The sequence below is a fragment of the Streptomyces sp. NPDC001292 genome, assembly GCF_042896465.1.
Taxonomy (GTDB): Bacteria; Actinomycetota; Actinomycetes; order Streptomycetales; family Streptomycetaceae; genus Streptomyces.
Window position 1 is genome coordinate 228923 of the sequence record NZ_JBIAXG010000002.1, and the last position, 110755, is coordinate 339677.

The 110755-nt window shown below is 69.3% G+C and carries 112 protein-coding genes and 12 pseudogenes (2 of these 124 cut by a window edge); 58 read left to right on the top strand and 66 right to left on the bottom strand.

The annotated features are described in order from the left end of the window. The 3 genes and pseudogenes from ACFY4A_RS03770 to ACFY4A_RS03780 form a co-directional block, all read left to right on the top strand. On the top strand, positions 1–944 hold the 3' portion of the coding sequence (locus tag ACFY4A_RS03770; RefSeq protein WP_384439453.1) for a recombinase family protein. It extends 577 nt beyond the left edge of the window; the window shows 944 of its 1521 coding nt (coding positions 578–1521); its start codon lies beyond the left edge, outside the window; its stop codon occupies positions 942–944. A gap of 1193 nt (positions 945–2137) precedes the next feature. Continuing rightward, positions 2138–2773, top strand: a pseudogene (locus ACFY4A_RS03775) (IS701 family transposase); the annotation flags it as partial. A gap of 58 nt (positions 2774–2831) precedes the next feature. After that, positions 2832–3308 carry a hypothetical protein gene (locus ACFY4A_RS03780; protein WP_365424833.1) on the top strand — a complete coding sequence of 159 codons (477 nt, stop codon included), beginning with the start codon at positions 2832–2834 and terminating at the stop codon, positions 3306–3308. 475 nt (positions 3309–3783) lie between these two features. On the opposite strand, the gene ACFY4A_RS03785 is transcribed toward ACFY4A_RS03780, so the two are convergent. The 4 genes from ACFY4A_RS03785 to ACFY4A_RS03800 form a co-directional block, all read right to left on the bottom strand. Continuing rightward, the gene (locus tag ACFY4A_RS03785; protein WP_390730029.1) at positions 3784–4830 is read right to left on the bottom strand and encodes a hypothetical protein; all 1047 of its coding nucleotides are present in this window, start codon (positions 4828–4830) and stop codon (positions 3784–3786) included. 11 nt (positions 4831–4841) lie between these two features. Next, entirely contained in the window at positions 4842–5717 is an 876-nt protein-coding gene (locus ACFY4A_RS03790) for a patatin-like phospholipase family protein (protein ID WP_383059970.1), read from the bottom strand. Positions 5718–6042: 325 nt separating this feature from the next. After that, positions 6043–6525: an ATP-binding protein gene (locus ACFY4A_RS03795; RefSeq protein WP_390730028.1), complete on the bottom strand. Its 483-nt coding sequence runs from the start codon at positions 6523–6525 to the stop codon at positions 6043–6045. Between the two features lie 252 nt (positions 6526–6777). After that, positions 6778–6909 carry a hypothetical protein gene (locus ACFY4A_RS03800; protein WP_365775692.1) on the bottom strand — a complete coding sequence of 44 codons (132 nt, stop codon included), beginning with the start codon at positions 6907–6909 and terminating at the stop codon, positions 6778–6780. Between the two features lie 376 nt (positions 6910–7285). Between ACFY4A_RS03800 and ACFY4A_RS03805 the strand changes: the two genes are divergently transcribed. Together ACFY4A_RS03805 and ACFY4A_RS03810 are read left to right on the top strand one after the other, a co-directional pair. Further along, positions 7286–8404 (top strand): ferredoxin reductase, encoded by a 1119-nt coding sequence (locus ACFY4A_RS03805; RefSeq protein ID WP_384440495.1) that lies wholly within the window; start codon positions 7286–7288, stop codon positions 8402–8404. Between the two features lie 70 nt (positions 8405–8474). Beyond that, positions 8475–9542 (top strand): fatty acid desaturase family protein, encoded by a 1068-nt coding sequence (locus tag ACFY4A_RS03810; RefSeq protein ID WP_376608838.1) that lies wholly within the window; start codon positions 8475–8477, stop codon positions 9540–9542. On the opposite strand, the gene ACFY4A_RS03815 is transcribed toward ACFY4A_RS03810, so the two are convergent. Continuing rightward, positions 9464–10000: a hypothetical protein gene (locus tag ACFY4A_RS03815; protein ID WP_382621628.1), complete on the bottom strand. Its 537-nt coding sequence runs from the start codon at positions 9998–10000 to the stop codon at positions 9464–9466. The two genes, ACFY4A_RS03810 and ACFY4A_RS03815, sit on opposite strands and share 79 nt — an antisense overlap. Then, on the bottom strand, positions 9957–10391 hold the full coding sequence (locus ACFY4A_RS03820; protein WP_384440492.1) for a Ku protein: 435 nt from the start codon (positions 10389–10391) through the stop codon (positions 9957–9959). Before ACFY4A_RS03820 ends, ACFY4A_RS03815 begins: the two co-directional genes overlap by 44 nt. Before the next feature lie 61 nt (positions 10392–10452). Here ACFY4A_RS03820 and ACFY4A_RS03825 point away from each other — a divergent pair. Next, a pseudogene (locus ACFY4A_RS03825) lies at positions 10453–10602 on the top strand (IS5/IS1182 family transposase); the annotation flags it as partial. A gap of 408 nt (positions 10603–11010) precedes the next feature. Here the strand turns inward: ACFY4A_RS03825 and ACFY4A_RS03830 are convergent. The 6 genes from ACFY4A_RS03830 to ACFY4A_RS03855 all read right to left on the bottom strand — a co-directional run bounded on the left by ACFY4A_RS03830 (position 11011) and on the right by ACFY4A_RS03855 (position 13788). Continuing rightward, positions 11011–11166, bottom strand: a complete 156-nt coding sequence (locus ACFY4A_RS03830; protein WP_365429353.1) for a DUF6131 family protein — start codon at positions 11164–11166, stop codon at positions 11011–11013. Between the two features lie 87 nt (positions 11167–11253). Continuing rightward, positions 11254–11862 (bottom strand): alkaline shock response membrane anchor protein AmaP, encoded by a 609-nt coding sequence (locus ACFY4A_RS03835; protein ID WP_390827810.1) that lies wholly within the window; start codon positions 11860–11862, stop codon positions 11254–11256. A 28-nt stretch (positions 11863–11890) separates the two neighbouring features. Continuing rightward, positions 11891–12532 carry a DUF6286 domain-containing protein gene (locus ACFY4A_RS03840; protein ID WP_390827811.1) on the bottom strand — a complete coding sequence of 214 codons (642 nt, stop codon included), beginning with the start codon at positions 12530–12532 and terminating at the stop codon, positions 11891–11893. Positions 12533–12650: 118 nt separating this feature from the next. After that, entirely contained in the window at positions 12651–13064 is a 414-nt protein-coding gene (locus tag ACFY4A_RS03845; RefSeq protein ID WP_384440484.1) for an Asp23/Gls24 family envelope stress response protein, read from the bottom strand. Then, positions 13061–13228, bottom strand: a complete 168-nt coding sequence (locus ACFY4A_RS03850) for a hypothetical protein (RefSeq protein ID WP_199836531.1) — start codon at positions 13226–13228, stop codon at positions 13061–13063. The genes ACFY4A_RS03845 and ACFY4A_RS03850 overlap by 4 nt, the downstream gene beginning before the upstream one ends. A 77-nt stretch (positions 13229–13305) precedes the next feature. Next, positions 13306–13788, bottom strand: a complete 483-nt coding sequence (locus tag ACFY4A_RS03855) for an Asp23/Gls24 family envelope stress response protein (protein WP_376549552.1) — start codon at positions 13786–13788, stop codon at positions 13306–13308. 155 nt (positions 13789–13943) lie between these two features. Between ACFY4A_RS03855 and ACFY4A_RS03860 the strand changes: the two genes are divergently transcribed. The 4 genes and pseudogenes from ACFY4A_RS03860 to ACFY4A_RS03875 all read left to right on the top strand — a co-directional run. Then, complete coding sequence (locus tag ACFY4A_RS03860; RefSeq protein WP_384440481.1) at positions 13944–14519, top strand: RNA polymerase sigma factor; 576 nt, start codon at positions 13944–13946, stop codon at positions 14517–14519. 171 nt (positions 14520–14690) lie between these two features. After that, complete coding sequence (locus tag ACFY4A_RS03865) at positions 14691–15185, top strand: hypothetical protein (protein ID WP_390827812.1); 495 nt, start codon at positions 14691–14693, stop codon at positions 15183–15185. Continuing rightward, positions 15185–15565: a hypothetical protein gene (locus tag ACFY4A_RS03870; RefSeq protein WP_376408449.1), complete on the top strand. Its 381-nt coding sequence runs from the start codon at positions 15185–15187 to the stop codon at positions 15563–15565. Before ACFY4A_RS03865 ends, ACFY4A_RS03870 begins: the two co-directional genes overlap by 1 nt. A gap of 389 nt (positions 15566–15954) precedes the next feature. Continuing rightward, positions 15955–16095, top strand: a pseudogene (locus tag ACFY4A_RS03875) (IS1380 family transposase); the annotation flags it as partial. Between the two features lie 303 nt (positions 16096–16398). On the opposite strand, the gene ACFY4A_RS03880 reads toward ACFY4A_RS03875, so the two are convergent. Next, positions 16399–17268, bottom strand: coding sequence for a UbiA family prenyltransferase (locus tag ACFY4A_RS03880; protein ID WP_376408446.1), 870 nt, complete (start codon positions 17266–17268; stop codon positions 16399–16401). A 149-nt stretch (positions 17269–17417) separates the two neighbouring features. Between ACFY4A_RS03880 and ACFY4A_RS03885 the strand changes: the two genes are divergently transcribed. From ACFY4A_RS03885 to ACFY4A_RS03905, 5 genes are all read left to right on the top strand, one after another. Beyond that, positions 17418–18476 (top strand): type III polyketide synthase, encoded by a 1059-nt coding sequence (locus ACFY4A_RS03885; protein ID WP_384440473.1) that lies wholly within the window; start codon positions 17418–17420, stop codon positions 18474–18476. Between the two features lie 34 nt (positions 18477–18510). After that, a complete protein-coding gene (locus ACFY4A_RS03890) occupies positions 18511–19041 on the top strand; it encodes an isoprenylcysteine carboxyl methyltransferase family protein (protein WP_376505978.1) in 531 nt (176 codons plus the stop codon). After that, positions 19038–20051: an NAD(P)/FAD-dependent oxidoreductase gene (locus ACFY4A_RS03895; RefSeq protein WP_141363630.1), complete on the top strand. Its 1014-nt coding sequence runs from the start codon at positions 19038–19040 to the stop codon at positions 20049–20051. The genes ACFY4A_RS03890 and ACFY4A_RS03895 overlap by 4 nt, the downstream gene beginning before the upstream one ends. An 83-nt stretch (positions 20052–20134) precedes the next feature. Then, positions 20135–20293: a hypothetical protein gene (locus ACFY4A_RS03900; protein ID WP_172633073.1), complete on the top strand. Its 159-nt coding sequence runs from the start codon at positions 20135–20137 to the stop codon at positions 20291–20293. Between the two features lie 283 nt (positions 20294–20576). Continuing rightward, the gene (locus ACFY4A_RS03905; protein ID WP_376408435.1) at positions 20577–22163 is read left to right on the top strand and encodes a Na+/H+ antiporter; all 1587 of its coding nucleotides are present in this window, start codon (positions 20577–20579) and stop codon (positions 22161–22163) included. Positions 22164–22456: 293 nt separating this feature from the next. On the opposite strand, the gene gvpJ is transcribed toward ACFY4A_RS03905, so the two are convergent. The 8 genes and pseudogenes from gvpJ to ACFY4A_RS03945 form a co-directional block, all read right to left on the bottom strand. After that, positions 22457–22843: a gas vesicle protein GvpJ gene (gvpJ, locus tag ACFY4A_RS03910; protein ID WP_376549539.1), complete on the bottom strand. Its 387-nt coding sequence runs from the start codon at positions 22841–22843 to the stop codon at positions 22457–22459. Then, the gene (locus ACFY4A_RS03915; RefSeq protein ID WP_390728937.1) at positions 22840–23997 is read right to left on the bottom strand and encodes an SRPBCC family protein; all 1158 of its coding nucleotides are present in this window, start codon (positions 23995–23997) and stop codon (positions 22840–22842) included. Before ACFY4A_RS03915 ends, gvpJ begins: the two co-directional genes overlap by 4 nt. Next, complete coding sequence (locus ACFY4A_RS03920) at positions 23994–24698, bottom strand: hypothetical protein (protein WP_390728938.1); 705 nt, start codon at positions 24696–24698, stop codon at positions 23994–23996. Before ACFY4A_RS03920 ends, ACFY4A_RS03915 begins: the two co-directional genes overlap by 4 nt. Beyond that, positions 24695–24958 carry a gas vesicle protein GvpG gene (locus tag ACFY4A_RS03925; RefSeq protein ID WP_141363639.1) on the bottom strand — a complete coding sequence of 88 codons (264 nt, stop codon included), beginning with the start codon at positions 24956–24958 and terminating at the stop codon, positions 24695–24697. The genes ACFY4A_RS03920 and ACFY4A_RS03925 overlap by 4 nt, the downstream gene beginning before the upstream one ends. A 4-nt stretch (positions 24959–24962) precedes the next feature. Continuing rightward, positions 24963–25733 carry a GvpL/GvpF family gas vesicle protein gene (locus ACFY4A_RS03930; protein ID WP_384440464.1) on the bottom strand — a complete coding sequence of 257 codons (771 nt, stop codon included), beginning with the start codon at positions 25731–25733 and terminating at the stop codon, positions 24963–24965. Further along, positions 25730–26155 carry a gas vesicle structural protein GvpA gene (locus ACFY4A_RS03935; RefSeq protein WP_141363643.1) on the bottom strand — a complete coding sequence of 142 codons (426 nt, stop codon included), beginning with the start codon at positions 26153–26155 and terminating at the stop codon, positions 25730–25732. Before ACFY4A_RS03935 ends, ACFY4A_RS03930 begins: the two co-directional genes overlap by 4 nt. A gap of 52 nt (positions 26156–26207) precedes the next feature. Continuing rightward, positions 26208–26578: pseudogene (locus ACFY4A_RS03940) on the bottom strand (gas vesicle protein). A gap of 36 nt (positions 26579–26614) precedes the next feature. Next, a pseudogene (locus tag ACFY4A_RS03945) lies at positions 26615–26812 on the bottom strand (ATP-dependent DNA ligase); the annotation flags it as partial. On the opposite strand from ACFY4A_RS03945, the gene ACFY4A_RS03950 reads away from it, so the two are divergent. Together ACFY4A_RS03950 and ACFY4A_RS03955 are read left to right on the top strand one after the other, a co-directional pair. Beyond that, on the top strand, positions 26799–26969 hold the full coding sequence (locus ACFY4A_RS03950) for a hypothetical protein (protein WP_172633074.1): 171 nt from the start codon (positions 26799–26801) through the stop codon (positions 26967–26969). The pseudogene ACFY4A_RS03945 and the gene ACFY4A_RS03950 sit on opposite strands and share 14 nt — an antisense overlap. 344 nt (positions 26970–27313) lie before the next feature. Then, on the top strand, positions 27314–29224 hold the full coding sequence (locus ACFY4A_RS03955; protein WP_390728939.1) for a TerD family protein: 1911 nt from the start codon (positions 27314–27316) through the stop codon (positions 29222–29224). Positions 29225–29421: 197 nt separating this feature from the next. Here the strand turns inward: ACFY4A_RS03955 and ACFY4A_RS03960 are convergent, their stop codons facing one another. Next, the gene (locus ACFY4A_RS03960) at positions 29422–29559 is read right to left on the bottom strand and encodes a hypothetical protein (protein WP_384436148.1); all 138 of its coding nucleotides are present in this window, start codon (positions 29557–29559) and stop codon (positions 29422–29424) included. 208 nt (positions 29560–29767) lie between these two features. On the opposite strand from ACFY4A_RS03960, the gene ACFY4A_RS03965 reads away from it, so the two are divergent. The 3 genes from ACFY4A_RS03965 to ACFY4A_RS03975 all read left to right on the top strand — a co-directional run bounded on the left by ACFY4A_RS03965 (position 29768) and on the right by ACFY4A_RS03975 (position 34202). Continuing rightward, positions 29768–31558: a hypothetical protein gene (locus ACFY4A_RS03965; RefSeq protein WP_390827813.1), complete on the top strand. Its 1791-nt coding sequence runs from the start codon at positions 29768–29770 to the stop codon at positions 31556–31558. A gap of 59 nt (positions 31559–31617) precedes the next feature. After that, complete coding sequence (locus ACFY4A_RS03970) at positions 31618–31941, top strand: hypothetical protein (RefSeq protein WP_384436153.1); 324 nt, start codon at positions 31618–31620, stop codon at positions 31939–31941. Between the two features lie 881 nt (positions 31942–32822). Then, positions 32823–34202 (top strand): ISL3 family transposase, encoded by a 1380-nt coding sequence (locus ACFY4A_RS03975; protein WP_384436237.1) that lies wholly within the window; start codon positions 32823–32825, stop codon positions 34200–34202. A gap of 29 nt (positions 34203–34231) precedes the next feature. Here the strand turns inward: ACFY4A_RS03975 and ACFY4A_RS03980 are convergent, their stop codons facing one another. The 9 genes from ACFY4A_RS03980 to ACFY4A_RS04020 all read right to left on the bottom strand — a co-directional run bounded on the left by ACFY4A_RS03980 (position 34232) and on the right by ACFY4A_RS04020 (position 41859). Continuing rightward, the gene (locus tag ACFY4A_RS03980; protein WP_384436156.1) at positions 34232–34735 is read right to left on the bottom strand and encodes a hypothetical protein; all 504 of its coding nucleotides are present in this window, start codon (positions 34733–34735) and stop codon (positions 34232–34234) included. Between the two features lie 113 nt (positions 34736–34848). Continuing rightward, a complete protein-coding gene (locus ACFY4A_RS03985) occupies positions 34849–34971 on the bottom strand; it encodes a hypothetical protein (RefSeq protein ID WP_390728942.1) in 123 nt (40 codons plus the stop codon). A gap of 563 nt (positions 34972–35534) precedes the next feature. Then, positions 35535–36599 carry a serine hydrolase domain-containing protein gene (locus ACFY4A_RS03990; protein WP_384436162.1) on the bottom strand — a complete coding sequence of 355 codons (1065 nt, stop codon included), beginning with the start codon at positions 36597–36599 and terminating at the stop codon, positions 35535–35537. A 92-nt stretch (positions 36600–36691) separates the two neighbouring features. Beyond that, a complete protein-coding gene (locus tag ACFY4A_RS03995; protein WP_390728943.1) occupies positions 36692–37807 on the bottom strand; it encodes a glycosyltransferase family 4 protein in 1116 nt (371 codons plus the stop codon). Next, on the bottom strand, positions 37804–38340 hold the full coding sequence (locus ACFY4A_RS04000) for a deoxycytidine triphosphate deaminase (protein WP_384436168.1): 537 nt from the start codon (positions 38338–38340) through the stop codon (positions 37804–37806). The genes ACFY4A_RS03995 and ACFY4A_RS04000 overlap by 4 nt, the downstream gene beginning before the upstream one ends. Beyond that, on the bottom strand, positions 38337–38876 hold the full coding sequence (gene dcd / locus ACFY4A_RS04005; protein ID WP_141363658.1) for a dCTP deaminase: 540 nt from the start codon (positions 38874–38876) through the stop codon (positions 38337–38339). Before dcd ends, ACFY4A_RS04000 begins: the two co-directional genes overlap by 4 nt. Then, positions 38873–40108, bottom strand: coding sequence for a metallophosphoesterase (locus tag ACFY4A_RS04010; protein WP_390728944.1), 1236 nt, complete (start codon positions 40106–40108; stop codon positions 38873–38875). Before ACFY4A_RS04010 ends, dcd begins: the two co-directional genes overlap by 4 nt. Then, positions 40105–41424: a UDP-N-acetylglucosamine 1-carboxyvinyltransferase gene (locus ACFY4A_RS04015; protein ID WP_141363662.1), complete on the bottom strand. Its 1320-nt coding sequence runs from the start codon at positions 41422–41424 to the stop codon at positions 40105–40107. Before ACFY4A_RS04015 ends, ACFY4A_RS04010 begins: the two co-directional genes overlap by 4 nt. A 3-nt stretch (positions 41425–41427) precedes the next feature. Further along, entirely contained in the window at positions 41428–41859 is a 432-nt protein-coding gene (locus ACFY4A_RS04020; RefSeq protein ID WP_141363664.1) for an ATP-binding protein, read from the bottom strand. Between the two features lie 176 nt (positions 41860–42035). On the opposite strand from ACFY4A_RS04020, the gene ACFY4A_RS04025 reads away from it, so the two are divergent. Next, a complete protein-coding gene (locus tag ACFY4A_RS04025) occupies positions 42036–43307 on the top strand; it encodes a helix-turn-helix domain-containing protein (protein WP_141366879.1) in 1272 nt (423 codons plus the stop codon). Beyond that, a complete protein-coding gene (locus tag ACFY4A_RS04030; protein WP_141363666.1) occupies positions 43304–43861 on the top strand; it encodes a flavoprotein in 558 nt (185 codons plus the stop codon). The genes ACFY4A_RS04025 and ACFY4A_RS04030 overlap by 4 nt, the downstream gene beginning before the upstream one ends. Here the strand turns inward: ACFY4A_RS04030 and ACFY4A_RS04035 are convergent. Beyond that, a pseudogene (locus ACFY4A_RS04035) lies at positions 43862–44134 on the bottom strand (mobilization protein); the annotation flags it as partial. Between the two features lie 3 nt (positions 44135–44137). On the opposite strand from ACFY4A_RS04035, the pseudogene ACFY4A_RS04040 reads away from it, so the two are divergent. Further along, positions 44138–44362 (top strand): annotated as a pseudogene (locus ACFY4A_RS04040) (IS256 family transposase); the annotation flags it as partial. A 25-nt stretch (positions 44363–44387) separates the two neighbouring features. Here the strand turns inward: ACFY4A_RS04040 and ACFY4A_RS04045 are convergent. Further along, positions 44388–44843 (bottom strand): DUF6058 family natural product biosynthesis protein, encoded by a 456-nt coding sequence (locus tag ACFY4A_RS04045; RefSeq protein WP_384436176.1) that lies wholly within the window; start codon positions 44841–44843, stop codon positions 44388–44390. Between the two features lie 242 nt (positions 44844–45085). Between ACFY4A_RS04045 and ACFY4A_RS04050 the strand changes: the two genes are divergently transcribed. After that, positions 45086–46120 (top strand): IS110 family transposase, encoded by a 1035-nt coding sequence (locus ACFY4A_RS04050; protein WP_141363668.1) that lies wholly within the window; start codon positions 45086–45088, stop codon positions 46118–46120. A gap of 811 nt (positions 46121–46931) precedes the next feature. Here ACFY4A_RS04050 and ACFY4A_RS04055 read toward each other — a convergent pair. The 3 genes and pseudogenes from ACFY4A_RS04055 to ACFY4A_RS04065 form a co-directional block, all read right to left on the bottom strand. Then, a complete protein-coding gene (locus ACFY4A_RS04055; protein ID WP_141363670.1) occupies positions 46932–47783 on the bottom strand; it encodes an aldo/keto reductase in 852 nt (283 codons plus the stop codon). A 38-nt stretch (positions 47784–47821) separates the two neighbouring features. Next, positions 47822–48740, bottom strand: a pseudogene (locus ACFY4A_RS04060) (zinc-binding dehydrogenase). 50 nt (positions 48741–48790) lie between these two features. Continuing rightward, positions 48791–49767: pseudogene (locus ACFY4A_RS04065) on the bottom strand (aldo/keto reductase). A 201-nt stretch (positions 49768–49968) separates the two neighbouring features. Between ACFY4A_RS04065 and ACFY4A_RS04070 the strand changes: the two are divergent. After that, a complete protein-coding gene (locus tag ACFY4A_RS04070) occupies positions 49969–50877 on the top strand; it encodes a helix-turn-helix transcriptional regulator (RefSeq protein ID WP_390728945.1) in 909 nt (302 codons plus the stop codon). A gap of 101 nt (positions 50878–50978) precedes the next feature. Continuing rightward, on the top strand, positions 50979–51461 hold the full coding sequence (locus ACFY4A_RS04075) for a DUF5994 family protein (RefSeq protein ID WP_376545977.1): 483 nt from the start codon (positions 50979–50981) through the stop codon (positions 51459–51461). 2 nt (positions 51462–51463) lie between these two features. On the opposite strand, the gene ACFY4A_RS04080 is transcribed toward ACFY4A_RS04075, so the two are convergent. From ACFY4A_RS04080 to ACFY4A_RS04100, 5 genes and pseudogenes are all read right to left on the bottom strand, one after another. Then, positions 51464–52657 (bottom strand): PP2C family protein-serine/threonine phosphatase, encoded by a 1194-nt coding sequence (locus ACFY4A_RS04080; RefSeq protein ID WP_390827948.1) that lies wholly within the window; start codon positions 52655–52657, stop codon positions 51464–51466. 138 nt (positions 52658–52795) lie between these two features. Then, the gene (locus ACFY4A_RS04085; RefSeq protein ID WP_390827814.1) at positions 52796–53308 is read right to left on the bottom strand and encodes a DUF5994 family protein; all 513 of its coding nucleotides are present in this window, start codon (positions 53306–53308) and stop codon (positions 52796–52798) included. A gap of 199 nt (positions 53309–53507) precedes the next feature. Then, positions 53508–54482: an STAS domain-containing protein gene (locus ACFY4A_RS04090; RefSeq protein ID WP_390729984.1), complete on the bottom strand. Its 975-nt coding sequence runs from the start codon at positions 54480–54482 to the stop codon at positions 53508–53510. Between the two features lie 260 nt (positions 54483–54742). Then, positions 54743–54900: pseudogene (locus ACFY4A_RS04095) on the bottom strand (UDP-N-acetylglucosamine 1-carboxyvinyltransferase); the annotation flags it as partial. Between the two features lie 342 nt (positions 54901–55242). Continuing rightward, positions 55243–55506 (bottom strand): annotated as a pseudogene (locus ACFY4A_RS04100) (GlcNAc-PI de-N-acetylase); the annotation flags it as partial. 311 nt (positions 55507–55817) lie between these two features. Here ACFY4A_RS04100 and ACFY4A_RS04105 point away from each other — a divergent pair. Then, positions 55818–57338 (top strand): MDR family MFS transporter, encoded by a 1521-nt coding sequence (locus ACFY4A_RS04105; RefSeq protein WP_390729983.1) that lies wholly within the window; start codon positions 55818–55820, stop codon positions 57336–57338. A gap of 698 nt (positions 57339–58036) precedes the next feature. After that, the gene (locus ACFY4A_RS04110) at positions 58037–59272 is read left to right on the top strand and encodes an IS701 family transposase (RefSeq protein WP_390729985.1); all 1236 of its coding nucleotides are present in this window, start codon (positions 58037–58039) and stop codon (positions 59270–59272) included. A gap of 24 nt (positions 59273–59296) precedes the next feature. Here the strand turns inward: ACFY4A_RS04110 and ACFY4A_RS04115 are convergent, their stop codons facing one another. The 3 genes from ACFY4A_RS04115 to ACFY4A_RS04125 are packed head-to-tail and all read right to left on the bottom strand — an operon-like array spanning position 59297 to position 64633. Then, complete coding sequence (locus tag ACFY4A_RS04115) at positions 59297–63307, bottom strand: NACHT domain-containing protein (RefSeq protein ID WP_390827815.1); 4011 nt, start codon at positions 63305–63307, stop codon at positions 59297–59299. A 7-nt stretch (positions 63308–63314) separates the two neighbouring features. After that, entirely contained in the window at positions 63315–63728 is a 414-nt protein-coding gene (locus ACFY4A_RS04120) for a DUF6375 family protein (RefSeq protein ID WP_390727920.1), read from the bottom strand. After that, positions 63725–64633 carry a radical SAM protein gene (locus tag ACFY4A_RS04125; RefSeq protein WP_390727919.1) on the bottom strand — a complete coding sequence of 303 codons (909 nt, stop codon included), beginning with the start codon at positions 64631–64633 and terminating at the stop codon, positions 63725–63727. Before ACFY4A_RS04125 ends, ACFY4A_RS04120 begins: the two co-directional genes overlap by 4 nt. Before the next feature lie 188 nt (positions 64634–64821). Here ACFY4A_RS04125 and cutA point away from each other — a divergent pair, with 188 nt between their 5' ends. Beyond that, on the top strand, positions 64822–65148 hold the full coding sequence (gene cutA / locus ACFY4A_RS04130) for a divalent-cation tolerance protein CutA (RefSeq protein ID WP_390727918.1): 327 nt from the start codon (positions 64822–64824) through the stop codon (positions 65146–65148). 50 nt (positions 65149–65198) lie between these two features. On the opposite strand, the gene ACFY4A_RS04135 is transcribed toward cutA, so the two are convergent. Next, the gene (locus ACFY4A_RS04135; protein WP_390727917.1) at positions 65199–66446 is read right to left on the bottom strand and encodes a helix-turn-helix domain-containing protein; all 1248 of its coding nucleotides are present in this window, start codon (positions 66444–66446) and stop codon (positions 65199–65201) included. A 248-nt stretch (positions 66447–66694) separates the two neighbouring features. Here ACFY4A_RS04135 and ACFY4A_RS04140 point away from each other — a divergent pair, with 248 nt between their 5' ends. From ACFY4A_RS04140 to ACFY4A_RS04220, 17 genes are all read left to right on the top strand, one after another. After that, positions 66695–67096 carry an ATP-binding protein gene (locus ACFY4A_RS04140; protein WP_390827949.1) on the top strand — a complete coding sequence of 134 codons (402 nt, stop codon included), beginning with the start codon at positions 66695–66697 and terminating at the stop codon, positions 67094–67096. Then, positions 67054–67677 (top strand): hypothetical protein, encoded by a 624-nt coding sequence (locus tag ACFY4A_RS04145; RefSeq protein ID WP_390827816.1) that lies wholly within the window; start codon positions 67054–67056, stop codon positions 67675–67677. The genes ACFY4A_RS04140 and ACFY4A_RS04145 overlap by 43 nt, the downstream gene beginning before the upstream one ends. A gap of 503 nt (positions 67678–68180) precedes the next feature. Continuing rightward, positions 68181–68663 carry a DUF6082 family protein gene (locus ACFY4A_RS04150; RefSeq protein WP_390727914.1) on the top strand — a complete coding sequence of 161 codons (483 nt, stop codon included), beginning with the start codon at positions 68181–68183 and terminating at the stop codon, positions 68661–68663. Between the two features lie 34 nt (positions 68664–68697). Beyond that, positions 68698–69393 (top strand): HAD family hydrolase, encoded by a 696-nt coding sequence (locus ACFY4A_RS04155; RefSeq protein WP_390727913.1) that lies wholly within the window; start codon positions 68698–68700, stop codon positions 69391–69393. Next, positions 69390–71237 carry a hypothetical protein gene (locus ACFY4A_RS04160; protein ID WP_390827817.1) on the top strand — a complete coding sequence of 616 codons (1848 nt, stop codon included), beginning with the start codon at positions 69390–69392 and terminating at the stop codon, positions 71235–71237. The genes ACFY4A_RS04155 and ACFY4A_RS04160 overlap by 4 nt, the downstream gene beginning before the upstream one ends. After that, positions 71234–72184 (top strand): thymidylate synthase, encoded by a 951-nt coding sequence (locus tag ACFY4A_RS04165; protein ID WP_390827818.1) that lies wholly within the window; start codon positions 71234–71236, stop codon positions 72182–72184. Before ACFY4A_RS04160 ends, ACFY4A_RS04165 begins: the two co-directional genes overlap by 4 nt. Before the next feature lie 8 nt (positions 72185–72192). Next, on the top strand, positions 72193–73911 hold the full coding sequence (locus ACFY4A_RS04170; RefSeq protein ID WP_390827819.1) for a carbamoyltransferase: 1719 nt from the start codon (positions 72193–72195) through the stop codon (positions 73909–73911). Further along, positions 73908–74960: a hypothetical protein gene (locus ACFY4A_RS04175; RefSeq protein WP_390827820.1), complete on the top strand. Its 1053-nt coding sequence runs from the start codon at positions 73908–73910 to the stop codon at positions 74958–74960. Before ACFY4A_RS04170 ends, ACFY4A_RS04175 begins: the two co-directional genes overlap by 4 nt. Positions 74961–75056: 96 nt before the next feature. Beyond that, complete coding sequence (locus tag ACFY4A_RS04180) at positions 75057–75566, top strand: topology modulation protein (RefSeq protein WP_390827821.1); 510 nt, start codon at positions 75057–75059, stop codon at positions 75564–75566. 31 nt (positions 75567–75597) lie between these two features. Further along, the gene (locus tag ACFY4A_RS04185; protein WP_390827822.1) at positions 75598–76446 is read left to right on the top strand and encodes a class I SAM-dependent methyltransferase; all 849 of its coding nucleotides are present in this window, start codon (positions 75598–75600) and stop codon (positions 76444–76446) included. Beyond that, positions 76443–77204, top strand: coding sequence for a phosphotransferase (locus tag ACFY4A_RS04190; protein WP_390827823.1), 762 nt, complete (start codon positions 76443–76445; stop codon positions 77202–77204). The genes ACFY4A_RS04185 and ACFY4A_RS04190 overlap by 4 nt, the downstream gene beginning before the upstream one ends. Further along, on the top strand, positions 77201–77857 hold the full coding sequence (locus tag ACFY4A_RS04195) for a histidine phosphatase family protein (RefSeq protein ID WP_390827824.1): 657 nt from the start codon (positions 77201–77203) through the stop codon (positions 77855–77857). Before ACFY4A_RS04190 ends, ACFY4A_RS04195 begins: the two co-directional genes overlap by 4 nt. Next, positions 77854–78690 (top strand): aminoglycoside phosphotransferase, encoded by an 837-nt coding sequence (locus ACFY4A_RS04200; protein ID WP_390827825.1) that lies wholly within the window; start codon positions 77854–77856, stop codon positions 78688–78690. Before ACFY4A_RS04195 ends, ACFY4A_RS04200 begins: the two co-directional genes overlap by 4 nt. A 35-nt stretch (positions 78691–78725) precedes the next feature. After that, the gene (locus tag ACFY4A_RS04205; protein ID WP_390827826.1) at positions 78726–79724 is read left to right on the top strand and encodes an NAD-dependent epimerase/dehydratase family protein; all 999 of its coding nucleotides are present in this window, start codon (positions 78726–78728) and stop codon (positions 79722–79724) included. 31 nt (positions 79725–79755) lie between these two features. Beyond that, positions 79756–80877, top strand: coding sequence for an adenosylhomocysteinase (locus ACFY4A_RS04210; RefSeq protein ID WP_390827827.1), 1122 nt, complete (start codon positions 79756–79758; stop codon positions 80875–80877). Positions 80878–80882: 5 nt separating this feature from the next. After that, positions 80883–81434, top strand: coding sequence for an NUDIX hydrolase (locus ACFY4A_RS04215; RefSeq protein ID WP_390827828.1), 552 nt, complete (start codon positions 80883–80885; stop codon positions 81432–81434). A 34-nt stretch (positions 81435–81468) separates the two neighbouring features. After that, positions 81469–82278 (top strand): 3-deoxy-manno-octulosonate cytidylyltransferase, encoded by an 810-nt coding sequence (locus ACFY4A_RS04220; protein WP_390827829.1) that lies wholly within the window; start codon positions 81469–81471, stop codon positions 82276–82278. A 303-nt stretch (positions 82279–82581) separates the two neighbouring features. Here the strand turns inward: ACFY4A_RS04220 and ACFY4A_RS04225 are convergent, their stop codons facing one another. From ACFY4A_RS04225 to ACFY4A_RS04240, 4 genes are all read right to left on the bottom strand, one after another. After that, entirely contained in the window at positions 82582–83199 is a 618-nt protein-coding gene (locus tag ACFY4A_RS04225; RefSeq protein WP_390827830.1) for a hypothetical protein, read from the bottom strand. Beyond that, positions 83196–84377, bottom strand: a complete 1182-nt coding sequence (locus ACFY4A_RS04230; RefSeq protein ID WP_390827831.1) for an MAB_1171c family putative transporter — start codon at positions 84375–84377, stop codon at positions 83196–83198. Before ACFY4A_RS04230 ends, ACFY4A_RS04225 begins: the two co-directional genes overlap by 4 nt. Positions 84378–84390: 13 nt before the next feature. Further along, positions 84391–84900: a hypothetical protein gene (locus ACFY4A_RS04235; protein WP_390827832.1), complete on the bottom strand. Its 510-nt coding sequence runs from the start codon at positions 84898–84900 to the stop codon at positions 84391–84393. 163 nt (positions 84901–85063) lie between these two features. After that, positions 85064–85564: an XRE family transcriptional regulator gene (locus ACFY4A_RS04240; protein ID WP_390827833.1), complete on the bottom strand. Its 501-nt coding sequence runs from the start codon at positions 85562–85564 to the stop codon at positions 85064–85066. A 372-nt stretch (positions 85565–85936) separates the two neighbouring features. On the opposite strand from ACFY4A_RS04240, the gene ACFY4A_RS04245 reads away from it, so the two are divergent. From ACFY4A_RS04245 to ACFY4A_RS04280, 8 genes are all read left to right on the top strand, one after another. Next, positions 85937–86938, top strand: coding sequence for a hypothetical protein (locus ACFY4A_RS04245; protein WP_390827834.1), 1002 nt, complete (start codon positions 85937–85939; stop codon positions 86936–86938). Beyond that, on the top strand, positions 86938–87633 hold the full coding sequence (locus ACFY4A_RS04250; RefSeq protein WP_390827835.1) for an ATP-binding protein: 696 nt from the start codon (positions 86938–86940) through the stop codon (positions 87631–87633). Before ACFY4A_RS04245 ends, ACFY4A_RS04250 begins: the two co-directional genes overlap by 1 nt. Positions 87634–87751: 118 nt before the next feature. Continuing rightward, positions 87752–88318: a WhiB family transcriptional regulator gene (locus ACFY4A_RS04255; protein ID WP_390827836.1), complete on the top strand. Its 567-nt coding sequence runs from the start codon at positions 87752–87754 to the stop codon at positions 88316–88318. After that, a complete protein-coding gene (locus ACFY4A_RS04260; RefSeq protein ID WP_390827837.1) occupies positions 88315–89391 on the top strand; it encodes a DUF2637 domain-containing protein in 1077 nt (358 codons plus the stop codon). The genes ACFY4A_RS04255 and ACFY4A_RS04260 overlap by 4 nt, the downstream gene beginning before the upstream one ends. A 100-nt stretch (positions 89392–89491) precedes the next feature. After that, positions 89492–89716: a hypothetical protein gene (locus ACFY4A_RS04265; RefSeq protein WP_390827838.1), complete on the top strand. Its 225-nt coding sequence runs from the start codon at positions 89492–89494 to the stop codon at positions 89714–89716. Beyond that, positions 89713–90378, top strand: a complete 666-nt coding sequence (locus tag ACFY4A_RS04270) for a plasmid mobilization protein (protein WP_390827839.1) — start codon at positions 89713–89715, stop codon at positions 90376–90378. Before ACFY4A_RS04265 ends, ACFY4A_RS04270 begins: the two co-directional genes overlap by 4 nt. After that, complete coding sequence (locus ACFY4A_RS04275; RefSeq protein WP_390827840.1) at positions 90378–92153, top strand: relaxase/mobilization nuclease domain-containing protein; 1776 nt, start codon at positions 90378–90380, stop codon at positions 92151–92153. Before ACFY4A_RS04270 ends, ACFY4A_RS04275 begins: the two co-directional genes overlap by 1 nt. A gap of 106 nt (positions 92154–92259) precedes the next feature. Then, positions 92260–92664, top strand: coding sequence for a hypothetical protein (locus ACFY4A_RS04280; protein WP_390827841.1), 405 nt, complete (start codon positions 92260–92262; stop codon positions 92662–92664). A gap of 130 nt (positions 92665–92794) precedes the next feature. Here ACFY4A_RS04280 and ACFY4A_RS04285 read toward each other — a convergent pair whose 3' ends face one another. Further along, complete coding sequence (locus tag ACFY4A_RS04285) at positions 92795–94000, bottom strand: Shedu anti-phage system protein SduA domain-containing protein (RefSeq protein ID WP_390827842.1); 1206 nt, start codon at positions 93998–94000, stop codon at positions 92795–92797. A 688-nt stretch (positions 94001–94688) separates the two neighbouring features. Between ACFY4A_RS04285 and ACFY4A_RS04290 the strand changes: the two genes are divergently transcribed. Next, positions 94689–94871, top strand: a complete 183-nt coding sequence (locus ACFY4A_RS04290) for a Dickkopf N-terminal cysteine-rich domain-containing protein (RefSeq protein WP_390827843.1) — start codon at positions 94689–94691, stop codon at positions 94869–94871. Further along, a complete protein-coding gene (locus ACFY4A_RS04295; RefSeq protein WP_390827844.1) occupies positions 94847–96193 on the top strand; it encodes a hypothetical protein in 1347 nt (448 codons plus the stop codon). The genes ACFY4A_RS04290 and ACFY4A_RS04295 overlap by 25 nt, the downstream gene beginning before the upstream one ends. Before the next feature lie 370 nt (positions 96194–96563). Here ACFY4A_RS04295 and ACFY4A_RS04300 read toward each other — a convergent pair whose 3' ends face one another. Then, the gene (locus tag ACFY4A_RS04300) at positions 96564–99248 is read right to left on the bottom strand and encodes a tetratricopeptide repeat protein (RefSeq protein ID WP_390827845.1); all 2685 of its coding nucleotides are present in this window, start codon (positions 99246–99248) and stop codon (positions 96564–96566) included. Beyond that, positions 99245–99613: a hypothetical protein gene (locus ACFY4A_RS04305; RefSeq protein ID WP_390827846.1), complete on the bottom strand. Its 369-nt coding sequence runs from the start codon at positions 99611–99613 to the stop codon at positions 99245–99247. Before ACFY4A_RS04305 ends, ACFY4A_RS04300 begins: the two co-directional genes overlap by 4 nt. Positions 99614–100064: 451 nt before the next feature. On the opposite strand from ACFY4A_RS04305, the gene ACFY4A_RS04310 reads away from it, so the two are divergent. Continuing rightward, positions 100065–100325 (top strand): hypothetical protein, encoded by a 261-nt coding sequence (locus tag ACFY4A_RS04310; protein ID WP_390827847.1) that lies wholly within the window; start codon positions 100065–100067, stop codon positions 100323–100325. A 687-nt stretch (positions 100326–101012) separates the two neighbouring features. Here the strand turns inward: ACFY4A_RS04310 and ACFY4A_RS04315 are convergent. The 3 genes from ACFY4A_RS04315 to ACFY4A_RS04325 all read right to left on the bottom strand — a co-directional run bounded on the left by ACFY4A_RS04315 (position 101013) and on the right by ACFY4A_RS04325 (position 102094). Beyond that, the gene (locus ACFY4A_RS04315; protein ID WP_390827848.1) at positions 101013–101342 is read right to left on the bottom strand and encodes an esterase; all 330 of its coding nucleotides are present in this window, start codon (positions 101340–101342) and stop codon (positions 101013–101015) included. Positions 101343–101431: 89 nt separating this feature from the next. Continuing rightward, entirely contained in the window at positions 101432–101644 is a 213-nt protein-coding gene (locus ACFY4A_RS04320) for a hypothetical protein (RefSeq protein WP_390827849.1), read from the bottom strand. A gap of 102 nt (positions 101645–101746) precedes the next feature. After that, the gene (locus tag ACFY4A_RS04325; protein ID WP_390827850.1) at positions 101747–102094 is read right to left on the bottom strand and encodes a DUF317 domain-containing protein; all 348 of its coding nucleotides are present in this window, start codon (positions 102092–102094) and stop codon (positions 101747–101749) included. 218 nt (positions 102095–102312) lie between these two features. On the opposite strand from ACFY4A_RS04325, the gene ACFY4A_RS04330 reads away from it, so the two are divergent. After that, on the top strand, positions 102313–102576 hold the full coding sequence (locus ACFY4A_RS04330; protein ID WP_390827950.1) for a hypothetical protein: 264 nt from the start codon (positions 102313–102315) through the stop codon (positions 102574–102576). Between the two features lie 4 nt (positions 102577–102580). On the opposite strand, the gene ACFY4A_RS04335 is transcribed toward ACFY4A_RS04330, so the two are convergent. From ACFY4A_RS04335 to ACFY4A_RS04385, 11 genes and pseudogenes are all read right to left on the bottom strand, one after another. Continuing rightward, complete coding sequence (locus ACFY4A_RS04335) at positions 102581–103069, bottom strand: hypothetical protein (protein WP_390827851.1); 489 nt, start codon at positions 103067–103069, stop codon at positions 102581–102583. Positions 103070–103140: 71 nt separating this feature from the next. Further along, positions 103141–104661: a winged helix-turn-helix transcriptional regulator gene (locus tag ACFY4A_RS04340; protein WP_390827852.1), complete on the bottom strand. Its 1521-nt coding sequence runs from the start codon at positions 104659–104661 to the stop codon at positions 103141–103143. Continuing rightward, complete coding sequence (locus ACFY4A_RS04345) at positions 104658–105323, bottom strand: hypothetical protein (protein ID WP_390827853.1); 666 nt, start codon at positions 105321–105323, stop codon at positions 104658–104660. The genes ACFY4A_RS04340 and ACFY4A_RS04345 overlap by 4 nt, the downstream gene beginning before the upstream one ends. Continuing rightward, positions 105320–105790, bottom strand: a complete 471-nt coding sequence (locus ACFY4A_RS04350) for a hypothetical protein (RefSeq protein ID WP_390827854.1) — start codon at positions 105788–105790, stop codon at positions 105320–105322. The genes ACFY4A_RS04345 and ACFY4A_RS04350 overlap by 4 nt, the downstream gene beginning before the upstream one ends. Next, positions 105787–106566: a glycosyl hydrolase gene (locus tag ACFY4A_RS04355; RefSeq protein WP_390827855.1), complete on the bottom strand. Its 780-nt coding sequence runs from the start codon at positions 106564–106566 to the stop codon at positions 105787–105789. Before ACFY4A_RS04355 ends, ACFY4A_RS04350 begins: the two co-directional genes overlap by 4 nt. Next, positions 106563–107168, bottom strand: coding sequence for a DUF4913 domain-containing protein (locus tag ACFY4A_RS04360; protein WP_390827856.1), 606 nt, complete (start codon positions 107166–107168; stop codon positions 106563–106565). Before ACFY4A_RS04360 ends, ACFY4A_RS04355 begins: the two co-directional genes overlap by 4 nt. Positions 107169–107688: 520 nt before the next feature. After that, entirely contained in the window at positions 107689–108159 is a 471-nt protein-coding gene (locus ACFY4A_RS04365) for a DNA cytosine methyltransferase (protein WP_390827951.1), read from the bottom strand. Next, positions 108065–108391 carry a DNA cytosine methyltransferase gene (locus ACFY4A_RS04370; protein WP_390827952.1) on the bottom strand — a complete coding sequence of 109 codons (327 nt, stop codon included), beginning with the start codon at positions 108389–108391 and terminating at the stop codon, positions 108065–108067. The genes ACFY4A_RS04365 and ACFY4A_RS04370 overlap by 95 nt, the downstream gene beginning before the upstream one ends. Before the next feature lie 172 nt (positions 108392–108563). Then, positions 108564–109736: a DnaB-like helicase N-terminal domain-containing protein gene (locus ACFY4A_RS04375; protein ID WP_390827857.1), complete on the bottom strand. Its 1173-nt coding sequence runs from the start codon at positions 109734–109736 to the stop codon at positions 108564–108566. Further along, positions 109733–109963 (bottom strand): hypothetical protein, encoded by a 231-nt coding sequence (locus ACFY4A_RS04380; RefSeq protein WP_390827858.1) that lies wholly within the window; start codon positions 109961–109963, stop codon positions 109733–109735. The genes ACFY4A_RS04375 and ACFY4A_RS04380 overlap by 4 nt, the downstream gene beginning before the upstream one ends. Beyond that, positions 109960–110755: pseudogene (locus ACFY4A_RS04385) on the bottom strand (type IV secretory system conjugative DNA transfer family protein) (it continues 993 nt past the right edge of the window). The gene ACFY4A_RS04380 and the pseudogene ACFY4A_RS04385 overlap by 4 nt, the downstream one beginning before the upstream one ends.

A 110755-nucleotide genomic window follows, 5' to 3' on the forward strand; every position in this document is an offset into this window, starting at 1 on the left:
TGATACGCGAGGTAGCGCGTCGCATTGTGGCCGATCCCGACAATGTCACCACCAGTAGTGAGGCTGCCCGCCTCAACCGTGCTGGGGAACTGTCGCCCGCAGATCATTTGGCCGTGATGTACGGCAAGTTGGCCGGGGGTCGGCCATGGTCCCCGCAGAGCCTGAAGAACATCCTCCTGTCGGAGGCCACGCTCGGCTACCTGATGCACCGGAACAAGCCGGTGCTTGGGAGGGACGGCAACCCCGTAAAGCTCTGCGAAGGACTGTGGGACCGGGCGACGCATGAGGCGCTCAAGAAAGCTGTACTCGACCGGAAGGTTCCTTGGACGCGTCACTCGAACCGTGACTACCTGCTGACGTACGTCGCCCTGTGCGGACAGTGCCACACGCGCTTGTACACCCAGACGTCGCAGGATGCACCTCCGCGCTATACCTGTACAGCCCGGAACAAGGGTTGGCGGCACGCCCAGCACTGTCGTCCTGCACCGCTCATCAACGCTCACCTCCTCGACTCGTACGTTGAGGAATGGTTTCTCCGCGAGCTGGGAGACGGCCTGATCTACGAGACGGTGTACGACCCGGGAAACGGCATCCCCGAGCGGATAGCGGAGACACGAGCCAGCCGCGAACGACTTCGAGCCGACCGTGAGGCCGGGCTCTACGACTCGCCGGACGACGCCGCTTGGTTCCGGGATCGGTACGCTGCGTTGGGTCGTGAGTTGGCTGCGCTCGAGGCTGAGCCCCAGCGGGCACCCGGCATGGTCCGGCGGCCGACGGGTGAGACCGTCGCCGACCGCTGGTTCGGTGCTCCTGACGTGCAGGCCCGCAAGGAGATTCTGATCGACTTCGGCGTCCGGGTAACACTCTTCCCGGCCATCGCACCGGTTCGCTGGGTGCCCGGCTTCCTGCATGGCCCCGAGCAGAGTTCGACGGACACGCTGTAGGGGAAGACTCACGTGGGTGATGCGCCGACGGGCGGATCACCCACGTAAGCCCACTACCGCGCAACTCCGGCCTATGCAAGCCGAGTATCGCTGCCAGGCTTTCAACACGGCGGAAAAGCGGCAAGGCGAGTGAGGCGGCTGGATGGACGAGGCGAAACTGCGTGAGAGTGCAGTGGCAGAGTTGCGAGTTGATCACACGGCTTCCGATGGGGTGTGGACGATCACGTCGCGAGACCGGTTGGTCGACCAGGCGATCGCCGAAGCCCTCCCGACGGAGCGGTCTGACGGGTCTCCAGAATCCTGTGGGCTCGTACGGACTGTCCTGGCGGATGAGGTTGCGATACGAATAAAAGACACTGGCTCCGTGCTTGGCGGCCGGGAGCTCTTGGACGGGGCGGGTGAGCAATGTTCCTGTCATGAGGGCGGAGGGGTGATGCGAAATGAAAGGTACGGGTGCCTCTGTGGCTGCCACTTCGGAATGATCTGCCGCGAGTCAATCGTCCGCAAGCGTCATAGGGAAGCTCCTCAAGCGGCGTTCCTGTTCACCCTCCGATCTGCACCCGCCGTTGGCCCTATCTACATGGAGTTGACTTCATGGGGTTTGTGCCTTTGGCTCCGCAAGATCACACGGGATGGCGGATGGGTAGACGGACCCCTGGACGTCAGGCTCCGGCTGCAACGGAACTTCACACGGACCCGATCAGGGATTGAGGTGGCTCTCTCTCAACCGACGGTCCAGCTTCTGCGATCCGGGGCCTCGGCTGCGTCCTACCAGTTGGCTGTTTAGAGAGTTGGCGCATTCTATCGAAACGTCCGGGCGGAGAGGAGGATGTAATGCTTCCCCTGCTCGAGGTGTGACAATCAATTTCTGGTGTGTTCGGCGCTGGAGGAAGCCGCGGCAACGTCTCGTACAGCGGGGTCCACCTGGCGGTGGTCGCAAGCTGCCGCTCGGCTGCGGCATTGGCCTTGAGCTCCTCCGAAAGTCCTTCATCGCCAGCGGTGGTGTTCTCGCTTTCTCCGCATCAAGCCGAACTACGAATCTTGTGAGAGAGTGCTCGGCGGAGCATGTGTGTTGCACCGCCCCTTGTACTACAGCCGGAGATCTTGTGACGGGTTCTGTGGCGCGTCGTTGACCGGGCATGATGCTGGGTGTGACGGCTGAGCAGATAGCCGAGTGGCATGCCGAACTGTCCGTGTTGACCGGGTCGTTGGGGTATTTGTTCAACCGTCCGGAGCCGCGGGTGGTGTTCGCGCAGTTCATCGAGGGACTGCTGGCGGAGCTGCCGAAGAAGAACGGCTGGACGCTGTCGGAGCGGGCGGGGCATGTCACCGCGGACCGGATGCAGTGGCTGCTCAACGGCTCGGTGTGGGAGGCGGACCGGCTGCGCGACGCGGTGCGTGACTACGTGCCTTCGCACCTGGGCGATGCGGACGCCTCGCTGGTCATCGACGACACCCAGGCCCAGAAGAAGGGCACGAAATCGGTCGGGGTGGCCTTCCAGCACTGCGGACTGACCGGCGATGTCCGCAACTGCCAGACCATGGTGATGCTCACCTACGCCACCGCCGCCGGACACGCCTTTATCGACCGCCGCCTGTATCTGCCCGAAGAGTGGACCGCCGACCGGGAGCGGTGCCGCCAGGCGGGCGTCCCCGACGAGGTCGCCTTCGCGACCTAGCCCGAGCTGGCCATCGCCATGCTCGAACAGGCCCGGGCGGCCCGCGTTCCGTTCGCCTGGGTGCTGGCCGACGCCGGCTACGGCCGCGACCCGCAGCTGCGGGCCTGGTGTCACCAACGAGTGGTGCCCTATGTACTCGGCGTCCCGGTAAACCTGCCCCTCGACGGCCCGCCCGGCAAACCCCGCCACCCAGCCGTGAAGCGCGCCGATGACCTGCTCCACTGCGGCGACGGAGCCAAGGGCAACCCGCCTCTACGACTGGACGGCCTTCGCCGTGACCGTGAAGGACGAGGACCCGGCCGACACCTTCACACACTGGCTGGTGCTGCGACGGTCCCTTCACCCCAACCGGCGCGGCAAGGACGGCCAACTCCACCGCGAGATCGCCTACTTCCTCGTCCACGCCCCCGCCGACACTGCCATCTCGGAGATCATCGCCCGGGCCGGCGGCCGCTGGCAGATCGAGGAGGACAACGAGATCAACAAGCAGCTCGTCGGCCTGGCCCAGTACCAGGTCCGCAAGTGGACCCCCTGGCACCGCCACGTCACCGCCTGCATGCTGGCCACCGCGTTCCTTGCCGTCCAACGCGCCGCCTTCCCCGAACCCGACCAGGACCCCGAGCTGGAACAAGCTCCTGACCTGGGAAAAGACCAGAGCACCGGCGAGAGCGGGGCCACCGGCTGATCCCCGGCCCGCTCCTGCGGCCCTCCGTCCACGCCATCCGGCACTGCCTGGCCGCCACCCACCTCAACCCCCGCCACCCCGTCGAGACTGTCCTGACCTGCGAGTTATGGCGCCGCCTGCACCAGAGCCGTGCCATGGTCAGCCACTACCGACGCCGCGGCGACCCGCTACCGCCCCGCCTGCGGCCCTGGGAGCGCCACCGGCCTATCCCGCCGATCACCGACCCTCAAGATCTCCGGCTGTAGTACCGGCGGGATATCGAAGCCGCGCACAATGGCGCTCACGGCCTCGATTTGATGGTCGCTGATGGGCGTCATCTGTTTTCACTGCTGCGGGGCGGGTTGTGGTGGGTGGTTGGTGTTGATGGTGTCGTCTGGTTGGTGAAGATTGTTGTCGTTTCACCGGGTGGGGTGGATGACGCCTGCGTGGGCGGGAGTTGGTGGATTCCGGGGCTGGGGGAGTGCGGGTCTGGACCTCACGCGTGCGTCGCGTCCGGGGTGGCGTGATCGGCGATCCAGTGGTCGACGCGGGCCCACTGGGCGAGCAGCCACTCGCTGCGGGCATCGTCGCCCGGCGGGACGCGGCTTGGGGGTATGCGCCACCAGTACACTCGCACGCTGTCGCGTAGCGGCAGCCGGCTCCAAGCGGTGCGCGCCGAGTGGACGACGTCGAGGCCGGTGTGGGCGACGAAGACCACGTCGGCCGTGGGCGCGGCGGCGATCGCGGCGAGGGCACCGGCGTCCTGCGGCGGCAGGACATGGTGCATTTGTTCCGCGCGGGACGCCCGGCGCGGCAACCCCCGGCGCCGCAGCGAGGCGATCGCGCGTCGGCGGCGGCGCGGCGTGAAGTTGCCGCCCTCCGGAAAAATCACGAGGGCGTCACCCGGGCCCAGCCCGGCCGCCAGGCCCCTGATCGCGTCCTCGGCCTGGCCGCCGAAGGGTGGAAGGAAGCAGTGGGGGACCCGCCCGATGAGGACGTCGAGAGCGGGATCGGTGCGTAGTGTCCGCTTTAGGACCGTGTGGGGGCGCAGTCCGACCTGGCTGAGCAATGTCTGAAGCAGCAGGAAGGAGTCGCCGACCCCGGCGTGCCGTGCGAAGATCAGGACCGGCGCCGCCGCCTTTCCGGTCCCGCTTGGCGGCGGGGGCGTCACCTCCACCCGGAGCCGGAAGACCCGCTCGCCCGCATGTCGTAGCAGCCGCAGCAGCCTCTCCAGCACGGCGAATGCATCGGCGGCGCGCCGCTCCTGGCGGTCCCGCCTGTCGGGCAGTCGCCGCGCCCACAGGCCGGTGGCGGCCACCAGCCCGGCCAAATCCACCAGGAGGTACACCAGGGCGAAGCCGGTGATCCGAACCGGCCTCCAGGGGCCGCGCGTGGCGAGCGAGACCGGCGCGCAGAGCACGCCCGAGGCGACGAGGAGCGCGGCCACCATGGGGATGAGGACGACCAGCAGCGCGGTGGTGGTCGTGCGGCGCAGCCCGGTGACCACCGCACCGGTCAGCCGCGCCGGGCGTATTCGGGGCACACCCGCATCGGTCACGGCGCGCCGTCGGGTGCGCTGAGAGCGGTCTCGAGGTACCGGGAGGTGGCCGCGTAGGCGCGCTCGATGCGCTCGGCAGTCCGGCCGAAGCTGCGGTACCGCAGCTGCCGCAGAGTGGCTGTTCCCTCCTCGGGGCCCGAGCCCGAAGGCAGCACGCGGACCGTAACGCCGGGCGGCAGGTCCGCCATGTCGCGGGCGAACCGGTGTCTGCGAGCGATCTCGAACGCCACCAGCGCCACCTGCCAGGGAGCCCGCGGCGGGGAAAGGGCTCGCTCGACACGGCCGACCTGCAGGACGTAGACCTCGGTCGCGCCCAGGGCCACTGCGCGGCCGACGGGGATGCTGTTGACCAAGCCGCCGTCGACGAAGTGCTCGCCGTCGAGCCGGACGGGCGGCAGCAGCCCGGGCACTGCGCACGAGGCGAGTACCGCGTCCACCAGCGGCCCGGCGGCGAACCAGTGCTCGGCGGCCCGTTCGATGTTCGCCGCGACGCACTGGAACGGCAGGGCCAAACCCTCGATATCAGTCACCGGAAGGTGGGAGGAGAGCAATTCTCGCAGCGGCGTGGGGTGGTACAGGTGAGTGCCACTGCGCACGGCGGTGCTCAGCCGCCCGAGCAGCGACCCGGAGAATACGCCGGCACGCCCAAGGCCGGTCCACAGGTCAGCGAGCTGGGTTACCGACGCCCGCGACGGGTCGGCCGCGACGGCGGCGCCGTTGATCGCGCCAACCGAGGTGCCGACGACGAGGTCCGGGTGCACGGCGGCGGCGAAGAGCGCCTTGAGCATGCCAACCTCGTAGGCGCCGAGTGCACCGCCGCCGCCCAGCACGAAGGCACGGGTCGGCGGGCGGGTGGGCCGGCTGTCCTCCATGGCCGAAGGGTGCCCCGACACGGCGCCGCCAACCAGCAAGGGACCCGTCACCGACCACGGCCTGCTGGTCCTGCGCGCCGACTCCGCGTTCTACGCGAGCGCCGATGGCTACCGGGCCGCGGCGGTCCCACAAGTCGGGACCCACCGCCGCGGCCCGCTCCTCCTGAGCAGCTCGCCCGATTGCGGGCGGAGCGAGGGCGGGACGGTTCCTGCAGCCCGCCCGATCGCCCAGCCCCTCCCGATTACGTGGACCACCGGACTGTGCGGCTTTCAGGCAAGGTCCGGCAGCGGGACACAGGCGGAAATGGGGAGCCGCAGGTCAAGATCACAGCTGGAGCGATGCATTGTGGGAGGCAAGGGCTTCGGGGCACCGGAAGTGGACGAAGATGATCTTGCCTCCGTGTTGAACCGGAGCAACGGTCACTCCGCCTCCGTACAGCTTGGCGAGGTCGACAACCGTGCGTAGCCCCTCGCCCTCGTCCGCGCGCGTTGTGGGTGGAATGTGTGGGTCACGGTCCGCGACACCCACCACCAGGTAATCGGCACCCACCGTAATGACGACTTGTGCGCTGGGAGAGCGATCACCTGTGTGCCTCACCACGTTCGTGACCAACTCGCTGACGACCAGCAGCACCGCGTCGACCAGAGCGGAACCTGGCGCCACTTCCCACTCCGCGAGCGCCGCCTGCGTGCAGACGCGTGCCTGATGAACCGATGCCGGCTCCGTCGGCACGCTGAAGGCGCGGCGGCACGGGCCCAGAGGTAGCACCTGCGGCTCGGCCGTCGTCGCTCGGCTGGACCACCTCATGACGCCTCCCACGACCGGCGTGCCTGTCGGACCGCCTGAACCGCGTAAAGAGACCCGGCGGCCAGGGGGATTCAGGTCAATGCCTCCCATTCACGGTGGCCTACCCGCGGCCATGACTATAAAAGCGGGCATTATTCGCATACCCGCTATACGTGCGGCCGTACTCGGGTTGGGCGCCTAACGACAGTGGCGAGTGCACGGGCCCGCCCGCCTTGTCGCTACACCTCGATGTAGGCGACCACGGCGACGGTCCTACAGGGCGGTGACGCAGTTGCCGCCGGGCTGCTCCTTGAGCGCCCCAGCGATGTCGTCGCCGCTGATGGGGCGACTGGTGTGCCACTTCCCGGCCGCAGCCCGGGCGCTGGCGACCTGTCGGGCAGGCAAGGACATTGCCGAACGGCTCAACGACCAGCAGACCGCCGAGCTGCCCGGACCCGGTCCAGCCTCCCGGCGAGCGGCTCCAGCGGCAATACTCGACACCGGCGACCTCCTGGCCCGTTGTGCGACTCCCACGCCGGTGCACCGCCTCGAGCGACAACTCCGGCAGCGACACCACCGGGCCGCCCGCGCACAGCACCGCGTCTGTTAGGCCCATCGGGTGATCCTGCCAACGCGCCCGCCCGGTTCGCGGAGTGCGTACGACTGGCGCACGATTGATCCCGGACGGGACAGCAACGCCTCACTGTGGTGTCCGAATCTCACCGGGCTGGACCGCCGACGATCGAACCCCGCGACCGGGGCGAACGAAGGAATCCAGAGCATGGCGTTGCCCGTTCTCTCCACCTTGCGCGATCAAGCGGGGCGGCTCGCGCACCAGGCCGCGGGCCGGCTGACCACTCCACTCCTGCCCGATGACTATCTGGCGCTGCTCGACCCCCTCCTGTCGGCCAGGTGGCCGGCCGGGCGGGTGCAGGCCATGCTGCAGGAGACCCCGGAGGCCACGACCCTGGTGATCCGGCCGGGGCGCGGCTGGTCCGGACACCGGCCGGGGCAGTACGTGCCGGTCGGGGCCGAGATCGACGGGGTGCTCACCTGGCGTACGTACACGATCTCCTCTGCCCCCGGGCGGCGGCCCGGAGAGCCGTTCGCCATCACCGTGAAGGCGCTTCCGGGCGGCCGGGTCTCGACGCACCTGGCACGCCGCGTGCGCCCTGGCACCGTGCTGCGGCTCGGCCCGGTCCAAGGGGAGTTCGTCCTGCCGGCCGGGGCGCTGCCCGGGAAGGTGCTGATGCTTACCGCCGGCATCGGCGTCACGCCGGTGATGAGCATGCTGCGCGCCCTCGCCCGGTCCGGGGGTCACGACACGGCGGACGTGGACGTGGTGATGGTGCACAGTGCGCCGGACGCCGAACGCACCGTCTTCGGGGCGGAGCTGCGCGCACTGCACGCCGGGCTCCCGTGGTTCCGGTTGTACGAGCACCGCACCCGCCCTGCCGGGCACCTCACGGTGGGCCGACTGTCCGCACTGTGCCCCGACTGGCGCGAGCGGGACACCTGGATGTGCGGCCCCGATGCGATGCTCGAGTCCTTCCAGCAGCACTGGCAGCGCGAAGGCAGCGGGCACCGGCTGCGCCTCGAACGCTTCCGCCCTTTGGCGCTGCTTCCCCCGGCCCGCACGGGGGCGCCCGGCCGGGTGCGCTTCCTCCGCAGCGACGTCGAGACGGACGCGGGTCCGAACACGCCGCTGCTCGACATCGGCGAGGCCGCCGGAGTCCTCATGCCGAGCGGCTGCCGTATGGGCATCTGCTTCAGCTGCGTGAGCCCCCTCGTGGCGGGGCGGGTCCGTGACCTGCGTACCGGCGAGGTCTCCGGCGAGCCCGGCGAACTCGTCCAGACCTGCGTGTCGGCCGCCGCGGGCGCCGTTGCCCTCGACCTGTGAGACCCGCGAGATCTGCGCGGCCCGTTCACACAGCCACCGTACCGAGAGAGTGAGAGGCGATCCCATGCCCCTGTACGCCGTCCGATCCAGCGCCCCCGAGGCCCTCGTCGACGTGGAATCCTTCGGCCGCGAGCTGGACGCCCTCCGCCGCGAGGTCCTCGCCGAACGCGGGGCCGAGGACGTCCGCTACATCCGCACCCTCATCGCCGTGCAGCGCGGCCTGGAGGCGGGCGGGCGTGCCGCGCTCGCGGTCTCCCTGCTGCCGCCGGCCTGGCTGGCCGGCACGGCGATGCTGACCGTCGCCAAGGTGCTGGAGAACATGGAGCTGGGCCACAACATCCTGCACGGCCAGTGGGACTGGATGCGCGACCCGGCCATCCACTCCACCACCTGGGAATGGGACTTTCCCACCCCGTCCGCGGCGTGGAAGCACACCCACAACGACCTCCATCACACCTGGACCAACGTCGTCGGCCGCGACCGCGACCTCGGCTACACCATCCTCCGAATGAGCGCGGACCAGCCCTGGCACCCCGCCCACCTGGCCCAGCCCCTCTACGCTGCCGCGATCGCCCCGGTCTTCGAGTGGACCATCGCGCTGTACGACCTGGAGCACGACGCCGTCCTCGACGGCCGCAAACCGCTGCGCGTCTTCCTCGGCGACCTGACGGACATGCTCCGCAAGGCCGCCCGGCAGGCCGGCAAGGACTACCTGCTGTTCCCGCTGCTGGCCGGCCCCTCAGCACTGCCCTGTCTGCTCGGCAACCTCACGGCCAACACGGCCCGCAGCATCTGGGCGCACACCGTCATCCTCTGCGGCCACTTCCCCGACGGCGCGGAGTCCTTCACCGCGGACGAGATCGAGGGCGAGACCCGCGGCGAGTGGTACCTGCGCCAGGCCCTCGGCTCCGCCAACATCGAGGGCAGCCCGGTCTTTCACATCCTCACCGGCAACCTCAGCCACCAGATCGAGCACCACCTCTTCCCCGACCTGCCCAGCAACCGCTACGCCAGGATCGCCCCACGGGTGCGCGCACTGTGCGAGAAGCACGGCGTCCCCTACACGACGGGGCGGCTGGTACGGCAGTACGCCTCCGTCTGGGCGCGCATCTGGCGCATGGCACTGCCGGGCTCATAGATCACGACACCAGGGCAGCCGGTCACCTGGGCAGGGGTTGTCGGCGGGCTGGAGACGTCCGCGCTGTTGTGGCCGCGTGCGGTCCGGGCCTTGTCGACGGATTGCTGCAGCGCGGCCATGAGGTCGACCAGCTGGCCCGGCTGGGCTGCCGGATGCGGAGCCTGTGGCAGCCGGCGGTGTTCCTGCTTGGCTTCGACGACCTCGCGCAGGGCCTGGGTGTAGTGGTCGGTGAACTCCGGGCCGTCGACATTGTCGCGGGACATGACCTCAACCAGGGTCATGGCCTCGTCGATCTCGCCCGGTTCCAGATGAACGGGGCCGGGGGTTACCTGGGCAGGGTCACGGATCTCGTCTGGCCACAGCAGCGTGTGCAGCGCGATCACGTCCCCGCGGACCCGTAGCAGGCCGAGTCGTTCACGGCCGTGCCACGCGTACCGCGACCTTGCTGCTGCGCTCAAGTGCCCGGCGCAGCAGCACGTACGGCTTCGCGGCGATGCTGCCCTTTGGCTGGAGGTAGTAGCCGGGGCCGATCCGAAGGGGGTCGATGTCGGCGGTCGGGAGGAAGCCGACCAGCTCGATCGCGCGTGCCGTGGGCAGCGGCAGCTGCCGCAGTTCTTCGTCGGTGAGCGGGATGATGCGGCCGCCGGCCATCTCGTAGCCCTGGCCGATCTCCCCGTACGAGACTTCACGGTCCTCGATCTCGCACCAGTAGCGGTTGCGCACCAGGCCGTTGTCGACGGTGTGGATCCGGCGGAAGCGAACGCTGTGATCCTCGGTTGCGCCCAGGACGGCGATCGGGACGCTGACCAGCCCGACCGAGATGGCACCATTCCACACGCTCGCGGGCATGACACACCTCCAGCCCCCGAGCAGTATCAGCCTAGGACGCCGCCCGGCCCGGCACGAGGAAGGCCGGCCGCGGGGCGGGCAGACCAGCAAGGTCCACCTGGCCGCCGACCGGAAGTGCCGCCCGCTGGCGTTCGTGTTGACCGCGGGACAGGCCGCGGACAGCCCGCAGTTCGTCCCCGTGCTGGGGCGGATATCCGCGCGGCCACCCGCCGTGAGTGGGCTGGCTCTGTGGCCCGTCCGAATCGGAACCGCTCGTGGCCGGAGACCGGATCCTGGCTCCTCTGCACGCCTTGCCCCGGGTCCTGGTCCGTCAGAACACACGCTGCGCAGTCTGGGGGCGCCTTGCACAACGCCGGAGTTGAGACCCTGCTTTGGTGTCGTGATGGCGGCGTCGATGCTGTGGTCGGGACGCTCGATGAGCCCGCCGGTATAGAGCAGCAGGGGCGAGCGGAGGGGCTTTCGAGCCGGTGCTCGGTGCGGTGGAACGTCAGAAGCCTTGGTGCTGGAGGACGTCGCGTTCCGTGAGGGGTGGCGCGCGCGTCGGAGGTGCGGGGGAGTAGTGGTGGGTGTCCGGCGTTGGACCAGGACAGGGTCCAGCCCGGACCGCCGTGGACGGGGTTCACCAGTAGTGGCGTCGTCCTGCGACGGCGTGCCCCATCGCGCCGAGGACCCACAGGATGGCTCCGACGACCGCCAGGATGATCCCGATGGTCCACAGGATGGCTATCCCGGTGACGAAGCCGACGACGAGCAGAATGATGCCCAGGATGATCATGATTTCTTCCTTGGGGGGCAGTGCCGCTTCCGCTGTGAACTGCGAAAGACCGCAAGGGCGTGGACACGGGAATGGTCCGTCTCCTCCTTACTCTGCGCGGTGTGGTTTGTGGCGGGCGACCTGTAGGCGGACCTCCGTGGGTATGTCAGGGATGCCAGTGGACCGGTGGGCGGTTCGGAGCGGGCCTTCGCAGAGGGCATCGAGGGCGGCGCCGGGTGCCCTCTGAGGGGTGAGGGTGAGCCTGACGCGGGTGCGCGGATCGGCAGGCCGGCCAGTGATGCGTACGGCCGCATGCTCAACCCCCGGCAGGGCACCGGCTTCGGCGGCGATCGCGTCGCTGAGCGCTCGGTCGCGCAGTTCGACGCCTTCCTGCGGGGGTGTGCCGCCGACGGACAGCGCTCCGGGGTGGCGTCGGCGCAGTTCGGCGAGCAGCCACCCCAGGGCGAGCAGGGCGACGAGGGCGAGGGCGGCGATGACGGCGGGCCACCACCACCAGCCCTGGCTGCTCCAGCGAGCCCGGTCGGCGGAGCCGAGCAGGACGTCGTCCGGGGTGGTCAGGGGCCAGCCGACGGGCGGGACCAGATCGTGTCGCCGGTAGACGCCGAACCCGGCGAAGAGGATCAGCAGGCCGCCGCCGAGCAGGACCAGTCCGGCAAGGGCCAGCAGACTGCGGTTGAGTACGGGTCGCGGCGTCATGGTGTGGCTCCGGGTCTGGGTTCTCCGGTCAGTTGGTGCGTTGCCGCACCCGTACGACGATGCGGGGAGGGCGGGCGAGGGCGAGCCGGTCGCGCTCCTCGTCGAGGACCGCGGTGAGGTCGTCCTTCACCTGTTGAGGGTCGCGGAAGCGGACGTCGGCGCGGGCTTTGACGCGGTGGCGGCGCACCCGGATGCGGGCCTTGCTGACCCCGGGTACTCGCATGGCAGCGTCGCGCAGCAGAGCGGCGGTGCCATCGCGGTCCAGGGAGGCGCGCAGCCCGGGCGCGGGGGAGCGCAGGGGCAGCCAGTGGCGTAGGCCAGGGGTGAGGGCCAGGACGATCAGCCAGATGCCGACGGCGGCGGCCACGGCGGCTCCCGTGAGCATCCACACATCGTCCACGGGGCGGGTGGCCAGTGCGTCGGTCAGGTGCCGTCGCCAGGCTGCCGCGGGGCGTCCCGCCCGTACGGCGACGACGTCGACCAGCGCTCCGACCGCCGCCACGAGGGTCACCGAGGCGACCAGCGCGGCCGGAATGCGGCGCGCCGACCACGGACGGTGGGTCCGGTGCCCTCTGTCGCGCTCGCCGGCAGTCAGGTTCGGCGAAGGCGTGTGGTGTTCGGGCGGACCGGGCTCTGTGGGCTCCCTCGGCTCCTGGGGCTCTTTCGTCATCGGGACCGCTGCACGGCGCGGGGATGGCGCGGAGTCGCGGGCGGGAGGGTCCGGATCGGGTGTCATTCCGGTCCTCCTTCCTGCGTGGTGGGCCCGGTGGTGCGGGCCGGGTGGCTGGTCACAGGACCCGCCCCCGGTTCGCGCCGGAGGTGGCCACCAGCCGTCGGACGGTGAGGGTGACCTCTCCCACCCGCAAGCCGGTCAGCTGAACCACCCGTTCGGCGACGTCCTGCTGGATCCGCTCGCAGACATGGGGGATGTCGGTGGGATAGGGCAGCTCCATGGTCAGGTGCAGGCGCACCGATCCGCTCCGGACTGCGGCGGAGGCGCTGGGTGCCGCCGGTCCGCTCGGGCCGGGCGGGAGGGCGGCGCGACGGGACTGGGCCGTGCGTGCGGCTTGGGTGGCGATACGGGCGACCACCCTGTCCGGGATGACGGTGGCGCCCCGCTCGGCCGGAGGCGGCAGGCCGGCGGCCCGCGCCGATGGGCCGGATCCTTCGCCGGGAGGTGGGGCGCCGGGCCGGGTCCTCACCGCCGCCTCCGTGCACGGAGGTCGAGGTCGCCCTGGGCGACGAGTCCGACGATCAGCCCCGCCGCCCCCAGGACCAGAACCAGCAGAAATGCCCAGAAGCCGCCGAAGTAACCGGCGAAGCCCAGGGCCATCCCCGCCGCGAGGCCCGTGGTCGCTGTGTTCATGATGCACTCACCCGTCTCGCGAGCGTCATCCGCGTGATCAGCCGCTTACGCCGGGACGCGGCGGTGGTCACGGCGGATCACCTCACGCGGCCCTCGTCCGTTTCGGACTCTTCCTCCTCGTCGGGAAGGTGGACGTCGTCGACGACGATGTTCACCTCGACGACCTCCAGTCCCGTCATCCGCTCCACAGCGCTGATCACGTTGGTGCGCACGTCGCCGGCGACGTCGACGATGGAGACGCCGTACTCGACGACGACGTCCAGGTCCACGGCGGCCTGCCGCTCGCCGACCTCGACCTTCACCCCTTGTGTGACGCTGCCGCCTCCGCCGGGGACGCGTTCCCGCATGGCGCCGAAGGCGCGGGCCATGCCCGCCCCGAGGTTGTGGATGCCCGGTACCTCGCGGGCGGCCATGCCCGCGATCTTGGCCACTACGCCGTCCGCGATGGTGGTCTTCCCCCGGGTCTCGGCCGGAGCTCCGGCTCCGGTACGGCCCTTCAGCGCGCTCACGCCCGCATCGGGTCGGCGGTCCGCCCCGACGCTGGTGATGTTGTCCGTCATGGCGGTCGCCTCGATCGGTCGGTCGGACACCGGCGTGGTGCCCGTCGAAAGGTTGGACATGCGGGGCGGCAGACTTCTCACGAGCGTTCGATGTGATGTGCATCACATGTAAGGGGGTGGGTATGCGATTGTCCTGAACCATGAGCAGGAGCGGCATGATCGAACGGACCGGTTCTTCACCTCTGGGAGGCGACCTGCCGGATCGACTGCTGGCTGTGTGGGCTGCCGAGGGGGACGAGGACGCCTTCGCTGTTCTCGTCCGGCGGCACAGCCGGCCTCTGCTCGGTCTGGCCTGCTGCATGCTCGGTAACGCCCAGGACGCCGAGGAGGCCGTTCAGGACGCCTTCGTCAGCGCCTGGCGGCGGCTGCCGGAATACCGTCACGATGCGGAGTTCTCCACCTGGATGTACCGCATCACCGTCAACCGTTGCCTGAACTCGCGACGCCGCCGACCGCTACCCCTTCCATTGGACGCCGTCGCCGAGCCCGCGACGGGCGGCGAGTGGAGTTCGCCCGCCCGAGCCGCAGAGGAGGACGCAGAAACGGCCGCTTTGACGTGCGCGCTCGGCGAGCTGGACGCCGGACAGCGTGTCTGCTGGATCCTGCGGGAGCTGCAGGGTCTGCCCTACAAGGAGATCGCCGTCGTGACACAGACCAGTGAGCAGACGGTGCGCGGCAGACTGTTCAGGGCACGCCGGTCCCTGAAGGAGGCGATGGCCCCATGGCGCTAGACGACCCGCACGCGCGGCCTTCCGAACCGCCCGGAGACGACGGGCCTCCCGATCACCCGGCCATCGATGACGCGGCTCCGCTCGCCGGTGACGAGGTACTGACCTGCGGCCGCCTGCTCAGCCAGGTCTGGGAACAGGCGCAGGACGACGCCGACTGCGGATCCGCACACCATGTCATGTCCCCAGTGCCGCGAGGCCGTCGAGGGGCTGGCCAGGCTGAACGCGGCCACGCGGGCGCTGCGTGCCAAGGGCCCTCCCGGCCTGCAGGCGCTGACCGACCGCGTCATGAGCATCGTCAGGGCCGAGGTCCGGCTGGGGCGGCTGCTGCCACTGGCCGACACGATGCTGGATCTGCTGATCGCCGAGAGCGCCGCGGCGAAAGTGCTGCGGCATGCCGCGGACACGGTCCCCGGGGCGAGGGCCGTGTCCTGCCGGCTCGCGCCCGCAGGCGCCACCGGCGTGCAGGTGACCATGACCCTGGCCGCCGTCCTCGACCGCCCGCTGCCCGACAGGGTCGATCAAGTACGCGAGGCGATCGTCGATGCCGCCGGACACGCCCTGGGGATGGACGTGACGGCCGTCGACATCATCGTGGTCGACGTACTGGAGCCGCCCTTGCCCCTCGGTCCTGCGGGCTCCGGTCAGACCGCAGGCGGTGGTGCCTGATGGCTGCCACCGGAACGCCGCCTCCCCTCAGCGTCGCGGCCGCAGCGGCCCTCGCGGTTCCCGGCGTGGCCGGCCTGCAACCCCGCCTCGCCCACCGCCTCGCGGCAGCGGCCTCGCCCACATGGCCGGAGACAACAGCTCAACATGCCCCCGAGGCAGGTGTCCGCATCGACCGGATGCCCGACGGCTCGGGATGGCACATCGAGGTGCGCTGCGTCCTGACTGAAGGCCACAGAGTGGTGGACACCGCCCGAGATGTCCACGACCAGGTACGGGCCGCTGTCCTCTCCTACCTCGCCGCACACGACGCCCCGGTAGCGGTCACCGTGACGGTCACAGTCACGGTCACCCGCATCGCCGCCCGGGACCACACGGTCTGAGCGCCGCACGCGACGGCCGGCGACGAGGCCAGACTGCTGCGTCTAGATCTAAAACGACGGGCGTTATTGACAGGTGGGTCTCCTACGGGCCGCAGCCGGGAAGTTGCCTCGCTGCAGGCCACCGAGAGGCGCAAGGGCATACCGGCTGCCCGCGTAGGCCAACGGGATTTGCCGGACATGGTCCTCGATGTACAGGATCACGACGGCGAGAGCGACCGATGGGCACGATCTGAGCACGAGGCATGTCGGCTGTAGGGCGGCTCACTGCGCGTCGGATGTTTGCAAAGGGAGAAGACGGCAGCCGCTGCTGTGCGGCGCAGCTCCTCGATGACGTCAATCTGATTGCGTGCGCGGTCCAGCGGATTCCTTGGTTGTGGCTCATCGAGACCAGGTTCCGCCTGTGCACCGCGGCCGGACAGCTCGTCACCACCGGCCGCCGTCGGGTGCTCCACCTTGCCGGCTGCTGGCCATGGACCGTCTGCATCACGGCCGCCCTCGACCGGCTCGCCCAACTCCCGAACCCAAGATGACCAGCTGATTTCCCGTCCCAACGACAGGACCACCCGACCCTGAGAAGTGGAACCCGGCGCCCACCCGACGCGACACTCGGGCCCCGGCATCCCCAACATCAGCCACATAAAGCGGAATGGCCCGCCGACTCCGTTGGCAGACCGTCACGAAAGTTTGAGGCTAGAAGTCAACGAAGTCACCGCGACGTGGTCACGACGGGGGACAGCACTCGCGAGCTGACGGCAACCGCGGCAGAGATTGGGGAACTCCCGCTTCCGCGCGCGGGTTTTGTACGGTGTGAGCCGGTCGGCGAGGCCGAACGGTCAGGCGATCCCGATGCCGCGTACCAGCAGCAACGTCACGTCCACCACCGCCACTGCGACCGCTGCCGCGAACGCCGCTCGCTCCCAGCGGCGTCCCAGCACCGTCCCCGCCACCGCGACCAGGCCGGCCACCACGAGTGCCACCACTCCCCATCTGCCGGGTGGTCCGGCGGGCCCCAGCGTCAGAACCGCGGACGCGGTCGCCAGCGGTACCGGCAGCAGCAGCCGCGCGCCGTCCGGGCCCAGCCGGTGCGGAAATCCCCGTACGCCCGTCGCCAGATCCCCGCGGATGTCCGGCAGCACGTCGCCCAGATGGGCACCGACCCCCAGTAGCGCCCCGGCGGTGACAACCCACCAGGCCGGCCAGGGCTGCCCTGGGAGCCCCAGCGCCACGAACGCCGGGAGCGCGGCGAAACCCACCGCGTACGGTGCCCAGGACCAAGCTGTCGCCTTGAGCCACAGGTTGTACGCCCACGCCGCCGCCACTCCAGCCAGGTGAACGACGCCCGCCCACAGGCCACATGCGAACGACAACGGCACGCACAGCGCCAGCGCGGCATACGCGGCCACCCACACCTGCGTCGCGCCCACCGCGCCGTCGACGACGGGTTTGCCACGGCGGCCGGCGGCGATGTCCCGGCGCGCGTCGAACGCGTCGTTGCACCAGCCGACGGACAACTGCCCGCTCAGAACGGCGGCGGTGGCCAGGACACAACGTGCGGCGCCCTGGCCGGCGGTCACGGCCAGGGCTGCCATCAACGCGGTGACCGCCACTACAGGCCCGGGGTGGCACGACCCGGCCAGGCCACCCAACCGGCCGGCCCACATCGCGGCCACACCGCCGGCCGTCGACTGCTCAGGAGTGCCCACCCGGCCGATCGTAGGAGTCCCGGCCCCGACATGCGTGGAGCACGCGCCCCGGGACGAACGGCCGGACGGGCGATCCATGGTGCCGGAGCCCGGGTTCGGGGAACACGTGCAGAGCAACTCACCCCAGTCGACAGCCGGACGGGAACCTCATGACGCGGATCGCCGCCGTTCACGGTGCCCTCGCACCGCACCGTCGCACCCAGTCCGAGATCACCGACATGGTGGCCCGCACCTGCCTGCCCGAGGGCACCGACCGCCGGGTCCTGGACCGGCTGCACCGCAGTGCGAAGGTCCGCTCGCGCCACATGACGCTGCCGCTGGAACGGTACGAGGAACTGGACGGATTCGGCGCCGCCAACGACGTCTTCATCGCCGCCGCCACCGGTCTGGGCGCCAAGGCAGTGAGAGCCGTACTGCAGATGGCTGGTCTGTCCGCAGCCGACGTCGATCTGCTGATCTTCACCTCCGTCACCGGCATCGCCGTTCCCTCGATCGATGCACGGCTTGCCGGCCGCCTCGGACTGCGGCCGGACGTCACAAGACTGCCCCTCTTCGGCCTGGGCTGCGTCGGTGGCGCTGCAGGCCTGGCCCGTATGCACGACTACCTGCTGGGCCGGCCCGACCACGTGGCAGTACTGCTGTCGGTCGAACTGTGCTCGCTCACCTTCCAGCGCAACGACGCCTCCGTGGCCAACCTGGTCGCCACCGGGTTGTTCGGCGACGGCGCCGCCGCGGTCGTCGCCTGCGGCGCGGGCCGCCCGGACGCGACCGTCGGCCCGACGATCGTGGACACCCGCAGCCACCTGTATCCGGACACCGGGCGCGTCATGGGCTGGGACATCAGGAGCTCCGGCTTCCAGGTCGTCCTCGACCCGAAGGTCCCCGACCTCGTACGCCGCTACCTCCCCGATGGGGTCGAGGGATTCCTCAGTGACCACGGCCTGAAGCCGAAGGACGTGACTGCCTGGGTCTGCCACCCGGGCGGGCCCAAGGTCCTTCAGGCCGTCACCGAGGCCCTCGACCTGCCCGACGAAGCACTCGATGTGACCTGGCGTCACCTGGCCGACGTAGGCAACCTGTCCTCGTCGTCGGTGCTCCACGTGCTGCGCGACACCCTGGCCGAGCGCCGCCCGCCGCCGGGCACCCCGGGTGTGCTGCTGGCGATGGGACCCGGCTTCGCCTGCGAACTAGTCCTGCTGCGCTGGTAGTTCGGACAGAAGAAGGAAACAGGACTCAGGACACATGATCTGGTACGGACTGCTGGTGGCCGCCGTCGCCGCCGAGCGCGTCGCCGAACTCGTCGTCGCCCGCCGCAACGAACGGTGGAGCACCGCCCGCGGCGCGACGCTGACAGGGCAGGGCCACTACCCGGCGATGGTCGCCCTTCACACCGGCCTCCTGATCGCCTGCCCGGCCGAGGCATGGCTGGCCGACCGGCCCTTCGTACCCGCCCTGGCCTGGCCGATGCTGGCCGTGCTGGCGGGCGCCCAGGCACTGCGGTGGTGGTGCATCCACACCCTGGGACCCCGTTGGAACACCCGGGTGATCGTCGTACCCGGCCTGCCGCTGGTGACGAGCGGCCCCTACCGGTGGCGGTGGCTGCGGCATCCGAACTACGTGGCCGTCGTCGCCGAGGGCGTGGCGCTTCCTCTGGTACACACCGCCGGGGTCACCGCGGCCGCGTTCACGGTACTCAACGCCGCCCTGCTCACCGTGCGCATCCGCTGCGAGAACCGGGCGCTCGCCGCCGCGACCACGCCGGCGTCGGCATGATCGACGTACTGGTGGCTGGCGGCGGACCCGCCGGACTGGCCGCGGCCATCCACGCAGCGCTCGCCGGCCTGGAGGCCGTCGTCGTTGAACCCCGGACCGCGCCCGTGGACAAGGCCTGTGGAGAAGGAGTCATGCCCGGCGGTGTCGCCGCGCTGCGAACACTGGGCGTCGAGATCACCGGCCGCGAACTGCGCGGCATCCGCTACGTGGAGGGCACCACCCGCGCCGAAGCGTCATTCCGCGGCCGGAGTGGGCGGGGAATCCGCCGTACAACGCTGCACTCCGCACTGCACCAGCGCGCGCTCAGCCTCGGCGTGCGCATGCTGCCGGGCAAGGTCGGCGAGGTACACCAGAGCGCAGACACGGTCACCGCCGCTGGAACCACGGCCCGTTGGCTGATCGCCGCCGACGGCCTGCACTCCCCGGTGCGCCGCAGCCTGGGGCTGGAACTGCCGGGCCGCCCCCATGGCCGCTACGGACTTCGCCGGCACTACCGCGCCGAGCCGTGGACGGACTTCGTGGAGGTCCACTGGGCCCGGCACGGCGAGGCCTATGTGACACCGGTCGACGACGACCTGGTGGGCGTCGCGGTCCTCAGCCGCAACCGTCGCGGCTACGACGAGCACCTGGCCGGCTTCCCGACCCTCACCGCGTCGCTGCGCGGCTCGGTCGCGACGGAGGTACGCGGAGCCGGACCACTGCGGCAGCGGGTGCGGCGCAGAACCGCCGGCCGTGTCCTGCTCGTCGGCGACGCCGCAGGCTACCTGGATGCCCTCACCGGCGAGGGCATCGCCCTCGCACTGGCCACGGCCGGGGCCGCCGTCCGCTGCCTGGCCGCCGGGCGACCGGACGAGTATGAGCGTGCCTGGGTGCGGCTGACTCGGCGCCACCGGCTGCTCACCAGGGCCCTGCTGGCCGCAGGCGGCCGTCCCAGCACCGCCCGCCTCATCGTGCCGGCAGCGTCCCGGATGCCTTCGGTGTTCTCAGCCGCGGTCCACGCACTGCAGTAGTGGCCCGGCCTTATTTACCCCGAAAGCGAACGAAGCCAACCGTACGTGCTTTCCGCGCCAGCGGAGGTTGGTCTGGGGGCGAGGTGGGCGCCGAGTCTCCTGAGCTGGTTCTCTCCGCGCTGGTGAAGCTGGTGAACGCCACCTTCGCTGCCCGGGACGAGATGTGGTGGGGCAGCGGCACGGCGTGCGTCTCCGCCAGCGGCAAGTTCGACTTCTGGTCCTCGAACCTGATGGCCGAGTGACACCAGCGCTACCGCGGCCCGGGTGTGGTGATCTACTGGCACGTCGAGTGGAAGTCGGTGGGCATCGGGCCTTGACCCAAGGCCGGGCAGTGAAAGGGCCGACGGCACCACGGCGCTGAACCGGTGCCTCGGCGGACGGAAGCCGGCGGTGCGCCGCCGTAACGACTGCCGCACCCTGGACGGTCGCGGCCCCATGTGAGCTGCATCACGGCCCGAGGTCGGTTACGTTGATTAAGCACCTGGTCAGAGGGGGTAACAAGCCGTAACCCACCGGGGACGTTCCATGACCGGCCTGACCGTCATCCTGCTGCTCGTGGTCCTGGCCACAGCCGTGACGACCGGCGCTCGGCGCTGGCGTATGCCCGCCCCTTCGCTCCTGGTGGTTGCCGGTCTGATCGTTGGGTTGATGCCCTGGGTCCCCGGGGTCCGCCTGCCGCCGCACGTGATCAGTGTGTTGGTGCTGCCGCCACTACTCTTCGCCTCGGCCGGGGAAATCTCTGTCCGTGACCTGCGCACCGTGTGGCGGCCTGTGACCGGCTTGGTCTTCGGCCTGGTTCTCGCCTCAGCCATCGCTGTCGGGTACGTCGCGCGAGCGATCACACCGCTCACCACGGCGTCCGCGTTCATCCTCGGATCTGTCCTGGCCAGCACCGACCCCGTGGCGGTCTCCGCGCTCGGTCGGCGCCTTTCCCTCCCACCCCGTGTGCAGGTGATGGTGCAGGCGGAAAGCCTGTTCAACGATGCCACGTCCCTGGTCCTGTACAAGGTCGCCGTGGCCACCGCGGTTTCCAGCAGCGCCATCACCGTGTCTGGAACCGTCGGACAGTTTCTGATCCTTGCGGGCGGAGGAGCCCTCATCGGCGCGGCTGTCGCCGCAGTGGTGACTCTCATCCGCAGACGGACCGAGGACCCCATGTTGGAGACCGTGATCGCATTGGTCACGCCGTACGCCTCGTACGTCATCGCGGACGATTCGCACACCTCCGGAGTGACTGCCGTCATTGTGTCCGGGGTCGTCCTCGGCAGCGCCGGCCACAAACTCAGCAGCGCCCCCAACCGCCTCCAGGTCCACGCCGTCTACGACACCGTGACCTTCCTGCTGGAGAGCGTCGTCTTCGCTCTCATCGGCCTCGAACTCCCCTCTCTCGTCCGTCAGCTCGCGCACGACGAGCACGGCTGGCCGCTGTGGGTCCCGGTGATCGTCTTCACTCTGCTCACGATCCGCCTGCTGTGGATCTTCCCGCTCTCTGCCCTGATCCAATACCGGCACAGAGAGGGCGACAGTCGCCTCTCCTGGCGCGTTCCGGCCGTCCTGTCCTGGGCAGGCACCCGAGGCGTCATGCCGCTGGCCGCCGCACTCTCCATCCCCCTGACCACCCACACAGGGGCGCCGCTGCCGCACCGGGCCCTCATCCTCATGCTCACCACCGGAACCGTCGCGCTCACCCTCATCTTCCAGGGATTCACCCTCGCCCCTGTCGTACGCCTCTCCGGCATCGCTCTGGAGCCGGAGCACTCCGTGCGCGAGGAGGTCCGGACCCGCCGACACATTGCGAAGGCCGCTCTCGAAGAGCTCAAACAGCTTGGCGATCTGGATCAGCTCGCGGATCTGGGTGCCGCCGCCGAGACCGCCTTGAAACAGGCCCGTCGCCAATTGGAGGCGCGCATCCACCAGGCCGAAGATGCCCACTACAGCGACCCCGACGCCCGTCCTGCCGACGCCTACCGCGAGATACGTCGGACACTCATCGCAATCGAAGCGGCCGAGCTCCAGCGCCTCTACGAAGCGAACAAGATCAGCAATGCCACCCGGCGCCGGATCCAGCGGGAACTCGACCTCGAAGAAGCCAGCCTCCGCGCCCGCGGCTGACCAGCAGCCCCGGTAATCCCTAGCTACTGCTCTGACCGGGGACGTTCGCCGGAACGGCTGTGGTCGGCCCCGGACGGCTCCCCCAGAGTGGATCAAGCCTGCCGATCACGCCCGGCGAAGTGCCAAGCCCGACCCGGTGCGCGTTCCTCTCGTCGCTCCGCCAAGCGTGAGAGCATGCCCGACAACATTCGCCGAGTTGTTCGATCACGAGGCGAGGGCTGGTCTGCCGCCCCAGCGGATGCCCAGGGGCGCGCCGAGGGGCCAGCAGACGGCGTAGACGTACCGCAGTCCGGTCATGGTGCCTCTTTACGGGCACGGTCCTGGTCCACGCGGCCCCGCTCCAGGCGGTCCGGCTCCCGTCGGCCGCGGTCCAGCTCCAGTTCCTCCAGCCGCGCCAGCCGCTCGCGCAGCTCCGCGTTCTCCCGGGCGAGTTCGTCGCGACGGGCGCGGGACGAGAGCGCCGGGTCGCTCTCCCACCAGTCGATACCCATCTCCTTGGCCTTGTCGACCGAGGCGATGACGAGCCGGAGTTTGACGGTGAGCAGTTCGATGTCGAGCAGGTTGATGCGGATGTCGCCCGCGATGACGATGCCCTTGTCGAGCACGCGCTCGAGAATGTCGGCGAGGTTGGCCCCGCTGCTCGGGCCGTACGGTTCGGGCAGTCGGCTGGGCGTCGTCATCGGCGGCCCCCGCCCTCGGCGTACTCGGGCTCTTCCTCTTCCTCGGCCTCCTCCTCCCCCTCAGGCTCTTCCTCCCCCTCGGGCTCTTCCTCCTCCTCAGGCTCCTCTTCGGGCTCTTCCTCCTCCTCAGGCTCCTCTTCGGGCTCTTCCTCTCCCTCGGGCTCCTCTTCGGGCTCTTCCTCCTCCTCAGGCTCTTCCTCCTCGGCGTAAGGGCCCTCCTCCTCTTCGGGCTCCCCCTCCGTGCCCTCGGCGGCCTCCCGCTCCTCCTCCTCGACCGCGTCCTCGTGGCTGCGGACGACCTCGCCGTCGCGGATCTCGCCGCGCCAGCCCTCGTCGGCCTCTGCCTTGAGGGTGATGAAGCGGACGTAGTTCTTCAGGTCCAGCCGGGCGCGGCGGCCCTGGGCCCGCCAGATGTTCCCGGTCTTCTCGAACAGGCCGCTCGGGTAGTACTCCATGACCAGCAGGACTCGGGTGAGGTTCTCCTCCAGCCGGTGGAAGGAGACGACGCCCTTCGTGGTGCCCTTCGCGCCCTCCGACGTCCACTGGATGCGGTAGTCGGGCACCTGCTCGATGGTGTGGGCCTTCCAGCTTCGGCTGGACCAGAACACCTTCAGCTGCCAGTCGGAGTGGGTGTCGTCGGCGCGGCTCGCGCTCTTGACGCCCTTGGCGAAGGTGCTGAAGTCCTGGAACTGGGTCCACTGGTCGTAGGCGGTGCGCAGCGGCACGCCGACGTCGACGGACTCGATGATGACGATGGGCTTGTTGCCCCCGCCGCGCTTGCGCTTGCCCTTGCCGCCCCCGAGGCTCTTCAGCGCGCCCATGACGCTCTCCTTGGCACGGGAGGCGCCCAGCTCCAGGGCCGAGCGCAGCGGGCCCTTGCCCTCGGCGAGCTTGCGGCCGGTGTCGAGGGCGAGCTTGGCGAAGCCGGGGCTGTTGCCCTCGGCGATGTCGGTCAGCTTGCCGGTGGTCTCGCCGAGCTTGTGGCCGAAGCCGGCCAGCAGCCGTTCGGCCTGGGCTGCGAGGTAGTCCTGTGCTTCGGCCTTGAGCCGGTCGGCGGCCTCGCTGTGGGCGAGGTCGGTCAAGGGGTTGTTCTTCGTCGCGCCGCCCGCCGCCCTGTCGGCGGTGGAGGTCACGGATCCCAGAGCCTCGGTCATCGGTCACCATCACCCTTCGGCCGCCGGGAGCGGGCAGCGCGGGTCGCGTCGCCGGCCGCGGCCGTCTTCTTCGCGGCCGGGCGCCCGGCCGCCGTCTTCTTCGCCGCCGCTTTCTTGGCGGGGGCCTTCTTCGCGGGGGGCCTCTTCTTGGCCGGTGTGTCCGCCGACACCTTCTCTGCGGTCTTCTTCCCGGGCGCCTTCTTGGCGGGTGCCTTCCTCGCGGGGGGCCTCTCCTGGGCCGCTTCCTTCCGGGCCGGTTCGCCCCGGTCTGCGGCCTCGCCCGCGGGCTCGGTCTCCTCCTCGGCCTCGCGGCCCTCCCGCTCCTCGTACTCGTCCGGGTACGCGTCCTCCCCCTCGGCCTCCTCCCCGCCGGGCTGTGGCACGACGCCGGCGAGCTCGTCGCGGACCTGCGCGGTCCGCCCGTGCAGCCGGTCGGCGAGCGCGTTCATCTGCCGTTCGACCATGGCCCCTGAGGCCGCCTTGCCCACGCCCCGCAGTTCCTCGCGCAGTTGATCCCCGATCTCCTTGAACTGCGGGTTGTTCACCATCTGCTGGTTGACCAGCTCCGCGATTCCGCGCGGGCCGAGGTTCAGCTTCTTGCCCGCCACCATGCTGCCCACGGCGAGGGCGAGTTTCGCTTTCTTCGTCCGTCCCAGGAGATATCCGGTCCCTACCGCGAGGCCGAGTGCCACTCGATTCATCGTGCTGTCCCCTCACCTGTCCCCGCGCCCCCGCGCATGCCGATCTCCAGCCGGTCCAGGAGCTCGTCCTCCCGGCGGTCGTATTCCTCCTCGGTTATCTCGCCCGCTTCCAACTTCTCTTCCAGTCGCGCCAGTTCGGCCCGTACCGTGGCCGGGTCGTAGTAGATGCGCTCGGCTTCGCGCAGTACCTGCCTGACTGCCCACGCACTGCCGCGCGCCGGAGCGAACGGCAGCAGCAGCACCTCGGAGATGAGACCCATGGCGTCACTCCGCTCCCGCGTCGGCCCCCGCCGTGGTGCTCGCGGGCTCGGCGGGGCCGGGCTCGACGAAGCTGTACGGCGGCAGCGGGCCGTTGACGCGCAGATCGAGGTGGGGCAGGTCTTTGCGGGCCTCTTCGACGGCGGCCAGGAACTCGTCTGCCGAGCACCGGTCCACCAGGAACGACGCGTTGACCAGCCAGCCGGTGGAGGGCGGGCCGTCGCTGACCGCGGCGGCCCGCGGCTCAAGGGCGTGCACGATCTCGCGGGCGTCGTCGGCCTCGCGGGCCTGTACGGCGGCCGCGACCAGCTCACCGAGCCGGAGCTTGTCTTCGTAACCTCCGCCGCCGGAGCGCCGGTTGGCCTCCGCCAGGGACCGGATCTCGGGGTTCTCGGCCATCACGCGGTGCAGCACCGCCTCCTCGACGTGACTGCCCTTGACGTTGTACTCGACCTTGCCGTCCAGCGCCCGAAGGCGCTCCTTGTAGTGCTCGGCGCGCTCGGTGAGCACGCCGGTGACGGTGTCGTCGTCCGGGGAGACACTGCCGAACCGCATCGGCAGCACGCAGCCGCCCGCGCCGGCCTCGCTGAGCACGCTCTGGTGGGCGAGCAGGTCCCGCCGTTTGGGGCGCAGCCCCTCGGGCGCGTCGCTGACGACCGCCGCCAGCTCGCCCGCCTTGAGGATGCGTATCCCGCGCGGCGGATCGCCTACACCGCCCATGCCCTCCGGCAGCGAGGGGTGCGTGGCGGCCGTGATCCCGTAGACGTACGTGCTCACTCCTGCTCCTCCCTCCGGCGCGCCGACGTAGGCTTGCGGGCCCGCGGCCGGGTCTCGTCCGAGTGCTCCTCACGGGCCTGCTTAAAGGCGTCGGAGACGGTCTCCGCGGCGCCGGACAGCGCGCCCTTGGCCTTGCCGCGCGCACCGGACTCGGTGACCTCGCCGACGAGGTCGGGCAGGCCCGGGGTCCTGTGCGGACCGGCCTCCAGATCGAGCCGGTTGCACGCCTCCGCGAAGCGCAGGTAGGTGTCCACGCTGGCGACGACGACACGCACGTCGATCTTCAGGATCTCGATGCCTACCAGGGAAACCCTCACGAACGCGTCGATCACCAGCCCCCTGTCGAGGACGAGTTCCAGTACGTCGTAGAGGCCGCTGCTGCCGCCTCCGCCACCGGACGTCTGTGCCGGAACAACGGTCATGCCAACCGCGCCTCCTTGTCTGTGTGTGGGACTGTGATTGCGAGCGGGCGGCCTAGTGGCCGCCGGGCCGGTGTGCGTCGGCGCGTCCGCGTTCGTAGCGGCGCAGGCGCCGGTAACCGGTGAGCTGCCCCTGCGGATCGAGTTCGACCAGGTAGCTCGCCATCAGGCTCATGGTGTCGGGCACTCGAACGAGTTCGAGGACCTCGACCTCCAGCGACCAGCCGTCCTCCGTCTGCCCGAACGACGTGACGGACTCGGCGGTCAGGCCGGTCAGCTCGGCGAACTGGGCGCGCGCCTCGCGCAGCACCTGCATCGGGCTCGGCCGGTGGCCCATCGTGCTGTTGTTGTAGCCAGTGCGTGACTCCTTCGATTTTGTTACTTTTGCGAATTCTGTGACCCTGATGCGTTATATGCGTTCGACATGGCCACCTCCTTTTTTCGGGTGGCCGCAGGTTGCTAGGCCAAACCTCCGCGGGCGCGCCTGAGGGCCGGGTCGGCGAGCTGGTCCCGGGAGACGGGGACGGCGACGGGCGCACCGGGGCGGGCCCGTACGGTGAAGGGGGCGGCCGCGGTCTGGGCGTAGCCGTTGCGCTGTACGTCCAGGTAGAGGCGGTCACCGCGGTCCTTCTTGCGGACGGCTGTGGTGAGCCGGTCGGGGGGTGGGGGGCTGGCAATCGTCCAGCTCGACTACGCCGCCCGCAACTGGACCCCGGGCCGCTGGGGCGGCCAGCGCGAGCAACTGGTCGACGCCATCGCGGAGAGCTGGACGGGCCTACTGAGCAGGGAGCTGACCGTGACCGACGACAGGCTCTGAGCTGGCCCGCCGCCAGGCGGTCTCCAGCGCGCGGGCCGCCGCGTTGAGTGTGGTGCCCAGCGGCCGCAGCACGTGCGGGTCGTACCGCACGCTCGGCATGGAGACCTCACCCGACCGGGCTCATGTGCCGACCCCATAGGTCCGGCGCCGCCGACGTCTGTCCCGTACTGCCGTGCCGCCCTCACCGCACCGCCGCTTCCGCGCCGTCCGGCGGGCGCCCGAAAAGCCGCCCTTGCACACTGCAAGGGCGGGTACTCGCGGTGGATGACGGCGACAGGGCCGCCGTCCGCACGGCCCAGGACGTCCTGCACGGTCCAGGAAGGCGGTTGCCCCCGATGCCCCGGATGAGTGGCACATCCCCCCTCGACGCCTCCGCGGTGGACGTGGCCGGCCTGGAGGCGGCGCTGCGCGAGGCCGTGGACGGGGAGGTACGGTTCGACGCCGGGAGCCGAGGCGCGTACGCCACGGACGGTTCCAACTACCGGCAGGTGCCGATCGGAGTCGTCGTCCCGCGCACCGTGGAGGCCGGGGCAGAGGCCGTGCGGGTGTGCGCCCGGTTCGGCGCGCCGGGGCTGTCCCGCGGTGGCGGCACCAGCCTGGCGGGACAGACGACGAACACCGCCGTGGTGATCGACTGGACCAAGTACTGCCAGGCCCTGATCTCCGTCGATCCCGACGCGCGCACCTGCGTGGTCGAACCGGGCATCGTCCTCGACGCACTCAACCAGCGGCTGTCCGACCACACACTGCAGTTCGGGCCGAAGCCCTCCACCCACAGCCACTGCGCGTTGGGCGGCATGATCGGCAACAACTCGTGCGGCGCGTCCGCGCAGGCGTACGGCAAGACCGTCGACAACGTACGCCGGCTGGAAGTCCCCCACGACGCACGAGACGACGTACGGGTACTCTCAGGCGTCCTGCACGGCTCGCTCGACGCCGCCGAGCAACTGGGCCTCCCCTTGCCACTGTTGACCTGCCCGCCCCGCCAGGACTACAAGCCTTACGTCCCCAAGACTCCCTGCGCCTACCGCAATCCCGGCCGCCTGGCGGCGGGCGGGCCACTAGTGCAGGGGATGAAGGTCGCCATCACCGGGGACACCCAGATCTCCCGCGAGGAATTGGTCGCCCGCTCGGTGGCGGCCGGGCTGAACATGATGACCTCGGTCAGCGGCCAGACCAGCGTCGTCGTCACCAACGATCCCGGCGCCGCATCCGGCAAACTGCGTCGTGCCACGGCCGAGGGCGTCCCCCTCGTGGACGAGCCGACCTACCTGCGGCTGCTGGAGAATGTGCAGCCCGGTCAGGCCAAGGGCACCGCCCGCATCGGCACCGCCGGGCAACGCCGCACGGCCGAGACACCTGGGAACGCTACGACTGCACAGGCCACGCCCGCGCCGAACGTCCCCGCCCAGCGCACCACTGCACCGACCACACCCACTGCCGGCGCAGACCGGTCGCTGGCCGGGCGACGGGTCCTGGTCCTGGGAGGCACCCACCAGGAGGCCGCGGCGGCACGCGCTCGCGTTGTCGATCTCGGTGCCTCCGCAGCGGTCAACCTCTCGGCCAGAGTGACCGACATCGTGGTGCTGCCAGGCGGCGAATCGGACCGGCGCATGAGCCGCATCGCCTCCCTCGGACTGCGTGTGCACGACGCCGACTGGCTCCTCGCACCCGCCCCTGCCCCGATACCCGCGCCGGCACAGAGCACGGCCGGGAACCAGCCGGACACGGCAGACGTACTGGTCCGAGGCGCCGTCATCGACCTGCCCGACGCCGACACAGCCTGGACGGTGGCCGCCGCGTGGGGTCAGCACACCACCTGCGAGGTGGACGTCGTCGCTTTCGCACTCGACGCGCATGAGCAGGTAGCAGGAGATGAGGACTTCGTCTTCTACGGCGCACCCGAGCATCCGGACGGCACCGTACGGCTCGCTACGGACGGCCCCACGGAACAGGCCGTCACCGCTGACCTGGAGCGACTGCCCCTGGAGGTCCACCGGGTCGTCATCGCCGCCGCGATCGACGGCACTGCTACGTTCTCCGACATCGGCGCCATCGAGATCACCGCCACCGGCGGGATCGGCGCGGCCCCGACCGCCCGGGCCACCCTCGACGCTGCCACCACCGAGCGCACCATGATCCTCGCCGAGATCTACCGCCGAGGCGACGGCTGGCGGCTGCGTGCCGTCGGGCAGGGCTACGACCACGGTCTAGCCGACCTGGCCCGCGGCTACGGCGTTGACGTCGCCGAGTGACCCAGGAGGCACCCGAACGCCTACCGGTGCTGCTCGGCCCGTGCGGCGTGCCTTCGGCCGTGCGGGTGCAAGGCTCACGTCAGGGCGAAGCCGAGAGGTTCGCGGGGCTCGTAGTGGGGGGTGATGTCGCGTACCAGGCCGCCGGCGGTCAGACCGAGGCGGGTGGCGCGGTTGAAGTCGAGGCCGTCGAGGTGAGCTCAGACGATGTCGAGGCTGAAGGAGCATTCGAAGGCGTAGATCCCGCGGGTGGAGCCGGCCAGGGTGCGCCAGATGGTGGTCGAGACGTTGGGGTGGGCCGGGGCCGGGGTGCCGAAGGGCTGGGCGGCGTTGTGCATGACGTTGAGCAGGACGGCGTACGCGCGGGTGGGAAGCGCTGGAGGTAGTAACCGGCGAGGGCGAACCGGTCGGCTGCCCCGGTCGGGCCCGGCAGCGGTTCCTCGCCACCGAACCCGCTCCGGTGCATCGTCGCGTCCGAACTTCCGTCCATCGGCGCCGATTTGGTGCTATTGGGGCGCTTAGGCGTGCTAGGCAGCGACCGCCTGGGTGGGGCACGATCGCTCATCGGGGGGGTGCATGGACACGGAGTCAGCAAGATCTGCGAAAGGCAAGGCAGACGAAGCTTGGTCGCTGCTGAAGGTGCCGACGGTGCCGCTGTACGGGGTGAATGGCCACCATCCGGCCGGCCATGGCATAGGCGGAATGACCGAGCCCACCCGATTACTGTGCGCGGTCGCGCACCTGCGGCCGGACAGAGCCGAGGAGTTCGCCGAGAAGCTCGGAAAGTGGCGGCGGAAGAAGGCAAAGCAGCTCGGCGACAGACTCACCCCCAAGAAGGTGCGCGAGCGGCGCCTGGAGCAGGCCGCGAAGCGGGCCATCGCTGGTGAGCAAGACAAGCTGAAGAAGCTGTTGGACGACGAGGAGGAGCCGACCGCGCCCAGTCAGCCACGGGTACTGGTTGGCCACGAGTACGCGCGATGGGTGCGCTGCCGGATCGCGGCCGGAGGGCGGCCGGTGCCGTCGCAGGGCTTCGACCTGGAGCCCGTACTGAACGCGTGCGCGCAGGTTCAACGCCTGCTGTGGCTGCGTCGTGCTCTCACTGTCCTGGCCTGTGCGGCGGGCGGGCTGTGGGTGCTGACACCGCTCGCCTACCTGGCGCCGCTGGTGGTCCTGATCGGGCTGTGGGCGGCCTTCTATATGGATCGGGTGCTCGCCCAGAGGCAGCTACGCGCGGTGATTGGCGCCGACGCTGGTGAGACGTGGGGTGCCGATGTGCCCCGTCGGTTCCGACGGGCGGTGGAGCGGATCCGGGACACGTCGTATGGGGAGGTCGTGCCGTATCAGAACCAGGTCCGTGCCTCGGGAGCGAAGTACCACTTCGTCGGGGCCGGCAAGGTCTGGTTCGAGACCCAGATCGGTATTGACGTGACGCCGGCCAAGCCGAGGGACGAGGACGACGGCCAGGGCTCTGAAGACGGAAAGAGCCCTTTACGGGCTCTACCCGGTGTGGAGGAACTGTTGGCCGGGTCCCGCCCTGGTGAGGGGGTAGTCCGGTTCACCCCGGACGACCTGCACGCGCATGTAGCCCGTGAACTGCAGCGTCCCATAAAGCCACTGCCGGACTACCACCCCGACAGCCAGCAGGAGGTGTTCGGTGTCGCGGCTATCGCGGCTGACCGCTGGGAGGCGCTGACGCCCGAATGGTGGGAGGGGCTGGTCACACTGGCCCGGGAAGGCGTAATGGCAGCGAACGCGCAACGTGCGCCGAAGGTCGCCCGACGTTTTCTGTGCGTGCGGATGACCTCTTGGGACGGCGAACTGGTGGCCTCGATCTTCGTGGGCTTCGCCTACGAGAACCACTACCTGCGGGTCGTCGTCCGCCCCCACGTTGTCAACCCGGTCCACCCCGTTGTACGCGAGGCGGAGAGGAAGGCGGCAGGCGCCGGGTGGGCATGGCGGCGGCGCACGGCGTACCTCGCCGCCGTGGACACGGGCTGGTTCGTGGTCCGGCTCTTCAAGCGAGCCAAGAACAGCGAGCTGCGGCCCGCCCAGGACCCCGGTAATGGGCCGGTGAGCCTGCGCGAGGTCTACTCGACCCGATACATGGACGACATGCTTCAGTACGACGACGCCCGCCGCTACATCGAGATGATGCAGGGCCGCGTCCTCGCTGCGGTCGAGGGCTTCCTCGTCGAGCACAACGTGGACACCGGCGAGTACAGGAAACGAATCACGGTCGTCCTCAACAGCGGCATCATCAACACCGGTGAAATGAGCAACGTGCAGAACCAGCCGGGGGCCGTGGGCTCTCATCAGAAGGCAGGAGGGGCAGTGTGATGTTCGGTCGCAGGCAACAGCCGGGTGGCACCAACACAGGCATTCAGAACAGCGGATCCATGCAGAACGTGCAGAACCAGCCGGGGGCCTTCCACTCGACCCAGAGCCAGGACAACTCCGGTCTCGGTCGGGAGGAGTTACAAGGCATCACCGAGCTCCTGGTGCGGATCCGGCAGGGCATGGAGCGTGAACGGGACCAAGTCGAGGACTACGAGCTGTGCGTCGGCTTCCTGGACACGGTAGCCGAGCAAACGCTGGACAACCCCGAGGGGCGGGCCGTGGCCAGAGGGCTGTTGGAGAAGATCCAGCAGAAGTGCGGAGGCGTGCCCGGCCTTGTGTCCCTCATCGCGTCCACACTCTCGGCGGTCTCCGCGCTCGCCTAACGAACGCCCCCGGTAGAGGTGGGGAGGGGTCGCCCTCGTCGCCAGTCGTGCGTGGGCAGCGTGTCGGCGAGGGTGGCGAAAAACCGCTGGTCACGCCAAGCGTCGCGGTTGCCGATGAAGAACAGGAGATTGGGGCGGGAGGCAGCCCAGGCGCGGGCGCCGGGGCGTCGCGCGTCTGTGCCGAGGATGAGGACCACGACGTTGGCCTCCTTCCCTCGGGTCGTATGGATGCTGCCCGACTCGACCGTCGGGCAGCAGGCCCCGGCAGGTCCTCCCGCGCCCCGAGGACGACGCCGCGGGAGGGGCTGATCCCGTACACGTCCCGGGCGAGGTCGATACCGCCGTCGCCCCGTAGCCGTTCGAAGATGCGGCGCAGCGCCATCCCCTCCTCGAGGATCCATTGCCCCTCGGCGCCGGCGGCGGTCACGTACACCCAGCAGCTGCTGGGACCGTAGCGGTAGGGGCCTCGGTCGGGTGTGCCGTACACCATGAAGCTGTCGTAGGAATCGCGTTGCTGATGCTGAACGTGAGGTTGTTGCAGCGCCGGTGGACGCGCGGCGAGGCCCCGCTGTTGGCGCTCTCTGAAAATGGCTCTGTCCGCAGTTTCGTGAATCCCCAGGTCAGCAGCGGGAACGAGGGATCGTTTCGGCAGAGTGTCTCCTGCCGTGGCGAGCAAGACGGTCGACGATGTGCTGTTTTCCGGGATCGATGTTCGGGTGGAGCGGGTGAGCGACTTCTCCAGCGTCTTGGTGGTGGAGGCGGTGTCGACGGCTCGTCCGGGTCGGTGCCCGGACTGCCGCAAGCAGGCGAGACGCGTACACAGCATGTATCAACGCACCCTGGACGAGCGGCCGTTAGGCCCTCGCTAGGTCATTGTCCGGCTGCGGGTGCGTCGGTACTTCTGCGAACGGAAGATCTGTTCCCGCAAGACGTTCGTCGAGCAGGTGCCGGGCTTGTCCGAGCGGCACCGCCGCTCCAGCACCGGGCTGACGGGCTGGCTGCGGTCGATCGCGATCGAGCTCGGCGGCCGTCCGGCCGCCAGGCTGTGCCGGCGTCTGCGGATGGCCGCGGGCCGGACCCGACTGCTCAGGCTGTTGACGGCGCCGACGGTGCCGGACCGGGCGCCGCGGGTGCTGGGGGCGGACGAGTTCGCCTTCCGCAAAGGCTGCACCTACGGCACCGTGCTGGTCGACGTCGAGGCCGGCCGGGTCGTGGACGTGCTGCCCGACCGCACCTCGGAGACGTTCGCAGCCTGGCTCAGGGACCACCCCGGCGCCGAGATCATCTGCCGGGACCGGGCCAGCGCCTACACCAAGGCGGTCAAGGAGGCCGCCCCCAGCGCCCTGGAAGTCGCTGATCGCTGGCACTTGCTTCAGAACCTGTCTGCCACGGTGGAGAAAACCTGCCACCAGCACCGCGACTGCCTGCCCAAACGCGCCGAACAGGAGCCAGAGATTACGGTGCCGGAACCGGTGCCGATGGAAGTGCCGGTACCGGAATTGCCCCGCACCCAGATCGTCGAGCGGACCCGTCACCGCTACGAGGACATCCACCGCTTGGTGGAGAAGGGCTGGACGATCAGCGCGATCGCCCGGCGGCTGAACCTCGACCGCAAGACCGTGCCCCGCTTCCGCGACACCGACCTCGACCAACTGCTGGCTTCGGCCCGCGACCGCCGCCCCAACGGGGTACTGGAGCCGTTCAAGGCATACCTCAACGCTCGGTTCGCCGAGACTCAAGGCCAGGTCAGCGGCACCCGCCTGTTCCAGGAGATCCACGAACGCGGCTACCGGGGCAGCCGCCAGGTCGTCCGCAAGCACCTCGCCGCCCTGCGGGCAGGTACCGCCGAACCGGTCCGGGGCGACATCCCCAGCCCCCGCAAGATCACTTCCTGGATCATGCAGCCCCGCGACACCCTCACCAAGAGCCAGGATCAACGGCTCCTTCAGGTCCGGCTTGCCTGCCCTGACATCACCCGCGCCTGCGACCTCGCTCGCGCCTTCGCCGATCTCGTCCGTCACCGACGCGGCTGCCTGCTGCTGGAACGGATCCGCCAGGCCGAACAGGAAGCGCCGAAGCCGATGCGGGGCTTCGCCGGCTTCCTCCGCCAGGACCTGGACGCCGTCACCGCGGGCCTCACCCTGCCGTGGAGTTCCGGCGTCGTCGAAGGGCACGTGAACCGGGTGAAAACGCTCAAGCGAGCCATGTATGGCCGAGCCTCGTTCGAGCTTCTCCGGACCCGGATCCTCACCCAGCTGTGAGCTGCAATGACCAGCCCAAAGGTCTGCCCTCACTGCCAGAGGTCAGCTCCGTCGCGCCCGCTGGGATCCATTGTCAGGAGGTCTTCATGCAGGCCCGACAGGGCTCGCCCGGTCGGGGAGCCATCTTCGCCCGACTCCATGACCACCCAGCCGGCCTCCACGCCCGACACGTTCACAGCGCCGCCGGCGTCCAGCTCGTCGAGCGTCGCGAACACCGCCTCATAGGCAACTGCTCGGACCAAGCGAACAAGGTCCTCCCTGTCCGCCCCGGCGGCAAGAAGCCTCTGCGCGGCGGGCAGTTGACCGAGCAAGACCGCGTCGGACCAGCCGTCGATCGCGCCGCGCCACAGGCTCCGCAGCAGCACGAATCGCGCGAGTTGCGGAAGGTCTTCCATGACCTCCGACTTGATCAGGTCGACAGGATCGGCTACGCCGAGGGTGCTGAACTGGGCACGCAGCGACTCCGCGACGGCCTTCTGCGGCAGGTCCAAGCTGTTCAGCCACTGCTGCCATGCTGGTTGAGGATCACTCACCGCAACAGCATGCCCTACGGTCGGGACCACGGCCGACCGGTGCGTCTCTCTGCTGGCGCACCAGGCGCAGTGGTTCACGAAACTGCGGCCAGAGCCATTTTCAAGGAGCCCCATCACCGCGGTCTACACCGCGTGGGAACGTCGGGGAGCTCGGCGGGCAGCAGGGTGCCATAGTGGTTGGTGCGGTCGGCCAGCTGCTGTACCGAGGTGCGGCTGGGCGGCCATTCCCAGCCCATGCCATCTTCTTCGCGTAGGGCACGCTGCGCGGTCCACAGTAGGACAACGACGGGTGCCAGCTGCAGCGGATCACCGACGACCACGGCGTGCAGGGCGCGCCACATGCCGTTTGGGGCGGCCAGGCTCTGGCGGCGACCCGGGAGCCCGCTATTGAAGTCAGCTCCCAAACGGCTCCCAAAATGACCCCAGGAACCTTCCTGGCGTGACTTCACCTGGACGTGCCAGGGCGTCGGGCCTTCACAGGAGAGGTCTTCAAATCCCTCCGGGACAATGCGATCGATGACGAGAGCGCGGGACAGTACGCGGCCGCACAGCCACGCTCCGACGGCATCCTGGTAGTGAAACCCGCGGCCCGCCCGCGCCCCTGAGCGCGTCCGCATCCACAGGGAACCGTCGGGTCCACTACTTGAGTTGCTCTGCTTCGCGGGTACGGTGGGCCCGACCTGCCCACGCCGTCGCTTGTTCTTGCTGGCCATCCGGGAAGCATGGCACCCGCGTATGACAGTCGAGGCGACTTCAACATGCGGGGCCCGCCGAGCATTGCCTCTGCAGAGGGATCGAATCACATAGGCGCGGATCCACCTGGCGAAAAGGCCAGACCACGGAAGGCGTTGCGTACGTCGGCCAAGGGCTGCCGGTCACGGGTGTAGTAAAGCTTGTTCGTCAGCAGTGCGGCCCACCGGCCTTGGCGGGGTGAGATCCATGTGCCGGTTCCGGTGAATCCGTAGTGGACCCAGACATCGTCGACTGGGGCGGTCCCGGGAGCGGTGTGCCAGAACAGGCCACGCACGGGTGCCAAGGTGCCGGTCTGGATGGTCAGTGACGTTGCGGTCCAGCCGGGGCCGAAGCCGGCTCGCTGCGGTGCGGTACTGGTGTCCAACATGTAGCGGAGGAAGGCGGCGAGGTCGTCGAGGACGGTGAAGGCGCCTGCGATGCCGCAGACGCCACCCAGGAGGCGTGCAGAGAAGTCGTGGGCGGTTCCCTTGAGGTGGGTGTCAGTGTCCCGGTCGAGTTCGGTCGGGGCACAGCGATCCGCGATCTGATCGGGCAGTGGGCCGAAGCGGGTGCTATCCATGCCCAGTGGTTGCCAGATGCGGACGGTGGCCAGATGGTCCAAGGTCTGGCCGGAGAGGCGTTCGGCGAGGTAGCCGAGGATGAGGGCGGCCCGGTCGGTGTACTCGACGGCCTCGCCTGGTGGCCGGTGGAGTTGCTCGTGCAGCACGCCTCGGCGGATGTCCTCCTTGTCGGTGCCGTAGAGGTTCTTCAGCTGGGCACGCAGGGGAAGGCCAGCCGTGTGCGTCAGCAGCTGACGGGTGGTCACGGCGTCGAGGGGCTGGCCGGAGACCTCCGGCCAGAAGGTGCCGAGCGGCTGGTCGAGGTCGAGGGCGCCGTCCTCCCACAGAGCGCCGATGCATGACCAGACAGCGAGGATCTTGGTGAGGCTGGCGGCGTCGAACACAGTGTCGGCGCGCATCGGCACGTCCGGCTCGTCGGGATCGAGGACACCAGCGATGCCTTGGGCGCGGATGCCATTGACGTCTCCGACGGCCCACACGGCGCCGGGGTACACCTTGTCGCGGACGCCTTCGTCGAGCAGGGCTTCGATGCGGTCGATGTCGTACGTCATGGTCTCCCTCTTCGCTGGGGCATCCCGCCGGCCAGCGTAGTGACGTTCGCGGAGCGGGCCGGGTAGCGGCGTGGCGGACCGCTCGGAACCGTTCAGGCGAGTTGGCGGCCGAGTTCGGTCAGGGATCGTGCGGTCGCCGAGAGTGGATAGCGTGCGGCGTTTGCGTAGCCCGCCTGCCGTAGGGCGGGCAACAGGCCGAGGGAGGTGCGCAGCCGGTTGAGGTCACGGGCCAGGGCGGCAGCCTGGGTGAAGTCGGTGGCAACGCCAGAGGCGGCGAGGGCTTCGCTGAGGCCGGGAACGGGTTGGTAGAGGACGGGCAGCCCGCAGGCTTGGGCCTCCAGTGCGACCAGGCCCATGGCCTCCAGGGTGGTTGACGGCATGACCAGTACGTCGTGCTCGGTGAACGCTCTCCACAGCTGTGGGCGGCGGAGCCATCCGAGGTAGCGGGCCCTTACGCCGGCCCGTTGCAGTAGCGGGGCCAGGGCATGGAACTGGGCTCTGGGGGCAGCGATGCTCAGCTCGACGCCTGGCACCGGGGCCACGCTCTTGACCAGGGCCTCGACGCCCTTCTCGGCGGTCAGCCGTCCCGCGTACAGCAGTCGCAGGTGGCTGGAGGACGTGCGGGTGGGGCGGGGCGGTGGATCGGTGAGCAGGTGGTCGGGGATGCCCCAGGGGATGCGGGTGATCTTTCGGCGGTCGATCTGTGGGGCGAGCTTGAGGAGGTGGTCGGCCATTGCCCCTGTCGGAACGACGATCGCGTCGGCTGCCCTGGCGGTTTCGCGTAGAACCTGGAGCTGGTCGCGGTGGGCCTCGGCGAAGATCAGGTCCGTGCCATGAACCAAGGCGATGCGGGGATGCAGGGGGAGTGCCCGCATCAGGGCGGGAGCGGCCCCGAAGGCGAGGTGCTGCAGGTACAGTACGCCGATCTGGGTCGGGTCGATCGCCATCGCGAGACCCCTGCGCAGGGCTGAGACGTAGCGACCGAAGGCGGAACCCTCCAGGCACTTCCCCGACACGGGCAGCAGGTCGAGCCCAGCGGGGAGAGGGCGTCTGGGACTCGACGGGCCCAGCATGAACGCGCGTGCAGGGATGAGGGGGCGGTCACCCGTATAGAGGTCGAGGAAGAGTTCGACACTGCCGCCGGGGCTTCCGGCGGGCAGGTCCAGGAAGGTGGCGGCCAGCGGCTCGGTGGCCGAGCGGGAGCTCACAGGACACCTCCGGGAGTCTCTTCGTAGAGGCGGGAGATGTCGATGCCGTCCGTCGACGCGTACTTGGCGGGTTGCTGCTGGTAGCTGGCCGGGGCGCCGAAGGCGGTGAGGAAGACGAGCTTTCCGAAGGTCATCCCCGGGTAGACGCGCACGGGCCGCGCGGCCCGGATTTCCAGGGTCCAGCGGATGGCGTGGCCCTGGTGTCCGAGCGGGGCTGAGACGTGGACCCAGATGCCGAGGGCGCCGATGGTTCGGTCGCCGTTGAGCATCTGTGCGTACGTCTCCGAACCGGTCTTCTCCAGCGTGACGCCGAGGTAGAGCATCTCGGGCTGCAACACCAGGCCGGTGGCGGGGATGGGCTGCTCGATGAATGTGGTTGGGGTGGCGGCGTCGAGGTCACCGTCGCAGACGCGGAGTGTGTCGCCGAGACGCCAGTCGTAGGCATTCGGGGAGATCCGGGCGGGGTCGTACGGCTCGATGGTGATCTCGCCGGTCTGGACGGCGGCGGCGATTGCGGGGCCGGTGAGGATCACGAGGCCACCGTCCGAAGTTTTGTAAGGTCGCGCCAGTAGGCCGACGGTCGGGGGCCCACGGCGGCCTGGTACTTGCCGTGGTAGAGGTCGATGGCGCCGGTGGAGACGAAGAACATGATCTGCCCGATCTTCATGCCCGTGTAGACGCGCAACGGGCGGATCGGGGAGAGCATCAGCGTCCACTGGCCGTGAAAGCCGATGTCTCCGATCGGGGCGGTGATCTCTACGAACAGGCCCAGTCGGCCGACGGAGGAGCGGCCGAACAGCAGCGGCACGAAGGTGTCGGAGCCGACATGTTCGACCGTGTGGCCGAGGTAGAGCTCGCCGGGCTGGAGTACGTATCCGCCTTGGTCGATCTCGACCTCGTGGGTGGGGTTGGGGCGGTGAGCGTCGATCTCAGCGGCGGTGTAGGTCAGCAGCGTGGGGCCGAGGCGGACGTTGTAGCTGTTGGGGTTGACCTGGTCCGGCTCGAAGGGGCTGATGACCAGGCGGCCGTCGTGGGTCGCGGCGGTGATCTCGGGCCCGGTGAGGATCATTGTTCGCCTCCTTCGATGAGGCCGGCAGTGGAGGGGAAGGGCGTGGCCAGGACACTTCGTGCGGCCTGCCCCAGCCGCAGTCCGGCTTGATGCGTACGTCCGCCGAGGTAGCTGTCGGCGAGGTAGTCGGTGGTCAGCACGCTGCGTATCGCCGACGGCAGAGGCGTGGGAGTGATGACCAGCGGACCGACCCGTTCGGTGAGGTGGCCGAGCAGCTTGTCGTGGCCCTGGGTGTGCTCGTCGGGGAGGAAGGCGTGGACGAGCTGGTTGTCGAAGGGCTCGATGGACAGCAGGTCGCCGAGGGTCAGGATGTGGCCGAGCGGGGTGGGACGCAGGGCGGTCTCGTTGAGGATGACCGCGTCCGCGCCGAGACCGGAGTGCAGTCGGCCGGCGATCTCGGTCAGGAGGTGGCGTCGGTCCAACGGAGTATTGCGGTATGGCTCGTTCACTGTGCCGAGCGGGTTCGTCAGCGTCCGTGCCACGAGGGTGATCTCGTTGTGCAGTGCGGTGAGGCCCTCGGGGATCGCGGCCGAGTTCGGGAAGGTGCACGGGCGGGCGTCCCAGCCGCTGTCGACGGGCCCTGCGGTGGCGTATCCGAGGCCGAGTTCGTGGCCCTTGACGACGAGGGTGTCGCCGATGTGCACGGGACCGTAGGTATCGCTGTGACAGTGGCCGGAGAAGATGACGTCCACGAACGGGCACGCGCCGGCGAGCTTCAAGCCCTCGTCGAAGCCGGAGTGGGACAACACGATCCAGGCGTCGGTGAAGTGATGGTGTTCCAGCATCACCTTCCGCAGGGCCTGTGCCGGATCGGTGACCTGATGGCCTGCGCGTTGGTCGACGGGAACCGCGTTGAACGCTTGCGGTCCGATCACCGCGGTGACGGCGACTCGACGGCCGCCGATGCGTTTGATGCGTACGCGGTCGAAGAGGGGCTTGCCGTTCTCGTCGACTGCATTGGCGCACAGGGTCATCTCGTGCAGCGCCGGCTCGAAGTAGTGCGGCCAGCCGTGGTTACCCGGTGCGAGCAGGTCGTAGAGGCCAGTGAGGACCTGGTGCTCGATCCGGCCGTTGCCCAACCGGTAAAAGCCGCTGCCCTCGAAGAAGTCGCCGCAGTCCACGATCAGGCTGTCGGCCCTGGCGTTGTGGAGGTGGGCGAGCATCGCTGCGGCCGAGTCGAAGGCGGAATGCACGTCGGTCGTGGCGATGATCCGCCGGAGCTGTCGGCTCACGGGGTGACCTCGCAGATGTCGGCGCCGAGGGCATGCAGCTTGGTCGGCAGGTCGGCATGGCCGCGCCGGAGCTGTTCGAGCCCGCCGAGGGTGGTGACGCCGCGAGCGGTGAGGCCGGCGATGAGCAGGGCGGAGCCCGTACGGATGTCGGTGGTCTCCACCCCGGCGCCGGTCAGCTGCTGTGGGCCGGTGAAGCGGCACTCGGTGGGTGAGAGCTCGTGGATCTCGGCACCCAGGCGCGCGAGTTGGGGCAAGAGGTTGCCGTGGCGGCCCGGGTTGATGGTGTCAGCGAACAGATGGGTGCCGGGGCGGGTGAGGGCAAACGCCATCAGCGGTGGTTCGAAGTCAGCGTCCAGACCGCCGGGGGAGAGGGAAGCGATGGCTCGCAGTGGCTTGTTGGCGGAGCGGGCGTCCCGGGCCTGCACAGCGAGCACGTCGTCCTCGGTGCCGGCGGGTACACCGAGCGACCGCAGGGCGTCGACCAGGGGAGCGACGTCATCGCCGCGTACGCCGAAGATGCGCGCGTCGCCACCAGTCGCCGCGACCGCACAGGCCAGCGTTCCGGCCTCGATCTTGTCGCCGGGCACCCTCCAGGTGATGGTCTCCGTGGGGGCTGCCGGGTGCGGCGCGAGCGTCAGGACGGATTCGCTGACCCGGCACTCCCATCCGGCCACCTGCAGCGCTTCGACGATGCTGAGCACTTCCGGTGACAGGTTGGGCTGGCCAAGACGAAGCGGCCGTCCGGCTACGGCCGCACGCAGGAGAGCAGCGATGCTCGCGCCCCGAGAGCGGAAGGGCAGCATGATCGAAACCGTTCCGGTCCGGGCGGATGCTGCCTCCACGAGGTAGCCGTGATCGTCGACGGTCGTACGGTCACCGAAGCGCTCGTAGACCTTGAAATGCTGCTCCATCCCGCGCTCCCCGATACGGCAGCCGCCCGGCCAGGGAAGTAGGGCTCGCCCGTAAGCACCCAGCAGAGCGGGTACGAGGTAGTACGAGGCCCGGATGCGGGCGGCGGTGTCGGCATCAGGGACCGACTGGATTCTGTCGCTCGGCAGGATCACCACGGTGTGTGGATCGCTGACGGGGCGGGCCGCGTGCCAGCCGGCCTGCTGAAGCAGGGTGAGCATGGTCTCGACGTCTGTGTTGCTCGGAACGTTGCCCACATGCACCGGTCGGTGCATGGCCGCGGCGGCGGCCAGCAGTGGCAACGCCGCGTTCTTGGACCCGTCGACACCAACGGAACCGGTAAGCGGGCTGCCGGGCCGGATGGCGACTACTTCTGCTGCGACTGGGGGAACCCCTACGGCTGTCAACAGTCAACTCCTCTGCAAGGGAGGGCGCTGTGAGGGCTGGCAGGGGGTGCTCACCTTGAACTCGGCCCAACAGCGCTTGCCTCGTGACACCTGATCGAATCCGTGGCGATCCGCGAGCGCGGCGACGAGAAACAGGCCGCGTCCTCCTTCCTCGTCCATGGCGGGCAGACCGACCTGCGGGACGTCAGGGCTTGTGTCTGTCACCTCGATCAGCAGACGTGCGTCGCTCAGGCGCGCGCCGGCCAAGATCGGCCCGTGTCCCGCGTGCCGTACCGCGTTCGTGATCAGCTCGGCGGCCACCAACTCCGCCGTGTCCAGGAGTTCCGGCCCCAGGAACGCATCCCAGTTCCGTATCGCGCCCGCGAGCTGCCGCCGTGCGGCCGTAGCTGCAGCAGGTGTGCCGGAGACGGGAAAACGGACTTGGTGCACTTCCATGAGTGACCTCCTGGATCGGTGCGGCTTCTCCACGCAACCGCGCCAGGCACCAGCGGAGCCAGGCCGTGTGCCGGAGCTGCATCACTTATGCAGGAGCTGCATCACAGCCAATCGCCCCTCGGTTACGCTCGGTTGAGCAGGCAGGATCGGCGACGGCAGGAGGAGCCGTGGCACAGATGGCCGAGGCACAGAGCGAGGCGAGACGGATCGGAGAAGTGATCCGTCAAGCCCGCGTGTTACAGCGGCGCTCGCAGAAAGACGTTGCTGCCGCACTTGGGTATCACCAGTCGAAGGTGAGCCGCCTGGAGAGTGGCCGGGGTACCGATGATGTCCGCATGCTGCGCGAGGTCGCACAAGCGCTGGACATTCCGCTGCACCGCCTTGGCCTCGCTGCCGCGTCGAGTACCAGCACCTCGGACCTTGAGGCAGAGGACATGCACCGCCGTACCTTCCTTGCCGCGGGCGTTGCCGCGCTCACGGTTCCGCCTTCGCCCGCCGCAGCGCATCACGATCTGGTTCAGGTCCTGCTGCCCAGTGCCAGTCCAGCGACCACGGGCCAAGCCTTGGACATCAATGGGCTGCGCGATCGGACACGGGCCGTACGGCGGTTGTTCTGCACGTGCGACTACACCGAGTTGGAGCGCACCCTGCCGGGACTGATCGCCGACCTGCGCCAGGCAGCCGGCGGCTCATCCGGCACGGCTGAGGCATCCGGATTGCTCGCGACCGCGTACCAGACGTCAGTGAGCCTCTTGCTGAAGCGAGCGGATCAAGGCAACGCCTGGCTCGCTGCCGGTCGCGCCATGGCCGAGGCGGAGCGATCTGGAGACCCCGTCGTCCTCGCCGCCAGCGTCCGCGTTCACGCCCACGTCCTCGTCCGCGAGAAGCACACACCACAGGCCGTGAACATCATCCGCCACACCGCCGACCAGCTCACCGGCTCCTACGACCAGCGGTCGCCGCGCTACCTGGCAGCGGTCGGCCTGCTTCTGCTCCGTGGCGCGACCGCAGCCAGCAGGAACGGAGACCGCGACACCACCGAGGACTTCCTCACCGAAGCCCGAGAGGTGGCTCGCTACGTCGCTTTCGACCGGCCCGACGCCTGGGCGAACTTCAGCCCCACCAACGTCGCCCTCCATCAGGTCAGCGCAGCTGTCTCCTTCGGTGACACAGGCATCGCCCTGGAAACAGCCCGGCCGCTCATGCGCCGGCACATCCCGGTCCCCGAGCGCCGTGCCGCCCTGTGGGTCGACGCCGCCCGCTCCTATAGCCAGCAGGGCCGCATCGCCGATGGGTACCAGGCGCTGCGCATCGCCGAGAGCTGCGCGGCCCAGGACATCCGCCGCCCCGCTGTCCGGGAGCTGGTCGCCGACATGGCCGCCCGCGATCGCCGCCGTACCCTGCCTGCACTGCACCACTTCAGCCGTCAACTGGGAGTCCCCGCGTGAGCGACCAGCCCGACCAGCAGACCAAGAAGCCGTTCCTCTATGTCGTCGTGTGCGCCGCCGGAGTCGCCGGCGACGTCGGCAAGCTGATCACGGCCGCCCAGGAGGTGGACTGGGACGTCGGCGTCATCGCCACCCCGCAGGGCCTGGGCTTCATGGATGCCACGGCCATCGAGGCCCAGACCGGCTACCCGATCCGCTCTGCGTGGCGCTCCCCCGGCGATCCTCGTCCGCTGCCGCCCGCCGACGCCATCGCGGTAGCCCCGGCGACCTTCAACACGGTCAACAAATGGGCCGCAGGGATATCCGACACGCTCGCCCTGGGCATCCTGTGCGAGGCGTACGGCTTCGGCATCCCCACCGCCGTTCTGCCGTACGTGAACTCGGCGCAGGCCGCCCACCCCGCGTACGGACAGAGCCTCGACCGGCTGCGCGAGATGGGCGTCCTGATCGGCTCGTACGAGCCCCACCGGCCAAAGGTCGGCGGCGGGGCCGACCGCTTCCGCTGGGAGGAAGCGCTGGAGCTGCTCACCCCCAGGCTGCCCGAGCGGGTGTGATCAGCGTCGCCGAATGTGCGGCGCCTGCGAGGGCGGCGCAGCCGTTGCTGCCTGTATTGGTTCGCCAGGGCGCCACGCTGCGCTGCGGGCCTGCGCTGCACGGGCACGTGCGCTGGGCACCGGCCTTGCGCTGAGACGCTGGACACGCCAGGTCAGGACCCGTGCTGGGTGGCGAGCATCGTCCAGAGCTCGCTGATCGGCGGCTTGCTGGAGGAGTTGCTGGGGGTCGTGTCCTGCGGCCTCGGCCTCGGCGAGTATGGCAGCGAGGGCGTCGACACGAATCCGATCGAGTCCACGTTCGCCACCGTCCGCCTACGGGCCAAGGTCACCCGAGGTGCCGGCTCCCGCACCGCCGCCCTGGCGATGGTCTTCAAGCTCGTCGAGTCCGCCCAGCAGCGGTGGCGAGCCGTGAACGCACCCCACCTCGTCGCCCTCGTCCGCGCCGGCGCCCGCTTCGAACGCGGCCACCTCGTCGAACGTCCCGAAGTCCGCGCCGCATGAACGACCGCAACCGATCCGCAGAACGCTACCCATGGCTCCGGGTCACGGGCGCGAGAAGCGGGCGCGCACGGCGTCGATGCAAATCCTTGCGCTGAATGGCGGCCGGGGTCACCGAATGCAGACACACGTACTGTCCGCTGAGATACGCATTCCACTCCGCCTTCCCGGTGATCGGGTCGGCCCAGTGAGCGGTGAACCACGCTTCGAGCAGCTCTACGCCGCCGGATTCGTCGGCGAGAGCGAACAGGTCGGCCGGCACCATCTCAGCACCGTTGGAGCGCAGATATCCCGGAAGCGGCAGATACTGCCCCAGCATCAGCCGGCGGACCGCATAGGCATCGCGGCCATGGACTGCGCACAGTTCCTCCAGGGCAACGAACTGCGCGCTGACATATACGTCATCTGCGTCGGTCATTGGATGGTCGCCGTTGACCTCGCGGAACCGCTCGGCGAGCTGCTGCTTCAGGTCCGTCTCCGACATCGGGTTGCTTCCGGCGCCACCAGCGCGGGCATCTCCCGCACAAGACTCCGCATGCTATCGGCCGGACAGTTCGGCACTCACCGAACCATCGATGGAATCACGACAGCACGAGGGCACCCTCGCCCTCACCTCCGCCCACCGATCCACAGCTCTTGATGCGATGAAGGGGCGGGGCCTCCACCCCGTGGGTTTCCCGGGTAGGTCCCGGGTGCTCACGTTCGTCACGGCGAAGGAGGCCCCTGGTGAGTGAGTATGACGGACACCAGTACGTCGGCATCGACCTGCATCGCAGGCGGTCCGTGATCGTGCGACAGACTGCTGAGGGAGAGCAACTGAGCACGGTGCGTATCCTCAATGACCCGGTCGCGCTGGGGCTTGAGATCGAGAAGGCGGGGAGCCGCCCGGACGTGGTGCTGGAGGCCACCTACGGCTGGTACTGGGCGGTCGACGCACTGCGGGCCGCCGGGGCCGAGGTCCATCTCGCCCACCCGCTGGGCGTGAAGGGCTTCGCTTACCGGCGGGTGAAGAACGACGTCCGCGATGCCGCGGACCTGGCCGACCTGCTGCGCATGGGCCGGCTGCCGGAGTCCTGGATCGCCCCGCCCGACGTGCGGGAACTTCGCGAACTGGTGCGCTACCGGGCCAAACTTGTCGCGCTGCGCTCGGGCCTGAAGGCACAGGTCCACGCCGTGCTCGCAAAAGCCGGCGTGCTCATCGCCGTCTCCGACCTGTTCGGCTTCGACGGCCGCAGTCGGCTGGAGCAGACACCCCTGCCCGGCGCCTACGCCCAGCGCGTGACCTCCCTGCTGCACTTGATCGACATCCTCGACGCCGAGGTAGCCATCTTCGACCAGCGCATAGCCGGCCGGCTGCGCGGGCACCCCGGCTGCGGAGCCATCCTGTGGCTACCCGGCGTCGGCCCGGTGCTGGCCGCCGTCCTGGTTGCGGAGATCGGCGACGTGCACCGGTTCGCCTCCGCCGAGAAGTTGTGTTCTTGGGCCGGGCTGACCCCGCGCCACTACGAGTCCGACACCCTGGTGCGGCGCGGTCACGTCACCAAGCAGGGCAGCAGGCTGGTCCGCTGGGCGGCCGTGGAGGCGATCCAGCGGAAGGCCACTCCCAAGATCACCGGAGACCGGGCCCGGATCGAGGCCCGCCGCGGCAAGAACATCGCCAAGGTCGCCGCGGCCCGCAAACTGCTCACCCTCGTCTACTACGGCCTGCGCGACGGGCACATCCGCGCGCTGGCCCGCTCCCTGGCCGAGCAGGCGGGATGAGCAGCCCGGACGCGGCAGGCGCGAGGCCGGGCAATTGTCTGACCCCCACACGGCGCGGTCGCGGTTTTGATTGACCCCGCCTGCCGCACGTCGTAATGCTCCATGCGGCCAAGCGCCGCGAAGGAATGACCGGCAGCCGAGAAACGGCCCTGCCCCTCCCACATGACCGACCGGAGACGAACGACACCCACAACCACATCGCTGCCCGCCCGCTCGCCATCAGCATCCACCGACAGCGAGCCGGGCGCCCCTGCCCGGAACCGTCAATAACCAGCGCCGACACTCTGCATCCGCGCCCCGTGCTCCCTGTCGTGGGCCTCGGCATGGCACCTGCATCACTGGCTGCGGCGAGTCAGGAAACGCTGGGCTGGTAGTAGCCACGATTCTTTGCTGTGCCACCGCTCACTCAGGACCCCGAGGGCGGGGGGCGAGCGTCTGCGACCGGCGAGAGCGACCGTTCAGCGAATACGTGATCTTGCGAGCAGCTTTGGGAGCCGTCTCCCGTCCTTGGCTCCCAAACGGCTCCCAAGAGTGCCCCAGAAACCACCCAGGGGCCCGACCCGCTAAGCGGATCAGGCCCCTGACTTGGTACTACGGCGTCGGGGTAGCGGGATTTGAACCCACGACCTCTTCGTCCCGAATGAGGTTCGGTCATGATCGCCACCGGGCGGTTTGCTGTTTTGCCTGGTCAGGGCGTTGGGGTGCGGTGGTCTCGGATGGTCTCGAAGGGGCTTGGGGAGCGGGTTGGCTCCCAGATGGCTCCCAGTTCTGCTGCCCTGTGCGGGCTGGCTCTGTTCGGGGTCTGTCCGGTTCAGGCGTCGAGGCGGCGCCCCGCGAGCCAGGTGACGATCTCGGGGTCGTGGTGGTCGAAGAACAGCGAGCTGCCAGTGTCCAAGGTGGCGATCTGCGCCATCTGGTCGTCGGTGAGCTCGAAGTCGAAGGCGTCGATGTTCTCCGCCACGCGCTCGGGCCGCACGGACTTGGGGATGGCGATGACGCCGCGCTGGGTGAGCCAGCGCAGCACGACCTGGGCGACCGACTTGCCGTACTCCTTGCCGATCTCGGCCAGCAGCGGGTTGGTGAACAGGTCGTTCTTGCCCTCGGCGAAGCCGCCCCAGGACTGGATCTGCACCCCGTGCTCGCGCATCAGGGCCTGGTAGTCGGTGCGCTGGAAGAACGGGTGGGTCTCGATCTGGTTGACCGCCGGGGTGATCTCGTTGTTGACGATCAGGTCGAGCAGCCGGTCGGGGTAGAAGTTGGCCACGCCGATCGCCTTGGCCCGGCCCTCGCGGTTGAGAGCCTCCATGGCGCGCCACTGTCCGTAGACGTCGCCGTAGGGCTGGTGCATCAGGTACAGGTCGAGGTAGTCGAGGCCCAGCTTGTTCAGTGACGTCTCGAAGGCACGGCGGGTGTTGTTCTCGGCGGGGGCGTCCTGCACCCACAGCTTGGTGGTGACGAACAGGTCCTCGCGGGCGATGCCGCTGGCCTTGATGGCGCGGCCTACGGCCTCTTCGTTGCCGTAGGCGGCGGCGGTGTCCAGCAGGCGGTACCCGGCGGCCAGCGCGTCGGAGACGGCGCGCTCGGTGTCCTCGGCGGGGATCTGGTAGACGCCGAAGCCGAGAAGCGGCATCTCGATGCCGTTGTTCAAGGTCACGTACTGCATGAGCGGAAGTCCTTTGCTGTGCGGGTGGGAGGGGGGAGTCAGGGGCGGATGAGTGCCTTGAGGACCTGGCGGTCGGCCATGGCCTGGTAGGCGTCCGGGGTCCGGTTGAGGGGGAAGGTCTGGTCGAAGACGCGGCCGGGGGCGATCGTGCCGTCGAGGACGTCGGGCAGCAGTTGCTCGATGTAGGCGCGGGCCGGGCTGGCCCCGCCGGTCAGGGTGATGTTCCGCATGAACTCGGCCGGGCCGATCGGCCCCTGCTCGTACTGCGGGACGCCCAGGCGGCTGATGGTGCCGCCGTCCAGGACCGCGCCCAGGGCGGTGTCCAGAGCCTGGCGGGTGCCGACGGCCTCGATCACCTTGTCCACGCCGCCGGTCAGCTCACGGATGCGGGCGATGCCCTCCTGGCCTCGCTCGGCGACGACGTCGGTGGCGCCGAACTCCCGGCCCAGGCCGGTGCGCGCCTCGTGCCGGCCCGCGAGCACGATCCGCTCGGCGCCCAGCCGCTTGGCGGCGATCACCGCGCACAGGCCGACCGCGCCGTCCCCGACGACCAGCACCGCATCCCCGCGGCCGACGTCGGCGGTGACCGCGCCGTGGTGGCCGGTGGTCATCACGTCCGACAGCGCCAGCAGGGACGGCAGCAGCGCGGAGTCGGCGGCCACCGGCAGCTTCACCAGGGTGCCGTCCGCATGCGGAACTCGGACGGCTTCGCCCTGCCCGCCGTCGACGCCGTCGAAGCCGTACCGGCCACCGTTGCGGCACGAGATGTGCAGGCCCTTGGCGCAGTAGTCGCAGGTGTTGTCGCTGTAGGTGAACGGGGCGACGACCAGGTCGCCCGCCTTCAGGCTGGTCACGTCCGCGCCGGTCTCCTCGACGACGCTGAGGAACTCATGTCTTCGGGTCGGGCCGGTCCTCGACGCGGACGTCTCCGGCTCCGTACATCACTGCTGCACGCATAAGAGGGGGTTACTCCAAACGGGAGGTGGGCTGTCGCGCCGGGGACGAGATCAGCGTTCGAGCATCTGTGCCTGGGCTTCGGTGTGGGTGTCGCCGGCGGCGGGCGGCAGGCTGCAAGCTTGTCGAGCTGCTCGTCGGTCAGCGTGATGGCGTCGGCCGCGGTGTTCTCCTCGACGCGGCTGACCCGCTTGGTGCCGGGGATCGGGGCGATGTCGTCACCCTGGGCGAGCAGCCAGGCCAGCGCCACCTGCGCGGGCGTGGCGCCGACCGCGGCGGCCACGGCCTGCACCTCGTCGGCGATTGCGAGGTTGCGTTGGAAGTTCTCGCCGGTGAAGCGCGGGTTGCCGCGCCGGAAGTCGGAGGCGTCGAACTGGTCGGTGGAGTGGACGGTGCCCGTCAGGAAACCCCGGCCCAGCGGGGAGAACGGCACCAGGCCGATGTTCAGCTCCCGCAGAACGGGCAGGATCTGCTTCTCGATGCCGCGGGTCCACAGCGAGTACTCGGACTGCACCGCGGTGACCGGCTGGACGGTGTGGGCGCGGCGGATCGTGTCCGGGCCGGCCTCCGAGAGACCCAAGGCGCGCACCTTGCCCTCGGCGATCAACTCGGCGACGGCGCCGGCGGTCTCCTCGATCGGCGTGTTCGGATCGACCCGGTGCTGGTAGTAGAGGTCGATGTGGTCGGTGCCCAGCCGCTTCAGGGAGCCCTCGACGGCAGCGCGGATGTTGGCCGGGCTGGAGTCCAGGTTCCAGGCGCCCTCGCCCCCGTGGGAGACCAGACCGAACTTCGTGGCCAGCACCACCTGGTCCCGGCGCCCCTTCAGCGCCCGTCCGAGCAGCTCCTCGTTGGTGTAGGGACCGTAGATCTCGGCGGTGTCGATAAGCGTGACACCCAGCCCCAGCGCCCGGTGCACGGTCCTGATCGACTCCGCATCGTCGGTGCCGGAACCGCTGTAGCCGTGGGACATCCCCATCGCACCCAGCCCGATCCGGGAAAGCTCCAGGTCACGCGGCTTGATGTACCGCATCTCGCTCTCTCCGGTTCATGTCGTTGCGCAGCCCCTCACCTGGGCCCGAAGCCTGCTGTGGTTCGAGCGGCGGGGGTGCCGCGTCTTCCTCATTCACCTTGTCCCGGATTGCGTGTGGGTGGCAGGGCGGGCTCTTCGGGGGTAATGACAGGGCCCCCCACCGACCCGCGCAGCGGCTGGCCGGCGGGCGAGACTGGAGCCATGGCATCCGAGAGCGCGAACAGCGAGGGAGCCGAGCTGGGCCGCTACCTGCGCGCCCGCCGCACCCAGACCAGCCCCGAACACGTCGGCCTCACCGTCGGCGCCGGCATCCGACGCACCCCTGGCCTGCGCCGCGAGGAGCTGGCCACCCTCGCCGGAATCAGCATCGACTACTACGTGCGCCTGGAACGTGGCAAAGAGACGCGCCCCAGCCCCTCCGTCCTCGATGCGCTCGCCCGCGCCCTGCACATGGACGACCAGGAGCACCAGCACCTGCGCGAGCTCGCTGCCCGGGCTGCCCGTTACGCCCCCGAACCCCCGCCCGCCCCGAGCCGCACCGTGCGCCCCCACCTCAAGCTGCTGCTCGAATCGCTGCGCCCGAATCCGGCCTACGTCATCAGCCGCAGCATGGACATGCTCGCCTGGAACCCCGGCGGCCTCGCCCTCTACGCGGGCCTGGACGACTGGCCGGCCAAGCATCGCAACCTCGCCCGCTACCTCTTCCTGCACCCCGCGGCCCGCGACCTCTTCCAAGACTGGGACCGGCAGATCATCGCCTGTGTCGCCCGCTTGCGCGCCACCGCCGGAACCGCCCCCGACGCCCCCGACCTGACCAACCTCGTCGGCGAACTCCTCCTCAGAAGCCCCGATTTCGCAGGGCTCTGGGAACGCTACGAAGTCACCGGACGCAAGCCCGCCCACAAGACGTTCCAGCACCCCCAGGTCGGCATGCTCACCCTCACATCCCAGTCCCTGCACGTCGAGGGCACCCCAGGCCAGCGCATCGGCGTCTACACCGCCGAACCCGGAACTCCCGACCACGACGCCCTGCTTCTGCTCGACATGACCGCACCCGCCATGCCCAGCTCAGGCTCCTCGGACAGAAGCACCTCACCCCGACCGAGCTGACCCCCGTGCCCAGCAGGTCGGCGCCCGTGGCACGAGGAGTAGCGTGTAAAAGGCGAGGCGAGTCCTGTGATCGCCCCGATTCCCGAAGACGGGTGATCCTCATGACCGGCTCCGATGCACGGCCTGTTTCCCGGCATCTGCCCAGCGGTGTTCACGAGGCCGTGCAGCCGGGGTGTGCGTTGCTCCGGCTGGAGACCACGGAGTCGCGCGAGGGTGTCCTCGACGGTGCGTGGTGGCCGCGGTCGCGCGACATCGCCGCCGAGCTGCCCGCGCTGCTCAGCGCCCTCACCGGCCATCTCGGCCCCCTCACGCGCGTCGGGCTGGACACCACGGCCTGGGAAGGGCTTCCGACGCGGATCGTCGTCGACGACCGGGTGGTGCACATCGACTCCTTTCCGCTGGGCGACGACACCGTGCTGATCACCCGAGGCGACCAGGACATCTTCTCGCTGCTGGTGGTTCCGCCGGACACAGCACCCGAGGCCGCCCGCGCCGCGATGGCCCAGGCCGTCCGGGCCGACAACGTCACCCAGGCGAATCAGATACTCATCGACACCCGAAGCGCGCAGGTGCCGCCGGAGTGAGGTCAGCCGCGCCACTCCACCAGGAGCAGCGTCGCGTCATCCGTTGTGTGTCCGCCCCGCGCCCGCTTGAGCGTGTGGGACAGGGACCGCGCCACCGCCCGGATTCCGCGGCCGGTTCTCTCCAACTGGTTCACCCAGTCGATCATCAGGTCCTCCCCGAACTCGTCCTCCCCGGTCTTGTGCTCCTCGATCAGTCCGTCCGTGAAGCAGAGGAGGCGGTCCCCCGACTCCAGCTTCATCTCGCTCGTCTGCGGCTGCGGACCCCCGAAGCCGACAGGGAGGGTCGTCGGACCGGTCAGCCGGAGTGTGACGCGGTGATCACGGACGAGCATCGGTGACGGGTGCCCGGCGTTGACCCACTGAAGATGCCCCGTCGTGGTGTCCAGCTGCAGCATCTGCGCCGTGACGAAGTGCTCGGGGCCGAACTGGTCCGCCACTGCGCGGTCCATGAAGGCGTAGATCTCCGGCAGTCCGGTGCCGGCGCGGCGGGCGTGGCGGTAGGCGCCGATGGCCACGGTCGCCATCGTGGCCGCGTCCAGGCCGTGTCCCATCGCGTCGATCATGGCCACGTGGAGGACGTCTCCGTTGAGGGCGTAGTCGAAGCTGTCACCCGCCACGTCATAGGCGGGTTCCAGGATCCCGGCCACGGCGACCCGAGGCATGATCATCGCCAGCGGTGGCAGCAGGGCCCACTGGATCTCGGCGGCGACGCTCATCGGTTCGCGGCGTCGGACACCGAAGAAGAGGTCGGAGTAGCCGTGCTTGGTCACCAGTAGGTCGGCCACCAGGCCGGCGAGCCTGCGCAGCATGCGGCGGTCGTGTTCATCGACGCTGTCCAACGTCACTGCCATGACTCCGACCTGATCGCCGCCGTCCAGCAGCGGCAGCAGGATTCGCACGCCGTCGTCCTCGGGCAGCTCGACGGGGTGAGCGTCGAGAAAGCAGCGGCCCGCCTCGGAGTCGTCGATCACCTGCGGTTCCCCGTCCGTGAGGCCGTCGCCGGGCAGGGGGACGAGCAGCAGTTGGCCGTAGTCCTGCAGCAGCACCTGCGGCCGGCGACCCCCGAGCCGCTCCACCACGTCAGCGACCAATGGCCCGATGAGATGGGGCGGCAGTTCATGCGCGCGATCGAGGACCTCTCCCAGCAGAGCTTCCCCGAAGCTCTCGGAGCGGTCCGCGCGCTGTCCGGCCGTCATCCCCTCACCCGCCATGATCCGAGTCGATCGGAGCGGCGGGCTGGGACGGTGCAGGGTCTGCCAGTGTCATCGCTCCATCGACGGGTCGTAGATGCCCCGGGACTGGCCCCGTCACCCGGGTCGTCCGGATCGGGCCTCTCACCTGAGTCCGGACCCTCCTTCCGACTCCCATGTGTCTTGTCCGTCGAGGCCGCTCTCGACGAGTGCCAGCAGGCGCGGAGCCGACAGTGGGTTCCCGGGGTCGGCGGCAGCGGTCAGCAGCCGGGTGGCGGCTCCGGCCGGCTCGTCCGGGGGGATCACCAGCAGTTCCCAGCGTCCCACGGTGCCGCAGTCCACGGTGATGGCATGCACCTCGGCGGCAAGATCGGTCAGGACCACCTCGATCACATGGCCGGGCGCCATCACCTCCTGCGGGGCATCGGGCCAGGTGGCGGTCCCCACGGTGACGCGGGTGACGGTGCCGACGCTCGGATCCAAGGAGCCGACCAACGCGGGCAGCTCCAGTTCCAGTTCGGCGCAGCGCGGCCACCACGCGCCGTCCAGCGGGCCATGGCTGACGCCCGCCGTGAGGCGCAGCCGGGGCAAGGGCATCCGGTAGGAGCGGCCTTCATCTGGTGCCGTACCTTCGGCGGGCTCTGTGATGGCGTTCATCGTGCGATCCCGTTCCGGGCGGCTTCCGGCCGCCCGTGTCTGCCACTCGCCGGGAACGGCGCCGCCGTGGTCGTGCGCCCGAAAGCTCTCGGTACGTGTCAGGCTACTCCCGGCCGTGGCGGGCGGCCTGGTGCGCAACCATTGCGGAGAGGCAGACAGCCGGCCGGTACGACCGCCGGCTCATCGCCCCTCTGCCAAATCATCGGCGTGCCAAGGCCAGCCCTTCGACGGACAGGGTCAGCACACAGGGGGCGACGGCGCCGGGCAGCCCGACGACCTCACCCATGTTCTGCCAACCCCAGGACGAGAAGGCGGCTTGTCCTGCCTGGTCGGCAGGATGCAGCAGGGTGACCCCGAGGCAGGAGTGCAGGTCTGTGAGCAGACGCTGCTGCAGGCGGCGGGCGATATCGCGGTGCTGAGCGTGCGGATGGGCCACCACCTGGGTGAGGACGACGAACCGTGCGCGGGAGGTGAGCCGATGGATGATCCCCTGGAGCGTTCCGTCGAACCCCCGCCGGCCGGAACCGTCAGGACCCACCGGAAAACCGAAGGCGCAACCGACCAGCACCGTCGTCTCTGCGACCAGCAGGGCGAAGCCGGGGCGGTGGGCAGTGAGCGCCAGGCGGTGCAGGAAGTCTCCACGGTCGTGGTACGCCTCGCCGGGGGTGCCCGCGACGGACTCCGCAGCCAGGTCCGCGATGTCCTCGCGCATGTCTTCGGCCTGCCAGCGGGTCAGCCGGCGAAGCCGGATCCCGTCCTTGAGGACCGGCTGATCCGGCCGACGAGCGGGGTCCCCGGGCGCCCGCGGCGCGGTACTCAGAAGGTCGCCGGATGCGGTGGGCGGCACGGGACTCACCTGGCCGGTAAGGAGCAGCGAAGTGGATCCGGTGACATCGAGGAGCCGGGTGATCTGCGCGCACGGGTGCTGCAGCCTCAGGCAGGCGTGGACCCGGCCGGCGCGCCGTGATGCCGACCGGAGGACGTCCAGGCCCCCCGCGTCGCAGGAGCCGACCGTGGTCAGGTCGATGTCGATCACGGTGACACCGTCCAGCAGACACTGCTCCAACGCGGCCCGCAGCAGCGGCGTCGTGGCCGGCCCGATGTCACCGGCAAGCGTGACGAACGTCCGCTCCCCTCGGTTCCGCCTATGAATGTCCAGCCGGGAAAGGGTCATCACGCCTCCCCTTGGTGGGGGCGCGGACCCGCGCGGGTGCTCAGCGCGGCCCCAGCCATGATGAGCTCGCGCGGAGTTGCTTCGACCGCGGCGGACATGATGCCGACCCGTCTCCGCGCCGACGATTGGGGCGGCCCGGACTCGTCTCTCGCCGAGGACGACCCGGCGTGGCGGCCGGAGTGCGTGATGCCCTCGGTACTTCAACCGTACGTCGGCCGCAACCGGAAGCGGCTGCGCCGAGGGCGCGCCAGGACACTCCCGCTGACGCCGCGAGCGGTGAGGCCGGCGATGAGCAGGGCGGACCCTGTGCGGATGTCGGTGGCCTCCACCTCTGGCCGGTCAGCCGCTGCGGGCCGGTGAAGCGGCACTCGGTGGGGGAGAACTCGTGGAACTCGGCACCCAGGCGAGTCAGGTGGGGGCAAGAGGTTGCTCCCAAAGCGGAGGCATACAGCAGATCAGGCCCGGTGCTGATCTCTCAGTACCGGGCCTGACCTGGTGTTACGGCTGTCGGGGTGGCGGGATTCCGGCAGGGACGGGGGCTCAGGGGCCGTTCGGGGCGGCGGCGACTGCGAAGCCGATCACGAATCCGCATGAGGCGGAGATCAGCATGATCAGAAGCGGCCCCGTGTAGCGGCCCAGTCGGCTCACTGCGCGGCCCATCACTGCTTTCACCAGGCGCGCCACGGCCGGGAGATGATCTCTCGGTACGTGTGGTGCGTGGGGTTGCGGCCGCCGTGCTCGAACCGGGAAGGCGGGCGGATCAGCGTAGTCCGGCGAAGAGGTCGTTCTCGGGCACGGCCGCGCCGGTGGTGTCCTGGACACGTACGAAGGTCTCGACGCCCATCAACTCGGTGAACCTCTTCTGGCCCATCTTGAGGAAGAAGATGTTCTCGCCCTGGCTGGCGTGCGCGGCCAGCGCATCGAACTTCTGACCACCGAACGCGGTGGTGTCCACCCAGGTGGTGATCTCCTCGTCGGGGAGTCCGATCTCGGCCATCGCGGCGGCCTCGGCGGGATCCGGCTGCTCCCACTCCCTCTCATCCCGGCTGCACACACCCGGCTACGGCAGCTTGCCGACCAGGCCAGGTCCCTGCGCCGGCTGCCGACCCGGACCTTCGTGATCGGATCATGCAGGTGATCAGTCGATGCCCCCTCAGGGCGCGATGTGCACCACGCTTTAATTCGGGGGTGATCCACTCGGCGATGAGGCACACTCAGGCGGCCGATGAGTTCTGGTGTGCCCGCCGGTCTGTATCGGTGCGACTACCGACCATCCAGTCCGGCGACCCTCGGCTACGGGGCGACTGCGACCAGGAACCCCAGTGAGGTGCTGTCATGTCAGCTGCGATTCCGGAACGACCAACCGCTGCGGAGGCGGGCGGCGGCACACCTATTGTGGTGCGGCTGCTGGTGCTGGCCACGTTCGTGGTGATCCTCAACGAGACCATCATGATCAACGCGATCCCGCGGCTGATGGATTCATTGCACATCACCGAGCAGTCGGCACAATGGTTGTCCACCGCGTTCATGCTCACCATGGCCGCGGTGATTCCGGTCACCGGGTGGTTCCTGCAGCGGGTCACCACCCGGCGGGCGTACGTGCTCGCGATGGGCACCTTCCTCGTGGGTACCGCTGTGTCGGCCCTCGCCCCGGCCTTCGCGGTGCTACTGGCGGGCCGTGTCGTGCAGGCCACAGGCACGGCCGTGATGATGCCGCTGTTGATGACCACGTTGATGACCGTGGTGCCTGCGCAGAACCGCGGCAAGGTGATGGGCAACGTCACCCTGGCGATGTCGGTGGCGCCCGCGCTCGGGCCCGCCGTGTCCGGGGTCATCCTGCAGGCCGGCTCCTGGCGGCTGCTGTTCGTGGTCGTGCTGCCGATCGCGGCCGGGGTGACCCTGTTCGGGCTGCGCAAGCTGGAGAACATCGGTGAGCAGCAGGCGAGTTCCATCGACTGGTTCAGCGTCTGCGTCGCGGCGCTCGGCTTCGGCGGCCTGGTGTACGGCCTGAGCCTGGTCGGTGAGAGCGACCACAGGACGCTCGGCATCGGCATCGCCGCCGCCGGTATCGCGGCCATCGCGGTTTTCGCGCTCCGCCAGCTCAGGCTGCAGCGCGACGGTACACCGCTGATGGACCTGCGCACCCTCCGGTACGGCACCTTCACCCTGTCCCTGGCCCTGATGGCCATCGGCTTCCTGACGATGCTCGGCTCGATGATTCTGCTGCCGCTGTATCTGCAGAACGTGCGCGGCCTCAGCCCGCTCGAAACCGGCCTGCTGGTCATGCCAGGTGGTCTGGCCATGGGCCTGCTGGGACCGACCGTCGGAAAGGCGTTCGACCGGTTCGGCAGCCGGACGCTGGTGCTGCCCGGCTCGATCGGCATCGCGCTCGCCCTCGCCGGATACGCACAGATTGCGATGACGACGCCGTACTGGAAGGTTCTGGGTCTGCACGTGCTGCTGATGGTGGGCCTGGCGGCGACGTTCACCCCGGTCTTCGCCCTCGGCATGGGCGCGCTGCCCTCGCACTTGTACTCCCATGGCAGCTCGATTCTGGGAACGCTGCAGCAGGTCGCCGCGGCGTTCGGCACCGCGCTGATGGTGACCGTGATGTCGTCGCGCACCACCAGCCAGATCGCCGATGGTGTCGCCGCCGTGCCCGCCCAGGTGAGCGGTATGAAACTGGGCTTCGGCGTCGCGGCAGCCCTCGCCGTGGTGACGATCGCGATCGCGGCGAAACTGCCGCAGCGTGTCGCGGGCACCGACACCCCGGCCGATGCCCTCGCCGATGCCGACGCGGGCCCGCCCGCGGACGGGAATCCCGACCTCGGTGAGCGGGGCACCGTCAAGGCGTAGAGGTCCTGACCCACCCCCTCCGACTGCGCACCGATCGCGCTGCCGCCCGGAGACAACGTCCGGGCGGGAGCGCGGTCGTATTCAGCGCCGGCTCATGACCGCGAACCGGCCAGGACGTTCACGCAGCCAGGCAGCGATGCCCACCCGCCTGGGGCGAGCTGCTTGTTCTTCTCGACCTTGGGGATCGCGAGGGAGCTGCCGCCGTTCTCCGCGCTGTCGATGCCGCCCTTCTTCCACTGCGGCAGTGCGCGACGCGCCGGTCGCCTGCAGCGGACTTGACGCCCGAGGTGCAGCTCGCGGGCATACAGGCGCCCATAGTGAGCGTGTCGATGCTGCCGGGATTGGGATGTGGCCAGCCCTTGATGGCGTTGACAACGAGCCCGCCCCACGACGTCCTTGTTCGACCTTCATGGCTACGCCTCAGCGCAGCTCGCCAGGTATCGTGACGGTTGCCCTAACGGAGGTTGGTGGACAGGAGGACGACCAATCTCCGCTCGTCGAACTGGACCCACCAGACTTCGCCGCGTTGCACAAGTCCTCCAGACACAGGACGGCAGGCAGACGCTGGGCGACCCTGACGCGCTGTTGAGACGGGTGCGGCCACCGTTGATCATCGGTGTGTGAAGACTGAAGATCATGCGGTGGCCGCAGGTCACAGCGTAGACCCTGCCCGCTGGCAGGAGGAGTTCGAGGGCCTGATGAGCCAGATAGCGGGACGGTTCACGCGGGTCGAATCGCGGCGCCGGGCCCGGAAGTTGGTACTCGGCCTGCTGTCGGATCTGCCGCGCAAGAACTGCTGGACCATCGCGGAGTGGGCCGGGGACAGGACCCCGGACGGCATGCAGCACCTGCTCGGGCGGGCCAAGTGGGACGCCGACCAGGTCCGCGACGACGTGGGTGACTACGTGGTGGAGCATTTGCACGACGACGAGGCGGTGCTGGTGGTCGACGAGACCGGCGACGTGAAGAAGGGCACCGACACTGTCGGTGTCCAGCGCCAGTACACCGGCACCGCGGGCAGGATCGAGAACGCCCAGGTCGCTGTCTACCTGGTCTACGCAGGCCACCGCGGGCACGCCGCGGTAGACCGGGAACTGTACGTTCCGCGTTCCTGGACCTCCGACCCCGACCGCTGCCGGGCCGTCGGCCTTGGTGACAAGACGGAGTTCGCGACCAAGCCGGAGCTGGCCGCTCGCATGGTCACCCGATTCCTGGACGCCGGCCACCGGGCCGCATGGGTCGCGGGAGACGAAGTCTATGGCGGCAACCCGAGGCTGCGCACCGCGCTGGAGGAACGCGGCACCGGCTACGTCCTCGCGGTGGCCTGCTCACACGAAGTCACCACAGGAGCCGGGAAGTTCCGCGCGGACACACTGGCCAGGAAGGTACCCAGGAGGGCCTGGCAGAAGCTGTCCGCAGGGGTCGGAGCCAAGGGCCACCGCTTCTACGACTGGGCTGTCATCGACCTCACCGGCCCCCGGCCCGGGAGCCGGCAGTTGCTGATCCGCCGCAACCGCAGCACCGGCGAACTCGCGTACTACCGTTGCTACTCGCCGACCACAGTGCCGCTGGCCACCCTGGTGCGCGTCGCTGGATCAAGATGGCGGGTCGAGGAGTTCTTCCAGTCCGGCAAGGGCTTGGCGGCCTTGGACGAGCACCAGGTCCGCCGCTACCCGTCCTGGTCCCGCTGGGTCACCCTGGCCATGCTCGCGCACGCCTTCCTCGCCGTCGTCCGCGCGAACGAACACGACCGTCATCCCTCACCCGACGAGCTGATCCCGCTTACCTGCAACGAGATCCAACGACTGTTCATCACGCTCGTCATCCAACGCGTCTTTGACCCTGTCCACCGGCTTGGCTGGTCCGTCTGGCGACGCCGCCACCAGGCCCGATCCCAGACCAGCCACTACCGGCGACAAGCCGCTCAAGCATGAAGATCACGATCTACGGCTGGAGTACTAGGGCTCGTCGAGCACCTTGATATCGCGCCATACGTGCTCGTACTTCTCACGCGCCGCACGAACCCACGGTGGCGGAGCGCTCCATTCGACGGTCACCTCGCGCTCGCCCCAGGCGACCTGCACGATCCGGCGATCACCTGCAAAGTCGACCACGAGATCACGGCGAAGGAACAGCAGCTGTCCACGCCACGGATCCTCCGTACGGAATACCGCCGAGGCGCGGACGCCGTCGAAGTCGACTAGGTCCAGCGTGCCGGGGAGCTGACGAAGCCTGAATCGGGCGGCGAACTCGTAGGACGGCATGTCATAGGACCGATCGAGCGACGTTGGTGACTCCCCTTCACCAGTAGCGAGCTCTACGGCTACCTGGCCAACCCCGATGCCCTCCTCCAGCCAGTCGCGACGCAATGATGGGCGGGAGTCGGGATCGTCTTCGAAGCGGACATCGAACCGCGGACTCCACGGCGTCTCACCAGCAAATACCCCCCGGATCGTGGGGATTTCGGGGAAGAAGTGGTTTCCGGGATAGTCGAGGCCCTGAGCGAGCTCGAGCGCAGCGTCCGTATCCGTGGGCTCCAACAGGAACGTGCGGAAGAACCCGAACACTTTTCGTCCATCGCGCCGGTGTTCCAGAAAGCCCTCGATGAGCAGCCATTCTTCAGCGACCTCGTGGAGGCGCGCAGGCGACCGCAGTTCCGTCGGAACCTGCACTGTTCCAGTGCGGAGCCATTCCTCGTCGTTCGTCGGACTGGCTGGCGCCCACTCCGGGAGTGGGAAGGGCATAACCGGGGGTTCATCGGGAAACGTCGGGTCGACGTCCGGTGCGATGTTGCGCCCGCCGGCTCCCCACCACCCCGGGAGGCGTCCGGCGTCGGCCAGACGGCCGATCAGCTCGTAATAGGCGATCCAACCGTACTTCTTGCCGTAACGCTCCACCCTTGTGCGCCTGGATGAAGAGCGTCTCTCGGCGGCCTCCATAATGTCCCGATCGACGTCACCGAGCATCGCGCTACGCCACCCGAGCTCCCAGACGCGGGCCATGACCTCACCGCGGGCACGACGGAAATCAGTGTGGGCGAAGTCGTAGTTGCTCCTGCCCTCGATGGCGGATCCGATCACGTAGTTCTCGAAGTCCAAGCCGAAGGTTTTGTCGCACTCCTCGGCGTTCGGGTCGTCGTCCGCCATCACGGGTGCCGGAGGTACGACCCCGAACGTCAGCGCGAACGGGTCAACTCCCCCAGGAACAGCGCCGGGGTGGAGGGTCCCGGCGAGTTCATAGGTTGCCCGCACGTAGCTGCGCAGCAGGTCATGGGAGGTCGGCATGGTCCCGTTGTTGAGGAAGCGGTCACGCAGCTCGACGAGCCACTCCGTGAGCGCGTGCTCGAACGAACCACCCGGGTCAGGCATCTGGTGGGCGCTGGCGGCGCCGAACGCGACTCCGATGATGCGCTCGACAACGTACGGGTCGTCGACATCGACCATATGAGCAGAAAGATCGAAAAGTCGCTTCGGTTCCGGTCGGCCGTAGCGTTGTAGTGCCTTGGTCGCGAGATCGCGCACATCCCGGTTCGTGGACGTCAACAACCATGCCACCGCGAGCGCGTGCAGGTCGTCCGTCTCGGCGCGGTCCATGCTTCCGCTCCAGCGCTCGATCACCCGCTTCAGGTTCTTCAGGAGCAGGTCATCGGCGCGGTGGCGGATCCATTCGGACCACTTTCGGTCACGTTCCACGAGGGTCAGTGAACGGAGGATCCGGTCGAGGAAGCGGGCGTTCAGCTTGTGCGCGGAGGAAGCGCGGACCTCCCAGAGCCGGTCGAACGGATGCAGACGTCCGTACCCGCGAGGCCTGGGGACGTTCCAGTTCCCTGCGCCGATCAACGTCGCGAGTTCGTCGACGGTGCGGTCGTCGAGGAACTCGGATTCCGAGTCGAGTTCCTGAGCGAGCACCCACGACCGATGCCCTTCCGGGGCGAAACGCCAGAGGTGGTGCGCTGCGAACCGGCGGGGCACGAGCCCGACGAGGCTGATGGCGACGTCTTCACCAAGAGGATGGCCGTCCTCACCGACGAGGGACTCCCACAACGTCGCATCTGCGAGGCGGTCCTCCAACTCGGCATAGGTCAAACGCGCAAGGAGCGCGTCAGCGATGAGATATCCGCCAAGACGATCGAAGAGGAACGCCGTCTCGGTGTCGTCTCCACCGTCGGCCTCCTCTCGGAACAGAACCCCTTCCTCTTCGAGGCGCCGAAACAAGCTCTCGTCCCAGTTTGTCTCACCGGCATCGAGAATGGCCCTCGCATCATCGGACGGCAGGCGACGGACCCCGCGGGTCCACATCTCCCAGGCGAGTGCGGAGAGGCGCCGCTTGATCTGGTCGGCAGGCACCGTGGCGCGGGCGGGATCCTGGCCAAGTCGCTGAACGATGCCCTGGCGGTACAGCTCGAATACGCCAACCAGTGATGTCGGAAGTGCTTCGGCACCCACTGGCTCTCGGCGGTCGTGGTTTGCCGCTTCGCAGTACATGCGGACGAAGAGCGGGTTCTCAAACATCCCGGTCGGCAACCAGGCGCCGGCGGCATTGATCAGGTAGTGATCGAAGTAGGTGCGGACGATCTCGTTGACTTCGGCCTGGTACCACTCAAGCTCCGTGGTCATGGCAACGTCAGGGACGGCGTAAGTGGCGAGTGCCTCGCGGAGGGTGACGATCACCAGCACATTCGGGTAGTCACCAAGCGCCGGCGCCAGCTCATCGAGCAGGACGCGCCACTCCGAGGGCCTCTCGGCTTCGTTCAGGCCGTCGATCACCAGAGGGATTCGGGAGCCGGCGCGGGCACCGGCGGAGTTGAGAGCCTCAAGCAAGTCCTCGAAACGATCGATCTTCAGCCCAGGGATACGGCGGGCCAGGTCGTCGAGGCTTCCGCCGGCTCGCAGTCGTCCGCCCTGGATGAATACGCCGGCTGTTGGTCGGTCTGCCGGTGCTGTGAGTTGGGCGGCAAGGTGCGTCTTGCCCTGGCCAGCAGCGGCGACGACCGTGATCAAGGGGGCTTCGGCGTCGGCGTGCACATCCTTCAGCCAATGTACGACGTCACGGATTTCCGCCCCTAGGCCGGTCGCGGCCAGAGCAACGGGCAGGCGCTGCTTCCTCAGTTTGAGCACAAAGGCGCGGAGCTTGCGCGGGGATGTGGTCGGCGGTTGAAGATCGTCGGCCCTCTCACGGGCCTCGATCGGCCGAAGGTCACGTCCGGCATCGGCGATCGCCCGCAACTCCCCGACAAACCGTTCAAGATCAGCAATGATCTCTTCGGCTGCCGTACGTGTGGCGTCGTCATCGATGTCCGCGAGGGCGTCCTGCAGCGCACCACTGCGGCCGGCGATGAGGTCGGTGTGTTCAGCGAGCCAGTCGAACGACGTGGAGCGCAGGAGGGCACGGTCGATTCGGCGTTCCACATGGTTCGCCGTGTGCAGCGGAGGCACCCATCGGGCCTTGACCGGTGCCACAGAGCGCTCATGAGCTCGCGCGAGCGTGTCCGGGGACAGGACTAACTCTCCGAAGAAGGTGGAGCGGAGTTCGTCGTATCCGGAAAGCTCCGCGTCGAAGTTCTCGGCGGCCCACAGCTTCGTCGAGATGCCGTTGGCCGGGCCGAGGCCGTGGATCCACTCCTCATCCTTCTTGGCCGGACGTTGAGGCAGGCAGAGTACGAAGTCGGTCAGCCCGGCGACGTACTTGATGGCCTTTGCGACGGAGTCCTCGATCTGGCTGCGCTGTGCGCTGGTGAGCTCGTTGTCCTTGCCCAGGATGAACCATTTGCACGACCATCCCCACACCCGACCGGGGTCCCCGAGCACACCAGGGTGCTCGACGTGTAGATAGAACTCGACCCCTGGCTGATTCCGCCGTTCACGAAGAGTGCCCAGCCTGCCGTAGCGGCGGGACACGATCGCTCGCGTGAGCGCCTCGAAGTTCTTGTCGGCGGCGCCAGGCAGGCGCGCCAGATCAGTCAGCTCCACCGCTACCTCAACTGTCCCCGTCCGACCGCGGCGTCCCATCCTCGTTCCAGTGGTGCCGAGAGAACACCTCGACCCGCGCTCCGAGGTTGATGAGCACCTTCACAAACCCCTGAACCTCAGACTCCTCAGTCCAGACCCGTACCGTTGATCCTGTGCGCTGGACCGAATGATCGAGTGCATAGATGTCGACATCGGACCGCCCCATGTCGTAGAGCCTCAATTTACCCAGCTCGTCGGCGAGCGCTCGGGGCATGCGCTCATCTGCGCGTCGCCAGTCGTCGTCGGACCACTCCGCCTCGGCCAAGGTCTTGAGGGCCTCCATCCGCTCCATTGCCGCCTCGGCTCCGGAGACTGTCTCGAACGTGCCGACCAGGACCAGATCCATCGAGTGCTCCGAGCCGTAGCTGTGCCAGATCCTCATGCTGCCTCCCGCAGAGCTTGCATCGCATCCAGGATGGAGTCCTCGATCGGCGTTCCTGCCGATGCGTATGCGTGGGGACGTAGAACACCGGTCGCATCGACGTGCATGTGCGCGTCCAGAGGGTGTTCACCAGGAATGACCTCGACCGCCGGTACCAAGGATTCGAGCCCGGAGCGTGAGATCGCAAGCCGCACCTGGGGCCTGGCGGTTCGCATCCAGTGAACCAGGCGCTCCGCGTCGGCATCGGAGATACCGGGCGTGGCCGCGGTCGGCTGCTCCGGCAGGAGCAGGAGTTCAGACGCTCCGACGTCAGCTGCGAACGCCGAGAGGTCATCGAGCTCGCCGATCGTGTCGGCGTTCACGACCGCGTTGATACCGATCGGCGCGACCGAACGGAGGAGGCCGGCAGCGGAGATCACTGCCGCAAACGGTCGCCTCCGAAGCCGCTCGTATGTAGGTCCGACCCCGTCGACGGAGAGGCGTGCAAAGTGGACGGAGCCTCGCAAGGCGTCGGCAACTGCCGGGGTGAGGCGATGTCCGTGCGTCGTGAATGTCACGGCCATCGAGGTTGACTCCGCGACCCGCGCACAGAGTTGGACGAACTTGCGGTGCGCGGTGGGCTCTCCGCCTCCAAACCCGACTCCGAGGCATCCAGCGGCGTCGAGTTCGGCCGCCCAGGCAACCACACGGTCCACGTCGAGCGAGCTGGCGTGCTTAGGCGCGTAGCAGTAGGCACAACGGAGTTCGCAAGCGTTCGTCAAGGCAACCGACAGGTAGCGGGGAGCACGGGAGACCCGCTCCGCTGGCACCTTCACCTCGTCGAGCAGGACGTTGACCCCGGAAAGCCGATCGAAAAGGTGCACGCCAGCTTTGGACATACGAACCTTGTACCTCACCAGCAGCATGATGCCAGTACCTCAGGGGTCTGCTGCACGATCGGGTGACATCCGAACCTGCATCAGACCCCACAGGGCGCTGCAGAGGGAATCAGTGCGGAAGATGAGTTCGCCAAGCCCTCTCGGCAACTACCACCCGCCTGCCTGCTTCGGACATCTGGATAGGGTCGCGATACCCGAGCTGGAGAGGTAGCCGCATGGACCACGAGATCGTGATCGCGCAGACGACCAGTGACGACGAAGAACAGGCGAAGGCACTCGCCCGAGGCGCTGTCGAGAGCAAGCTGGCGGCGGGCGTTCACATCGATGCGCCCATCACGGCCTTCTACTGGTGGAAGGGGAAGGTCGAAGCAGCTCAGGAGTGGCGAATCTCGTACATGACGTCGTCGGACCGCCTCCCAGCGCTGGAAGCGTGGGTACACGAGAGGCACCCGTATGACGTCCCCCAGTGGGTCACGCTGCCTGTGACCGGAGGGTCGGAGGCATACCTGGCCTGGGTGGTCGACGAGACGCACCCGCAGTAGGACACGCCGCCCAGCGCCCCGCCCTTGGCGAGCGTGCACGGTGCGACGGTTCACGAGGACGCGAACGTCAGCAGGTGGCTGGCCAGGTCATGCTCCGTGTCAGGGAGCTCGGCAGCGATGGCCTGCGCACGCTGACGTCCCATGGTGTTGGGCTTGGACTCCGCTGCCGCTGCGAACTGGTGCGCGACGTAGGCCCCGCGGTCCACGTCGCCGCCGCGAAGAAGTGCCGACGCCAGGTCCCCGAGGACGACCACTCCGGAGTCGGGCAGTTCCCCACCGAGGCGTTCGACCGCGGAGTCGGCTGTGGCCGTCAGCTCCTGACGCTTGAGTTCGCCGTACACCGAGAGCGTCAAGGAGTCCATCCGGTACGGCGTCACGAAACGGACCCACGCCTGCTCACTCGTGTGGTCGGCGAAGTCGTAAGCGAACTTCGCCTGTTCCAGGGCCCGGAGAGCGCCGGCGTCATCCCCTGACTGAGCGGCTTCCTCCGCGTACCGGCCAAGGGCCCACGCTGCAGCGGTTGCGTTGCCGCGCCCGCGCACGTCCTGAGCTGCCTGTGACAGCATCTCCAGCGCCTTCGTAGGGTTGGGGACGCCGTAGCTCGCGTAGCCCAGCGCCAGGGCGCGCAGAGGGGGGTGCCCGGCCTTCTTCGCGCACTCCGAGGTCACTCCGTAATAGGCGGCGGCCTTGTCGTGCTCCCCAAGATCCCAGGCAACCCACCCGGCAAGAGCTGCGGTTTCTCCCGCCGCGATGGTCAGCGCTCGCTCATGGGTGCCGGCGCGGGGAAGAGCTGCGGTGATCGCGTCCAGGTGCGACTCGACCCGAGCCTGCAGACTACGTGCGCTTTCGCTCAGCTCGTCCACGTGCAGCCGGGCCGCGTGATCAATGAGAACGCCCGCCGAGTCAGGGTCGATCTTGGAGCCCCTGCTGAGTGCATGGGCGAGCCGGCCCCACGGCTCAGCAGCCGTGGCCGCGCCGACGACGGCGCCTCCCAGTAACGTTCGGCGCTTCACGTCGTCCAGGTCCTCCCCTTCAGCCTTGTTTCTCTCTCGCCGCCTGGCGCGGGCGGCCTTCGCCTCGCGCAGCAGCGGCTCCAGCGGGACGCCGCAGGCCAAAGCGATGTTCCCCAGTGTGTGGTCCGTGGGGACGTTGGCGCCCTTTTCGTACCGACCGACCTCTCGGCGGGTCATCGTTGCCCGGCCGGAAGCGGCGTTGATCGCATGTGCCTGCTCGTCCTGCGTTCGCTCCGCGTTCAGCCGCAGGTGACGGAGCAGCTCGGCAAACGGATCCACTGCCATGAGTCTGACCTCTATCGGTGGGAGAAATCCAATCCTCTCCCCAACTCCCCTCTGATTTTCCCCCCTTGACAAAGATTTCCCCCCTCCGGTTTCCCCTGTTCCGGATCACGAAGCCACGGTGCGATGGGCACATGACCACGCACCGGACAGCAACGCCACCCCGACCGAGGGGTGATGGCGGCGGCACCAGCGTCGCCGGCACCGCACCCGCTGAGTGTCCGCTGACCTCTCGCGTCTTCGAGATGGTCATGGAACCGGCGGGTGTACACGTCTCTCAGGCGCGACGAACCACGGTCACCGTGCTGAGGCAGTGGTCGTTGCCGGACGCTCTGGCAGAAGACGCCCGACTCGTCGTCTCGGAGTTGGTGTCCAACGCGATCACCCACGGCTCTGGGGATGTCCGCCTGCGACTGCGGCACGACAACCACGAGCTTCGGATCTGGGTCACCGACGACAGCACCGTGCCGGCCAGGCGACGACGCGCTGGTGCCAGTGATCTCGGTGGTCGAGGGCTGCACCTCGTCGCCCGTTTGTCGCTTCGGTGGGGCGTGGCGGACAGCGGCCGAACTACCTACGCGGTCATCCCCACTCTTACGGAGGCACCCCCATGTCGCCGCACGATGCGATCAAGCTCGGACCCGACGTGTTGAGCCCCGTGGTTGCCCTCGGCCGAGGTCGAGAGACGCAGACGGCCGGTGCCTCGCCGGTTGCCAGCAAGGACCGTCCGAGGCGGTCCCGCACCCCACACCCCGCGAAGCGCCAGTCCCGGGCTGGTCAACTCCGCAGGATCCGCCAGCATTTCTACCGAGAGGTCGTCGACACGCGGGATCTCAGGAAGGGCGACCAGCCGCTGCGCTTGCTGGCGTACAGCTTGGTACCGAGTCCGGGGGCCCGACCCGACGAGGACTGGGGCACGCTACAGGCCGAGGCCGAGCAGCACGGTTACGCGATCGGCGCTCGGCTCCACGATGTGGCCGTCCCGGTGCCCACGACGTACATCCCCGCCTCCCGTGCGAGCCGGAACGTCTACACGCCTCCCTGGCAGCGCCCTGGCTGGCGGGAAGCCGAGCGGCAGCTCCGAGACGGCTTGGCGGAGGGCGTGATCGTCCTCGACCGGCACAACATCAGCTCCGATGACGACGAGTACCACGCCGTGATCACGCACCTGGGCGAGCAGTGCCGGGCGTTTGTCCACCTCGTGATCTCCGAGGAGCCCAGCGCGCCAACTTGAAGGCGTCCACTGCGCTGGATGGACAAGAAGGGCTGGGACTGGAGGCAGATCAGCGCCCAGATCCTCCTCATCACCACCGTGAGCGCCGCGCTCGCCATCACCTTCGAATACACCTGACCGGGGGCTGACCATGACTTTCGAGGGACACACCGATCGGGCGCCGCGCCTCCTGCCGCACCGCGAGCAGGGCGAAGCGCTCCTCGCCATCCAGGAGGCCACCCCGAAGGCGCCCAGCGAAGTGGGACTCGACCTCTTCGCCGTGCCCGCCGGCGAGGTGCAGGGGGTGGCTTCGACCTCTCTCGCTTCCACCGGCTCTCCCGCCTGCCGGCCCCAGCGAACGGGGCGGTCTCGTCTCCGACTGACGGACCGCCGGACGCAGCCTGACTTCCCTCAAGCGAGCGAGGTGGCGAACGCCGCTGCTCCTCAGCCGTCGCCCACGCGCCTCGCCAGAGGAGCGCGGTCGCCCTGCACCACCCCCATCCATCCGTGAGCAAAGGTTGCAGATGAACCGTCCCTTTCTCGCTCTGGCCACCACCATCGCCTTCGCGTCCGCGGTACACACCGCCCAGCGACACCTGCAGCACCGTCAGTTTCTGGAGCTGGCGGTGCACCAGGCACACGGCCGCATGCTCGAAGTCGCGACGACACACCCGGACTTGGATCCGATATGGGTGCGCAACCATCCCGATCACGTCAAGGACGATGAATCGGGTCCTCTTCTGATGTGTCAGTGGTGGCTCGAGTTCTGGCGCACCGGTCTCAACCTCGGTGTGTTCACGCCTGCCGTGCTGCGGCAGAACGCGAAGAACTTCATGCAGGACCCGACGGCCCTCAAGGCGTGGGCGCTGTCCCGCCACGGCCGTGCTCTGCAGTGCCGAGGCCGGCGCGACCGCATGCACGTGGCGTTGCTCAACGCGGCCTTCGAGGAGGCCGGCGGCCCGGACCAGTACCCCGAGTGCGAACTCGAACCGGCTTCGGCCCTCTGAGGCGCGACGGCCACCCCCGACGAGAAGGACGATCATGACCGTTCCCGCTCCCGAATCGCCACCAGCCCCGCCCGCGCCGAGCGACCACACGTCGCATGCTCTTCTCCTTGACCTCGACGGCGTCCTGCTCGACACCCGTCCGGTGATGCGGATGGCGTGGCGGAAGGTCCAAGAGCTGCACGGCATCACCCTTCCGTTCCACGACTACGAGCGCCACCTGGGCCGAGAGTTCGGCGACATCATGCAGCGACTGGGCGTGACCGACGCCGAGACGGTCCGCCGGACGTACGAAGCGGAATCCGTCGCCGCCGCGCACCTCGCGCAGGAGTTCACCGGCATCGTCGAGATGCTCCACGCCTTCGTGGCCGCCGACTGGCGGCTTGGTGTGGTGACCTCGAAGCACGTCGACCGTGCGGCTCCTCTCCTCGCGCGCCTCGGGTGCCCCTTCGCGACCATCCGTACGCCCGCGGGGGCGGGCCGGACGAAACCCGCCCCGGATCCGCTCCTCCTGGCCCTGGTCGATCTGGAAGTCGATCCCGCTGCGGCCGTCTACGTGGGGGACATGGCGGTCGACCAGGAGTCGGCCGCACGCGCCGGGGTCGCCTATATCCACGCTGGATGGGGATACGGGCAGCCCACGGTTCCCGCACCTGAGACGGCCGCTTCGCCCAGGGAACTGCTGCGCCTTCTCCGCCCCGCCAAGCAGCTCGTCGAGGGGAGCAAGGTGTGAGTCCCCGCACGACTGGTGGTCTGGGCCTGGTCCGCTCCGCCTTCGCCGGGAAGCCGACATGGGCTCTCGTCGGAAGCGGCGCTCTGGCGCACGCGAGAGCCGACCACGTCCACACCGCGGAACTGGAAGCCACGGCCGTCGACCGGCAGGAACTGGGCGCCTGCGTTGAGGACGCCATGGATGCCCTCGACAACTACGGAGCCTCGCTGGCCTCCACTCCGGGCGGAGCCGGCTGGCTCCACGTCCAACACGTTCCTGTGCGGCGCTTCGTCGCCGAGATCGTGCGCAAGCTCCTGGCCCTGAACGCATGGGCACCGTTCGCCTCGGCGCCGGGGCCCTTGGTCCTAGCCCCGTACGAGGGACTCGTGGGACTGCGTTCGAGCAGCTCGCGTGAGTACCTGGCCTACACCGTGACCTGGTCCGGCATCGCGTACCTGCTCGGTGCTGCGGCACCGCACAACCCGACCCGCTCCGCTCAGCTACGCAACCGCGCCCGGACAGGTACGGCGAACACGGAGCCGAGTCCACTTCCCTCGAACCTCGGACAACAGGACGTTCTGGCGCTGTCCTGGACCTCCCGCCACGCTGCCACGCTGATGCCGGTTCTCAGCGAACTGGCGCGCGACGGGCAGAAGAGTCTCCTGCTCGATCTCGCCACCGATCCCGCAGAGCGGTGCACCGCGGGATCGGTCAAGGGCATCGAACTGCGCTCGGCGCCGAGCGACCTCTTCACCCTCTCCGGCACCGCCGAGGGCCTACACCTGCCCGACGACGAGCACGCCGTCAACATAAAAGGCCACGGTCTTCAACTCGCCCGACTAGTAAGGCTCTTGTCCGTGCTACTCGAGACCAGCGGGGGCTGCACACAACCGTCGTGGCGGACCCTGGTGCGGGCGGAGAGCTGGCTCGACGACATGCTGTCGACAACCCGGCCGCACACCGTCCTCCTGAGCAACGACACCAGCCCCCTCGGCGTGCTGGCCGCGCACGCCGCCGAGCGACACGGCGCGAACTCGGTTCACGTCCAGCACGGGGCGTGGACGGCGGAATCGGCCGCCTGGCCGGCCCTGCACAGCCGCGACATCATCGTCATGGGCGACCGGGACCTCGCTCTGGGCCGAGCGTGGGTGCGTCACCCCGACGCCGAGGTGTACGTACTCGGACAGCCCCGCTTCGACGTACTCGCCGGTCTGGGCCGCGAGGAACAGCGGAGGTACCTGGAGAAGCTGCTGGCTCCGAGTGGCCGCCGCGCTCCCGCCCGGATAGCGGTGTGGGCCTGCCAGCCGTTCAGCCCCGATCACCTCAGGTCCCACGCGGACCTCCTCCTGGACGGACTCGGCAAGGCGGACGGCGAATGGGGTCTCGTCATCGCTCCACACCCGGCCCAGGGAGCCGACGCCTACGCCTCTCTGGTGAAGCGGGACGGCGGGCCGCTCGTTGCCGTGGCCGATCCCCGGGTCGGTGCACGAGGCTGCCTCGCCGGCGCTGACGCCCTGGCGAGCGCGTACTCGACGTGCGGCATCGAAGCCGCACTGCTCGGCGTCCCGGTCCTCGAAATCGGCCCGCCGGGCGAACGCACGCTGGACATGGCCGCTCACGGTCTCGCGACCCGGTGCCACGACGCCGGTGGCGTCGTCGAAGCGCTTTCCGCACTGCGCGAGGCGCGTACGCCGATCCCGCAGACGGCCCTGGACGCGGTGTGCCGGTGGCGCGGCGACAGCGCGGCTCGGATCGCTCGCCTCATCACCGACCGCGCCGCGTCCGCCACAGGGCCCGGCAATTCCATCCACCAAGATGCGGGCGCCTCTGCGTCGCCCCAGGACGAAGGAGCATCCGTCCGATGACACACCTCACCGCCGACAGCATGGCCGAACTGTTCTCCGGCGCCGTCACGCTGGCCAAGTCCGGCGAGAGGGTCAGCCCCCGGGGCATGGCCACCCGCGAAGTCCGTGACGTGCACCTGCTGCTCACCCAGCCGCGCGCCCGCCTGCTCCACGCACCGCCGGCCCGAATCGTGAACCCGGCCTTCGCGGTCGCCGAGACGGTCTGGCACCTGTCCGGATCCGATGCCTCGTGGATCTTCGAATACAACGACCGGCTGCGGCAGTTCGCCGACGACGGCGTCCTCCTGGGGGCGTACGGACCCAGGATGCGGAACTGGGCCGGCAAGGTGGACCAACTGGCCCGCGTCGTGGAGATCCTCCAGGCGGATCCCGATTCCCGGCGAGCCCTGATCCAGCTCTACGACCCGGCCCAGGACGCCGCCGGGCACAAGGACGTGCCCTGCACCCTCGGTTTCCGGTTCCACCTGCGTGCCGGCCGCCTGCACATGGCGACCATGATGCGCGGCCAGGACGTGTGGATCGGGATGCCGTACGACGTGTTCTTCTACACCGTGCTGCACGAGCTGGTCGCCGGGTGGCTCGACGCGGAACTGGGCGAGTTCCACCTGCACATCGGCTCGCTGCACATCTACGACGAACACGTGGAGCAGGCCGACGCGCTGACCTCGCTCTCGGCGGGCCCGATCATGCCCGACCTGCGAACGCCCTGGACGGGCTTCGCCGGCCTGCTCGACCAGGTCGAGGCCCACGACGTGACCGGCCACCCCGGCTGGGACGCGATGGCCGAGACGTTGCGCAGTTACCGGCTGTGGAAGGACGGCAAGCACGAGCAGGCATGGCGGGCGGCCGACACGATCGACGGACCCCTCGGCCAGGCCCTCACCGCCTGGTACGGAGAGCTGAAACGGCGCTCGGCCGAGCGCGCCGCGACGGCCGGGGCGAGGTGACCGCCGCCATGAAGCGCACACCTTCCGTCGTCCTCGGCCTGTGCTCGTACACCCACGACTCGTCGGCCGCCCTTCTCGTGGACGGTGAACTCGTCGGCTTCGTCGAGGAGGAGCGCCTCTCCGAGCAGAAGCACACCAAGCTCTACCCGGCCCGCGCCGTGGGATGGCTCCTCGACCGGGCCAAGCTGAGCGCCGCCGACGTGGACGCCGTCGCCTACAACTTCCAGCCGGCCCGCTACCTCGCCGAGTCGCCCGCCGCCCTGCGCATGGCGCTCTCGTCGACGACACGCGACCGGAGCCTGGCCCGTGCCCACGGGTTCGCCAAGGTGGCCGTGCGCACCCGGCGGCGGCTGCATGTCCTCGGTAGCCAGTTCCCCTCTGCCCACGTCACGCCGGTCCTGCACCACCGCGCCCATCAGCTCACCGCCTTCGCCGCCTCCGGCTGGGAGGAAGCCGCCGTGCTCGTGGTCGACAGCCTCGGCGAACGGCAGACCACCACCATCGCCCACGGTCACGGCACTCATCGCCCCCGCGCCCGAACACGGGAAGCGATCAACGACCCGGCCTCCCTGGGGTACGTGTACGGCGCTGTCACCGAGCATCTGGGCTGGCGGCGGGGCGACGAGGAAGGCACCGTCATGGCGCTGGCCGCCCTCGGCGACCCCGCCCGCTTCCGCCACCTGTTTGCGAGGGCCGTTCGCACGACGGCTACGGGCTTCCACATCGACCCCGGCTACTTCCCGACGCGCACCCTCACGTCGGGATACCCGAGGACATCGCGGCGGTTCGTCGCCGAGACCTGCCCCGAGCGGCACACGAGCGAGCCGCTCACGGACGTCCACCGAGATCTGGCGGCTGCCCTCCAGGAGCGGACCGAGCAGGTGATGGTGCACCTCGCCCGCCGCGCCCGTGTGCTCACCGGCTCCCGGCGCCTGTGCGTGGGAGGCGGTGTCGCCACGAACTGCGTGAGCATCGGGAAGATCATCGAGTCCGGCATCTTCGACGAGGTGTTCGTGCCGCCGGCACCAGGTGACGCCGGAACCGCGATCGGTGCCGCCCTCGCCGTGCACGTCGATCGGCGCAGCCCTCGCCCGGTCGCAGGCATCGCCCGCACCTGCTACCTCGGCCCCTCCTACGAGGACCAGCCCCTCGACCTCACCCCCTGGCCCGGCCTCCGCCAGAAGACCCTGGGCATCGAGACCGCCGAGTTCCTCGCCGACCAGCTGGCCCACGGCACGATCGCCGGACTGTTCCAGGGCGCCGTCGAAGCCGGGCCACGCGCCCTGGGCAACCGCTCGATCCTCGCCTCCCCGCTGGAGCCCGGCGTCGTGGAGCGCCTGAACGCCACCGTGAAGTTCCGCGAACCGTTCCGGCCCTTCGCCCCCATGGTCCCGGCCGAGCGCGCTGACGAGTTCTTCACGCTCGACCAGCCGGCGCCGTACATGTCCATGGCCTCCGGGGTGACGGACAAGACGCGCGAGCGCGTGCCGGCCATCGTGCACGCCAACGGCACCTCCCGCCTGCAGACCGTCACCCGGTCGCAGAACCCGTTCATGCACGCCGTCCTGAGCGCCTTCGGCCGCCGCACCGGGGTGCCCGTGCTCATCAACACCTCCCTCAACGTCAAGGGCAAGCCGATCTGCGGGACACCCGAGATGGCACTGGACTGCCTGGCCAACTCCGGGCTCGATGCCCTGCTCCTCGAAGGGCGGTGGATCACCAAGTGAAGATCGGATACAGCTTCTGGGGCTTCCTCGGCAACGGCGTCACCGACACCCCGGACGGGGGCCGCAGCCATCGCCGCCCCTTCGTCGACGCCCTACTCGCCCGCGGTCACGACATCGTCTTCCTTCAGGCCGACCGCGACCGCCTCGAAGCCGGCGACGACCTCGGCGACGCGTACACCTTCGACGACGGCACCCCCGCCATCGACGTCCTGTTCCTGGAATGGCGCTGGGCGATCCCCGGCCGCAACACCACGCTCTGCGGGACCGAGGGGCACACCTGCGACCTCCACCGGCAGGCCCAGCTCATCAACCACTACACGGTCCGGCACCGTACGCCCACCGTGATCTGGGACAAGGACCGCACCCTGCGGGCCGAGAGCGTGTGGCGACGTACGGCCCACACCCTCGTCTGCGAGGCTGCCCTCGCGCCGACCCACGGCGCGCGCTCCCTCCTCTTCCCCGTGGCCGAGGACCTCGTCGCCCAGGCCGACCCCGTGGCCCTCGCGGCACAGCGGCGGGACCTCGTGCTCGGCTACGTGGGCAACCGGTACGACCGGGACGAGTCCTTCGAGCGCTTCTTAGCCCCGGCCGCCGCCCACGTCGATCACCTGGTCGCCGGGAAATGGACGAAGACCGACCGCTGGCCGCACGTCCGCTTCGTGGGCCGGATCCCGTTCGAGGCCGCCGCCGGCGTCTACGGACGGTCCCTGGCCACGGTGCTCATGCTGCCCGAGCGGTACTCCGCTGTCGGGCAGATGACCCAGCGCATCTTCGAGGCCGTGCTCGCCGGATGCCTGCCGCTGGCCCCGGCGGACATCCGCTTCGCCGACCGGTTCGTCCCCCAGGAGCTGGTCGTGCGCTCCGGCCGAGACGTGCTCGAACGCCTCTCCTACCTGCGCGAGATCGCCGGCACCCAGCAGCACGCCGACCTGATCGCCGCGTGTGTGGACCGCCTGAGCCTGTTCGGCCTGAACAAGCAGGTCGACACCCTGGAATCCGTCCTGCACGGGCTCGTCGGGACCAACGCGACCGAGCGGGGAGCTGCCTGATGCAGACCGCTCGATTGGCCAAGAGACCTGGATCATCCCATCGTGTCCCGGGGGATGGGCCCGCCGGACACCCGAACCTCTCTACGCTGGAGCACCATGAAGAAGGTCGCCGTCGTCGGCTGCGGAGGCAGCGGCAAATCCCACGTGGCCCGCGAGCTGGGCACGATCCTCGACGCCCCGGTGACGCACCTGGACGCCGCGTTCTACGACGACGAGTGGAACGCGTTGCCCATGGACAAGTTCACCGACGTGCAGCGCGAGCTGGTCGCGCAGCCGCGGTGGGTGATCGACGGCAACTACAACTCGACGCTGCAGGTCCGGCTGGAAGCCTGCGACACGGTGGTCCTGATGGACGTGTCGACCGTGGCGGCGCTGTACGGGGTCTTCTCCCGGCAGATCCGGCACGGGGCTGGGCACAAGGGCAACGGGGTGCACAACCGCATCCACTGGGGCGTGATCAAGTACGTCGCCACGTACCGGCGCAGGATGCGGCCCCGCGTGATGGCGAAGATCGAGGAGTTCGGCTCCGGCGCCGATGTGGTGCTGCTGGCCAACCGGCGCCAGACGCGCCGCTGGCTGCGGAAGGTGGCCGCCGAGCAGTCCTGAACGGCCCGCGCCCCCGGACAGGGGGTGCGGCATGAACGAGCCCAACCCGTTCCTGGACCCCGCCAGGCTGCAGGAGCTGTACGGGCATGCCTCGCGGCTGGCCGGGCGGACCAGCGCCCTGATGCGTGCGAAGACCGCAGGCCGCCCCGTGCCCGAGACGATCGTCAGCCTGGTGCAGACCCACCACGGGCAGCCGGACCGGCTCGGCGTGGTGCTCGACATCGGCTGCGGTCGCGGCACGAGCAGCCTCGTCATCGCCGAGCAGCTCCGGCCGCAGTGCGTCGTCGGCCTGGACGCCGCGCCTTCCCTGCTCGCTCAGGCCCGCGAACGCGCCAAGGAGCTGCCCGACAGCAGGGTGGACTTCGTCGAAGGCGACTTCCACGACCTCCCACTGCCCACCGGGTCGAGCGATGTCGTCGTCGCCGCGTTCTGCCTCTACCACTCGCCGCACCCCAGGAACGTCATCGCCCAGATCGCCAGGGTCCTCGCCCCTGGGGGCCTGGCCGTGCTCGTCACCAAGGGCCTCGACAGCTACCAGGAGATGGACCAGCTGGTCGCCTCCGCTGGCCTCGATCCGCGTGCGGACCAGCACGACAGCCTTTACACCGCAGCCCACAGCGGCAACCTCGCCGACCTGGCCGCCTCTTCACTCGACGTGATCGCCGTCCTGGATGAGGAGCACGTCTTCACCTTCGACGGCAACGACCACATGGCGCAGTACCTGGCCACCAACCCCAAGTACGATCTCGCGCCCGGCCTGTACGGCAACCCCGGGGCCTTGGCCGCGACCCTGCACGAGTTCCTTCCCGACCAACCGCTGACCACCCGGTCCCGCATCACCTTCGTCGTCGCCCAGCCGAGCGAAGGACGGCCGGCATGAACCTCACGCCGTTCACCAAGCGCTACGCCACACCAGAGCGCGCGGCGGGGGCTGTGCGCCACCACCGGTGGATCAACGCTCACGCAAAGCCGCTGCGGCAGCCGGCGCTCCACACCGTCGGACCGGACACTCTGACGTTCGAACGGATCGAGGGCCGCTCCGTACGCCCCGAGGACCTCCCGCGCGTGGCGGAACTGCTGGGCCACGCCCACGGTGCCGCCTGGGCCAGCGACCTGCGGTCCGCGTCGCTGGACACCCCGCACCACTTCCAGGACGGCACGACGTTCGACGACTACCTCGGCCCCCGGAAGTTCGCCCTACGGCGACGCCACGAGCAGGGCTACCTGCCGAACAAAGCGGCCCTGCACGCGATGCTCGGCCTGCTGGAAGCGACCGCCCAGGGACCGTGGACCTTCTACAAGGACAGCAACCCGCGGAACTTCATCGTCACCAGCACGCAGGACATCGTCGCCGTCGACACCGACGACCTGTCCCTCGCCCCGATGGGCTACGACCTCGCCAAGCTCATCGCGACGCTCCACCTGACCTACGGACCGCTTACGGACCAAGCCGTCACCACTGCGCTGCTCGCGTACAACGCGGCAGCCCGACGCCACGACGTCCGGCTGGGCACGACGGACCGAGGCCAGCTCGACAGCTTCCTGGGCCTGCACGCCGTGCTCACCGCCCCGTACGTCGGCCGTAACGGCTACCGCTACAGCTTGCCCCTCCGTTTCCGCCACCGAGGAGCCTCGTGATCACCACCGAACTCGTCTTCGTACGGCACGGCCAGGCCCAGTGCAACGCCGACGGCCTCGTCGGGGGCCCACGCACCTGCACCGGCCTGACCAACCTCGGGTACGCCCAGGCCGAACAGGCCGCTCGCCGCCTGGCCACCGAACACCTGAAGAAGCCCTTCGACGTGGTCTACACCGGGCCGCGGATCCGTCTGGTCCAGACCGGCGAGATCATCGCCCAGACGCTCCAGATCCCCGTGCGCCACGACGATCGTCTTGACGGCCCGGTCCACGGCGATGCCGACGGCAAGCCCTGGGACGCGGTGAAGACGGCCGCCGACGGAGGACCGCACGCGCATCCCGACACGCCCTGGGCCGCAGGCTCCGACACCTGGAACGGGTTCCTGAAGCGCGCCAGCAGGAACCTGAGCCAGCTCATCGAGGAGAACCACGGCAAGCGCATCATCTTCGCGGCCCACGGGGAGACGGTGATCACCGCACACACCCTGCTGTTCGGCATCCCGATCGGCTCGCCGGCGGGCTTCACCCACAACCACGCCTCCATCACCCGTTGGCAGCACCACCGCAACCGCCTGGGCCAGACCCGCTGGATGCTCGACCGGCACAACGACACCGAACACCTCAGTCTCCTCACGCCGGAGCCGACCCCGTGATCGCGACATCGGACGACCCCCGGATCCGACTGGCGCACCACTTCCTTGGCGCAGTCGAGATCGCACCTGATCCCGCGCTTCCGCCCCGGGTCGTGCGTCTGGTGGCCGGCGACGGGCGTCACTTCATCGCCAAGCAGCACGCGGAGCGGGACCGGTACGCCGGGGAACTCCGCGCCTACGGAGCGTGGGGCACCCACCTGACCGGCCATGCGCCGAAGCTGGTCGGCCGTGACGACGAAACCCTCACCCTGCTGCTCACCGCGCTCAGCGGCGATCGGGCGGACACCGTGGCCCCAGGCTCACCCGAGGAGGAACTGGCCCATCACGAGGCCGGCCACGTCCTCGGCAAGCTCCACCGGGCCACCTCCATGCCCCAGGGGGGCGCCGTCGGCGCAGCGCTCGCCGAGCGCTTCCAGAGCTGGATCGACCGGGCCGTCCACACCGACCTGATCGACACGGCCGAGGAGAACCTGCTGAAGCACCACGCGGCAATCCTGGGAAACAGCCGCATGGACAGCGCGGTCTGCCATCTCGACTACCAGCCGCGCAACTGGCTGATAGGCGACACCTTCGGTATCTGCGACTTCGAGCACATGCGACACGACGCCCGCGTCCGCGACTTCGCCCGGCTCGAATTCCGACGTTGGCAAGCCGCACCCCACCTCCGCACCGCCTTCTTCGACGGCTACGGGCGTCCACCGAACGACACCGAACGACGCCTCCTGGAGTCCTTCGGCGCCATCGAGGCGGCCACGGCCCTGGTCAAGGGTCACCAGGAGAACGACCCCGCCCTCAGCGAGCACGGCAGAACCGTCCTGTCCCGGCTCACCTGACCTCCCCCTTCGACGAAACCTCTCTGGAGATCCCCGTGCCACAGCACGAGCAGCCCCCGACCGACGCTGCCCCCCGACGGGCCGTGGTGACCGGCTCCGCCGGATTCATCGGCTCCCACCTCGCACACGCTCTCGTCCAGGCCGGCACCACCGTGATCGGCGTGGACCGCCGAGACCCGTCCACCGACCCCACGGCCGCCGCCAACCTCGCTGCGCTGCGAGGGCGCCCGGGATACCACCACGTCACGGCCGACCTCCTCCACTGCGCGATCGACCCTCTTCTGATCGACGCGGACGCGGTCTTCCACCTCGCCGGAATCCCCGGTGTACGGCCCTCCTGGGGACCGCAGTTCGGCGACTATCTCGCGTCCAACGTGCTGGCCACCCACCGCGTCCTGGAAGCCTCCACCCGCATCGGTGTCCCCCGACTGGTCGTCGCCTCCTCCTCCAGCGTCTACGGTCCGACCGACGGCGGCGCGAGCCTCGAGGCCGACCGCCCGAAACCCGCCTCCCCGTACGCCGTGACCAAACTGGCCGAGGAGCAGCTCTGCCTCGCCTACGCCGAGCGCGCCGTCGGCCCCAGCGTCGTCGCCCTGCGGTACTTCACCGTCTATGGTCCCCGGCAGCGCGCCGACATGTTCACCCATCGCGCCCTGCACGCCGCCCTGACCGGACAGCCCCTGCGTCTGTACGGAGACGGCCTCCAGCGTCGCGACTTCACCTACATCGACGACGTGGTCGCCGCCACGATCGCCGCCGCCGTAGTGCCGACCGCCCACGGTGCCATCAACGTCGGCGGCGGATCGAACGCAGCGCTGCTGGACGTGATCAACATCGCCACCAGCCTCACCGGCCGCGACATCCAGCTCCACCAGGACCACGCGCGCAACGGTGACGTCCTCCTCACCCGCGCCGACCCCGGCCGCGCCCGAGAAGTCCTCGGCTGGCAGCCGCGAGTCGACCTCCACAGCGGACTGCGCGCCCACATGCAGGCGCTGGCCGCCCAGGTCCCGGACTACAGCCGGGCCGCGTAGCCCTACGCCTCGGAGCCCGAGAGGAGTGGTAATGGAAACTCCCGAGCGAGCGCGACTGGACGCCTTCTTCCGGCAGATCACCGTGCAGTTCCCCGCCGGCGAGACGATCACGACGCTGGTCATCACGCACCTGCTCCCGGAAAGACCAGCGTTCCTGCGCGCCATGACCGCGGTGTCCACGGTCGGCGCCGTACTGCCCAAGCCCCGGTCGATCCACCAGCCGACCCTCGACGCCGTCCGCCGTGCCCTGCCGGTCCACGACCTGACCCGGGAGCGGTTCACCGACGAGACACAGGCCCTGGACTACCTGGAGGGCACGGCCGGCGGCCAGGACGTCGTCCTGGTGGACATCGGTGGATACTTCGCGGCGAGCCTCGACACCCTCGTGAGCAAGTTCTCCGGCCGCATCCTCGGCGTCGTCGAGGACACCGAGAACGGTCACCAACGGTACGCGGCCCTCGATTCCCTGCCGTGCCCGGTCGTGTCCGTGGCCCGCTCCCCGCTCAAGGACTGCGAGGACCACCTCGTCGGCCGGTCGATCGTGTTCTCCACCGACGCCCTCGTCCGCGCCCGCGGGGACATCCTGACCAGCCGCAACGCCTGCGTCATCGGCTTCGGCAAGATCGGCCGCGCCATCGCCCAGACCCTGCGCGCCCAAGACCTGCGCGTCACGGTGTACGACAGTGATCCGGTCAAGCGGGTGCAGGCGCACTCCCTCGGCTTCCGCACCAGCGCGTCCACCACCGAGGCCGTCCGCGACGCGGAACTCGTCCTGTGCGCCACCGGCAATCACGCCCTGCGGCATGAGGACTTCGCCGCCCTACGGAACGGCGCGTACCTCGGATCGGTGACCTCTTCCGAGGACGAACTCGAACTCAGCAGCCTTCACGACCTGTACGAACGCATCTCAGTCGGCACCCAGTTGACGCGATACGAGGTCACCGGCCACTACTTCTACGTACTCGCCGACGGCGGTGCCGTCAACTTCGTGCACGGCGCCGCGGTCGGCGCTTACATCCACCTCGTCCAGGCCGAGATACTCGCCGCCACCGCCGCACTCAGCCACGCCCGCTTCCAGCCCGGACTGCACGAGATGCCGGTGGCCGACCGCGACACCATCGCCAGAACCTGGCTCCGCCACTTCGAAAGGTGACTCCGGTGCCTCCCTCCACCGACCACGTCCGCTCTGTCACCGAGGCTTACCTCGCCCGCCACCCGGACGAACGTGACTCCCTCACCCTGCTGTTCGCCGCACTCGCCGGCACGGACCACCCCACCAGCCGCAAGACCTTCCCCGCCCATGTGACCTGCAGCGCCATCCTCATCAACGGCGAACGGCTCGTGCTGCACATCGCGCACAAGGCATCCGGGAAACTGCTGGCGCCCGGCGGGCACAACGAACCTGCTGACCGGCACCTGCGCGACGCCGCCCTGCGCGAGCTGCACGAGGAGGCCGGCATCCCGCCCAGCGCCGTCGTCCCCCTCGTCGGCTACGAGGACGTCCCCCTCGACATCGACGTGCACACCATCGAGGCAAACCCGTCGAAGAACGAGCCCGCCCACCACCACGTGGACTTCCGCTGGGCCTTCCACCTCGGTGCAGAACACGCGGTGACGCTTCAAGAAGAGGAGGTCGACGGCTACGAGTGGCGGCCGTTCGCAAGTGCTGCTTCACCCACCGTCCGCGCCAAGCTCGCCCTGCTCACCTGAACTGCCCACTCCACCCCGCCCCCAGGAGGACGCCGTGGCCGCCACCACAGCCCAACCGGCCGGCGCCAAACCGCGTCGGCACATCGCCGTCATACCCTGCCGATGGGGGGCTTCGCGTTTCCCCGGCAAACCACTGGCCGTCCTCGGCGACAAGCCGTTGTTCTGGCACGTCCACCAGCGCTGCCTGGAGGCGAGACGTCTCGACGGAGCCATAGTTGCGACCGATGACGAGCGCATCGAAGCAGCGTGCCGACAACTGGGCATCGAGTGCATCCGCACCGGGGAGCACCTCACCGGCACCGATCGCGTCGCGGAGGTCGCCGAGCGCCTGCCGGCCGAGGCGTACATTAACGTCCAGGGCGACGAGCCGTTCATCTCGCCGACCGCCATCGACGACGTCTCCGAGGCCCTGGAGTACACGCCGCCGGGCACTCTCGCCGTGAATGCGTACACCGAGCTGGTCGACGTCGGTGCCGTCCTGGACCACAACGTCGTCAAGGTCGTCGTCACGGCCCGCGGCGAGGCCCTGATGTTCTCGCGCCAGCCCATCCCCTATCCCAAAGGCGACCGTCCGAAGTACCTGCGCCAACTGGGTCTGTACGGCTTCACCGGCCCAGCTCTCCAGCACTTCCTACAACTCCAGCAGGGGCCCCTGGAGCGCGCCGAGGGTGTGGAGATGCTGCGCTTCGTCGAGCACGGCCACGCCGTGCAGATGGTCCCTGTCCTGGACGACGGTGTAGCGGTAGACACCCCGGAGGATCTGGCGCGAGCCGAGCGCCTCCTCAACCAGTACGGCGGAGCAGTCCTCGCGCATGGCACCACAGGGCGGTCTGCACCCGTGTGACGCGGTCAGATCCTCATTCGTACTTCCAGGAACGCCCCGTCAGTCGGTACCCCTCTACCGGGATCGGGTGAACGCCTGGACGCGTCCGTGCGGTGTAGAGCGAGAACTCGGCGAAGAAACCCGTCTGGCACACCGGAGGCATCAGCCTCTCCGGCCAGCCCCGCATCGCCCTCATACTCCAGAACGGGTACCGCTGGCTCCACCCCGTCGACGACCTCGCGACCGACCTCTGGAAAGACCCCGTTCTCACTCCCATCGAGCAGCAGTTCTTGGGCCTGCCCGACCGCCACCCAAGCGGACGGGTCAGCGCAGCCCCGCGAACACCACAGCCGCCGCCGTGCCGCCCAGGATGGTGCCCACGATCACCTGTGCCGTTGTGTGGTCGCGCAGCGAGACCCGGGACCAGCCGACGGCGGCGACGCCGAGGAAGAGGAGGGCGGCCCACCAGCCGTAGGCGACGGTGATGACGACGGCTACGCCGGAGGCCACGGCTGTGTGGACGCTGACCTTCCACCAGACGGTGACCGCCATGGTCAGCACCAGGCCGGCGATCATGGCGGCGACCAAGGCGACGACCTCGCGGGGCGCGTCGAGAGCCAGGAGCAGGCCCGTGCCGACGAGGACGGAACCCAGGGTGACGAAGAGCGGTATCCACCGCTGGGAGCGGACCTTGAGGTGCTTGTCGCTCCAGCGGCCACGGCGGACGCCCATGACGATGTAGGCGATTGGCAGGCCGCCGCAGAAGGCGCCGGCCAGCAGGCCCCAGCCCGCACCCGCGAGGGAGTGGGTGGAGTGCCAGCCGATGACCAGCAGGACGCCGATGACCAGGTTGGCGGGCGCCAGGACCTCCGTGACGAGGCGGGCGGAGCGCCGCTCGGCAGGAACTGCCGCAGCAGGTGGAAGCTGGGTTGTGGTGGTCATGCCGGTGTCTCCTCAAGGTGGGCGCGGAGGAAGTCCTGCGTGGCGCGGGAGCCGTAGGCGGTGCTGAGGCTGGTGAGGGCGCGGATCTCGGTAGCGAGGTCGCGCCCTCCGCTGGCCGGGGGCATGGGCTCGCCGGAGCCGGTGGCCGCGCCGCGGAACCTTTCCTCGCGGGCGACGGCGAGCCAGCAGGCCTCGGCGGTGATGTCGGCGTGGGCGCCGATGAAGCCGAGGGAGGTGGCGTGGTCGTAGGCGCGTCCGCGCAGTTCCGCCGGTGCGTGGTCGGCGAGAGTGAGGATCGAGTCGCGGATCTCGATGGTGCGCCGGTACAGCCGGTCGTGCGTACGTAGTGGGTTGGTCGCGTCGGCGGCGCGACTCGGCGGGGTGTCGAGCCGAGTCTCCGGGACGGCGTCGGTGAGGGTGCGCCACAGGGGGTAGAGGCTGACGAGCTGCCAGTGGGCCCGGATGCGGGCGAGGACGCGTGGGGCGGCGGGGAGGGTGCTGCCCAGCACGATCAGCAGCAGGGCCAGGAAGAGCAGGCCCGTGCTGAGCGCGTGGTTGACGTGTTCGCCTCGCGGATTGCTGCCGATGTAGTCGATGAACAGCACGGCGACGCGATGGAGGGTGTATGCGAGGCCAACGATGGTGCCGGTGCCGATGAGGATCAGCCCTCGGCCGACGAGTCCGCTCTCGGGGCGGCGCCCCCAGCGGAAGCAGAGCAGCGTGGCGCTCAGCAGGGCCGCGCCGAGGTAGGAGGTCCATACAACGCCGTACGCGAGGATCGTGGCATGGTCGGCGTAGTCCACCAGGAGGTCCTTCGCCTCGTAAGGCTGGGGAGTGGCGAAGAAGCAGGTAGCCAGCAGGACGACCGTGACGACAGGCACGGTCTTGTCCAGCCTGGATACGCGTATCCCGGTCTTCGACTCGGCCATGTCGGCGACGAAGGTGAGGACCGATGCCGCCGCGACGGTCCCGCAGATGTGCTTGATCAGGAACGTCAGGTTGGTGACGTGCAGGTGCTCGTCGACTGCCGATGCGATGGTGCTAGGCCGGACCGTCATGGCTACGGCGAGTGCCGCGAAGGCCAGCCAGAGACTGAGTCGTTCGGGTCTCCGGAAGGCGGAGCGGGCACGCCAGAGGGTGACGGCCCAGAGCAGGACAGCGGGTATCGCGTCAATCATGTGTGGGGGAGTCTCAGGTGTCGCTGAGCGCGGCATTGAGCCGACGCAAGGTGCTGGGGGTGGCTCGGTCGCCGCTTCCACGCAGAGCAGCGCGGGTCGCGATGAGGCCGGCCAGCGTCTCCGCGCTCCGCTCCTCCTCGGTCTCGTAGCTCGTGCGGCCAAGGACGCCCATCACGAGGTCGGGGTCGAGGTGGTGGAAGGCTCGGCCGAGGGTTTGGCGAGGGGTGTGCCCGAGGAGCATGTGGCTGACCTCGTGCAGCACGATGTGGTCCCGGTGGAGAGGACTGGTGGCGTCCTCGACGAGGATGTGGTCCGCCTTCTCTGTGGCGAGCCAGGCTCCGCAGGGCAGTTCGTCACCGGTGATCGCTGGGAAGGTGTGCAGGTGGATAGGCCGGCCGCGCTTCTTGGACACGCGGGCGAGCAGTTCCTCGATCTTGAAGGGATCCGGAAGGTCGAGATCGTCCAGGACGGATTCGAGTCGGATTCCCTGATCTTGGGCAGGCCCCGAACGACCGGACTTCATCTGCCCTCCGACTCCGAAATTTCTTGAACGCGCGACTCACTGCCGCGATGCCGTGGCGAGTATATGGATCATTTCCGGTCGCACATCTGGAGGGCTGTCGATTGCGCCGGGAAAATGCGGACAGTTATGCGCAAATGGGGCGGTGGATCCTTCTAATGGGGCGTCAGTTCATGGCATCGTGATGTTTGCCACTGGAATCCACGTCGATGATCGAACCCTCATCGGGAGCCCCGAGGCCTTCGAGTTCGCGGGCGCGTTCGATGAATTCGGAAATGATCTTGAGGCTCTTGTCGGAGAGCCCGGACGCACGTAGAGCCACTGATCTCACGCCTGCATCGCGCATGGCGGCGAGCGCCTCGAGTTCGGCGGCGATCTTCTCCGATTCGTCGTCGTCGAAAAAGTAGGCGGGCTTCACGCCGAAGAAGGTGGAGAGGGCCTCGAGGTGGCGCTTGGTCGGATTGTCCTTGGCGCCGGTCCTCAGTTGCCAGATGTAACTCGCGGAGATGGTCGGGCCGCCCTGCCTGCGGATGCCTGACGCCACCTCCTCGTAGCTGTACGGGCCGCGCCCCTTCGGATGGACGGTGGTGAACAGTCGGTCCAGGCGGCCGGCGAGCGTGGTCCCGTCGCCCGCCTGCGCCGCAGGTGGGTTGTTCTCGTGGTCCATCGTGGCCGTCCTCCGGTCGCGTCACTTTCACTGAGGTGAATGGCCGCCCTGTCTTCATTTTCCCTGGTTGACAGCAGCGCCCCATCTCAGTCTAGTGTGATCATCGTGCCATCCACCCATGAAAACGGTCCATGCCGGGGTGGGGCCAAACGACGATGCCCGGGAGCGCCAACTCCCGGGCATCCGTCGGGTGCCCTCGCCGAGGACACCCAATGATCCGGGGCTGCGTGGCCAGCTTGCAGGCAACAACCGCGCAGCCCCGTCCATGAGGACGGAGTATCACATGCGCCCACCCAGCAGGGGAATCCCGGCGGCCTCGACGGGGGGCCGGTGCCAGCGGCTTGAGCGTCGTCGAGCTTGCCGGGAGCGCTGATGGCCCGCATCCGGACGGTCAAGCCCGACCTGTTCGTCAATGAACGGGTCGCGGCCTGCTCGGTTACCGCGGTCGTCACCTACGTCGGCCTGTTCACCCAGTCCGACGACCACGGGCGGCACCGGGACAACCCGGCGATCATCGCTGGCCTCCTGTGGCCGTTGCGCGCCGAGCACACTCCCGTACACGTGGAGGAGGACCTCCAGCAGCTCGCCGACGCCGGATTGATCTGTCGGTACACCGGCTGCAACGGCAAGCGCTACTTCCACATCACCGGCTGGTACGAGCACCAGAAGATCGACCGGCCCAGCCAGTCCCGGCTCCCGGTCTGCGTCGCCCACAACAGCGACAAGAGGTGCGGTCCGTGCAAGGGAGTCTGCGTCGAGGCCGAGGCGAACACTCGGGGACCACTGGACGAGCCCTCGGCGAATCCTCACCGAGCCGTCGACCAGCACCCCGCACAGCTCGCGCGTCCGCACAGCGACCGGACCACGGCGCCGGGCACCGGCGACGACACGCATCCCGACACCAGCGGGACGGCCTCCCCAACGGGAGAGGAACCCGCAGGTCAAGGCCGGTTCGTCGAGGCTTCGGCGAACCCTCCGCGAAGCCTCGCCGAAGCCTCGACGTCCGGATCCAGGATCATGGATCCTGGATCGTCTTCACCTACGGGGCGCACAGCGCCCGACGGCACGGTCACCGCCGGGAACCTCCTCGCCGAGTACGTGGGCTCCTGCACCCAACGCCCGCCCGGTGACGTCCTCGGACACCTCGGGCGCCTGCTGAAGAAGCTGCTCGCCGAAGGTATCGACGTAGACCACATCCGCGCCGGCCTCGCCCGCTACGCCGAGATCCAGGGCCATCCCTCACGGCTGCCGAGTCTGGTGAACGACGCCATGAACGCCCGCGTCCCCGCCCAGACGGCATCCCGGCCCAGCGCGACGCACCGGGCATGGACCAACCCGGTCGACGCGGCCGCCGCCTACGCGGAGGAGCTGTGATGAGCCGCGAGCCCGAGCTCCTCGGCGCAGGAGCCCTTCAGCGACTGCAGCGGATCCTCACCGCCCGGGGCATGAACCCACAGCACCTCTCTGACGCCCCGGACGAGGACCAGCCCTATACTCCGCTGGGTCTGCTGGACGCCCGGATGCCCCCGCGCTACCGGACCGCCCGCGCCGACCACCTCGAGGTGCTGGCCTGGACCCGCGACGTGATAGCCCGGGCCGAGGCACCCAACCCCGGCGCGCGACGGCAGATCGCCACCGGCCCCAGCCTGCTCTTGGCTGGCGTCACCGGCGCGGGCAAGACCCACCAGGTGTACGGCGCGGTCCGAACCCTCGTCGAAGCCGGCATCGTCGTCCGGTGGCGGGCCACCACGGCCGCCGATCTCTACGCCGACCTACGCCCACGCCCCGGCCACGACACTGAACGCGAACTCGAGACGGTCAGCCGCTACCCACTGCTGATCCTGGACGACCTCGGGGCCGCCAAGGTCTCCGAGTGGGTCGAGGAGATCACCTACCGGCTGATCAACCGCCGGTACAACCTGATGCTCCCCACACTGATCACCACCAACCTCGCCATGCGCGACCTCCGCGAACACCTCGGGGACCGCGTCGCCTCCCGGCTCGCCGAGATGACCACCCGCGTCACCTTCGAGCCCGTCGACCGCAGACGCCAGCCCCACGCGGCCTGACCTGCCGCAGACCGCCACGCCGGGCCGCGCCACCAGCGCGCCACCCCGTGCACTCCCCGACCCAGCGCACCTCTCCGCCGACGCCTACGGCGCGCGGAGAGCGATCGGAGCAACCAGCATGACCCCCACGACGATCAGCCCTGCCCGCCACCGGTCGCTCGGCGACCACACCTGGCAGGACCAGGCCGTCTGCCAAAGCACCGAGTACAACCCGGTGGACCCGGAAATCTTCTTCCCAGAGCCCGACGAGACCGCCAAGATCACCGCAGCGAAGTCACTGTGCGGCCAGTGCCCGGTCCGCCGCACCTGCCTGGACGCCGCCCTTGAAGGCGGCGACACGCACGGCATCCGGGGAGGAATGACGGAGGAGGAGCGTGCGCCGCTGCACGAGAAGCTCGCCAGCCGCCTCGACTACAACCGCGTCAACGCCACCGTCGCCGGGCGCGACGTCCACCTCACCAAGGCCGAGCGCCGCGCGGTCGTTCACGCCGCCTACCGGCACGGTCTGTCCGAACAGCGCCTGGCCTGGCTCCTAAAGGTCACCGAGGAGCACGCCCAGAAGCTGTACCGCGAGACCCGCCGAGCCCTTCGCAACCGAGACCTGAAGAAGGCCCCGCAGGCCACCGCGCCTTCCGAGACCGACGGCGAGCGCTTGGGCCGCGAAGACTTCGGGACGGCGGCGTGACCATCGAGAACGCGCCCAAGACAGCGCACATCACCGGATGGGACCGCGCGGTCGTCATCGCCCTCGGCGGCGCGGGATGCGCCCTGAGCTACGACGCCCTCCAGCAAATGGCCATCGCCATCCACGTCCGCGGTCTCCTGACCTACCTCTTCCCGCTGGTGATCGACGGGTTCATCGCCTACGGCATCCGGGCCCTGCTGGTCCTGCGAGACGCGCCCCTGCGCGCCCGGTTCTACGTCTGGACACTCTTCGGTACAGCCACCGCCACCAGCATCTGGGCCAACGCGCTGCACGCGGTCAGGCTCAACGAGGAAGCTATCTCGGTCACCGGATTGAGGCTCGGGGACACGGTGGTCGCGGTGCTGTCCACCGTCGCCCCGCTCGCTCTGGCCGGAGCGGTCCACCTGTACATCATCATTGCCCGAGGGGCGGTCAAGGACAGGGACCGAGATGACCGCGACGACCCCGGTCAGGCCGGTCACCTCGGTCAGGCCGACCGCCCCGAACGCTTCCCGGTCACTCGGACCGACCGACCCGGTCCGCGGAAACCACAGGCCGGTCAGGTCAGTGCCGGACAGCCGGTCACTGCCCTGACCGACCGGCCGAGACTGTCCCTGGACAAGCAGAGCACGGGCCCCCGGTCACTGACCTGGGACAACGAGCCGGCGGGCAGCAACGGCCCGGACACCAGTCACCGCGACCTGGAGCACAAGGCCGCTGACCTGCCCGGACAGCCGGATACCGCGTCGCAGGTCACTGACCGCCCGGTCGGCACAGAGCCAGGCACCGGCGACGGGGACAGCCGGCAGCCGGTCACTGCCCGGCCGGTCACCCCGCCCCCGGTCAGTGATCGGGACACCCGGTCAACCCGTGACCGACGGCCTGACCTGGACACCGAGGAACTGCTGGAGATCGCCCGGTCAGCGGTCAGGGCTGAGGACAAGCTCACCCGCAAGGTGGTCGCCCAAGCGATCCGAGGTCAGCAGATCCCGCTGTCCAGCGACACGCTGACCGCCCTGATGGCCCAGCTCCGCAAGCAGCACGGACAGACGGTCACCTCCACCCGGAACTGACCGACACCGCGGGGGCGGGTGACCGAGCCGGACACCCGGCCGGTCACTCGCCCCTGGACACGCGCCCCACAAACCTCCCAAGCGAACCGGAGAGCACCCTGTGCGCACGAACCCTGCCACACCGGCCGAGGTCGACTCCTGGCTGACGGTCCTGCACCAGCGCGGCCACCTCCACCGCGCCGAATCCGGCCCCGGCAACACCTGGACCGTGCAACGACGCCCACACAGCCGCCCCTGGACCCTCCACCACCCGGTCCTGGCCATGGACTGGATCGAGGAAGTCGTCCGCGACATCCACCAGCACGACACGGAGACGAGCCAGTGACCGCCAACGACCCGGCGGCCACCACATCCGGACCGCAGCGTGACGTCAACACGGCACCTGGCGGAGCAAGTTGTCGCGTACGACGGTCCTACGGCCCGTCGCACGCACTTGCCCCCGCCCCGGAGGACGGGGGAAGCCCGGCTGGTCCCCGAGCGAGGGCGCACGGGGACCAGCCGGGCAACCGACACCAGGGGGCGCCGGTCACGGGAGGAGAAGCCGACCGCGACGACCACCGCGAGCAGCCGAGCCCCAGCACGCCCGCCTTCCCCGACCGCACACCGCGCCGCCGCCGACGCAACCCCAGCGAGCGCACCCGCAAGACGACCACTCGCCTGTCCGACACCGAGCACGCCGAGATCGTCGTTGCCGCAGCGCAACGCAGCATCACCGTCGCCCGTTTCCTCGCCGCAGCCGGCCTCGCCGCCGCCCGCGGTTCGACCGCCCTGAACACCGACGAACGTCTCGACAACGCCATCGACGAGCTGGCCGCCCTGCGTACCGCCCTGGCCCGGATCGGCAACAACATCAACCAGATCGCCTACATCCACAACGCAGGCGGACAGCCCCGCCCCGGCGAACTCGACTACGCCCTCGCAACCCTGACCCGGCTCCTGGCCCGCGTCGACGACGCCGCCGATGCTCTGGTGAGGAGGCGAACCTGATGGTCCCCAAGATCCGGCGCGGCTCGCGCACCCACGGTCTGCTCGTCTACCTGTACGGTCCCGGCAAGCGCGACGAGCACGTCGACCCCCACCTCGTCGGGAGCTGGGACGGCTTCGCCCCCGACCCGGGACGCGACACCAGCCCCGACCCCGATCCCAAGGGCACCCTCGCCCGCCTCGCGGCCACCCTGGACCTGCGGGTCAAACAAGCCGGCGACAGCGCACCCACGCAGCACGTCTGGCACTGCTCGGTCCGTACCGACCCCGGCGACCGGATGCTGAGCGACGCCGAGTGGAACATCGTCGCCCGCCGCCTGGTCCACGCCGTCAACCTCGCCCCCGAAGGCGACCCTGACGGCTGCCGCTGGGTCGCCGTACGCCACGCCGACGACCACATCCACATCCTGGCCACCATGGTCCGAGGCGACCTGCGCCGCCCCCGGATGAACTACGACTTCAAGAAGGCCCAGGCAGAATGCCGCCGCATCGAGAAGGAGATGGGGCTGCGCCGCCTCAAGCCTGGCGACGGCACCGGAGCCAAGACCCCCACCAGCGCCGAACGCTTCAAAGCCGAGCGCACCGGCCGCCCCGAAGCTCCCCGCGAGACGCTCCGCGAAGCCGTCCGCCAGGCCCTCGCCGGCGCGGCCACCGAAGAGGAGTTCTTCACCCGGCTCCGCGAGGCGGGACTGCGCGTGAAGACGCGGACCGCCCCGTCCGGCGACGCCATCGGCTACAACGTCGCCCTGCCCGGCGACCGCAACCGTCACGGCGAACCGGTCTGGTACCCCGGCTCCAAGCTGGCCCCCGACCTCTCCCTGCCGAAGATCCGCCTCCGGCTGGCTGACGGTACCGCCGACCGGAGCACGCCCTCGGCCACCGGAGGCCGGACGGACTGGTCCCCGCCCGCCCGTGAACGACGCAGCGCCACCGGCATCGCCGAACGCTCCGCCGCTCTCCTGGCCCGCGACGACGACGACGGTGAAGCCGCCGCCCAGCTCGTCGGCGTCGGAGAACTGCTGGACGCGGTCGCCCAGACCTCCCCGGCCGCCACCCGTACCGAGCTGGCTGCCGCCGCTCGCGCCTTCGAGCGGGCGACCCGCAGCCATGTCCGCGCTGAACGCGCCGACACCCGGGCTCTCCGCTCGGCCGCCCGGGGCATTGTCCAGGCCGGCGGCGCGCTCGGTCGGGGCGAGGACGGCGGCACCACCGCCATGCTCGTCTCCACCCTGGTCCTGGTCACCCTCGCCGCCGCCCGCTGGCACTCCGCCCGCGGTCACGCCCAGCAGGCCCACGCCTCCCGCCAAGCCGCCGCGCACCTGCGCACCGCCTACCACCAGGCCGCCGCCACCCCGATGCGAGCGCTGCACGACCAAGGCCGCGCCCTCCCAGAAGCCCAACGTCGCACGCACGTAGCCACTCTTCGTGCGGTTCTGCCGGAGAAGGACGTACGAGCGAGCGGCATGGCGACGAGGACTGACGCCTTGGTCGCCACCCTCGCCCAGGTCGAGCAGGCGGGCCACAACTCCGAAGCCCTCCTGCGGCAGGCCATCGACATGCGCGAACTCGACACCGCCGAGGACGTGAACGACGTGCTGGTCTGGCGCCTGCGGCGCATCGCCCAGCTCCCGGCACACCCGGGCGAGGTTCCACGTCGCCCGCAGGTCGGCACCCGCCAGGCCAGGACCTCGACCAGCCGCACCAGCGAACGGAACGCCCCGGCAGCGGCGCCGCGCCCGGTCGTCTCGGACCCCAACCGCCGCCCACCACGTCGCTGACCAGCGCGTCCGGAATGCCGGCCAGTGGCCGACCGGACGCCACGAAATGTCTGGACAGCCGGTTTCACCGGCTGTTAGGGATGAAGACAGGACCCACGACCGGGAGATGACGCTCGTGCTCAGAACCACCGACCGCACCATGGAGTTGGCACCCGCGCTGCCCGTCCTCTCCACCGGCACCGACCCCCTGCTGCAGCTCCGGTGCGAGACGTGGCCGGCCGACGGCCCCGGCGCGATTCGCTGCGTCGGCCACTCACGCGAACTCGCCCTCAGCGGCATCCCCGTGACGTGCTCCGCCTGCCAGGCCCGACGCGACTGGCTGCTCATCAACCATGGCCGCAACGTCTGGATCCGCTGCCGGTGCGGCAACCAGTGGCTCGAACCCGAGATCAGCCGCGCCGACTTCGACGCCCTGATCGGCGGCCCGAACGGGACGACTTACCCGAGCGTCGAAGCGGGCCTGTTCGCGCTGGGTTTCGATGGCGTCTTCGCCGGCATCTACTGGGAATAGCGAGCGACATTGCAGCGGATGCAACAGCAGCATCCGCTGCCGCCAGTTCTGTTCGCCCGCAGGCGGCTCCATCTCGCCTGGGCCGCCCTTCGGGTTCGTGAGGCCGGAGGGGCGGAAGTGGCGGCGAGTTTCAAGCGAGTCGAAGGCGCTGGTCGGGGGCGTCTCGGCGCAGGGGATCGGGGGACTCGTTGATGCGCATCAGCCAGTCGTAGGTGCGTACCTGGATGTGGGAGCGCCGGGCATGCAGTTCCCTGATTTCGGCGGCTGCGTCGTCGTAGGTCTCGCGGGCCATGATGATCAGGCCCGGAACTTCGGCCGTGATACCCGGCAGGCCCAGCCCGTCGGCGTCGCGCGCCGAGCGGGCGTAGTGCAGGTTGTTGGACAGCCACCTGCGCCAGTCCTCGATCTGGTCGACCGCGTGCCGCAGGGTGGCCGTCGCCCGCTTGTTGCCGGGATTGGTCAGGCGACTGACCGGGCTCTCCAGTTCGACCAGCGTCCACCGAACTCCGAGTGAGGTCTGACCGGCGATCATGAAGTCGGCCATGTAGTGGTTCCCGAGCTGGACCTGGGGCCGGATCCAGGTGTCGTGGGTGCCCACTACGGCACCGGCCAGCAGCGCCGGGTGCTTCTCCAAGAGCCGCTGCATCGCGGCTTCGTCGTCCGCTGTCTCCAGTGCGTTGCGCAGTGCCTCGATCGCTGCCGGGGTCGCCGGAAAGCTGATCCGCCAGCGTTCCAGCTGCGCCTCCTGGGCTCGGGTAATCCGAGCCGGGTTGCTCTGAACCGCAGCGGCGTATTCGCGGGCCAGATGGAGCTGATCGAGATAGCCGTCCTCACCGGGGCGCGTGATGCGGGTGACCCGGTGCGGGGCGGTGCCGAGCCCGTGGCCGCCCCGGAAGTGCAGCCGGCCATTGGCGCCGACTGATGAAATCTCGCCGTGCACATCCGGCCCCTTGCGCCGGTCGCGAGCGGTAACAACGTCATCGACCGCAGGCTCCAGCCGACGCAGGGCGGCGGCGGACTCGCGGTCACGGGCGACTCGCAGCCAGGCGTTCAGCACCTCCCGGCACCCGAGCTTGTCCATGTCGGGAACCGCCAGGTCGGTGCAGTTCGCGAGATCGAGGAGGACCTCGTACTCGGCGTCGCCGAAGTCCCCGGCGAGCGCGAGTCCCAGAGGCGTTCGAAGCAGAACGCGCAGCTCGGCGGCAGCGACCAGCGCGGGTGTGGCCTGTCCTAGGGGCAGGGCCAAGGCGCGTGCGATGGTGATCTGCTCGGCCGTCGGCGCCTTGCACTTACGTTCGAGACTCTCGGCCACGACCTGCCACCGTAGCTCTGGCACTTCCCCTCCTTCTGAAACGACGCGCCCACCGTAGCCGCAAGCGGCGACGTGGTGTGGTGGTTCATCCGTCTGGAGTAATGGGCTGCCAAAGAGGTCAAACTTGATGTCGAATCTGTCTACACTGCAGAGGCCGGAGCCGTTCGGGTTGGCAGGCCCCCGCTCGGCCAGGCGCGTCGGGGAATATCGCAAACCGGGAATCATCTACCTCCGCCGAAACGATGGCGTGGGATCAATCGGGTGGTCAGCCGCGGTTTGTGTCCTTCGGCAGCCCGCCCCGGAAGTCGCACCCAGGGCACTCGTCCTGACCCTGGACATGGCCCTCGTACCAGCCGTGGACCACCGCATGCAGGATGGCCTCCTCCACGGTGGCTCTGCCGCTGCGGACCGACCCGATGGCGTTGCTGACAGTAAGCCTGCGCCATCTCCACTTCCGGGCGGCGTCGAATAGGACCACGGCGACGAGTACGGCCCGATACCGGACCCGCGAGGCGTCGCATGACCGTGGGCCGCGGCCCCTGCCATCGGGCCGGGCGTGAACCCTGGCTGAAGATGCCCCGGCCAACGACGACTGCACGCTACGATCTGGTACGTGCCCTTCATTCTTCCGGGCGAACCTTCGGATTGAGCGGAATGCATCCGCTTGCCCGGGAAAGGGAAGTGGCTGCCCTCCTCACGAGAAGGACGAGTCATGGTCACCTTCGCGGAAGACTTGGTGTCCCTCGACGCCGAGACGGTCACAGATATCGAAAAAATCTTCACCGAGGTCTACACGGCCCCGACTGCTTGCACCAAAGCCGGGGGTGCCTGCTGGTGGGACTCCGAGTGCTGCCCGGGCATGATCTGCTCGTGGTTCAAATGCGCCCAGGCCTGAGACTGGCCGATGGTGTAATCACCGCTGATCTCGGACGCGGCGGCGTATTGCTGGATACCGCCCGGCCTGTGGCTGCTTTCATCGCCCCGATGGCCATGGCGTGGCTGCAGGGCAAGGAGCCAGCCGCGGAAGACCACGCCGCCTACCGGCAGTGCCTCGAGAGGTGGAGCGCTGCCGGGCTCGTCCAGGTCGGCAACACCCAGCCGGCTCTCACGCCCGCTCCGACTCGAATGCGAGCGCAGGCTGACGATGTTGCGGTGCCGCATCGTGTGTTGGTGGTGGTCATGTCATCAGAGTGCGGATTCTGCACGCAGTTGTCGGCCGACCTCGCCGCGAATGCCTCCGTCATGACCCGCTTGAACACCTCCGTGCTTCTACTCGAAGACGTGCGGGACGATTTGCTGGGCTTGCCTGTCCCGCCACAGGTCCGAGCACGGCTTGTGGCACTCGGGCGCAAGATGGCACATCTCGGGACTCCGAGTGGGTGGCTTCTGTCACCCGGCAGCCCCGCCCGGTGCGTGGTGGGGTTCCCCGAGGTCAGCGCCGAGTTGGTACAGCTCAGCGGCGGCAACGCAGTAACAACGGTGATCGAAGCTCCTACCAGTTGCTCCCTCAAGGTCACCGAAGCGCCAGTAGACGCGTTGGTGACCGCTCGGGTGAACGGCGGCCGCGCCGTGGGCATTGCGGTCCGGGGCGGCGACGACATAGTCGAGTTGGTCCGATCGGTTACCGGTGAGGGGTACCAGGGTGTCTACACGCCCGTCACACTGACCGTGGAACGGCCACAATCGCTCTACCTGCTCTACCGGGGCGGCGAGCTACTCACTCGCGCCCGGACGGCAGACGCTTTGAGACATACCTTGGCCCAAGTGCTGACGGGTTACGGAGTTCCCAACCCCAGCGAGACGACGCTACTGTGCGCGGCGGCCGTGCACCGGGCTGGAGGTGCAGTACTGCTGCCGCGGAACTGGCTGTCGGATCTGGTCGTGCACTCAACGAGGCTTGAACGTGCCGGCTGGCGCCTCTGCCCAAGGCCGTTTACCACCCTGCGCCTTCCGCCGTCGGGAGGAAGACCGGTGTTGACCGGCTCGCCCGCAGGTCGGGAGCGGGATATTCCGGTCAACAGCATCCTGTCTCAGTCAGCTTCGACCGGGTCGTGGACGCGTGCCCAGTTGCTGGCTCAGATCGTCAACTGGGTCCATCGGCCTGCCACGCCCGATTCCGTTTGCTCGCTGGCGGACACCCTTCAGACCCTGCCGGTGCACGTCGGTACGTGGCGCCAGGCCCTCGACCATCTGCTTGCCGACTCGCCTGTCACCTGACGAAATCAGGGGGCTGGGGGAGGGCCTCTGTGAGGATGTTGACCTCGCATTCCTGCCTGGCGATGAGCCCGTCGACAAGGATGCGGACGATGTCGCCCATCGGGGCCTGGTTCTCGGTGACGACGTCGAGGTCCTGGCCGGGCCGGGCGAGCAGCTCGTGGGCTTGGGCGCCGTTGCGTTGCGGTGATCACCAGCGGGCACGGGGCGCCGAGCCAGGATTGCGGCGAGGGCAGGCGCGGGCTGCTCCTGGTCGAGGGTCTTGGCTGACCATTGGGGCCGTTCAGCCCGCGCTGGCGGCAGGCCTGGCAAGACCATCTGGGCGGAGTGTGATCCTGAACGTTAAGCGGACGTCAGTCTCCGGCAGGTTCGGTCAGTCCTCATCCGGCACCGCGACCGCTCCGTCCCGGCCGTGCATACGCTCAAAGATCGGGTTGTCGACGGACATGTTCCGTTCCATGATGTCGGCCTCCTCCGCGCGACCTTCCATTCGGAGGGTGCGGATCACGTCGTGGGCAATCGCGGCCTCGTTCCACTCGTACGAACCGGACCTGTAGATCGTCAGCGCGGCGTCGAAATCCGCGTGCGCCTCCGTGTACCGGCCGAGTTCGCGATAGGCCACGCCTCGCAGGTGACGTGCCATGGCACCCGCATAGGAGTCGCCGGCTGCAGCACAGGCGTCCACGGCATGTGTGAGCGGCGCCTCGGCATCTTGAGGGCGTCGAGCACGCAACTGCAGCCAGCCGACGTCCCGCTGGGTGTGCGCGACCCACATGTGGTTGCCCAACTGCTCGAACATCGAGATCGCCTGGCGGGCAGTGGCGACAGCGTCATCAAGCCGTCCCATGCCCGCAAGGACACGGATACGGGCGTTGTTCACCCGGCCGAGCCACAGCCGCTCACCCATCCGGCCGAAGATGCCCTCCGCCCGGCTGTAGCAGTCGAGTGCCTTCTGGCGTTCTCCAAGAAGCCGATAGATCTTGCCGAGGGCGTACTCCGTGGCACCTTCCCAACGGCGGTCGCGGAGGAGTCTAAAGTCATCCCTGGCCGATTCGAGCAGGGGTGCCGCCTCCGACGGGCGGCGTAGGTAACCAAGCGTCTCGGCGAGGGTGCGCCGCAGACGTGCCCGTGCCCTGAGGTCACCCGCCTGTTCGGCGAGACGCAAGGCCTCCCGCTGGCTCTGCTCGCCCAGCTCGGGTTTCCCACGCCAGCGTTGCAGCTCCCCCAGCAGCTCGAGGGAACTGAGGGTATGCCAAGAATCGCCAACTACGCGCAGCTCGTCCACTGCGGTCGTCATACGGTCAAGAGCGGTGCGGTAGTCGCCCTTCATGGAGTGCGCCCGGGCAACCACCATTGCGTCCCGGGCCCATAGGGCCCGGTCCCTAGACCTCTCCGCTGCATCGTCGCTACTCAAGGGCAGAAGCGAAAGTACCCGGTCCGGGTTGCCTTCGGTGAGGGAAGCTATCGCGCGTGCTCTGCGGAGACCGGCCAGCACCCGCGACCGAGTCTCCCCAGGAACCTCAAAGATCCACTCGGCGGAGTTCGGAGCCAGGGTGATGTCGTCAAGGAAGTATGACAACGCCTCTCCGATCTCCCCCGCAACCGCGTTCAACCCAAGGGTTCGTGCGTGGTCGAGCGCCCAAAGGAGACGCTCCTGCTCGTCGGCGACCCACTCGGCGGCTGTCATCGACGCTCCAGAGAGGTCGGACATGCGCTTAGGGTCCACCTCGGTGCGCAGTTCCGGGGCGCGCTGGCCTGCCCAAAAAACAACAGTGTCCCTGTAGGCCCGGACCAGACGTTCCTCCAGAGCGTTCCGTTCCTCCCGCGGCATCTGCTCGTACTGACGGGTGAGGAAGAGACGAGTCAAGTCGTGCATGCGGTAGCTGCTTTCGGAGTCACCGCCGCTTCCTTCCCCGTCCAGCCTCTCCATCAACGCGACCTCGAGCAGTTCGTCACCAGCCGCAAGTCCGGCCCCGCGGGTGGTCCCGAGCCGGGTGAGATGCCAGTCCGTCAACCGGCCTGGAGGCAATGAGGCGAGCATAGCGAAGGAGGAACGGGTAGTCGGCGTGAGGCCCTGAAAACTCAAGGTGAAGCAGGCAGTCAGCCTGCTGTTGTCGAGACGTCCCAGGCTCTCCAGGCGGTCTGTTTCGTCAACCAAGGCCTGGCGCATGCGGCCAAGACTGTGGCCCGATTCCCTCAGCTTGCAGCCGACCAGCCGCAAGGCCAGCGGGAGGTTGCCGCAAAAACGAAGAATGTCCACTGCCGCCGTCATCTCGGCGGCAACGCATTCCTGCCCCGCGTAGTGCACGAGCACGGCAAGTGCGTTCTGGTCATCTGGCAGACGCACCGGCAGCGGCTCCCGCTGGGTGATGCTGTTGAAAGAGAGCGCGCGTCGAGAGGTGATCAGTACCGAGCAACCGGGTCCGGTGGGGAGCAGAAGCTCGACCTGATCCGTGCTGTGCGCGTTGTCCAGGAAAACGAGCAGTCGCAGATCTGCAGTGAGTGTCCGGAACATCGCCGCCCGGTCGTCGGCGGAGTTCGGCACATCCTTCGGGTCCACATGCAGACTGCGGAGCATGTGACCGAGGGCATCGGAACTGCTCCTCGGAGTCGCCTTGTCACCATGGAGATCGAGGTAGACCTGACCGTCCGGGTAGGCCTCCTTCACCTCGTGCGCGGCGTTGACTGCCAGGGCCGTCTTTCCCACCCCGGGCTGGCCATGCACGACAACGAGTTTCGACTGGCCCGCAGCGGCACTCGACGGGAGCGTGCGACTGTCGGGTACTGGCACGTCTCGGAGATAGGCGCACAGGCCATCCAGGGTGGCGGTATCGCCGGCCAGCGTTTCCCTGATGGGCAGTTCACGGGGTGGTGGCGCCGCAGAGGCCAACTGCTGGGGCTCGGTTGCCGGAGCCTGTACGACCAGTTGGCTCACCTGCAGGGCAACTGCGTGGGCGATGTTCCCACCTGCGGCGATCGAGCCCTGCTCTGCGCTCAGCCCCCCGTGGCCCTGCTTCTTGTCACGGCCTGAACCGCGACGCCACCACCCGGCACTCACCGGGGCCCCTCGTACGCCGACGAACCATCGACATCACCACCGGCAGCGATCGACCCGCCTTCCGCCCGGATCCCAGTTGCCGGCGCCGAACCCGGCTGCCACGTTCCGCCAGCGCTCCGAGCCCGGGCATTTCGCACACTCCCGGCCGCAGCAATCGCCCCACCGCGCGCCACCGCCGTATCGACCGGCTTCTGTCGCAAGTGCGCCACCAGTGACAGAACGAAACCAGCGACGGTGGCGAACAGGCTCAGCACGCTGCTCAGCTTGTCAGCCCGGTCAAGGCCCAGAAGCGTCATGAACACGGCCAGAGCAATGACACCAGTGATTCCGCCGACCAAGCGCAGTAACTGCCAGTTATTCACCATCTTATGATGGCCCATCAGAAACTCTCAGGGGATACGACCGAGCCAATTTTCGCCACCGATTCTCTAGGCATTTGGGGCGTAACGACCAATTTCGACACGACATGAGACGTCGCTCGAGCGTTGCAGGACTGGCGCGGCTGCGGATCAATCGAGGGAAGAGGCACGGCCGCTCTGCAACTGGCGGGAGACCATCGGGGCCGCGTTCCTCCAGTTCGAGGCCCTCGCGACCCGGGCGGGTGGACGGGCCGGTTAGCGAGAAGGCTCTGGAGTGCCGGGCGCAGGCCGCGCGCTGCCGGGGCGAGATCGGCCAGGTGACCGAGGCGCTCGCAGGGCTGCAGGACGTGCTGGAAGTGAGGTCCCCCCCCCGCTGTGCGGGAGTGGCCTTCTAGCTGGTTAGGGCGGGTTGACGCGGTTCCAGGTTCACTGGATCGGTCGCTGCCTGGTCGGCGTAGTGCTTCTCCTCGAACTCGATCGGGCTGAGGTAGCCGAGGCGTTTCTGGATGCGTACGCGCTGCCGCCGGAGTACCAGCGCATCATGAAGATCGTGCGGGAGGCGGGCGGTGCGGTTCGCGTCAAGGATGTCGGCATCGCCATGGGCCTCGAGGCCGAGGTGAAGGGCCGACTGGAGCCGCTGCGGGGGAAGCTGACCAAACTGTCGAGTCGGGGCTGGCTGCGCAAGCTGCCCGACGGGCGCTTCCAGCCCGCGCCGTAAGCGAATATTGTTGCGCCGCCACCTCAGGCAGATCGGCTCCCGCTGGCGCCGCCTGACGCCCGGCCGGATCGTCGAGCGCCTGACGGCGGCCGGCCTCGGCACCCTCGCCGACCTGGGATTCATCGGCGTGGACAAACCCGAGGGCCCCGACGACCAGGTCATCGTCACCGGTTACAAGGCCACCCGCTGGCGCAAGCCCACCCCGGGGCAGAAGCAGGCCAACCGCGTCCTGGCCGCCGGCCGCGCCCTCGTCGAACACGGCTTCGCGAACCTGAAAATATGGCGCACCCTTACCAAGCTCCGCACCGCTCCCGCCGGCCACCCACCTCCTGCGCGCCCTGATCGTCCTCACGAACCTCAAGATCACTCGCTGACGGATGATCAAGAGCACAGACAGCAGCACACGACCTGGACGAGTACGCCTCACGAGGATCACGCCACCCCACTGACCTGCATGTTCAAGATGGCGCAGGCTCAGTCAACCCGGCACGGCGTTGTCGGTCGAAGGGAACGGCGAGGGCATCTGCGAATCGGGCGTCGTGTCCGCAGCCTACGTCGGCCACGGGTCCGGTCGGTCGGACGGTGTGTCCTCGTCGTTCGTCGGGTCGAGCGTACGCAACGCACGGTGGGCGCATGGCAAGGCCGCCCTTGCCTGATCGGCGTGGGGCGGCCTTCTGTGGTCCTCGGTCAGACTCCGGCGAGGCGGTTCGAGAGGTCGAGGGCGTCGGTGGCGAACGTGAGGGCGGCGCACAGGCCGGTCACCTCGTACAGGGTCGGGCGGACCAGGCGCGGCCAGTCGTCCGGGGCTGCGGGCCAGGAGGCGAGATGTACCTCGGCGGTGGCCAGGCCCAGGTGGGCGGTGACATCCCAGCCGGTGGGGGAGGCGGGCTCCCAGTGCAGACGGACGCGGCCGAGGGGGAGTCTGGGAGTTCCGGCGGCGAGCCAGGTGACGTCGAGGGGGCCGTCGTGCCGGGTGGAGACGCGCCGGACGAGCGCGCCACGCACGCCGTCCGGCATGGGGCGTGCGGCGAGGTCGTACAGCGGAAGGAGAGGCGAGGGGTGAGACCGCGACGAGATAGGAGCCTCCGTGGTGTTGAAGGAATCGGTCAGGCCCAGGCGAGGGCGTCGCGTGTCCCCACCGGGAGGTAGTCCTCCTGTCCGTCGTCAGCGATGTACGCCATTCCGTCGCGGACGACGACGTCGGCTCCCACGTAGTGGGCGAAGGGGAAGTCGGGGTTGACGGCGAGGCGGACCGGCAGGTTGAGGTCGAGTTCCTGGAGCTGGCGGAGTAGGTGGCCGACGGTCAGGTACTGGGGCAAGAGAATCTCCGAGAGCGGTGGGAGGTGACGGGGCCGGTCGGCCCGACGACGTCGGAGTCGGCGGGGCAGCCGGTAAGAAGGGTGAAGGGGTCTGACCGGCGGTCAGCGCGAGGAATGGGCGACCAGGGCGGCGAGGAACCCGGCGACGGCCTCGGACGGGGTGTAGAGACCGAACTCCTGGACCCAGGGGTCGTCGTCGGCGGGCTGCACCCGGACGTGCCAGACGATGTTGCGCTTCCACGCAGCCGGGTCTTCAGGGAGCCAGCCGACGTAGACACGGCCGTCGGGACTGGTCGCGTGGACGTTGGCCTCCTGGGTGTCGACGATCGCCCAGCCCAGGGTGCCCAGGAGATCGAGCACCGGACCGGCGCAGTGGTCGGAGGAGAGCCAGTGGTGGTCGTTCGCTGCGGGGCGGACGACGGCGGGCAGGAGGGTGGCGGAGGTGCTCACGGTTGGACGATCCCTTCGTTGACCTGCGGTTTTCCCGACACCCGTACGTTGGCATGTGACATGCCGAAGTACGTAGTCGTTTCCCCGGGGATGACGTCTGCCGTGGGCGAACTCAAGGTCGCCAGCAGGTGACTGGAGGCCGGGGAATGGATCGGCAACCGCGGTTGTCCTACCTGGGCTGCGGCGACGGGCCGCACGGGACCGAAGGGGGAGCAGGAGTGGCCGAGGCGAGCAGACACTGGGACGGCGCCGGGCTGGAGCGCAAGATCCGCGCAGCCGGGCGGCCGTGGACCGTGGGCGACATCGCGATGGTCGCCGACGGCCAGTGGGGCGTCGGCGCGCAGCCCGACCGGTGGCCGGACGAGGAGATGGTGGAGCGCCGGGTCGCGGAAGGCCGGCGCGTCGAGCTGACGATGGAGGAGCTGGCCCGCGCGGTGGGTCTCCGCGCCGAGGACGCCCACCGCGACGAGGGCCCGCGTTGACCGTTCAGCGACGTGGCCCTGTGGCGGGCACCGGTGGCCCGACGGCGGCCGACGGAGGGGACGGTTCGGGTACGCGGCCTGGGGCGTGCGGTGCCTGCCCGGAGCGGGCGACAGCGGCCTGGGCCAGCCGAACCGCCGGGGCCTCGGCCGCGGGCGCGGCGGTCTCACGAGCCTCGACCACGCGCCTGATCGCCTGGAGGTACGCACGGCTCTCCGCGTGGGCGACGCGGAGGCTGGCCGCCGATTCGGTGATCCGGTCCAGCTCGTAGAAGTCCGGCACGTACCCGCGTCGGGTCAGAGCGTGCAGACGGTCCTGGTGGGCGGTCACCGCGTTGTCGGTGATGGCCAGGGCCGTACGGGTGTGCATGGCCGAGCGCAGGAGCGGGTCCTCGCTGGGGCGGCGGACTGCGAGGACCTCCAGAGCTTCGATGGGCCGTCCCCAGGCTTCCTCGATCATGGCCGTCGCCTGGTCGAGCATGGTAGTGGTGGGCATGACGGAACTCCCGTTGTGCAGGGACGGTTTCGGGTGGTGCGGTATCCCGGAGAGGTTCGGGGCGGCCGGAGTCAGCGGCCGTGCCGTGACGCCGAGGGCCTGGTCGGCAGCCGGACGGTGATTGTGGGCGCGAGGCTGCCCCAGATGGCCCCCAGCGCCTGGCTGGCATCGGTCAGCACGTAGGGGTCACCGTGCCGCGAGCCCGTCCGGGCGACCAGGCCGTCGGCCTGAAGCCGGAGGAGCCGCTGCCGCGCGAGGCCATTGTCCAGACCGGCCTTCTCGGCGATGTGCACGAACCGCATCGGGCCGCCGCCCGAGTCGAGAACCTGAATCACGGCGGTCGAGTGCCGAAGATGCAACCGGCGCAGGGCGTCCTCGACACGTTCGGCTTCGGCCATTCGGTCTTGCGACAGGTGGGCGCGGGACCAGTCCGACACCGTGCGAAGTACGGGAGCCAGAGACGCGCCGAGCGCGCTGAGTCGGTACGGCGCTCCGCGACGGTCGTCGTCTCGCGTCACCAGTCCGTCAGCGTGCATCGTGGCCAGCCGCTTGCCGACGAACTGCTCGCTGACGAAGGGGAGCTGGGCGGCGACATCGCGCACGCGCATGGGACGGTTCTCCTGGGCCAGGGTCATTGCCGACCAGGTGGTCCACTTCGGCCCGATCCGGGCAAGCGCATCCTCGACGCGCTGAGCATCGATCGAAGCGATGGAGAAGGTGGGGGCTGTGCGGGGGTGGGCATGGTGGCGTCCTGTCGGGATGGGGTCAGCGGGAGCGGGAGGACGTGGGGACGTTCTGGCGACGGGCACGGCGGCTGAGTGAGCGAGGGCGCCGGAGTTGGCCGGGGTGGTGCTGCGGCCGAGGGCGGCGGACATACGTGTCGTCGTCGCGCGAGCATCACGCAGGGCGGCTTCGCCCTGCGGTGTGAGCGAGAGGAGCTGTCCGGGCCGGTACAGGCCCGCGCTGGTGTCCTGGCACAACAGCCCCTCGGCGAGCAGCCGTTGCACGGTCTGGGGCCAGATCGCCGGGTCCTGCCGCTGGGCCTTCTCCCGCGAGACGTACGCGTCCTCGCCGACTGCGGTCCGGCGGAACCGGACGCCGCCGGCCTCAACGGCTTCGAGAGCTACGAGCCGGCGCTCCCCTGCGACGGCCCAGTCGTCATCCCGGTCAGGAGTCGCTTTCTGGCCGAGCCCTGGGCTTTTGTTCGTCGAGCGTTGAGCCGAATCTGGGTCGGGTAGAAGACGCCGGTAGGCGGAGATGGACTCGACGAGCTGGCCGTAGGCCCGGTCCTGCTGCGCGAGAAGGTTTCCGAGTTTCGGGACCGCGGTTCGCAGCGCCGCGTACGACACCCGTGCGCCGCCGAGTTCACCGCGACCGACGGGTTCGAGTAGCCGCTGAGCCTGACGGGCCGCGTAGATCACTTCCTCATGCCACTCGTCCAATGCGGCCGCGGCTTGTATCACTTGCGTCGCGGCCTGGTGCAGCGGCTCCCCCGGATGGTGCGCGAGGGCGGGCGCGCTGACGTCCGCGACGCCGAGCATCTCGACGACGAGGTGTGGGCCGGGGCGCGTGGTGCCGTCGAACGGATTCACTGCGCTGCCTCCATCCGGGCGAGCAGGGAGCGCACCAGAGAGGGCAGGCTGCCGGGATCGTCGCCGAGCCGGAGGTGGTCGTTCGCCTCGCCGAGGAGGCCGGCGTCTTCGAGCAGGCCGCTGGAGATCTCCATGCAGGCGTCGGTGATCCGAGAGGCGGCGAGCAGCGACTGGGAGAGGACCTCGACGTAGGCATCCGGCGCGAGGCCGGCGACTTCGGCCGCGGAGCGGATCGCCGCCAGCTCCAGCACGCTGAATGCGAAGTCGAATGCGTCGTCCCGCTCGGTGCCGCTGGACGCGGCAACGACCGGGGCGCCGGGCTCCGTGGGGATGCCCACGCGGGTGCAGATCTCATCGACCGAGGCGGTCAGCTCGGCGAAGGACTCGGTGAGCCACCCCAGCGCTGAGGCGTAGGAGGCCAGGGCGAACAAGCCCGCCGACGTGGCTGGGCGCGGCTCGGCGGCCACGAACTCTTCGAACCGGTCGTTCAGTTCACTGACCACTTGGGGCCCGGCGGCCAGCGCGCCCAACACGGGGTGCAGGTAGGAGCGGGCGGCGGCCGTCGGGTACTCGGCGGTGAGGATGCTGGAGACGCTCTGCGCGGCATCGGTGAGCAGGTCCGCCAGCTCTGAACGGGTCAGCGCAGTGCGTTCGGTGGTCATCGCTGGGGAACCTTTCGGGGAGCAGCAGCTGGGGACGATGCTGTTGGTGGAGGGGTTGCGTGGCCTGCCGTCGGCCGGTCGACGGTGAACGACGACCGGGACCGGGCGGCCCGCACGCGGGCCTCCGTGGCGGGCTCCGTCTCGACGATCTGCTGGGTGCGCAGGTGGGCCGCGCGGTAGACCGCGTAGTCCTTGCGGCTGCCGGCGGCGACGAGGTAGATCTCGCGCTTGTGGGTCGAGGTCGGCGGGGCCGGTCGGAACTGGATGACCATCCGGTAGGCGACGGAGGGGTCGACGTAGACCTTGTGGAAGCCGGCGAGACGGCCCTGCAACGGCAGGCAGTCGTCGCTGCCGTGGACCAGGTTCTGCAGCTCCAGCAGCGCCAAGTCGCGTATCTCGTCGGGAAGTTCCCGCAGGTCGGCGATGGCGTCGGGGTGCGCGGCGAAGGCGAAGCGGGTGCGGCTCACAGCAGCCTCCCCTGTACCGGACGCTGGACCGGTCCCGCCAGGGTCGTGGGGGGCGCGTCGAGGCCGGTCTGCGGCGTCGCGGAGGCACCGGCTGACCGGGCGAGGGCGATGCGGGCGATGCGGGCCCGGACGACAGCACCGTTGTGATCGCTGTACTCCGGTGGCTCGGGCAGCGGCCCGCTGCGCTCGTCCAGCCAGGTCTGGGCGACACCGATGTCGGCGAAGGCGCCCTCGCGCATCGTGTACGTGCCGGCGTCGTGGTCCCACTCCTCGTGGAAGAGACGAACCGGCGCCTGGGTAGCGCGGGAGTCGCGGACAAGCGTCCACGCCTCGCTGGGGTCGTAGTCGGAGGTGTAGGTGTCGAGGACCTCGTAGCGCGTGCCCGACCTCTGGATCTGCTGTTCGACCTGGACCGTGAGGTCGTCGGCGGGCTCGATGTAGTCGCCACCTCGCAGGGCAATTCGATCGAGCGGGCAGCCGCGTTCTGCAAGCCAGTTCTGGGCGAAGGCCGCCGTGGCGTGGTGGCTCGTCTCGAACGTGAACGTGGACCGGCTGAGATCCCGTGCGACCACGATCGCAACGAGCTGCGGCTCGCCGGGTACCCCCCACGTGACCGACCGGTCGTGGGCGAGGACGAAGCTGTGGGAGCCGTTGGGCGCGGTGTGGTGCTGGGACAGCACCGTCAGGTCGCCGGCCCGGAAAGCCTCCATCGCATCCTCGGAGGCTTCGTCTGCGGGCGCGAGGCCAGCGAGGTCGAAGTCGAGGACGTCGTTCACGCCGCCACCCCCGACTGCTCGGGTGCCGGAGTGGCCAGCACGCGATGGTTGGGGCGGTTCGCGCTCGTCGTACAGGCCGCGAAGGGCCCGTCGGGGGCGCGCAGGTGTGCCAGTGTCTGGTCCAGGTGGTCGCGGTGCCAGGTCGACGGGCCGGACAGCCCGGCCTCCGTGTCGGTGAACTGCTGCCAGGCAAGCCAGAGCGCGTGGAGCCGGGCGACGGCCTCGGGGTGTTCGTGCCACTGCGCGCACCACGGACGACTCGTGCTGATCTCCCGGCCGTAGACCGGGAGGAAGAGGTAGTTCACCCAGTCGCTGAGGGCGGCGAGTTCGACAGCGTACGCCTCCCCGCCCAGGGCGAGGATGAATACTGAGGCGGGGCCGTCGGCCTGCCCTGCGTCGGCCGCCTCGGCTTCCGGAGCGCCGTCCGCCTGCTGGCCGGCGGCCGAGGCGGATTCGGGCTCGGAGCCGAGGCGGTCGAGGATGGCGCCGTGCTGCCTGACCTCGGCCATGGTCTTTGCGAGGGTGCTGGCGAGGTCGTCGAGGTCTGCGTCGGAGACGCGGAACGGCTCGGGGCCGGGGGCGGTCGGGCTGGTGTCGGACATGGGGGTGTGCTCCATCTGTGAGACGGCGACATGCCCGAGAGGATCCGGAGAAAGCGCGGTTTGGTCCGGCCGGAGGAATGCGGTAGCGGAGCGCTATCGGCCTGCGCAGCGAGGGCAGTGAGGGAAGGGTGGTGCCAGCAACTGCAGTGCGCGCGATGCTTGTTGCGGGACGACGCCGTTGCCGAGCGCGGTGAGCTGTGCTGGACGCCCGAGCCCCGGGGTGGCGGTGACCCAGCCGGCGTCGAGGCCCTGCATCCACTCCACGAAGTCCGCGCGGAGCCGACCAGCCGCGTCCGTGGGGGCCGGGGCAGGACGGGTGAGCCTCTCCCATCGGGTGATGGCGGCTCCGTACGCTCCCCATCGCCGGTCCGCTCCTCGGCCTCCGGCGCCTCCTCCGCCCAGAGCGGCAGGGCCACCGCCGACAAGGGAGGACGCCATCCCTTGCCGGGCCGGCGGCCCGGTGTGCCCGTGGCGCTGGCCCTCGGCGTGGGCAGCAGCGACGCCGCCGCACTGGGCAGAGTCATGTCCCCATTGCCGTGGCGCTGGTTCGGCGAGCCCTTGATCCCGTCCGAAGCCTTCGGAGTCGGCAGCAGCAGCCACTCGACCTCGTCGGCCAGGTTCGGCCCGTGCCCCCCCGCTCTTCCTCTTCGACGGATGCTGCGAGCCGCCGTTCTTGCCGATGTTGCTGGTCGGCGTCTTCAGCAGGGTGTCCGGCGGGCCATGCGGCGAGGAAGGCCCGCTCGCTGCGGTGAGGGGCCCCGACGTCGGAGGCGCGAAGCACGAGCCACTTCGCGTCGTACCCGAGCTCGGCCAGGGACCCGAGTACGGCACCGAGTGCCCGCAGAGCAGGCTGACCTGCGGTGTCTCCCAGACACCACGGGCAGGGTTCCACGTCGCTAGGGGAACCGGCGGGGGAGGTGAGGAGGCCACGCACATTCTCGATCACAACCAGGCAGGGTCGGAGGGCCTCGACCGCACGAGCGACGTGCAGCCAGAGCCCGGAGCGGGTCTGGGCGTTGAGTCCGGCCCGGCGGCCGGCGACCGAGACGTCTTTGACAGGGGAAGCCGGCCGTCAGGACGCACACCCGGGGGACGGTGCGCCAGTCGACGGTGGTGATGTCGCCCAGGTTGGGGACGCCGGGCCAGTGACGGGCCAGGATGCGCGAGGCGTTCGGATCGACCTCGGCGTGCCAGGCCACCGTGCCGCCGAAGGCGGACTGCACACCCAGGTCGAGGCCGCCGTACCCCGAGCAGAGCGACCCGATCAGCGGAAGACGCGCGGGGGCGACGAAGCCCGACGTCGTGGCGCGACGGACCAGTGCGGTGGAGGGAAGGGTGTCAGTCAACGCGAAGTCCCAGGAGAGGAAGGGGAGGTGTGCTGGGTGGTGAGGAGTGTCAGGGGTGGCCGCGCGAGGGCGGCCGGGCGGCGGCTGGTGCGGGGGCGGGGCCAGTCGGGGCCGGGGGTGATGCGGCTGGGTGTGGTGTGCTGCGGGCGCGGGCGGCCTGCACGCGGGCGGGAGGCGGTCCGTCCGCTGACGGAGGGGAGGCCCTGGGCTGCGGAGCCGGGTTGCCGTTCGCGGTCGCCCAGCGGGCACGCACCTCGTCGAGTGGGCCGAGTGCGTGCAGGGCGTGGTTGATCAGCCGGCCAGGGCCCAGGACCTCGTCCTCAGCCAGGGCCCGGATGGCACGCGCGGAGGCGGCTGCGGTGCGGGTGACGGAGGAGCGCATCACCCGGTGCCCGAACCAGTCGGCGCTGCTGGGGACCATGCCGTCGCAGATGGCGGTCAGCTGCTCGCTCGACAGGGTGCCGTCGGCCAGGAGGCCGCGCCGCTGGGCCTCCCAGAGCAGGGTGATCCGGTCGATGGGTTCGCCCCGGTGGTGCAGCGCGCCCAGGCACCGGTAGAGCTGCCCGTGGGCCGGGTCGGCGAAGTCACCCGGCCGAAGCCAGGCCACCACCTCCTCCATGGCCCCTGGCTGCTCGGTGAGAACGGCCAGCAGGAGCTGCTCGTCCTCGATGACCTGGTCGGAGTGGACCGGCGGCGGGACGGCCGTGGCGGCAGTGGCCGCAGCGGTGGGCGCGACCGGACGGGGATCGGTTCCCCAGCGGCGCGCGAGATCGGTGAGCACTCCGCTCAGTACGTCCGCCGTACGCAGCGCTCCCTCGACCTTGCCTTGGACGGCGTCGGCCCGAGCCGCCTGGTGGAGACGGATCGCGTGCTGGGCGACGGTGCGGTGGATCGCCCCCTCCAGCACCATGCGGCCGTACACCGGGGCGTGCTCGGTGCGCGGACACGCCTGGATCAGGGTGTGGGCGTATGCCGCGGTCAGCCCTCGTACGTGCAGGCCGGCCTCGTCGACCGCGTCGGTCACCCATGACAGCGGCAACGGACCATCGGCCGAGAGCGCAGGGTGGCCGTCGCTGCGGAGCTTGCGGAGCGCGCCGAACAGCGCCTGGTGGACGGGTCGGTAGAAGTGATTCGACGCGAGCCAGTCCAGGTGCGAGAGCTGGTCGGGCTCGAGGAGCACGGCGCCGAGAACCGCCTGCTCGGCACTCAGCAGCGGGTTCATCGACGGTCTCCCGGATCAGGTGCCGACGGCTCGCTCTGCCGGATGCGGAGGTCGGCGACTGCCCGGTCGGCAGCAGCCATCGCCTGGGCGAAGTCGTCCAGGACGGCGCTGAAAGCGGGATCGGAGGCGGGGACTGAGCCGGTCCTTCCGACCAGCCACCACTGCCCGCCGCGCAGGACGACCGGAGAGTGAGGCAGCCGCCGGGGACGCGGCGTGGGCGCGCTCATGCCGGCAGCCCAAGGCCGTCGTGGCCAATGGTCTTCGCGAGGGCCCGCTCGGTGATCGCCTTCGTGGCGCGGGCGGAGGCCGGGCCGACCACCTTGGCGGAGGGCTCCTTGTACCAGGGCTTGAGGTTGAGCATGGCGACCCGGATGCCGGTGGCCAGCAGCAGCACCTTGCCCTTGGGCAGGGCGCGGATCGCGTCGGGCGGCAGGATCCGCTCGGTGCGCATGCTCACCGAGGTGGACTTGCCGCCCTCGCTCGTCGACACCGAGGTGGTCTGGACGTCGTGGTCGCCGACCTGCCGGCTGAGGCGGTCGGCGAAGTCGGCGTCGTCGATGCCCGATCCGATGATTTTGATGGTGGCGGCGGAGTAGAGGGCGTCCATGCCGGCCTCGCCCCAGCACCGCTGGCCCTGCCGGTAGGACTGCAGGATCGTCATGGGGATGACGCCCCGGCTGCCCAGGTGGCTGTACAGGTCCGGGAGGTCGCTGATGCGGCACACGTTCGCCGCCTCATCGAGGACGCACAGGGCGGGCGGGTCGAGTCGGCCGCCGGAGCGCTCGGCGACGATCACGGCCGCGCGCATCACGGCGTCGGCCGCCGCCGCGATGATCGCGGACGCGCTGCCGCCGCCGTCCTTGCTGAGCAGGTACAGGGTGTCGCGGGAGGTGGCGAAGGCGAAGGGCTGGAACTCGGGGAGGTCCTCGTTCGGGGTGACCCAGGCGGCGACGTCGGGGTCGAGCAGGCAGCTCGCGTACTGCCTCGCCGTCTCGTAGATGCCGTCGCGGGTCTCGGTC

What these genes read in the sequence shown, in the direction of transcription:
- ACFY4A_RS03780 (WP_365424833.1), top strand. Translation starts at nt 2,832, where the DNA reads ATGACCTGCTCCACTGCGGCGACGGAGCCAAGGGCAACCCGCCTCTAC.
- ACFY4A_RS03790 (WP_383059970.1), bottom strand. Translation starts at nt 5,717, where the DNA reads ATGGAGGACAGCCGGCCCACCCGCCCGCCGACCCGTGCCTTCGTGCTG.
- ACFY4A_RS03795 (WP_390730028.1), bottom strand. Translation starts at nt 6,525, where the DNA reads ATGAGGTGGTCCAGCCGAGCGACGACGGCCGAGCCGCAGGTGCTACCT.
- ACFY4A_RS03805 (WP_384440495.1), top strand. Translation starts at nt 7,286, where the DNA reads ATGGCGTTGCCCGTTCTCTCCACCTTGCGCGATCAAGCGGGGCGGCTC.
- ACFY4A_RS03820 (WP_384440492.1), bottom strand. Translation starts at nt 10,391, where the DNA reads ATGCCCGCGAGCGTGTGGAATGGTGCCATCTCGGTCGGGCTGGTCAGC.
- ACFY4A_RS03830 (WP_365429353.1), bottom strand. Translation starts at nt 11,166, where the DNA reads ATGATCATCCTGGGCATCATTCTGCTCGTCGTCGGCTTCGTCACCGGG.
- ACFY4A_RS03835 (WP_390827810.1), bottom strand. Translation starts at nt 11,862, where the DNA reads ATGACGCCGCGACCCGTACTCAACCGCAGTCTGCTGGCCCTTGCCGGA.
- ACFY4A_RS03840 (WP_390827811.1), bottom strand. Translation starts at nt 12,532, where the DNA reads ATGACGAAAGAGCCCCAGGAGCCGAGGGAGCCCACAGAGCCCGGTCCG.
- ACFY4A_RS03850 (WP_199836531.1), bottom strand. Translation starts at nt 13,228, where the DNA reads ATGAACACAGCGACCACGGGCCTCGCGGCGGGGATGGCCCTGGGCTTC.
- ACFY4A_RS03855 (WP_376549552.1), bottom strand. Translation starts at nt 13,788, where the DNA reads ATGACGGACAACATCACCAGCGTCGGGGCGGACCGCCGACCCGATGCG.
- ACFY4A_RS03860 (WP_384440481.1), top strand. Translation starts at nt 13,944, where the DNA reads ATGATCGAACGGACCGGTTCTTCACCTCTGGGAGGCGACCTGCCGGAT.
- ACFY4A_RS03865 (WP_390827812.1), top strand. Translation starts at nt 14,691, where the DNA reads ATGTCATGTCCCCAGTGCCGCGAGGCCGTCGAGGGGCTGGCCAGGCTG.
- ACFY4A_RS03870 (WP_376408449.1), top strand. Translation starts at nt 15,185, where the DNA reads ATGGCTGCCACCGGAACGCCGCCTCCCCTCAGCGTCGCGGCCGCAGCG.
- ACFY4A_RS03885 (WP_384440473.1), top strand. Translation starts at nt 17,418, where the DNA reads ATGACGCGGATCGCCGCCGTTCACGGTGCCCTCGCACCGCACCGTCGC.
- ACFY4A_RS03890 (WP_376505978.1), top strand. Translation starts at nt 18,511, where the DNA reads ATGATCTGGTACGGACTGCTGGTGGCCGCCGTCGCCGCCGAGCGCGTC.
- ACFY4A_RS03895 (WP_141363630.1), top strand. Translation starts at nt 19,038, where the DNA reads ATGATCGACGTACTGGTGGCTGGCGGCGGACCCGCCGGACTGGCCGCG.
- ACFY4A_RS03905 (WP_376408435.1), top strand. Translation starts at nt 20,577, where the DNA reads ATGACCGGCCTGACCGTCATCCTGCTGCTCGTGGTCCTGGCCACAGCC.
- gvpJ (WP_376549539.1), bottom strand. Translation starts at nt 22,843, where the DNA reads ATGACGACGCCCAGCCGACTGCCCGAACCGTACGGCCCGAGCAGCGGG.
- ACFY4A_RS03915 (WP_390728937.1), bottom strand. Translation starts at nt 23,997, where the DNA reads ATGACCGAGGCTCTGGGATCCGTGACCTCCACCGCCGACAGGGCGGCG.
- ACFY4A_RS03920 (WP_390728938.1), bottom strand. Translation starts at nt 24,698, where the DNA reads ATGAATCGAGTGGCACTCGGCCTCGCGGTAGGGACCGGATATCTCCTG.
- ACFY4A_RS03925 (WP_141363639.1), bottom strand. Translation starts at nt 24,958, where the DNA reads ATGGGTCTCATCTCCGAGGTGCTGCTGCTGCCGTTCGCTCCGGCGCGC.
- ACFY4A_RS03935 (WP_141363643.1), bottom strand. Translation starts at nt 26,155, where the DNA reads ATGACCGTTGTTCCGGCACAGACGTCCGGTGGCGGAGGCGGCAGCAGC.
- ACFY4A_RS03955 (WP_390728939.1), top strand. Translation starts at nt 27,314, where the DNA reads ATGAGTGGCACATCCCCCCTCGACGCCTCCGCGGTGGACGTGGCCGGC.
- ACFY4A_RS03960 (WP_384436148.1), bottom strand. Translation starts at nt 29,559, where the DNA reads ATGCACAACGCCGCCCAGCCCTTCGGCACCCCGGCCCCGGCCCACCCC.
- ACFY4A_RS03970 (WP_384436153.1), top strand. Translation starts at nt 31,618, where the DNA reads ATGCAGAACGTGCAGAACCAGCCGGGGGCCTTCCACTCGACCCAGAGC.
- ACFY4A_RS03985 (WP_390728942.1), bottom strand. Translation starts at nt 34,971, where the DNA reads ATGGGCTGGGAATGGCCGCCCAGCCGCACCTCGGTACAGCAGCTGGCC.
- ACFY4A_RS03990 (WP_384436162.1), bottom strand. Translation starts at nt 36,599, where the DNA reads ATGACGTACGACATCGACCGCATCGAAGCCCTGCTCGACGAAGGCGTC.
- dcd (WP_141363658.1), bottom strand. Translation starts at nt 38,876, where the DNA reads ATGATCCTCACCGGGCCCGAGATCACCGCCGCGACCCACGACGGCCGC.
- ACFY4A_RS04020 (WP_141363664.1), bottom strand. Translation starts at nt 41,859, where the DNA reads ATGGAAGTGCACCAAGTCCGTTTTCCCGTCTCCGGCACACCTGCTGCA.
- ACFY4A_RS04025 (WP_141366879.1), top strand. Translation starts at nt 42,036, where the DNA reads ATGGCCGAGGCACAGAGCGAGGCGAGACGGATCGGAGAAGTGATCCGT.
- ACFY4A_RS04045 (WP_384436176.1), bottom strand. Translation starts at nt 44,843, where the DNA reads ATGTCGGAGACGGACCTGAAGCAGCAGCTCGCCGAGCGGTTCCGCGAG.
- ACFY4A_RS04055 (WP_141363670.1), bottom strand. Translation starts at nt 47,783, where the DNA reads ATGCAGTACGTGACCTTGAACAACGGCATCGAGATGCCGCTTCTCGGC.
- ACFY4A_RS04070 (WP_390728945.1), top strand. Translation starts at nt 49,969, where the DNA reads ATGGCATCCGAGAGCGCGAACAGCGAGGGAGCCGAGCTGGGCCGCTAC.
- ACFY4A_RS04075 (WP_376545977.1), top strand. Translation starts at nt 50,979, where the DNA reads ATGACCGGCTCCGATGCACGGCCTGTTTCCCGGCATCTGCCCAGCGGT.
- ACFY4A_RS04080 (WP_390827948.1), bottom strand. Translation starts at nt 52,657, where the DNA reads ATGACGGCCGGACAGCGCGCGGACCGCTCCGAGAGCTTCGGGGAAGCT.
- ACFY4A_RS04085 (WP_390827814.1), bottom strand. Translation starts at nt 53,308, where the DNA reads ATGAACGCCATCACAGAGCCCGCCGAAGGTACGGCACCAGATGAAGGC.
- ACFY4A_RS04090 (WP_390729984.1), bottom strand. Translation starts at nt 54,482, where the DNA reads ATGACCCTTTCCCGGCTGGACATTCATAGGCGGAACCGAGGGGAGCGG.
- ACFY4A_RS04105 (WP_390729983.1), top strand. Translation starts at nt 55,818, where the DNA reads ATGTCAGCTGCGATTCCGGAACGACCAACCGCTGCGGAGGCGGGCGGC.
- ACFY4A_RS04110 (WP_390729985.1), top strand. Translation starts at nt 58,037, where the DNA reads ATGAGCCAGATAGCGGGACGGTTCACGCGGGTCGAATCGCGGCGCCGG.
- ACFY4A_RS04120 (WP_390727920.1), bottom strand. Translation starts at nt 63,728, where the DNA reads ATGAGGATCTGGCACAGCTACGGCTCGGAGCACTCGATGGATCTGGTC.
- ACFY4A_RS04125 (WP_390727919.1), bottom strand. Translation starts at nt 64,633, where the DNA reads ATGCTGCTGGTGAGGTACAAGGTTCGTATGTCCAAAGCTGGCGTGCAC.
- cutA (WP_390727918.1), top strand. Translation starts at nt 64,822, where the DNA reads ATGGACCACGAGATCGTGATCGCGCAGACGACCAGTGACGACGAAGAA.
- ACFY4A_RS04135 (WP_390727917.1), bottom strand. Translation starts at nt 66,446, where the DNA reads ATGGCAGTGGATCCGTTTGCCGAGCTGCTCCGTCACCTGCGGCTGAAC.
- ACFY4A_RS04140 (WP_390827949.1), top strand. Translation starts at nt 66,695, where the DNA reads ATGGAACCGGCGGGTGTACACGTCTCTCAGGCGCGACGAACCACGGTC.
- ACFY4A_RS04145 (WP_390827816.1), top strand. Translation starts at nt 67,054, where the DNA reads ATGTCGCCGCACGATGCGATCAAGCTCGGACCCGACGTGTTGAGCCCC.
- ACFY4A_RS04150 (WP_390727914.1), top strand. Translation starts at nt 68,181, where the DNA reads ATGAACCGTCCCTTTCTCGCTCTGGCCACCACCATCGCCTTCGCGTCC.
- ACFY4A_RS04155 (WP_390727913.1), top strand. Translation starts at nt 68,698, where the DNA reads ATGACCGTTCCCGCTCCCGAATCGCCACCAGCCCCGCCCGCGCCGAGC.
- ACFY4A_RS04165 (WP_390827818.1), top strand. Translation starts at nt 71,234, where the DNA reads ATGACACACCTCACCGCCGACAGCATGGCCGAACTGTTCTCCGGCGCC.
- ACFY4A_RS04170 (WP_390827819.1), top strand. Translation starts at nt 72,193, where the DNA reads ATGAAGCGCACACCTTCCGTCGTCCTCGGCCTGTGCTCGTACACCCAC.
- ACFY4A_RS04180 (WP_390827821.1), top strand. Translation starts at nt 75,057, where the DNA reads ATGAAGAAGGTCGCCGTCGTCGGCTGCGGAGGCAGCGGCAAATCCCAC.
- ACFY4A_RS04185 (WP_390827822.1), top strand. Translation starts at nt 75,598, where the DNA reads ATGAACGAGCCCAACCCGTTCCTGGACCCCGCCAGGCTGCAGGAGCTG.
- ACFY4A_RS04190 (WP_390827823.1), top strand. Translation starts at nt 76,443, where the DNA reads ATGAACCTCACGCCGTTCACCAAGCGCTACGCCACACCAGAGCGCGCG.
- ACFY4A_RS04210 (WP_390827827.1), top strand. Translation starts at nt 79,756, where the DNA reads ATGGAAACTCCCGAGCGAGCGCGACTGGACGCCTTCTTCCGGCAGATC.
- ACFY4A_RS04225 (WP_390827830.1), bottom strand. Translation starts at nt 83,199, where the DNA reads ATGACCACCACAACCCAGCTTCCACCTGCTGCGGCAGTTCCTGCCGAG.
- ACFY4A_RS04230 (WP_390827831.1), bottom strand. Translation starts at nt 84,377, where the DNA reads ATGATTGACGCGATACCCGCTGTCCTGCTCTGGGCCGTCACCCTCTGG.
- ACFY4A_RS04235 (WP_390827832.1), bottom strand. Translation starts at nt 84,900, where the DNA reads ATGAAGTCCGGTCGTTCGGGGCCTGCCCAAGATCAGGGAATCCGACTC.
- ACFY4A_RS04240 (WP_390827833.1), bottom strand. Translation starts at nt 85,564, where the DNA reads ATGGACCACGAGAACAACCCACCTGCGGCGCAGGCGGGCGACGGGACC.
- ACFY4A_RS04245 (WP_390827834.1), top strand. Translation starts at nt 85,937, where the DNA reads ATGGCCCGCATCCGGACGGTCAAGCCCGACCTGTTCGTCAATGAACGG.
- ACFY4A_RS04250 (WP_390827835.1), top strand. Translation starts at nt 86,938, where the DNA reads ATGAGCCGCGAGCCCGAGCTCCTCGGCGCAGGAGCCCTTCAGCGACTG.
- ACFY4A_RS04255 (WP_390827836.1), top strand. Translation starts at nt 87,752, where the DNA reads ATGACCCCCACGACGATCAGCCCTGCCCGCCACCGGTCGCTCGGCGAC.
- ACFY4A_RS04275 (WP_390827840.1), top strand. Translation starts at nt 90,378, where the DNA reads ATGGTCCCCAAGATCCGGCGCGGCTCGCGCACCCACGGTCTGCTCGTC.
- ACFY4A_RS04280 (WP_390827841.1), top strand. Translation starts at nt 92,260, where the DNA reads ATGACGCTCGTGCTCAGAACCACCGACCGCACCATGGAGTTGGCACCC.
- ACFY4A_RS04290 (WP_390827843.1), top strand. Translation starts at nt 94,689, where the DNA reads ATGGTCACCTTCGCGGAAGACTTGGTGTCCCTCGACGCCGAGACGGTC.
- ACFY4A_RS04305 (WP_390827846.1), bottom strand. Translation starts at nt 99,613, where the DNA reads ATGGTGAATAACTGGCAGTTACTGCGCTTGGTCGGCGGAATCACTGGT.
- ACFY4A_RS04315 (WP_390827848.1), bottom strand. Translation starts at nt 101,342, where the DNA reads ATGCCGGACGGCGTGCGTGGCGCGCTCGTCCGGCGCGTCTCCACCCGG.
- ACFY4A_RS04335 (WP_390827851.1), bottom strand. Translation starts at nt 103,069, where the DNA reads ATGCCCACCACTACCATGCTCGACCAGGCGACGGCCATGATCGAGGAA.
- ACFY4A_RS04345 (WP_390827853.1), bottom strand. Translation starts at nt 105,323, where the DNA reads ATGACCACCGAACGCACTGCGCTGACCCGTTCAGAGCTGGCGGACCTG.
- ACFY4A_RS04360 (WP_390827856.1), bottom strand. Translation starts at nt 107,168, where the DNA reads ATGTCCGACACCAGCCCGACCGCCCCCGGCCCCGAGCCGTTCCGCGTC.
- ACFY4A_RS04375 (WP_390827857.1), bottom strand. Translation starts at nt 109,736, where the DNA reads ATGAACCCGCTGCTGAGTGCCGAGCAGGCGGTTCTCGGCGCCGTGCTC.
- ACFY4A_RS04380 (WP_390827858.1), bottom strand. Translation starts at nt 109,963, where the DNA reads ATGAGCGCGCCCACGCCGCGTCCCCGGCGGCTGCCTCACTCTCCGGTC.